The sequence below is a fragment of the Gemmatimonadaceae bacterium genome, assembly GCA_036496605.1.
Classification (GTDB): Bacteria; Gemmatimonadota; Gemmatimonadetes; order Gemmatimonadales; family Gemmatimonadaceae; genus AG2.
Genome location: DASXKV010000025.1, coordinates 1 through 115,343 on the forward strand (window position 1 = coordinate 1; position 115,343 = coordinate 115,343).

Genomic DNA, 115,343 nt, shown 5'->3' on the forward strand with positions numbered 1-115,343 from the left:
CCCCGATGAAGCTCATTCCAATTTTGGGATCTTCCGCGAATTTCGGGATGATCCCTTCAGGAGGGGAAAGTGGCCGCTGAAGCCGCTGACACGGCGCTGAAGCCGCTGACAATCTCCTCTGGATGGCAGCGCACACGCACCAGGTCAGATTGTTTGTCTTTGCTTAAGTGCGCCGATGAGCTCCGATCGGTCATGGAAACTTCCCAAAACATTTAGAACGCATCGACACCGGTGCGAGGACCTCGCTGCGCAGACGGAACACATCAGCGGTGTCAGCGCGTGTCAGCGGCTTCTGCGGCCCCCACCACTCTGCGCGTCGCGACTCTCCCAGAAATGCCGGAAGAACCCAATTTTGGGATCTTCCGCGAATTTGGGAACGGTTGAGGTCAGCAGGGCCGCTGAAACCGCTGACACTGCGCTGAGACCACTGACTCGCTCCTCAGCACCGACGGCTCCATATCCCCATGGAGCTGCTGATTCTTTGTTCAAAATGCCTCTGGACGCTTCCAACGACATGGGAAACCTCCGGACGCACTCACAAGTGCAAAAGATGATCAGTTGGGGCGCAAAGCTGCCCCTGCACGCGAAGGCCATCAGCGGTGCGCTAACGGGCTTCGCAGTTTCTGTCCTAGGGCAAAGCACCCTTGGCGAAACGGATCCTTCGCCCCGCGCGTCGACAATCGAGGACTAATTCACGAGAAGGAGGCGGACAATGCGCTCGCTTTTGGTCGCCGGGCTGATTCTGATCATCGCGCCGCAGGTTCGCGCGCAAGATTCACTTCCTCGGTTCGCGCTCAACGGGCATCGCGCCGGCGAGACAAGCGCTGCCGGAGAACCGTGGACTGAGTGCAGGAAACTGGACGACGTAACGCAAATGTGCGCGAGGGAAGGCGAGGCAATAGGCAGCATGAAGCTCGACGCCGGCTACCTCTACAGGAACGACCGGCTCTCCATGATTCATATCAAGGCCGATTCCGGGGCGGCATTTGATCCCCTGCTCGCGACGTTGACCAAGCGCTACGGCGCGCCGCGCGCGCTAAGACGCGGTAAGGGCTTTGACTATGCGCAGTGGCTGTTCAAAGATGGACGCCTGCACCTGACACGAACTGGCACACTCGTCATCGCGCAATTCGCGGTGGGAAGATGAGCAAGAGCGAAATGACCAAACGGCGCGAAGTCCCAAACGACGCGAAGTCCCATACTGCGCCAGTTCCCATACGGCGCTGAGTTCCATACAGCGCGAGGTCCCAAACGACGTTTAACGACGTCCGGGACTTCGCGCCGTCTGGGACTTCGCGCCGTCCGGGACTTCGCGCCGTCCGGGACTCAGCGCCGTTCGGGACCTCGCGCCGTTCGGGCTCTTCAAATTCAAAATTGACGCCGAGGGGCACTGTTAGTCGACATCGATCAGCGTACGCGCCGCCGATCGAACCTTTCGCTAGGCTGAATCGTAGGAACAGTGTCACGAGAACATCGAAATGGAGACGTCATGTTGATTGCTCGACGAAGCGCGGGTTGCGTCGCCCTCTGCTTGCTCGCCAGTGCCCGCGCGTGGTCGCAGGCGCCGGCACACCAGGAAGGCATGGCGGGAATGGATCACGCCGCGATGGGACCGGTCTCAGCGCAGGCGCAGCATCAGATCGCGGAGGTTGCCAAGGCGATGCAGGCCCTCGCCGTCCCGACGGCAGCGGCAACCGCCGGGTTCAAACCTGTGTTCGGCTGGATCCCTACGATGGGCGTGCACTGGGTCGATGAGAGCCGCATGGTGAAGGACAAGCAAAGCGATCTGGCGGCCCCGAATAACCTCATGTTCTCGAAGATCAACGGACGCGATTCGCTGGTCGGCGCGGCATACGCGTATATCACGCCCGTGGCCGACACCGTACGGCCGGCGCTCTTCGACGGCAAGCCGCCATGGCACCAGCATGAGGATCTGGCGCCGCCGGGCGAAACGCTCGTCATGCTTCATGTCTGGTTCGTGCCATCACCCGACGGCCCATTCGCGGGCACCAACCCGAACCTTCCATTTTGGGCTGCTGGTCTCGCGGCGCCCGAGGCGTCGCGGATGCACGACGCGATGTTCAACTCGCTGGTACGGCGGGCCGGGCTCGGTATCGCGGAGGTGACCGATACCCTTTCGATCTTCCCACGGATGGCGCGTCGCGCCGACATCCAGGTGGCGGTTCAGCCGTATCGCGACTCGCTTCGGGCGATCATCCCGGAGCTGCTCGCCGCGCAGCGGGCCAAAGACGTCGCGCGTTGGGACCGCGCCGCCGAGCGGGCGGCCGCGCAATGGGACTCCGTCTATCAGACGTATCTGGCGCACGCACCCACGCCGCTGGCCAGGCAGCGCATGGAGAAGCGCGTGGCAATGCTGCTCGGCGAGCACACACACTGATCGGGTGAGTCTTTTAAAGGCGCGAAATCCCGAACGGCGCGAAGTCCCGAACGGCGCGAAGTCCCGAACGGCGCGAAGTCCCGAACGGCGCGAAGTCCCAAACGGCGCGAAGTCCCGAACGGCGCGAAGTCCCGAACGGCGCGAAGTCCCGAACGGCGCGAAGTCCCAAACGACGTTAAACGTCGTTCGGAACTCAGCGCTCTTCGGAACTCAGCGCTCTTCGGAACTCAGCGCTCTTCGGAACTCAGCGCCGTTTGGGACCTTGCGCAGTATGGGACCTGGCGCCGTTCGGGACTTCGCGCCGTTACTTCGACTTCGCGGCTAGACGACGGATTTCCGACGCCATCGTCTTCACGCGCGCCGAGTCCTTGGCACCCTTCGCGTCAGCGTCCACCTGCCGCGCGAGCTTGTTGAGAGACGCGGCCCGCGCCGCGCCGCTCTGCTTCTCCGCTGCATCGAGCGAGCTGGCAATCGCCGACGTCTTGTCGCTCGTTAGGCCGTCGTTGCGCACGAGCTGGTCGAGGTACGAGCGCACTACTGGGAACGCCGCCGGCCACGCGACCTTCGGCTGACTCTGCGGGTTGTACTCCTTCAGCGTCACCAGCTTTGCGGCGGCGATCTCGTTCGCCGAGAGCTGCGCGCTTGGCGTCAGCTCATAGACGTCGAACCCTCGGTCGAGCTCCGACGAGTAGATCATCCCGTTCCAGTAGTACGCGCCCCATGAGCCGCCGATCGTGTAGCGTGAGCGCTCGCTCGCCTTCGACGTGTCGGCCGGCTCGTCGATCGGACCGCGATCGTAGTACGCGATCTCGGTCGGGTGGTCGGTGTCCGTGAAGTCCATGACGTCCACGCCACCCTGGTACCAGCCCTGCACGTAGAGGTCGCGTCCCGGCACCGGTATGATTCCCCCGTTATGCGAGACGCAGTTCTCCTGCGCGGACTGCGCGGTGGGAAGCTTGAAGTAGGAGCGCTGCGTCAACTTCTTGTTGTCTGCGCTCGCGGTGACGATCGTGTTGCCGCCCAGCTCCATTATGCTGCCGGCCTGGCACATCGGGCCCGTGCCACCGCCCCACTCGTCGGTCCAGAGGGTCTTCTTACCGTCGTTGCTGAACCCGGCGGTGTGCCGGCCCTGGAAGTTGTTGGTGTCGGTAATGGCCGACAGCCGCACCGGCTTCTCGGGGTTCGAGATATCGACCATGATGGCGTAGCTCGAGCACGCCGCGGCAAGCAGGTGCATCGCCGGGTAGGCCGTCACGTCGTGACAGTTGCGCGGGCCCGTGTGCAGCGGGTCAGGGGCGCCGTTAGGCGCGCCGGCTTGGGCTGCACCCCGCGGTCGGCGGCGGCTGTCCGGCGGAGCGCAGAAGGTGACGCAAGTTGGCGATCCCTCGAGGCCCGTGAAGATTCGCGCGCCCGGGATCACCGCGGCCCGCTCTGGGTGGTCGAGCGGCACCTTGATGATGTCGAGTTGGTAGAGCGAGTTCGTTGGGTCGGCGGGGTCCGTGCCGTTCTTGCACCCGGCTAGCTCCGAGTCCGGCCGCGCGGCCTGCTGCCCCGACACGTAGATGTAGATGATGTTGGGATCCGTCGGGCTCGGGATGACGGTGTGGGTGTGTGAGCCTTTGCAGGTCTGCACGTTCTTGATCAGCTTGGGCGCGTGCGGGTGGGAGACGTCGTAGATGCGCACGCCCGCCATGTGGTCCTTCGGGTCCTGCACGCCGCCCTTGGCGCAGTCAGTGCGATTGCCCGCGCCCTCGGCGGAGAGAAACAGCAGGTTGCCAATGATCGACGGGTCGCCTTGCGACGTGATGCACTCCACGACCGACGCGACGACCGGCTTGGCCGGATCGCTCACGTCCCACACCGTGAAACCGGCGAAGTTGCCTTGGTACACGAAGTGGCCGTCGCCGAACGCCAGGTCGGAGTTGATGAACGCCAGGCCGCGCGAGCTGTCGAACTGCGCCGGCTTCGGCGAGAACGACACGAGGCGCATGTTGCTCGCCGCGACTCCGGCGTCAAACCGGCCCGGCTTGAGATTGCTCCGCGGGTCGGCGGCGCTCGGATAGCTCTGCGCCGACACGAGCGCCGGCACGGCGAGGGTCGCGATGAGGCTTATCAGCCTGCTTGCACTGCGCATCGGGAGGGACTCCAGTGAGTGGTGATGAATGCGCCGCGCGGGGTTGGGGCCCCGCGCGCTTCCAATAAAACTGCTCTGCGCAGCAGAGCCGCGTCGGTGCTTCACTTCGCCGGGAGTTGCGTGAGCAACCTCTGCATGATGCCGATCTCTGTAGTTTGCGCCGTGACGACATCGTTCGCGAACACGTTCACGTCGACGTCCTGTCCAGCGAGTGAGACGTTGAACAGGTCATCCACCATCTTCAGCGCGCCGGCGTGATGCTGGATCATGAGGCGGAGGTACGCGCGGTCGAAGTCGACTCCCTTGGCCGCGTCGAGCTCCTTGATCTGCGCCGCCGTCAGCATGCCCGCCATCATCACGTTGTGCCACGACGACGTATCCGGTGCGAATTGTTTGTTACGCGAAAGCCAAGCCTGCATGATGTGAATCTCCGGCAGCTGCGATTGATCAATTTTGTTCGAGAGTTTCAGCACCTGCGGATTGGCGTTGTGCGACTCGGCCATTCGCGACATGACGATCGCCTGAGAGTGGTGCGCGATCATTCCCTGCATGAACTCGACGTCGGCCTTGGTGTACAGGGCGCCTTTCGGGATCGTGATCTCGTGAGCCATGTCCATGCCGCTCATGGCCGTCGTGCCGCCATTCTGGGACAGCGCGAGCGACGGGCCGCCGATCAACATGATAAAGAGCACGAGTGCACCGGCGACGCATTTGGTCGTCACGACGACCTCCTTCAGTCAGTCTGCTCGACGAGAGCGAGTGTGGATGGGCCCCAAGGAACCGGCGATACGATACGGCGTATCGAGTGAGAGGACTAGATGTGGGGCTATCCTCGCGACGGCGCTGAGTTTCAAACGGCGCGAAATCCGAAACGGCGCGAAGTCCCAAACAGCGGCGCAGCAGGCCGAAAGAACGACACCGAGATCAGCGGCAGAGAAAAGGACGCGAACCCGTGAGCAGGCGATCGCATGGAGAGTTGCCGTGGCCTAGGGAGTCCCCAAAACGGTGACCAGCCGACAGCGTGACTGCACGCATCGCGTTCATATCGCCACTTGCATTCGCGAACTGCGTGTTCGCCAACGCGGACACGGGCTGTCGCCGACCGCGTCATACATGAATGTGCCAGAGCTCTGGAATTATCTGGGGCCTGCGAATCCCCCAGTGCTGGCGCTGATCGCAAGAGTCAAAGCGCTCGACGTCAGCGTCACTCCTAACACTCCATGCGTTCGCGCAGCGGTACGGATTGGCCTATTTCGAATCCGCTCCGCGGGACTCCACGGAAGCCAAGATTCCCTGAAGAATCCAGTGCTGCCACCACCTCGCGTTTCGAGGGCCCTGACGCGGGGCGCGGTCATTCTCGGCAAACCGGCCGGAATCCCGATAGCGACATGGGCGGCGAACCGTTCGCTGGCCTAACGTGGCGTGCGCTTTCATCGCGCCAGTCCAACCATCGAGCCGCCAAGCGCGCTGAATGCCTCCGCGCGCGCTCTGTCCACTCCGGTGATCAGCGCACCGTCCTCGACTCAGGTCAAAAGTTGGTGATTCAGGGCACGTACGTGCTTGTCGCGACGCGGCGCGGATCTTTCTAGATGTTGCGGCGTCTCAGCAAGGTGAAGCCGCCGCTGGGTTGGAGCGGCCGGGTGCACAAACGCCGAGTTGGAGGAGCAAATGCGAAAGTTGATGGTTCTAGCAACAGTCGCGACGATCGCCAGTGTGGGCATGGTTGCAAACGCTGGAGCGCAGGTGTACTACCCGAACACTTCCAACACGCCGTCGCGAGTGCAGGGCCGGTCCGGCTATCCTTCGTCGTATCCGGGTTACCCGCAGCAGCAGTACCCGCAGTACCCGACCACCTCGCAACGTCATCATGCGAAGAAGCATCACGCGAAGAAGGATCGCGATGGCGACGAGGACGACAATGGTCGCTGGGGCGACAATGGCGGTCAACACGACAATGGTCGTCATAACGGCTTCGACCACAGCCGGCACTACGGGTACGGCACGAACAGGAACGGACTGCCATCTCGCGGCAACGAACATGATTCAGGCGCGCGAACGCGCGGCCGTTCGGGCCAGGATCGCGAGGACAGGCCGAATCGCGATTGGCGGAATCGGGTTGACCGGAACTGACGATCAGCACTCGAGTCAGGTGCCCGATGGTAGGAGATCGACCGATGTGGACGTAACGGGCGCCACGGGCACCTGCCGCGCACTGAAGACGAGGCTCAGGTTGTCCGCCGGACCGTAGATCGTAAGGCCATAGAACGTTGCTCGGCCGAGATCATCCGTAAGGAGACTGAGCGAACCACCGAGGATGTGAGTAAAGCTGTCGCCGATTGCCGCTACGGCCACGACCACGTTCGCTTGTGGCACATCGTTCCCGAATCGGTCGACGAGGCGGAGCACCGGTTGAGAGATGAGTGGAGTACCTGATACGGCGACTCTGTCGGGTTCTACCACTATGGAAAGCGCCGCGACGGCGTCCGGAATCGCTTTCGCGTGAACCGTCGCAACGATTGGGCTAATTGCCTCGCCTCTCGGGACGCTCACGTCGAGTGTCATCAGGTCGGCGGCCACAGGGGGCATGGTCCACGTCGTCAGAGCTACGCCGCCGTTGTCTGTCGTCGCTTGTGCGGGCTTGACGTTGCCATCACCGGCCATCGGCATAAATGTCACCGTCACTCCGGGAACAGCCCGATTACTGGCGTCGGTCACTTTCACGACGATCGGTGCGGATAACGCCGTCGCAACTGTCCCCTGCTGCGCGTCGCCGCTCACGACCACCACGTTCGCGGGAGGACCGGGGGGTTTTGGACTCTGATCGCTGCACCCGACGATGGCAGTTGAGCAAATTAGAACGCTTGTGACCGTTCGACGAAAGGACATTGCACGACTCCCAGTGTCGGAGTTGCGTCGCTCACTCGCCGCGACGGTCTCGGCGCGAAGTCGCTCAGCAGGATGATGTACGGCCTCAGAAACCAATCCACGTTGTCGTGAATTTGGTTTCCGCGATTGATGCTCTACTCATCTGCCTCCGTTTGGCGTGACGAGTGGGACTCAGCACGCCTTTCGACGGCTGCTTTCCGATGCGACAATCATGACGTGAGCGACTTGAGTGCGGCAATCGACGGGCAAAAGAAGTATTCGCCGCCCGTCGGTATCACCCAGTCGATTCCCTTTCCGGAATCATCCTTCGTGTCGAGTTGCGTGCAAATGTCTTTCCCACCCGTGTTACGCAACCGAACGAAGAACCGTCGCACGCGCTTGTCCTTGTTGGTTTGACCGATAACCGGATCGTGTCCGGTTGGAAGCTTTTTTTGTCCAGGACATGCGTGTCCTTCGGCCGCTTTCTCGCTGAAGTCCGGCTTGTTCACCCAGATCTTCACGACGAACTCGAACTGACCCACAATTGACGTTTGGTACGAGAGGAAGTGGAGACCGCGTCCACGTGCCCGCGGGTCGCGTTTCCTTGGATCGTCATCCACCGGCGTCTCCGGCGTCGAAGCAGAGACGTCTCCGAACGGAATCCCTCGTCGCAGAATTCGGTGAGTCTGCGTGTCCACTTCGCTCGCATCGGTCTGATCGGAGACCGTCAGATCGTTCCTCGGATAGGCCTTTCGAATATGCATATCGAAGGGTCCATGAATGCCAGTTGCATGCTCCGGATCAACCGTCTTGTCCGAATCGTCCGTGAACGCGTCCGGAAAGGTCTCCTCGCAGTCGAAGCGACCGCGCGCCAACGGAGTCGGGTGGTCGGGCGGCTCGTCGGGATTGAATTCAAAGTTATTGTTTGCGCAATCGTCATCGCCCATCGGCTGGTTGTCGGCCTCCGGCGTCCGAGTGACGGGCGCGCCGCTGAGCCATCTCCCGACCAGCTTCGCGCTGAGATGGTTCGGGTGAACGTGGTCAGGCGCATTGCTGAAGGGCGGAGCGCTGAGAAGCTTCGCCTTGTCCTTTAGAAACTTGTGAAAGGCGAAGACATCTTGACGAAGCCGGCGAATTACGAGAAAGGATCCATCTCTCGTGAGCTCTTCGATGTCCTTGCCTGTTCCGCCGTTGCGGACTTTGCCCTTGCTATCGTCGAGTGTTTCTGCCCCCGGATCTTGCGCCGGATAGCCGAACACGAATTCGCCAGGCCAGAGAAGGTCTTGACCGGGCTTTCCCTGCGTCCGTCGGCCCTGGCCATCAACCTTCTCCGGATTCTGTCGCGGTGTGAGCACATCGTGTGGATCGTCGGAGATTCGGCCCCGTACTCCCGGCTGTGAGACACCATCGAGCGTCTTGAACTGTTCGTGCCCTGAAAGTGGAGCCGGAAGGTTCTTGCCGAGCTCCTCGAAGACCAGAGTCGCGCCTTTGATATGTTGCTTCACGAACTCGACGCGTGCGCTCATCCTCGGCTCGTCATCGCTCGCAACAATGAAGACGAGATGTACGGGCTTTGGCTTTCCCGCTGCCTCCAGTCCGCCGATGACCCAGTTTCTCGCGTTCCCTTCGGCAGCCGCGTCGGCTGGATCGTCGAGCTCTTCCACGGCTCTCAGCGCCAGCCCCTCCTTGAACGCTTCGTCATCGAACTTCTGAACCAAGGCAGCCGGCACGAGTTTCCGCAAACCTTCAGCGGAGAGTGCGAGGTTTACCCAAGTGGCAACGAGTCCCGTCGGGTCACCGCCATTGCTGTGAAATAGCTTGAAGACGCGGTTGAAGCGAAGGACCTCGCGAGTCGTCGAGATGAAACCCCGCGCGAGTAGCGGTTGCAGTGACCGCCTGAAGGCATTGACCTCGTCGAGGTTGTAAAAGAGGAGCGTTTGAAAATCCTTATTGAAGCCAGCCAGAATGTTGCCTTGGATGTTGTCCACGTTGAGAACTTCTTCGACGTGACGAGGCTCGGGATCGTTCGCCACGTCGGGAAACGCCGGATCATCCGGGTCGGGGATATCGAAGGGCGGTACGGCGGGAGCTTCGCGTTGAGCTGGTCCGGGCATGGTTCTGTCCTCGTTAGGTGCCCGTGAGCCGAGCGGTTCGTCGTCGCCCGCTCGAGAAGTGAGTCAAGACTGCCGAGTCGTGTGACCACCGCGCTGTGTCGAATCGCACGAACGTGCGTTAGTCGGCGCAGAGCGGCCTGAGGCATCGATCCTTGGCCACGCGATCATTTGCGAGGCGCGGTCTCTAGACACGGATGAAGAATGGGAGCATTTCGTGCTCGGTACGTTCGCGCCATGGAGGGTGATCTGATAACAGCCACCTGGTGAGAAGTTATTAATGATCCGGTCAACGGGCAGCAGTCCGCCACCACCGCGGCGTCGATGCTCGAAGAACGGGTGAGCCCGCTCGCCGGCGCGGCTGCGCCCCTCGAGCTCCTCGTGAACGTGCCGCTGCTCGTGACCGCGTATTACGTCGAGGTCCCCGATCCATCGGTGGCGGGCGAGCGCGTGGCGTTCGGCACGTCGGGGCATCGCGGCTCGTCGACGGCGCGTACCTTCAACGAGCGGCACATTCTTGTCATCACGCAGGCGATCTGTTCATACCGGCGTGCACGGCACATCGACGGCCCGTTGTTCCTCGGCATCGATACGCATGCGCTCTCGGTTCCCGCGTTCACCACCGCACTGGAGGTACTCGCCGCCAATGGCGTAGATGTGATGATCGCGCCGGATGGCCAATACACGCCCACGCCAGCCGTGTCGCACGCCATTCTCACCTACAACCTCGGCCGAACGTCAGGTCTGGCCGACGGCATCGTGGTGACGCCATCGCACAACCCGCCTGACGACGGCGGCTTCAAGTACAACCCGCCGCACGGCGGACCGGCGGAGCCCGAGGTGACCGCGTGGATCGAAAAGCGCGCGAATGAATTGCTGCGCGCCAGGCGGCCCACGATCCGGCGCATGCCGTACTCGCGCGCACTCGGCGTGTCGACGACGCACCGGCACGACTACGTCGCGAGCTACGTGAATGATTTGAGCGCTGTGCTCGATCTGGACGCGATGCGAGACGCGAGAATTCACGTCGGCGTCGATCCGATGGGGGGCGCGGGCGTTCAGTTTTGGCACGCGATCGCCGATCGTTACCGGCTGAACGTCAGCGTGGTGAGCGACGTCGTCGACCCCACGTTCCGGTTCATGACGGTCGACTGGGACGGGAAGATACGCATGGATCCGTCGTCACCGTACGCAATGCGCAGGCTGCTCGCGCTCAAGGATCGTTTCGACGTAGCGTGCGCGTGCGATCCGGATCACGACCGTCACGGAATCGTGGTGCCGAGCGCGGGACTGCTGCCGCCGAATCATTATTTAGCCGCGGCAGTTGAGTATCTTTTCACTCACCGTCCGGCGTGGAAGAGCGACGTGCGCGTGGGAAAGACCGTCGTCACGAGTGCGATTCTGGATCGTGTCGCCTCGCGGCTCGGACGTCCGTTGTACGACGTGCCCGTCGGCTTCAAGTGGTTCGTAAACGGTCTGCTCGACGGCAGCGTCGGCTTTGCTGGCGAGGAGAGCGCGGGCGCCTCGTTCCTGCGACGCGATGGCACCGTGTGGACGACCGACAAGGACGGCATTGTCGCGGCGCTCCTCTCGGCGGAGATGACCGTGCGCACCGGTCGGGATCCGGGTGTGCTGTACCGCGACCTCACCGCCGAATTGGGCGATCCGGCGTACCGCCGCCTCGATATGCCGGCGACCGCCGGCGAGAAGAACCGACTGGCGCGCCTCGATCCATCGCAGCTCGGCATCACGCAGCTCGCTGGCGAACCGGTGCAGGCCATGCTCACGCGGGCCGCGGGGAACGGCGCGCCGATTGGTGGGCTCAAGGTGGTCGCGGCGCATGGCTGGTTCGCCGTTCGGCCGTCGGGCACTGAGAACATTCTAAAGATGTACGCCGAAAGCTTCCGCGGCGACGAGCACCTCGGCCAGATCATCGAAGAGGCCGAGTCAACGCTGTCCGTGGCGCTCGGGAACACAGGGTCATGAACGCATGTAGCGCTCGACAGCCCCTGCTTCCACCCGCCGCACTTGTACCTTATCCTCCCGATGATCCGGCCATTCAAGGAGGAGTGCTACATGACGGACTTCGACGAGCGCTTCCGTGCCGACCTTGCACTCGTCGGGCAAGGGCGGAGCGACGCGGACCTCGCAACCCTCCTACACACGCCGCTCTCGAAGTTGCGCCTGTTCACGGCGGATCCGCAATCTGCACCGCGGGGTTCTTCGATACGCTGGCCGAGATCTGTCTCCTTCGCCACAACGCGATCGCATTCGCGGACGGCCCGAACTCGTACCTGGCTACGAGCGAGTCGACCCATTATCTCGAATCGAGCACGTTGTACGCTGACGAAGCGGCTCGACGGATCGCCGCCGCGTGGGCAGTTATGAGAGAGTCCGTACCCAAAAGGATGCCTGAGCGAGAGCTGCGGCGGCGCATCAACGCGTGGCTCGCGGGCAATCCCTGCGAATGGAGAAACCCGGCACGAAGTCTCGAGGAACTCGCTGGTCTTTGCGGAAAGCCGGTCGATCAGGACCTCGAGGATCTCGGCTTCAGCTTCGAGCGTCGCGCGAGCTGATTTGTGTCCGCCGATGCTAGGCGATTGATGAAGGTTTGCTAACCAGTCCTCTCGTTCGACCTCGGCGCCGGCACAACCAGCGCGGCGTCGTCGAGGCCGGCCTTTTTCGGTTGAGGGATTGCAGAGATGTGGTTCCGTAAGGAGAAGAGCGTCAAAGCGCCGCCGCGTAAATGCAGTCGATGCGGTGAACGAGTCGGCGTCGTTCACTTGAGCCGGGTTGCGACAAAGGATGTGCCCGGGGACGCGCTCTCGCTTTGTGAAGAGTGCGCGCGCCTGCTTCGCAACGATCCTGAAGACTCATAAACGGACGGAGGGTTGCGACTGTTGATCTCACTCGAGCAAGAACGTTGACAGGAGCATGAAGACTCCGATGCCGTACAGACGTTATATGAGAGCTCTCCGGGTCGCGACCGCTGTCGCGGTTGGAACGTTGTCGCCTTGTCTCAGTGACGCACAGACGTTGCACGAAACGCGACCGCTAGCCGCACAAGGACTCGATAATGTCATCGCCTTCACGCGCCTAACGGGATACGTTCGCTTTTTCTATCCAGGCGACTCGGTTCTAACGACGAACTGGGACGACTTCGTCATCCGTGGGATGCGTGCGGTCGAATCCGCTCCCTCGGCGGACAGCTTGGCGGCGACGCTTCGCGTCTTGTATGGCGGTGTGGCGCACGAGCTACAGATCGTCCACGGCGCTCGTACGCCTGCAGCGAAGGCTCCGTCGTCGCCTAACGGCGATGAGATTGTCTTTTGGCGACACTGCGGCTACGGCGTACTGGGGTCAGCGCGTATGACGATTTACCGAAGCGAACGTGTGTCGTTGCGAATACGAGACGCCGTGCCAAAGAGTGTCGAGACCGCCGGGTGCGGTAGCCCACGCCCTTTCCCGATACCGGACCCCGCGACACCGTTCGTCGCGCCACTCGGGAACGATCTGACCGTGATCATGCCGCTCGCGCTCTATCGTCGTGTGGGTCTTCTGAGCTTTGGCAATCTCGACACCTACGCTCCGCAGCCACCTCAAGAGACCTTCGGCATCAGCGAGCGCGCCACGCGTCTCGCCGATGTCGCTCTCCTCTGGATGGTGCCGCAGCATTTCTACCCATATTTCGATATCGCGAAAACGGATTGGCCGGCGGCGCTCCGCGATGCCTTGCAAGAGGCAGCCGTTGCCGCCACCGATACCGCGTTCGACGCAACCCTCGAACGACTCATTGCGAAGTTGCACGACGGTCACGGAAACGTGTTCAACTCCGCGCGACCGCTCGCCGGCCCTGACGTACGCCTCGGCTGGATCGAGAATCGGGTCATCGTCACGGCGGTCGGCAACAGTGCGGCGGTGCACGGTATTCACGTTGGTGATGAGGTCACTCGCGTAGACGGCGTATCGATCACCGACGCACTGCGTGCTCGGGAGACGCGCGTGTCCGGCGCGACGCCGCAGTGGATTCGAGACGTATCGCTCCGCAGACTGCTCGCTGGCCCTCGAGGCACAACGACGAGAGTCGAGTTTCGCGATGCGTTCGCGACGACTGCCGGCAGCCGCACGGCCACTTTGCCGCGAGAGGCAGGACCGCTTCCGTCCGAACAGCGGCCTCCGAAAGTCGCCGAACTTCGGCCCGGGCTCATGTACGTCGATCTCGATCGCGTGACGGATGCGGACATCGACGCGGCGATGCCGCGGCTCGAGAAGGCCGCCGGGATCATCATCGACATGCGCGGCTACCCGCAACACGTGAACACCGCGGCGCTGTTGGCCCAGTTAGCGGATTCGACGATTAGCTCGGCCCAGTTCGAGCTGCCACTCATCGTGCGGCCGGATCATGAGCAAATGCTCTTTTCCGACGTGGGGTGGCGCCTTCGCCCGCAGTCCCCGCGGCTTCATGCCAAGATCGCCTTCCTGGCGGGACCGGGGTCGATCAGCTACGCGGAATCAACGCTGGGCGTGGTCGAAGAGAACCACCTCGGCGAGATCGTCGGCGAAACGACCGCGGGCACGAACGGCAATATCGATCCGTTCACGCTACCGGGCGGATATCGCGTCGTGTTCACCGGAATGCGCGTCGTGAAGCGTGACGGCACGCCACATCATGGGGTAGGAATCAAGCCGACCATTCCGGTGTCTCGAACGATCGCCGGCGTGCGCGCGGGCCACGACGAGGTACTGGAACGTGCCATCCAATATCTCTCCACGCCTGCGCGCATAACGCGAGGGTCATCACGTGCGACTCACTGAGCCAGCCCTCGCTGGGCTGTGACAAGGGCATACCGGTCGAAGAGCTCCGCACTGAACGGCCGGGTTATGTCGTCCAGGAGTTGGACTCTTGTGTATCGCTCCGCGATTAGAGTAGTTGGTGGTCACTCTCTCACTCTCTCTGACGTGCGACGATGATCTATCCCGGCGGTATCCGAAGCGAGGAGACCGATTGCGAACAACGTGGCTTTCCATTTGCCGAGACTGTCGCGCGAGATCTGCGAACCGCGGTGCATGGCGATTCTTACGGAGCTCCTCTCGACTCAGACGTTGCCGTGCTCGCGCGTACACACATCTTCATGAACGCGAGGGAACGATCGAAGCTCGCGGTGTCGGCCGGCTGACGCACGCTCGTCGCCGGCTCCGGCCGCGTCTCCCACGCCTGATCAATGAGATCGTGCCAACTCGCGTCGAACGTCGCCTTGGCCCATTCGGCTCCGCCGCGCTTCGAGCCTGGGCGGCCCGCGGTCAGATCATGCAGCATGCGCGCGTAGCTCAGCACGATGTAGCCCTGGTAGAAGCGGTTGCGGTACGGTCCTGGCTCGTTCAGGATTTCCCGCGCCCACTCATCCATGGTGCGGGCAATTTCCTCTCGTAGCGCGGGGATCGAGATCGGATCGACGAGCTCCGATGCGGGCGGCCCATCGAGTGTGATGCCTCGCTCGCGCAGCACAGAGCGGACGACGAGCGTGTTGCAGTGGCTCGACCTAACGAGGATGCTGCTGCCGTGGTCGAGGTACCACAGCGGCGCACCGGATCGCTCGCCACGGCGTAGGATCTCCAGCGGGAAGTACGATCCTTCGAGATGCTTCGCCCATCCGGCCGGCAAGTCGTAGATGTCGCGGTGCACCTTACCGAGCCTCGCGATCTGTTCGGTCGACAGCTCCTCGAGCACCGCGACGACGAAGTCCGCGTCACTGTGCTGGTCGAAATCACCGACGGCAAACGAGCCTTGCAGGTACGCGCCGATGAACGAGTCTCTCAGCGCGCGGCGGATGCCGTCGACGAGTTGCTCGAGAACGCCGTTGAGCTCGGGGTAAGGGGTTGGTGACACCGCCACGTCGCAATCACTCGCGCGTTACTCGTAATGCAACGCTTGCACCGGATCGACGCGCGCCGCGCGCAGGGCCGGCAGGCATCCTGCCGCGAGCGCGACGAGCGCAATGAGCACCGCCGATCCGGTCATAACCAGCGGATCGCTGCCCTTCATTTCGAAGAGGAGCGACGCCGCACCGCGCCCGATACCGTAGGCCGCCGCGGCGCCGATCACAGCACCAATGAGCGTCATCATCGCCACTTGCCGGAGCACCATGCGGAGGATCGCGCTCGCATCCGCGCCGAGCGCCATACGCACGCCAATCTCCTTGGTGCGCTGCACGACCGAATAGGCGAGCACGCCGTAGAGGCCAATCGCGGCGAGCAGCGTCGCAAGGGCGGCGAATGCCGCGGACAACGTGCTGATCATGCGGTCGAGGTAGACGTTGTCCTTCACCTGCTGCGGCAACGTCTTGAACTCTTCGATCGGCAGGTTCTGGTCGAGCTTCGCGATGACACCCCGGATCTCTGGCATGAGCGTCGACGGCGGAAGCGCGCTGCGGACGTAGAAGCTCAGCGACCCGAGGGTGCTGTCCTGTTTGTACGGAAAGTAGAACAGCGGCGGGATTTGGTCTTTCACACTGTTGTACTTCGCGTCCTTCACCAGCCCAACGATCTGGACGTTGAGGCTGTCCCCCTGGCCCATCAGCTTGCCCACCGCGTCGCGACCGAGGCCAAACTTCTTCGCAAACGCCTCGTTCACGATCGCCACTTTCGGCGTACCAATGCCGTCGCTGGGCGTGAACTCGCGGCCGGAGAGAAGTGGAATGCCGAGCAGCGAGAAGTAGCTCGGGCCGATGGCATTGAAGCGTGCGTTCGCGTCGGTATCCGGTGTCTTGTCGAATCCCTGGACCCTGACATCACTTCCCCAGCTGTCGCCGGACAGAATGGGCACGAGTGAACCGACGATGCCGCGCACGCCGGCGAGCGCGCCGATCTGGTCCTCGATGTTCGTGAACAGCTGCGCGTACTGCGCGGGCTTGTAGCCGTTGAGGTCCGGCGACACGCGAAGGGTGATCACGTTCTCGGTGTCGATGCCCAGATCCACGCGACTCACGTTGGCGAGGCTCTTGATGAACAGCCCCGCAGACACGAGCAACGCCATCGAGAGCGCGATCTGCGTCGTGACGAGCGACGTGCGGAAGCGTGTGGCACCGCGCGTGCTCGACGCCTTGCCCGAGTTGTCGCGCAGCGCCGTCACGAGGTCGGGGCGCGTGCTGTGCAGGGCGGGGAAGAGACCAAAGAGCACGCCCGTAATCATCGACAACAGTCCGGCAAAGATGACGGCGCGGCCGCTGAGCGAGAACACCATCGTCGTCGCGACGTCACCCGGGAGCAGGGCCACGATCCCCTTGAGCGTTGCGTAAGCGATGCCGAGGCCCGCGATGCCGCCGAGCAGGGCGAGGAGCACGGACTCGGTGAGCAGTTGCGCGAGCAACTGCGTGCGCGTGCCGCCGAGGGAGAGGCGTACGGCCATCTCGAGCGTGCGGCTCGCCGCGCGCGCGAGGAGCAGATTCGCAATGTTGGCGCAGGCGATGGCGAGCACGACGAGCGTGATACCCAAAAGAAGGATCAGCGGCGTCTTGGTTTCCTTATGCAGGCCGCTCTGGCCGCGGCGCCCATCGGTGAGCGTGAGGGACTTGGCCTTGAAGCGCGCCAGCGAGTGCTCGCTGAGGCCCTTTTGTAGAGCGGCTTCAACGTTGTTTATGATGCTATGATACAGGACGTTCTCCTGCGCCTGCGCCTGTTGCATCGAGACGCCCGGCCCGAGCCGAGCGAACAGATACAGCCAATAGCGCCGGCGATTCTCGAATTGCGCGGAGCCTTTATTCATTGCGTCGGCCATGGTGACCGGCACGTAGACGTCGGGCCTGTTGCCTAACGTGGTGCCGTCGAAGCCGTCCGGACCGACGCCGATGATGGTGAGCGTCTGGCCGTTGACGATGATCGGTTTGCCGATCACCGACGGGTCAGCGCCGAGATGCGTCAGCCAGAATCCGTGGCTGAGCACCGCGATGGTGTTGCCGCCGATGATCCGGTCGTCCGTGGCGTTGAAGAGACGGCCGAGCGACGGCTTGACGCCGAGCACCGGGAAGTACGACCCGGACACCGCCAGGCCGTTACCGCTGAGCGTCTGCCCCTGAAAGGCGACGTTCGCGCCGAAGTGCACGTGCGCGGCGACGCCGCTGAACGGGCCGGGCTGGGCCTCGAGGTCACGGAACATCTTGTAGCTGAAGACCTCATCGCAACCACCGGCCAGGCCGCACGACTGCGAGCCCGGATTCATCGAGTTGCCACCGAAGTCGACCAGGCGCTCAGGGTGTGAGACCGGGAGCGGCGCGAGCAGCATCTGGTTGAACAGCGAGAAGATCGCCGCGTTCGCGCCGATCCCCAGAGCCAGCGAGAGAATGGCGACCACCGTGACGAACGGCGTCTTGAAGAGCGTCCGGAAGGCCAGTTTGATGTTTCGCATGATCTCTTGGACGGCCCGGATGGCGATTTGGTTGATTAACGGCTCTCGACGACGCGACTCCCTTCGATCTGCTCCGCCCGCACGTCGTCTTCCTCCTCGTACATCTGCCGGATCTCGATCTCGCCTTCCCACTTTGGCCAGTGAACGCGGTGCAGCTCCGTGAATTTGCGAGCTTCCTCGAGCGCTTCTGTTTTGGACGCGAGGTTGAAGATCGAGAACCCGCCGATCACTTCCTTCGACTCGGTAAACGGGCCGTCGGTCGTGATGATCTTCCCGTTCGTGATCCGCAGGCGCGCGCCCAACGACGTGGGTTTGAGACCGCCGAACGAAACCATCGTGCCGTTCTTGGCCGCTTCCTGGGCCAGCTTGTCGACGGCTTCGAACAGCGCGGCTGGCGGCGGTCCGGACGCGGCGAGGTTCTCGGAGCCTTTCACGATGAACATGTAGCGCATTGGCGGTTCTCTCCCAGACGGTTGAACGTGGTGAAGGTCGACGGTTTCGTGTCGCCTCCTTACCCTTACGTCGAACGAAGGTGGCTGCAATCGACAAGTTCAACTCGCCGGAATCGAATTACTGGTCCGGCTGCTTGTTGCGATCGATGTGGCAGGCCGAACGGTAGCGAGGACGTGGATGAAGCGCGCGCACTTTAGATTTGGCAAAGGCTTTGGCTTTTCGATCAGCAACAAGCGCGGTCAAGCCGCCGAACCTCCGGCCGCGACAACGCGTTGAGTCCATGAGCGACAACGTCAGGAATGAAAAGCCCGCGAGCTCGGGTCGGCCGCCGAATCAATCGACGAACCCCTTCGCCGGCGGCGCGGGTAAGCCGAAGAAACAAGCGCCAGTTCCTCCGCGGCGCACATGGCTGACCTTCTTCCTGCTGCTGCTCGCCAATTTTCTCCTCGTCCGGCTCTTCTCGCCTGGCGCAGCAACGCCAACGAGAATCCCCTACACGCTCTTCAAGCAGGAAGTCCTCAAGGGGAACGTTCGCGCGATCGATAGCCGAGGAGAAAACATCACTGGACAGTTCATCAGTCCAATAACCTATCCGCCGCCGGGCGACACATCGTCGCACACCAAGCCCGCGCGCCTAACGACCTTCGCGACGACACTCCCACCGTTTGTGGATCCGGGCCTCGAAGCGCTGTTGATCGCCCACGGTGTACGGATCGACGCCGAGCCAGCAGAGAGCGGCGGGAATTCCCTAACGACATTACTCTTTGGCTTTGGGCCGGCCCTGCTGCTCATCGGATTCTATGTGTGGCTCTTTCGACGCGCCGCGAAGGCGGGTGGCGGGATGGGTGGGGCACTGCTTGGCGGTCTCGGGAAGAGCGGGGCGAAGCGCTTCGATCAGCAGCAAGAGGGCCGAGTCACCTTCGAGGATGTCGCCGGAATCGACGAAGCAGAAAATGAGCTCGTCGAAATCGTCGACTTCTTGCGCGATCCGCAGAAGTACACGCGACTCGGCGGCACCGCGCCCAAAGGCGTCCTTCTGATCGGTGCACCTGGCACCGGCAAGACACTGCTCGCGCGAGCAGTCGCCGGCGAGGCGAACGTGCCGTTCTTCTCGATGAGCGGCTCCGAGTTCGTCGAAATGATCGTCGGCGTAGGCGCGGCGCGCGTGCGCGATCTCTTCAAGCAAGCTCGCGAGAACGCTCCCGCAATTGTGTTCATCGACGAGCTCGATTCGATTGGGCGTGCGCGTGGGCGAGCCGTACTCGGTGGATCGAGCGAGCAGGAGCAAACACTCAATCAGATCCTGACCGAGATGGACGGCTTCTCGAGTCGTGAAGGCATCATCGTGATCGCGGCGACCAATCAGCCTGACATTCTCGACAAGGCGCTACTCAGGCCCGGCCGCTTCGACCGGCGCGTCGTCGTGAACCTTCCGGACAAGAGAGGTCGCGCGGCGATTCTCGCGGTGCACACTCGTCGCGTGCCGCTCGCTGCCGATACGAGCCTGGACGGAATCGCCGCCGCGACGCCGGGACTCTCCGGCGCGGACTTGAGAAATCTCGTAAACGAGGCGGCTTTGCTCGCGGCTCGGCGCGAGCAAAATGAAGTGCATGAGAAGGATTTCATGGACGCTCTCGAGAAGATCGTTCTCGGGCCTGAGCGTCCCCTCCTGATGAGTCGGCAGGATCGCGAGCGGATCGCGTACCACGAGGGTGGTCACGCCATTCTCGGGCTTGTCATTCCCGGAGCGGACCCCGTGCACCGCGTCACGATCGTCCCGCGCGGTGAAGCGCTCGGCGTCACATACCAGCGACCCGACACGGATCGGTACAACTATCCCGAGTCCTATCTTCGCGGGCGCATCGTCGGGATGCTCGGTGGACGTGCAGCGGAAGAGATCGTGTACAATACGAAGACGACCGGCGCGCAGAACGACATCGATCAAGCAACGACGATCGCGCGGAACATGGTCACTCGATGGGGAATGAGCGACCGGTTGGGTCTCGTGCGCCTCGTCGGCCGCGAAAACCCGTACCTGGCCGGCCTGGATGGCGATGCAGCCGGACGCGGTCCGATCAGCGAGGATACGGCGCGCACGATCGATGCTGAGGTGCTGCGCATCATCGCCGAGAGCCACGATGAAGCAAAGCGCTTGCTGACGAAGCACCGCCGCGAGCTCGACGCGCTCGCCGACGCGCTTCTGCAACGGGAGACGCTCGACGAACGGGAGATTCTCGAGGTGACTGGGCTGCCGCCAGCGCCGGTGCTCGAGAGCTTGCCGACGGAACAGTGACCTAGAAGTGCCACCGGGCCGTAAAAGGTGAAGCTTATCGCTGCGGCTTCGGTTTCAAGAGCTCGGCCACCTGTGACTCGAGCTTGGCGAGTCGCGCGGCCACTTCCTCGCGCGGGAGCGCGCCGGTCGCGTATTCGACGATATGCACGCCCTGCCCACTCCCGGTTTGATGCTGTCAGTATTGAGCTCCATTCCAGTGCTCAGGTTTCTCTCGCCCTGCTGAACGATTCGGCCATCACGAATCGCCGACACCATTGCCGGGCGGCCGGACAGTGAGAGTTGGCTCACCGAGAGAAAAACGTTAATGGAGCAGTGCTGCTGCGGCGGCTGTCCGATGCTAGCGCTGATCGGCAGGAGAAGGATCGTGGCGCCGATCGTAATGCTCGACCGGCTGCTGAGGCGAGAACGCATGGTCACCTCCATCGAGTGAGCGAAGTGAGACTGATGCTACGCGAGAACACCGTGTTTCCAGAGTTGCCACCACATCCACGTACGTACTTGCTCCATTCCCCGCTTCTCCTGCTCGACAGTGACATCCGTGAATCCGTCGATGAACCCTTCGTCGATGCGCGCGCGCGGACGCATGAAGCTGCGCTGATGGGAGAGAATGGTGACCGGATCGCTGGGAGCCGTTAGGCGGCCATCGGGTAGCCTTATGCTCGGTGCTGGCTCGCAGGAAATGAATCCGACCTGCTGGCGAACCTGCGCCTCGATACCGGCATCGCCCCAGGGAACGCCGCCCATGCCGCCATGCGTCGTGTAGAATTCCTGCTTCATGAGCTCGCCCAAGCCATTGATCTTCAGGCCGCAGTTACCGAAAGTCTCACGACTCGACGTGGACTTCATCCGGACGGCGTGGTAGGCGTAGCGCACGTTGTCGGGAATGGTCCCTCCCCGCAGATCGACGCTCCGATCGACGGCATCGAAGAGAAACATCGCGTCGACCCTTATGTCCGTGCGGGCCAGGAGCATGGCGGCGTCGATGGCGATCGCGCCGCCTCGGCTGTAGCCGGCGAGGAAGACCGTCTTGTCGCCACGCTCGCGTGCATAGCAGACGTCCTGCACGACGGTTTCGGGCCGGATCAAATTCCCGACGGTATCCGTGCCGGACCAGTCGGGCCCGCGGTAATACATGGCGTTGATGGCGCCCGGTGCCCGGCGGACGATCTGGTGAAGGAAGCTGTGTTGCATCTTGGCCTGGTAGACGTCGTCCCAGACAGGTCCGGTACCGTCGATCGCTGCAAGCATGGCGTGGTCTCCCGTCGCGCTACTCGTTAGGGTGATGTCGGCCCACAGCAACTACTCGATGGCGGTGATGCTCCAGCGCACATGCGCGGTGCCGAGCTTCCCGTCGGCGGTGACTCCGGTTCCCACCATCGCCGCTGCGATTGGACTGTAGAGGTGATACCAGCCGGGGAGCGGCTTCGGCACACTATCGGGCGCGACTTCCTCGATTGCCCACGCTCCGAACTGGCCGTCTCCGGCAACCGTCAATGGCGTGCTCAGGAGCGCGGTGTCGGGAAGGGCGACGGGCAACAGGTCGATCCCTGCCGGAGGGACATAGGCGTTCGTGACGATCTGTCCGCTGCCGATACTCGCGAAAACCGTCGGCGACACCGTGAACTGCAGAGTGCACACGTGGAGGTCATTGTCGGTTGCCAGTGTCACCCAACCGATTGGGAACTGCGGGTCCTTCACGGCATCGCCATCTCCCTCGATGGCCAGGACATCGTTCTGCGTGATATTGATCCACTTCTCGAGCATCGAGATGTGTCCCTTGATCGCATCGGATGCCTGGGATTCGTTCCAGTTGGTGAAGCTGGCGAAGCTCGAATCACCCATGTACTGGTCGAACCGCATTGTCGCCGACCCTTGGTGCTCGAGCGAGTAGCCGACCTGGTCGCCGGTCGACGTATCCGCTCCCGAGACGCTATAGCTGTAGGAGAAGTCGACGCTGACGATCCATCCATGCACACGCGGTTTGAGCGCCGCGCAGCTCGTGAGGCCGCTGTCCGGTAAGGTCGAAACCGGAGAGGCGATCACGACGAGCGTCGCCGAATCGCTTCGCACGCCTTGCGCGGTCGCGACGATCTTGGTCGTGCCAACCGAATCGCCGTAGCGCGCGTCGAGTCATCCGGACTCGTTGGGTCGACCGGGGCGACGCGCGGCTGCGACGATGTCCAAACGAAGCGGACATTCGGCACCGGCCGCCCCGACGCATCCAGCGCAACAGCGTGAAACTCGAGCTGTTGGCCCACGACGATCGTGTCGTTCGCCGGCTGGACGATCACTCGCGCGACGGTTTGGTGCGGATCGCTGACGCCACTGCACGCGGCGGCGAAAGCGACCAAGCTTAGTGTGAGCGTTTCGCGAACAGATGGGATGCGCATTGCTTGCGGGCCTGGCTTGCGGCACGCTACAATAGCCTCCGCAGATCAGCGGCTGCTCCGCGTATCATCAGGCGACGGTCAATCGGACTATGTACCGGTTCAGAACCCTTGGCGGCGCGTTGCTCGAGGGCGAAAACGGACCGGTCTCCGGTCGATCGAGCCTCCGGCTGCGCCTCGCGCTTCTGGCACTCCTCGCGGCGTCCCGCGATCGGGGTGTGGCGCGCGATAAGCTCCTCGTGTACCTGTGGCCGGAGGTTAATGCCGATCGAGGGCGACACTCCCTCTCGCAACTGCTCCACGCAATTCGTCGTGAGCTGGGAGCCGATGCGATCACGCTCGGCGTCGACGATCTGCGTCTCAATCCGTCGCACGTTTGGACGGACGTCGGCGCATTCGAGCAAGCAATCGTCGAGGGCAAGCTGGAAGTCGCGATCAACCTTTATGAAGGTCCGTTCCTCGACGGCTTCTTCCTTTCGAACGCGCCGGAATTCGAGCGGTGGGTCGAACAAGAACGCGCTCGTCTGGCGGGCGCGTTCACCAGCGCACTCGAAGCCTCGGCGCATGTCGCATCGCAACGCGGGGATCATCTCGACGCGCTGAAGTTCTGGCGACGACGGCTCGCCACCGATCCCCTGAACGCGGGCGCGACGCTCGGCGTGATGCGTGCCCTCGCTGCCACCGGCGATCGAGCAGGCGCGATTCAGCAAGCTCGAATCCACACGTCGGTTCTCGAGCGAGAAATGGGGCTGCCCCCCGATGCGACCGTCACCGGATTCGCTCAGCGGCTCCGCACGGAGAAAAGCCACCGCAGGGCCTCCGGTGAATCAAAGCCTCCTCATTCCGACAATTCACTGCCTTCGGAGAGCCCACGAGAGCATGTCGCCAACAGTCCGGCCGTGACGCCGGTCCATGTGCCGACGCTGGGACACGGTCGCCGTATTGCCGCGGCCCTCGCCATCGCGGTCCTCGTGGTCGCAGGTATTTCGCAAACACTCAATGGCGCCTGGAGGTCCACTCGCCGAGCTCCGAGGACGGTGGTAATCGGCGCAGTCAGCGGAACCGATGGTACGCTGACACTCGCGGTCGGCGAGGCGCTTCGCGCGGAGCTCGAAGCGGCACCGGGTCTTCACGTGGTCGCCGAAGCGCGAGCCCGCGAAGCACTGGCCTTGATGCGGCGGGCGCCGGAGACGCCAATCGCCGACTCACTTGCTTCACAGGTGGCGGCGCGTCTCGGTGCCCCGTTCGCCGTCACGGCGACCGCGGAGCCGCTCGGGCCAGGTGCCGAAATCGTCGTGCGCCTCATGGATTCTCGAGACGGAACGACGATCAGCACACTCTCCGCACATCCCGGCACCGCCGACGAAATCGTTGCGGCGGTCACGCGATTATCGGAGGAATTGCGTGAGCGCGCGCTCGACATTCAAGTGCCGGAGTCGGTCCCGGCGTTGCCTGCCGTGACGACGGCTTCCATTGCGGGGCTGCGCGACTACGCGCTCGCGCGGCAATCGATTGCTCATGGAGACAATGAACGCGCGCTGTCGTACGCTGAAGCAGCAGTCATTGAAGACAGCACGTTCGCGCTCGCGCACTATCTTCTTGGCGATCTCCTCTGGTATGGCGATCGCCAACACCACAGCGACGAACATCTCGAGCGGGCCTTCGCCTTGAGCAGTCGACTTCGGCCGCGAGAGCGTCTCATCGTGCGCGCCCGGTACGAGCAGCTCGTCCGCGACCGGCCCGATAGCGCGTTACAATATTGGCAACTCTTGCGCTCGGCATATCCCGACGAGCCGCGTGCCTACGAAGGGATGGCGTGGGCGTATACCGCATTGGGGCAACCACGCCGTGCCGATGCCGCGGCAGATACCGCCTTTCATCTCGATTCGACGGTTGGCCCACGCGGCGTACGCGGACACATTGGTGGCTTGATCGCCAGGGGAGACACCGCGGCGGCGATCGCATACGCGCGCGCCAGCGGAGTGGGGATGTTGTTCGGCGTTCTATATGGAGTCGCCTTCGCGCACCGCGATTGGAATCGGATCTTGCGACTCTTGGACAGCGCACAAACGTACGGGCTGAGCTCCGGACACGCCGGCGCCTTGCGGCAGGTCGCGTTCCTGGCTCTCGGGGATCTGGCGAATGGTGAGAAGGCACTAAACGACGTCCGTGCCGATCCACACGTGCAGTATTTGCCACGCGCGTTGTTGCTGCAGGCGCGGGCGGAGGCGACGCAAGGCTCAAAGGAACGCGCGGCGGCATTGTCGAGGGAAGCGCTCGTGTGGCTGCAGCAAGCGGACCTCTCACCACCTGCGTACGCCCGCCTTGCCGAACGCCTCGCGGATGCCGCGGCGCGTGCGGAGGACCCAGCGACTATCGCCGCGGTGCGCCGTCTCATTGTCGCGAAAGACGCGGGGCTCGGGCTGCGGAGCTACACACTGGCGATTCCAACGATCGACGCGTGCGCGGCATTCGCGCGAGGTGACATGCGGACAGCGTTGTCACAGCTCGACCGCACACGTGGATCGATGTTCTACGGGCGCGCAGTATCGATCATGATGCAGCTAGAGGCGGATGCGCTCGCGGCTTCAGGAGAGCGACAACGCGCCGACTCCATCTACCGGGTGCTGGCGGATCCGCCGCCGCTGATGGTCGACGGGGACATCGAGACCCTCGAGATAGTTCGCTACGCCGCTTCGCAAATTCTCGCGGCGGAGCGAACGGGCCGTTTCTCCTCCCCCATTGCCCGGCGCTAGAAGCGCCTTCGATAATTGGCGGACGATCGCGAGATGGTCGCGATGAGCCGATGCCCGACTTGCCTAACGGGATCAATTGCTTGGCCGATTTCAGGGCGCGGACGCCCTCGCTATACTAGGGACATGACGATCAAGAGATTGGACCACGTCAGCGTCGTCGTCGACGACCTTGGAGCCGCCATCGCTTTTTTCACCGCGCTCGGCATGACGGTCGAAGGCAAGGCGCCAGTCGAGGGCTCGTCGGTGGACCGCCTCAACGGGCTCGAAGATGTCCGCGTCGACATCGTCATGATGCGGACCCCAGATGGGCACGGCCGGCTCGAGCTGACGAAGTTTCGCAATCCAAAACTGGTCGAGATCGAACCGGCGATCGCACCGCCGAACGCGCTAGGCCTCCGGAGTGTCATGTTTACAGTCGAAAGCGTCGACGACACTGTCGCTCGTCTCCGCGCCAACGGTGCTGAGCTCGTCGGCGAGGTTGTCCAGTACGAGGACATGTATAGACTCTGCTACATGCGAGGCCCTGCGGGCATCATCGTCTCGCTGGCCGAGGAGCTCTCCGCTGAAGCGTTGACCGCTTCGGAGCAACCGGTGGCGCCCTAGTCGCTCCTTCGACTCGATCCGCCGCGGGTTCAAATCCCGTCGGCGCGGCGAGGCTCCTGCGGCGGTGTGTTCGAGAACTTCTCATCTCGGGTGCGCGTGTGATCGGAAGCTGTAATGGTGTCTGTGCTCCGGCGGCACGGAAGCGAGAATGCGAACAGCGACCCGCCGCCAGCGACAGGCTCCGCCCAAGCTCGGCCACCGAGCATGTCAACCGTTTCGCGGACGATGCTCAACCCGAGCCCAGTCCCCTCGACCTCGATCGCCGCGTCTCCACTCAGCGCGCGAAAGAATCGATCGAACAACTTGCTGCGGGCTTCGCTCGGTACGCCTATCCCATTGTCCAAGACTTCGACCACGAGCTCAGCGCTGGCTCCGCCGTCGCGCGGCTCGTTTAGTCGCGCGCTGATTTCGACCAGTCGCTGCGCCTTTTCTGGATCCGAATACTTGATTGCGTTGGATATGTAGTTCGTCAAGCAGAGCTCCACGGCGGCGGCGTTGACTTCCACCGCCGGCAAGTTCGGCGATAGCTGAACCGTCACGTCCTTCGAGCGCGCGAGCTGGCGCAGTTGTCGGACGGCCTCCGCCGCTGCCGCCGGCAGCAGCACGTTCTTCTGTTGTCGCGCGTTTCCATCGAGGCGGGAAAGAGAGATCAGATCTTCGAGCACCAAATGCATCTTCTCGGCGTTCTCACCGATCATCTCCAGGAACCGATTACGCTGCTCTTCGCTGACCCATGACTCGCGTAGCAGACTGTATGCTCCCTGAATTGCTCCAACGCGATTCTTCAGCTCGTGAGAGACAGTGCGGTTGAAGCCTCGAAGCTGCTGCTCTCGCGCGCGCACCTGCACCGTCGTCTTCCGCAGGAAATGCGTGGTCGTGGCCTGCTGGATGATCGCAACCGCGTGAAATACGCGATGGGCGCACTGCAGCAGTTCGGATCGCCGGCACGGCTGATCGATTTCATCCACGGCCCTCGCAAGGAAGGCGAAGAGTACGCCGCCGAGCAGCTCGTACTCCTTGAACAATTGATACGCGTCGAAGCCCTGGACGTACCGCAGTTCGCCGAGCTCCATCGCCTTTGCAACCACCGGCGCGTCGGCAGCCACTTCCTCCGCCGGATCCTGAACGTAGTCGGCGATTCCATCGATCAAGATGGGAATGTGGTCGAGCAGCTCTTCACCGGGAAAGACGCGATCGCGCTCGATCGCGACGCGCGCGGCGATGCGTTCGAGCCATCGCGAGGTAAGCTCGGCGCGCGCGGATCGAAGTCGACTCGCCAGAGCGGCAGCGAGTGGACAATCAGCGGTGACTCCCCTGCTTTCCTGCGGTTGCACGTTCTCCACCTGATCGAGACCTTGAAGATTCGGGCAGGAACTGGGCCGCTAGGACGGGCATTTCGTGTCATTTCGTTACTCGATGAGGCCGTCGAGGCGAAGCCTTCATCAGCCGACGTCGGGACCGGAAGTCTGACCGCAGCCACCTTTACTAGCCACTCGGATTTCCCGCCTTCTCGCTAAGCGGAATGATGAAGCACGTCGCGTCACCATACGAGTCCGTGAACACGGGATACTTCCCCGTGGGGAAGAGGTTGATCCCCGCCTTGGCGTACCGGCGCAGATCGCCGAGCCGCTGACCTGTGAGATAGAAGTCGCGCGCGCGCTGTGCGCGCAGTTCCGCCATCAGCGGATCACCGCTCAGCGACACCGACGCCTCGCCGCCCACGGCGCGCCGCTCGTTCACGAAATCCAACGTCGTCTGCACCGGACCGTCCAACTCGGCGATCACGTACCGCGCCTCGAGGCCCGTCGCCATCCGGACGTCGCTCTCGACGCTGATGCGCGGCGCGCTGCCTGACGACACCCACTCGCTGTACATGTACGGTGTGAGCGGCGTGTAGATCGAGCCGCCGGTGAGCCCGAGCTGCGTGGACGCCGGCTGCGGCACGCGGGGATCGTTGAGTCCGAGAAACGGCGGCGCCATCGCGAGCGACGCGCCGGACGCGTGCGTCAGACCATTCAGCGCGTTGTTTTCGCGCACCGTGTTGCTCGAGTAGTACGCGAGCTTCTCGTAGCTCGCCGGCACCTGCGACGCGTAGTTGCGCGCCTTCGCAGCGTCGCCGAGCTTGAGCGCGGCACGCGCGCCGCCGACCTGCGACATGTGAATGATGTCCTGGGCGGCCGCGACGTTGCTGCCCGTGGACGCGGCCGTTGCCACGGTGATCGCCTCGTCGAAACGGGACAGCGCGATCTGAAGCAGCTCGTCGGTCGTTTTGGGAGCGCTCAAGTTGACCGGTGCTTCGCAGAAGCCTTCGGCGAGCAGGGTGTACGCGTACCCACCGTACGCGAGGACGCGGGCAACGTCGAGGCTCGACGACGCTCCGCTCCCGAGCATCGCCTTCAGGCGATCGGCGGCGTCGTCGGCCGATTGGCGCGCCCGCTGGAGGTACTCGTACACACCCGAGTTGATGGTGTTGAGATCGGTGAAGTCGTGCAGCGAGAACTGACGCACGTCCACGTTCGTGTGATCGGTGAACGCCTCGTCGGAGAGCACGGCGGACCACTGCGCGTACTGCCCGTACGCGTACTGGAACTCTCCGATGGCGCCGTTGGCGATGAGCTGCTGGAGCGCCGGGTCGGCGAGCTGTCCTTCCTGAATGGCCCCAGGGTTCTGAACGTCGAGGATGCCATTGCATGCAGCCGCTCCGCCGACGAGCAGCGCGGCGACGACGCTCGTCAGGCAGCGGCGTGCACGCAGGAGCGCCGCGGTCGCGTGGGACATATTTGTGTTAGTTGTCATCAGAAGCCCACCGAGAGCGAGAGGGAATAGCGCCGCGTCATCGGCACGGTCCAACTGTCGTTGCGATTGAAGGTCGAGCTGCCGCCGTTGAAGTTGATCTCGGGGTCGGCGCCGCCGTACTTCGTCCAGATCTTCAGGTTGTGGGCGGCGAGCATCAGCGTCGCGCGATCGGCGACGCGGCCGATGAAGCGCCGCGGCAGATCGTAACTGAGCGACAGATCGCGAAACTTGATGAAGTCCGCCGGCTGCACGAAGAAGTAATTCTCCGAGGCGAACATGCGCGCGAGCACTTCGTCCGGGTTGGCGTTGGGGTTGACCGTCTCCCACGACACGCCGGCGCGGTCGCGCCGCCAGTCCTTGACGTTGAACTGATAGTTGCCGCCCTTGTAGTCGAAGAGGCTGTGCACGCGGAAGTTGCCGAGCACGATGAAGTCGTTCGAGAAGCCCATCTCGCGCGTGGGCACGGATGGTCCGCGATACACGCTCACCGGGTCGAGGATCGGCTGCCCGCTGGCGTTCTTGACGAGATTGCCGTTCGCGTCGTACTGGACGCGCTGCGCCCAGAACCCGGCGAGCGGAAAGCCCTCTTGGTAGCGCTGCACCGGAGCGTAATCACCAAAGATGATCGGGTCGCGCTTGTCACCGAACGAGACGAGGCGATTGTGGTTGGTCGCCAGCGTGAGCGAGCTCTCAATCGTTAGGGACTGACCTCGGAGCGGCGTCGCTCCCAAGACGATCTCGAGTCCCTTGTTGGAAATGGTGCCAAGGTTTTGCAGTTGCGTTCCGGCGAATCCGGTGGACGGGGGGACGTCGACCGGAAGCAGCGCGTCATGCGTCGTCTTGTTGTAGTATGTCGCATCGAGCGTCAGCCGCCTATCGAGCAATGCGCTCTCCAATCCGAGCTCGATCTCCGTGCCGCGCTCCGGCTTGAGATCCGGGTTGCCGACGGAGCCGTAGCGCAGCGCTGATAACGTGCCCGTGGACGTGGTGACGACCGATGTGGTGTACGATCGAATCGCGTCGAACGGTCCGGGCGCGTTACCGGCCTGCCCCCACGCGAAACGCAATCGCAGCTCGTTCACTGACGGCACGTGGAAGAAGGGCTCCTCGGAGACGACGTAGGACACCGATGCCTTCGGGTAGAAGACGCGGTGCAGGTCGGAGCCGAACGCGGAGTTGTTGTCGACGCGCAGCGCGCCGGTGACGAAGAGGCGATCGCGCCACGCCGCCTGCTCCTGCACGTAGAAGCCGATCGACTTCTGCGTCGTATCCTGCTCGCGGCCGGTAGTCACGGCGGCCGAAGAGACCGACCGGATGCCCGTCGAGCCGAGGTCCTGGCCGAACGCATCGGTTCGGTGAAATGCGTCCGCGAGGTACTGCACGCCGAACGACGAGTTCGAGACGAAGGTCGCCGAGAACGCGTGCGTGACTGTCCCATCGTAGTTCAGCGTGAGGTTCTGGTTGAGTGGTCGTCCCTGGGCGATGAATCCCTTGGTGTTCACGAGGTCGAAGCTCGCGCGAGCGCTGAATGGATCGAGACCTGCTGGCTGCGGCGGGAAGTACAGCTCCGCCTGTCCGATGTTCATGTCGAGGCCGACGCGCACTTTGTTCGTGAGCCAGGAGAACGGCCTATAGTCGCCTGACGACCCGAGAATGAATCGATCGGATTGCGTCTGATTGTCGTACGTGTTGGCGACTTCGGGGAGGATCGTGAAGTAGTTGAGCCCCGCCGGATAGGGATACTTGCGCCCGGGGATCGCCAGATAGGAGCTGATGATGAGCCCGAAGGCGATGTTGTCGTTGAGCGGCAGCCGCACGTGGTTGCGGCTGTAGCCGATATTGGTGTTGAAGCTCAGCTTGTTCGACGGCGCGAAGGAGAAGTTGCCGCGCAGCGAGCCGAGGTTGGCGTAGTTGTTGAGGTTCACGCCTTCTTCCTTGTTCTGTTCGCCCGATAGGAAGAAGGTGAAGCGATCGCCGCCTCCGCTCGCCGATACGCTCATCTTCGACAGGTCTCCGTTGCGAAGGGCGTTAGGCTCCGACATCACGCGATGGGAGATGATATCACCCACCGCACGACCCGCGAAGCCGGGGTAGTTCGCGGTGTCGGCGATGCGCGCGGCCGTGGCGACCGCGTAGTTCACCGGCCGCATCGAGGCCTGCCACTCCGAGTAGCCCGACTCGAGATGGGCGTTCCACTGCGTCCGTCCCGCGCGCCCGCGCTTCGTGATGATCTGAATGACGCCGGACGCCGCTTCGGCGCCATAGAGCGTCGACGCCGCCGGACCCTTGATGACCTCGATCGACTCGATGTCGTTCGGGTTGATCGCGTCGAGCGACGAGGTAGTCTGCCCGAAGACCGTATAATTACCCTGATCGCGAGTGGTGACGCGCACGCCGTCCACGTAGATCGTCGGCGTATTGCCGGCGTACAGCGAGCCAGCGCCGCGCAATCGAAAGTTCGCCGACGTGCCGGCCGAGCCCGAACCGGGAACGAGCGTCAAACCGGGCACCTTCGACTGCAGCACCTCGGTGACGTTGCTGACGGTGGATTTGTCCACGACGTCGCTGACGTCCACCGTCGACACGGCATTCCCGATGGCGCGTCGCCGCGTATCGCCCGCCGTTCCGGTGACGACGACGGCGTCGAGGGCGGTGGCTGCAGGCTCGAGGGCCACCGTAACGTCCGCCGTTCCGCCGGCGGTCACGGTAACATTCACGCTGCCCGGTGCGTAGCCGAGACTGCGCGCGCGAATCTCGTGCGTGCCCGCGGGGACACTCGTCAGGCGGAAGCGCCCATCCGTTTCGACGCTCATGCCAAGTGTGCTGCCGGTGACGGTGATCTGCGCCGTCGCGACGGGCGTACCGGTGTGCGCGTCGGTCACTCGCCCGGTGACGGTCCCGGTCTGCGCGCCCGTGACGTGGGCAGGCGCCCCCAGTGCCACGGCGAATACGAACGCGGCCAGGGCGCGTCGGTGAGATGTGTCGATGATCACGTCATTCTCCTCGTGAAAGGGAGGAAGGAGATGTGAAGACAGCGAGTCAGTGAGCGCTCGATCAGTTGCGGCCGAACGACAGATCCACGACAACCGGGCGGTGATCGGAAGCGGCGGGGACGACTGGAACGAATGCCGTGTCGACCTTGCCGTTAGGCGACACGAGAACGTAGTCGATGCGTTCCGTGGGCGTGTCTGCTGGATAGGTGAACCCCGGCCCGGCTGTCGTCAACCAGCTATCGTGGAATCGGCCGAAGAGTGGTTGGAGCTCCTCCGCATCGGGCGATGCGTTCATGTCCCCGAGCAGTAGCGTCGGCGAGTCGACCGCACCGATGCGCGCGAGCATCTCCGCAACCTGCGTTCGTCGCACCGATGGATCCTTGCGGTAGTCGAGGTGGGTCACGAACACGCGGACACGCGTACCATGCACATCGATCGTCGCCCCGAGAAGGCCCGGCATGCGCGTGGGCACGGGGTCCTCCGTCTGCGTCGAGAGCCTCGTGAGCGTATCGTTTTCCCACGTCACGATCGGGTACCGGCTGAGCAACGCGACGCCGAATTCGCGCTTCGGTGCATCGGCGCTCGCGCCGGGAAGCTCGTAGATGGGCCCGAAGCGCACTGGCATGCCCAGCGACTGGCCGAGCCGACTTGCCTGATCGACGAAGCCGCTGCGCTCTGCCCAGTGCACGTCCACTTCCTCGAGGCCGACGATGTCCGGCGAGAAGGCGCGAATTGTCGCCGCGGTTCGGTCGATGTCACCGTGACCGGCGTGGATGTTGTACGTCATCACGCGGAGCGTCGTGCTCGGGACGCTGCGCGCCGTGGATGACGGGATCGCGCGCGGTGCACTCGCGCAGGCGACGAGCGCGATGCATGCGACGAGGAAGCGAAATTGCGTGATCAATGTCGATATAGGGCAGTGAGGGAACTCGACGCCTCGATCGGCTCTGATCCGTGCAGTGTACTCTCTGGTTCGGCACGCCGTGAAGGTCTTCGTGTCCAGGCGTCGAAGCGTGCGAGGACGCGGCTAGCATAACGCTGGACTGCGCCCGGCGCCACCGCCCGGCGCCACGGCCGAAGGACATCCGGCACGCGCCAATGACGCGGGCCTTCAAGCGACTGAAGAGTGTTTTGAACAGCAGACGCTGAGTATCCTACCGTGAATCTCGATGAAGGGGATCGACAGCTCGCGCTGGACATTCTTGGCACTGATGACTTGGCTCTCATCGAGCAAGCAATCAGCGCGTTCTGCCGCGAGCATATCGGCCAGGGCGTTGCGCGCGATCCTGAGGACGGGCAGCGCGCGCGAGCGGCATTGCGCGCACCGGTCGCCGACAGCCGCGCATTCGTTAGGCGCACGGTATGATCAGCATGAGGGCGCAACACGCGATGACGAAGCGTCTGATAGGCGCACTCGAGATTCTGACTACGTTCGCGGGGCTTGGCGCCTGCGCGCGCGCGCCCGACGCTCGATTGCCCAGTATTCCGACCGCGCTGACTAGCCGCATGATACCGATCGGCCCAGGGGTGGCGCTCGAGGTCCTCGACTGGGGCGGTCGCGGTGCCTCGCTAGTCTTCCTTGCCGGCCTCGGAAATACCGCGCACGTCTTCGACACGTTCGCACCGCAGTTCACGGACCACTTTCATGTCGTCGGCATCACGCGGCGGGGGTTTGGCCGCTCGGCTGGCGCGCCGCCGCCCAACAATCTCGACACGCTCGTCGCCGACGTCGTGGCGGCGCTCGATTCGCTCGGACTCGAGAAGGTCGTGATCGTCGGGCACTCGATCGCCGGCGAAGAAATGACGCGATTCGCCGAGGAATACGGCGCGCGCTGCGCGGGGCTCGTCTACCTCGATGCGGCGTACGACCGCTCCGGGATCGACACACTTGCTTCAAAGCAGCCATCCGCATCCGATCCACGGATAAGCGCCGCGGACACGGCCACGTTCGCAAGTATTCGCGCCCTCTACGCGCGCGTGATGGGCGTCGAGGAACCCGAATCCGACATCAGAGCAACCGAGAGATTCGACGCGGCGGACCGCTACCAGGGCTCCGTGACTCCGAACACCCTCAAGGCACGCGTCGCAAGCGGGAAGCAGGTGGCCCGCTATGACCGGATCCACTGTCGCGCTCTGGCAATCTACGCCGTGCCCGACTCGGTGGCCGACGTGGTTCCGTATTACAAGGAGCTCGACGCCGCCGGGCGCGCTCAGGCCGACTCGCTGCTCGAGTTCGTGCAAGTCGTAGTCGCCGATTCGCGGGCCCGAATCGGGCGGTTGCCGCAGTTTCAGCTCGTCGACGTACATGGCAGCAATCACTACGTTTTCTTGCAACATCCGCGTGAGGTCGCTGGAGCGATACGGACGTTTCTCGCGACAGAGTTTGCGTCGCCACGGCCTAACGAGCGCTGAAGCTACGGCCGATTGAGATACTTCTCCGGGATCGGCGCTCCTGGCCGTTCGCCCGCCCAGTACACCGTCACCACCAGACTGCCCTTTGCTGTCGCCACGTAATCCTATGGCGTCTCTGTTGCCACCGGCGATGACCAGGTTCATGGTGGGCGAAACGTCGCCCTCCTCACGACCGAAGTACATTCGTCCCGCTTAGCGACCACTTCCAGCTCCGCGACCGGTGCCTTCGACCTTCGCTGCCGACGTCCGCTTCGCCCTGCGTACGCTCCGTCACAGTCCGCTCTTCGCCGTCGTCGCTGTCCTCTGCATCTCGCTCGGCGCCGGCGCCGTCACCACGATCTTCAGCGTCATGAATGCGCTGGTGCTCCAGCCCCTCTCCGGCGCCGTCGACGCGCGGCAGTTGGTGCGCATCGCGAGCTCTCGGCGCTCGGTGCGTCGTTCACGCAGGAAGGCCGAGAGCCGGCGTGGTTGAACAAGTACACCGACATGCGCCTGTCGCCTTTGATCGGTTTGCCGCCAGACGCGAGCGGACCGCTTCAGGCATTCCTGAGCGTCTTGCTCGGCGCGGCGTCGCTCGTGCTCATCATCGCCAGCGTCAACGTCGCTGCGATGCTCTCGTCGAAGGCCCTCGCCAGGCGACGCGAGATGGCGGTGCGCGCCGCGCTCGGTGCAACGCGCCTGCGACTCGTCAGGCAGCTGCTGACGGAAATTCTGATTCTCTTCGCGCTCGGCGCTGCGGGTGGCCTTGCGCTGGCCTACCTGGGGACGAGCGCGCTCGAGCGGATGCCGATTCCGGCCGAGATCACCTTCGCGCCGCACCTTTCCCCTGACGCGCGGGTGTTCGCGTTCGCGCTCGCGATCTCGCTGCTGACGGGCCTGATCGTCGGACTCGTGCCGGCGCGCCGAGCGACACACACGGACGTCGCCACACAACTCCGCGATGGGGCAGCTGCGGCGAGCGCGCGACGCACTTGGCTCGGCAATGCACTCGTGGTTAGCCAGCTCTCGGCGTCGCGTGTTGCTCGTCGGCGTGGGACTCTTTCTGCGCGCGCTGCAGCACGCGAGCCGAATGAACCCGGGGTTCGACGCGGCGGGTGTAGCAACAGCGCAGTTCGACGCTGGATCGTGGGGCTACGACGAGGCGAAGGGTCGGGTGTTCTTCCGCGCGCTGCGCGACCGCGTCGAAGCTCTTCCTGGCGTCACGGCAGTGTCGTACGCGGCGCTTCTTCCACTCACGCTCCGCAGCAACGTTGACGAGATGGAAGTCGAGGGCGACACGAAGGTTCCGATACACTTTCTGCAGGTGGACGACCAATACATGGCGGTGCTGCGAATCGCTGTCGTCGCCGGGCGGAATCTTGCTCGCACGGATGACGAGCGCGCGCCGAAAGCGGCCATCGTGAACGAATCGTTCGCGCGCCGCTTTGCCGCGGGGCGCAGTGTCCTCGGACGGACGTTCCGTTATCGTGATAAGCTGGTGACGATCGTCGGCGTCACTCGCGACGCGAAGCTGGAGTCAATTGCCGAAATCATACCACCGCGCGTCTACTTCCCGCTGGCGCAGCAATGGGAGAATCACCGATCGCTCATGGTGCGCACGAGCGGTGATCCGCGCGCGCTCGCATCGGCGATCCAGGCGGCGGTCCACGAGCTCGACCCGACCGCGCCTCGTCCGGCCGTGGTTCCGCTGACGCGATCGATGAGCATCGGTCTCATGCCGCAGCGCATCGCCGCGACGGTGACGGGTGTGCTCGGTGGCGTCGGTCTGATTCTGGCAACCATCGGACTCTACGGCATTATCGCATACTCGACGAGCCGGCGCGCGCGCGAAATCGGGATTCGTCTCGCGCTCGGCGCGCGCCGTGCCGACATCCTCACGATGGTCTTGCGCGACGGCGTACAACTCGTCGCGTTAGGCGTCGGGCTCGGGTTGCTGATCGCGGCGGGCGCGTCGCGCGTTCTCACGAACCTTCTCTTCGGCGTCAGTCCATTCGACGTGGCCGCGTTCGCGGGCATGTCGGCACTGTTCGTGGCGGTCGCGCTCGTGGCAAGCTGGCTGCCCGCGCGACGAGCCGCGAATTCGAGTCCGATGGTGGTGATGCGCGCGGAATAGGGAGCAGCGCAGCGCCGATGAAAGAACATCAGCGCGCACCGACCGTGGCGGCTGTCACGGGTGCGGCTTTCCGGAATTCGTCGACGTCCGGCGATCGGAGTGCCGCCGGCGTGAGCGACTCGTACAATCGCAGCGATCGCACCGTACCGACCGGATCGACGACGAACTGCACCAGTCCCGCGCCTTCACGCTTCTCGCGCCACACCACCTTGTACGCGTCGCGCGACCACGGCTCGAGATCGCCGATCCGCGACGGTCCGTACTGCAGCACGATCTTGTCGGCCGCGACATCGACGTTCACGTCGCCGTACATCTCGTTCGAGTAGCGACCTGCATAACGATCGATCGGCACCGAAGGCGTTGCGTCTTTGGGGCGTGAAGCCTCCAGCCGCTGCATCGCCTGCGCCTGCGCAGCTTCCTGCTTGCGTGTCTCGGCTAACATAAGTGCACTCCAATCGCGCGGCGGAGCGCCGAGATACATATCTAGAATACGGTGGCCGATCGCGGCGAACACAGTGTTGTGACCCTCCGTGTTCGTGAGGATCACGAACCCCAGCCGCCGCTCGGGCACCCAGGTCACCTGCGAGAGCATGCCGTCGATGCCGCCAGTGTGCGACAAGACTTTCACACCGAGCAGATCATACATGCCGACGCCGAGTCCGTAGGCGTGGAAGTGCGTCGATGGCGAGAGCGTGTCGTCGGGACTGGGGATGATCGTTTGTGGTGATGAGATTTCTCGTAACGTCGCCGGAGCGATGAGCTGCCGGTTGCCAACAGCGCCGCCGTCGAGCAGGAAGCGCAGCCATTTCGCCATGTCTTCCACGTTGGAGTTGATCGCGCCCGCCGGACCGATGTTGTCGATGTTGCGCCAGGGAATGGACGTGAGTACTCCCTTATCCAACAGATGTGGTGTTGCGACGTCAGTTTTGCCAGCGAGCTCGCGCACGCTCGTGTTGCTCGCACTCATTCCGAGCGGTTGAAAGATCCTTTCCTTGACCAGCTCGTCCCAGCTCCGACCTGCCGCGGCAGCGGTGGCCTCGCCGGCCGCGAGCACCATGATGTTCTGGTACCCGTACTGCGACCGGAAGCTGCTGTTCGGCTTCAGATAGCGAATGCGTCGCAACACTTCGGCGCGATCGAAGGGCGAGCCATACCAGAGCATGTCGCCGCGTCGTCCGAGGCCGCTTCGGTGTGAGAGCAGATCGCGGAGCGTAATCTCCCGCGTCACCCAAGGATCGTAAAGTTGAAAGGAGGGCAGGTACGTCGTCGCGGGGGCGTCCCAGCTCATTTTCTTCGCGTCGACCATCATGCCGGCGAGCGTGGCGGTGAACAACTTCGAGTTCGAGCCGATCGCGAACAGCGTCCGCGCATCGACGCGCTCTGGCTTGCCCGTCTCGCGCACGCCGAAGCCGCGCTCGTAGACGACGGAATCGTCGTGCACGATCGCAATGGCCAGTCCGGCGATTCCCCAATCGGCGACGGTGTGCTGGATGTACGCGTCGAGCGCAGTGAGGGATGCCGCGGACGGTGCGCTTGGCGTGGTGACGCGCTGAGCGTACAGCGGCACCGGCGACACGCCGGCACATAGCGAAAATGAAAGAACGAACGTTCGAAGGCAACTGCGTGCCACTCTGTGCATGGGCTTCCTTGAAGCAGGGTGTGGACTGGGCTGCACGATTCTCGCGACGGTGCAGGCGAGGAGCAAGAGGCCCGAGACGTCTCAAAGGGCGCGAAGTTCCAAACGGCGCGAAGTTCCAAACGACGCTGAGTCCCGAACGGCGCTGAGTCCCAAACGGCGCTGACTTCCATACAGCGCGAGGTCCCAAACGACGTTTAACGACGTCCGGGACTTCGCGCCGTCCGGGACTTCGCGCCGTCCGGGACTTCGCGCCCTCTGGGACTTCGCGCCGTCCGGGACTTCGCGCAGTTCGGGTCCTCCTTCCCCCACCCCTGCCCACCCATCATCATTGGCGTCGACGACTGTGGACGCTGACTCAAATTCCTACCCGGACGGACAATTACGTGAGTGCATCTCGATGGTTGACGGCAGCGCTGCTCGTCGCGGCGCAGGCGCCGTTAGGCGCGCAGGCCAGGCCCGACTGGGCCGCATTCGACAAGTACGTCGCAAAGGCCGCCGCCGAGTGGCGCATCCCGGCGCTCGCGATCGCGGTCGTCAAAGACGATTCGGTCGTCTTCGCCAAGGGCTACGGCGTGTTGCAGAAGGGAACTTCGCAGCCCGCCAACGAGCACACGCGCTTTGCGATCGGATCGACGACCAAGGCGATGACGGCCGCGTCGCTCGCCATGCTCGTCGACGAGGGCAAGCTCAAGTTCGACGACCCCGTCACCAAGTACATCCCCGAGCTCCAGCTGTACGATCCATGGGTCACGCGCGAGCTCAGGATCCGCGACCTCCTCACACATCGCAGCGGTCTGCCAGGCACCGACTTGTTCTGGGCGACGAGCTGGAAGTACAGCCAGGCGGATATCATCCGGCGGCTTCGCTACATCCAACCCACGGCCTCGTTCCGCTCGGAGTGGCAGTATCACAACGTCATGTACGCCCTCGACGGCCTGATCATCGAGCGCGTCTCGGGCATGCCTTGGGAGCAGTTCGTCAAAACGCGGCTCTTCGCGCCCCTCGGCATGAACGAGACCGAACCGCTGGTCTCGCTGATCATGGGCAAGCCTAACGTCGCCGTTCCGCACGCGCTCATCAATGATTCCGTGACGGTGGTACCGGTACGGTCCACCGACGGCGTGGCGTCGGCGGGAAGTGTCTGGTCGAGCGTGTCGGATATGGCCAAGTGGATGCGGTTCGTGATCGACAGCGGCCGCGTCGGCGACAAGCGCTTGATTCAGCAGCGTACTTTCGCCGAGTTGATCACGCCGCAGATTCAGGCACCGATGGAAGAGTACCCGGCGCTGCAGCTCGCGAAGCCCGACTTCTTCAGCTATGGGTTTGGATGGTTCATCCAGGACTATCGCGGCCAGCAGGTCTGGATGCACACAGGCAGCATCAACGGTCTGTGCGCGATCATCGGCATCGAGCCGAACAAACGGCTCGGCGTCTACGTGCTAGAGAACCTCGACCACGCGGAGCTCCGCCACGGTTTGATGTACACCGTGTTCGACCTCTTCGAGAATGGTCCGCGCCGCGACTGGAGCGTCGACCTAAAGCCGATCTTCGCGCGCCCGCCGGCGAGGGTGGCGCAGACCGGGCATGCGACATCGCCTCCGTCGCTCCCGCTCGAGCGCTACGCCGGGACGTACGTCGACTCGGCCTATGGCGACATACACGTCGCCTTCCAGAACGGCGCGCTAGAGGCCGCGGTCGTCACCGATCCCGCCGCGCCGCTGGAGGCGGTGAGCTTCGACGCGTTCCGCACGAAGCCGAGCGGCAGCGCTCGCCCGACGGTGTTGACGTTCGTTCCCGACGGAAACGGCGGCGTGAGTGGGGTGCGCGTGTTCAACATCCTGTTCGCTCGCGAGCGCGCACAACGATGACGGCGTTCTGAGGACGCGCGTCTCCTCCCACTCATAAGTTGTAGCTCACCCGGGGGCTTGCGGCAAGCCGCGGGTCGTGTTGTAAAGTCGCTCCCTTCTAGAATCTTCAGCGGCGGGGGGGAGCGACATGCGGATGGGCGGCTACGTGTTGGATTTCCGGGACATCGACCAGACGCAGGTCGCACTCGTTGGCGGCAAGGGTGCGCACCTGGGGGAGCTGTCGCACATCGAAGGCGTCTGCGTGCCGGCTGGCTTTTGCGTGACGACGAACGCCTTCCAGCGCATCATGGCCGAAGCGCCGTCGGTCGCGCATCGCCTCGACGAGCTCTCGCGCCTGGAGCCGGACGACCGCGACGCCATTCGCGCGCTCAGCCTGGAAGTTCGCGAGATCGTCGAAGGAGTCGCCGTGCCTAACGATCTGGCGGCGGCGATCACACAGGCGCTCGTTCGACTCGGCGAGCGAGAAGCCTCCGCCGTCCGATCCAGCGCGACGGCGGAGGATCTACCGACGGCCTCGTTCGCGGGCCAGCAGGACACGTATCTGAACGTCATCGGCGCCGCGGCGATCCTTCGGCACGTCAGCCGGTGCTGGGCCTCGCTCTTCACCGAGCGCGCCGTGACGTATCGTCTGCGAAACGGCTTCGACCATCGCCAGGTCAGCATGGCCGTGGTCGTGCAGCGGATGGTTTTCCCGCATGCAGCCGGCATCCTCTTCACCGCCGATCCCGTCACATCGAACCGAAAGGTCGCCTCCGTGGAGGCCAGCTTCGGACTCGGCGAGGCTCTGGTCTCGGGCCTGGTGAACGCAGACGTCTACAAGGTGCGGGACGGCGAGATCGTCGCCAGGACGGTCGCCACGAAGCAGCTTGCGATCAACGCATTGCCTAACGGCGGCACGCAGCAGCAGACAATCGAGCCGGAGCGGCAGCAGCAGCCTGCGCTGACTGACGCGCAGGTCGTGCGGCTCGCGCAGTTGGGCCGGCGGATCGAAGCGCACTTCGGCCGTCCTCAGGACATCGAATGGTGTCTCGTCGATGAGGATTTTCACATCGTTCAGAGCCGGCCGATCACGACGCTGTTCCCGATCCCCGCAGCGGGCGACCAAGAGAATCACGTCTACGTCTCCGTCGGTCATCAGCAGATGATGACCGACCCGATGAAACCACTCGGCCTCTCCTTCTGGCAGATGACGACGCCCAAGCCGATGGCCGAAGCCGGCGGGCGGCTGTTCGTCGACGTCACTCAGCTTCTGGCTTCGCCGGCAAGCCGCGCAAGTCTGCTGGCGGCCCTGGGGAAATCCGATCCGCTGATCGGTGACGCGTTGCAGAGCGTCATCGACCGCGGCGACTTCATTCGGTCGCGGCCTAACGAGGACGCCCCGTGGGCGCTGCCGGGCGCCGCCGGAGCCAGTTCCGTCGCGACCGATCCCGCCATCGTCACCGAACTGATCGAAGAGAGCCAGGCGTCGATCGCCGCCATGGAACGTGACATCCGAACGAAGGCCGGAGCCGCGCTGCTCGACTTCATCCTTGCGGACATTCAGGAGATGAAACGGGTCCAGTTCAATCCGCGGAGCATGCCGGTGATCATGGCGGGGATGGAGGCCACGTGGTGGTTGAACGACAAGATGCAGACGTGGCTGGGCGAGAAGAACGCCGCCGACACGCTCACGCAATCCGTCCCGCACAACGTCACGTCGGAGATGGGGCTCGCGCTCCTCGACGTTGCCGACGTGATCCGCCCGCACCCGGACGTGGTGGCCTTTCTCCGTCACGTCGACGATGACAAGTTTCTCAACGAGCTGCCCAGGCTCGCGAGCGGTCGCGAAGCGCGAGACGCCATCCAGGCATGGCTCGACAAGTACGGCATGCGCGGCGTCGGCGAAATTGATATAACGAGGCCGCGTTGGAGCGAGCGTCCCACCACGCTCCTGCCATTGATCCTCGGCAACATCACCCAGTTCGAGCCGGGCGCCGCCAAGCGGCGCTTCGAGCAGGGGCTACAGGAGGCGTCGAGAAAGAAACACGACCTGCTCGAACGCCTGCGCGCGTTGCCTAACGGCGACGAGAAGTCCGCAGAAGCCGAGCGGATGATCGACCGAGTCCGGACCTTCAGCGGCTATCGCGAATATCCGAAATACGGCATGGTCAGCCGCTACTTCGTTTACAAGCAGGCCTTGTTGAAGGAAGCCGAGCGTCTCGTGCAGGCCGGCGTGCTGGCTGAGAAGGAGGACCTGTTCTATCTCAGGTTCCAGGAGCTCCAGGACGTCGTGCGCACGAAGCAGGTTGATCATCGGCTCATTCACCAGCGCAAAGACGAGTTCAAGACTTACAAAACACTCACGCCACCCCGTGTGCTGACGTCGGATGGCGAGGCCGTCGCCGGGTCGTACCGACGCGAGGACATGCCGGCCGGCGCGTTGGTCGGCCTGCCGGTTTCCGCCGGAACCATCGAGGGTCGGGCTCGCGTCATCCTCGACATGGCGGAGGCCAGTCTCGAAGCGGGTGACATCCTCGTCACCGCGTACACGGACCCGAGCTGGACGCCTCTGTTCGTCGCGATCGAGGGCCTCGTGACGGAGGTCGGCGGCTTGATGACGCATGGCGCGGTGATCGCACGGGAGTACGGCTTGCCCGCCGTCGTCGGGGTGGAGCATGCCACTCGGCTGATCCGGGATGGCCAGCGTATCCGCGTGCATGGAACGGACGGATACGTCGAGATCCTGACCTAGCGGGCCAGCCTTGCAATGTGCCTGACGAGTCCTGCGTTGCGCGCGCCTAACGCCGCTGTAACGAAGAGGTTGGTCCGCGCTCACTAGCGATCACGCGTCGTCGATGCTATCGTGGTGCTCTCTCCAGCTGTCGTGCTAGTACACCAACACTGAGGCGAGCGACACTGACCCCGTCGGAGAGGGCGGGGTCGCAGCTCCCGCCCGGGGAGGCAGCGATGTCCGAATACTCGACGTACCGTCTGGATTGTGGGCATGTTCACGTCGTATGCGTTCAATCCAAAACCGACGAGTGCGGGGAGGCATGTGCAGGAATGGTGATCGCCATGTCGAAGGCGCGCTTCGTGGATCTCGCGACTCTGCGAGCGACGTCGCAGGCCGTTGGCGGAGCAGAGTACCGCCCCAGTCCGAAGGATGCCGGCGCAAAGGTCACCGATCGGCGACAAGCCGGTCTCGCGGCCGTGCTGATGGCTGGAAAAGGGTCCGAAGCCGGCACCGGCGCGGCGAATCTCGTGAACATCCTCAAGAATTTCGGGGTCGCGTCGACGCTCCATCGATCCGGGGCGGCGGTAAAGATCAAGGACGCGGCGGCGTCGGGGAAGCCGGTGATTGCCGGCGTTTCGTGGCCCCAAGGCGGCGGCCACTTCATCGTCGTTCATGGTACCAGCAACAAGAAGTATTGCATTCTCGACCCCGGCCACGAAGGGGTGGTCAACACGACGCCAGTGGGCAGCATCTCGTACATCACCCCGTACGGCCTGACGGGCGAGTTCGACGAGGCCATCGTTCTAACCTAGGACGGGTGGCATAACGAGCTGAATGCTGGGTGTCCGGGCACGGTCAACGGCAAAGTCCGTCTTGACAGGAACAGCGATGCAAGACATAGATAGTCTATGTCCTCGAGCAAACGCGACCTGCTGCCCGGCACCCTGGACCTGCTGATCCTCAAGACCATCAGCGCGTCTCCGATGCACGGGTACGGCATCGCACAGCACATCAAGCGCCTCTCGCGCGATGTGCTCCAGGTGGACGAAGGCTCACTCTATCCGGCCCTCCAGCGCCTGCGCCAGCGCAGATGGCTCAATGCCGAATGGGGGCAAACGCCTAACAACCAGCGGGCGCGCTACTACACCATTACCGCAAAAGGCCGCGAGCAGATCGGCGAGCAAGAGGCGGGCTTCGACGAAATCGTCGTGGCCATCCGGCGCGTATTGCGAGGCGCCACGTGAATCTGACCGAAGCATGGAACCGCCTCCGCGACCGTCTGCGTCGCGAGCGGCTCACGTCGGAGCTCGATGAGGAGCTGCGCTTTCACCAGGCCATGCTGGAGCGCGACCAGCCCCCAGGGCTGGCGAGGCTGGCGTTAGGCAACGCCACGTCTCACAAGGAGCGCGCCCGCGACCTGTGGAGCCTGGGCTGGGTCGACGACGTGCTACAGGATCTTCGCTACGCGGCGCGCGGTCTGCGTGCCAGGCCCGGCTTCACCCTCGCGGTCGTGCTCACGCTGGCTCTCGGCATCGGCGCGAACGCCGCGATCTTCTCGATCGTCGACCGGCTGCTCTTCCGGCCGCCGCCGATGCTCGCTCATCCGGCGCTGACCAATCGCATCTATGTCGCGCAAAGCGATCGCGGGCGGGAAGGCGTATGGCCGGGAATGGCGTACGCGCGCTATCTGGATTTCACGCGTTCGACAACGTCCTTCGTGCGAACGGCGGCGTTCACCACGCAGACGCTCGCCGTCGGTGTGGGTGACGAGGCGCGCGAGATGCCGGTGGCAGCCGTGAGCGCGAGCTTCTTTGGTTTCTTCGACGCCGCACCTGCACTCGGCCGCTATTTCACCGCGCGCGAGGATGCAGCACCGACTGGAACGCCCGTCGTCGTTCTCAGCCACGTGCTCTGGGAGGTTCGCTTCGGCGGACGGTCGGACGCACTCGGCGCGTCGTTCCAGATCGGTCCGACTATCTATACCGTAATCGGCGTCGCCCCGGCAGGATTCGCGGGTCTCTCGCCGACGCAGCCGGCAGCGGCATACATCCCCATCAGCACGTACGCCGCGAGCTCGGGATTCCAGGGCAGCCCGGGCGACGAGTGGTGGCAGACGTACCACTGGAACTTCGCGCAGATGATCGCCGAGCGGAAACCGGGGGTGGCCGTCGCCGAGGCAAACGCTGATCTGAACAACGCGTACCGGCGCAGCTACGCGGTGCAGCGAGACATCAGCCCGGACATTCCGCCCATCAAGCTTGCGCGCCCGCGCACGATCGTCGCGTCGGTTCTCGCCGAGCGTGGGCCTAACGAGAGCAAGGTCGGGAAGGTTGCGGCTCTGGTCGCCGCGATGGCGGTCGTCGTCCTGCTGATCGCCTGCGCGAACGTCGCCAACCTGCTGCTCGCGGGCGCGCTGCGCCGGCGCCGCGAGATCGCGGTTCGTCTTGCGCTCGGCGTGAGCCGCGCCCGTCTGATCGCGCAGCTACTCACCGAGAGTCTGTTGCTGGGATTGCTCGGCGGCGCGGCGGGGCTGGTCGTGGCGCAATGGGGCGGTGCGTTGCTCCGCTCGTCCTTCCTGCCTAACGACTCGTCGACGACCGTGATCGGGGATCCGCGTACGCTCATCGTCGCGGGAGCCGCGGCACTGATCGCGGGCCTGCTCACCGGGCTCGCGCCGGTGTGGCAGAGCCGTCGCGCGGATCTCGCGCACGACCTCAAGGCGGGCGCGCGGGAAGGAACGGGCACGCATCATGGCTCGCGCACGCGTGCCGTGCTGCTCGTCGTGCAGGGCGCGCTCTCCGTGGTGCTGCTCGTCGGCGCCGGCCTCTTCGTGCGCAGTCTGTGGCACGCGCGCGACCTGCGCCTCGGCTACGACGTGGATCCCGTGCTCGCCCTAGAGCTCAACATGCGCGGTGTGAAGCTCGACAGCGCGCATGCGGTCGTGCTGCGCCAGCAAGTCCTCGACCGGGCGCAGTCTCTGCCCGGCGTCGAGCACGCGGCGCTCCACATCAGCATCCCGTTCTGGAGGACGTTGGACGGACGCAACGGCATCGGCGTGAACCTGCGCGTCGCCGGGATCGACTCCGTGGACCGCCTCGGTGAGTTCTACCTCGATGCCGTGACCCCCGATTACTTCGCGACGATGGGCACACGCATCCTTCGCGGCCGCGGCATCGGCAAGCAGGACGTGGCGAATGCACCCGGCGCGATGGTCGTGAGCGAGGCGATGGCGAAGGTGCTCTGGCCAGGCGCGGATCCAATCGGGCAGTGCGTGCGCATCATAACTTACTCAACAACGGGTAAGGAGGCGCTCTGCACGTACGTCGTGGGCGTTGCCGAGGACATCAAGAACGAGAGTCTGAGCGACGACAAGGGCTATTACTATTATCTCGCCTTGGCGCAGTTCCTCCCGCAGCAGGCTGGCGTGTTCGTGCGACTGCACGGCGACGCGGCGGCGCAGGCGGAAGCAATCCGGCGCAGCCTGCAACCGCTGATGCCCGGCGCCTCGTATGTCACCGTCACTCCGTTGGCTGACGTGATCGGCAGCCAGATGCGCTCGTGGAAGCTCGGCGCCACGATGTTCGTCGCATTCGGCGCGCTTGCGCTCCTGCTGGCGGCTGTGGGGCTATACAGTGTGATCGCGTACAACGTGGTGCAGCGGACGCACGAGTTGGGGGTCCGGATCGCGTTAGGCGGGCAGGTGGGTGACGTGGTCGCACTCGTGGTCGGCCAGGGGCTGCGGCTCGGCGTCGCCGGAATCGTGATCGGCGGGATGATCGCATTCTCGGGCGCGCGCTGGCTGAAGCCGCTCCTGTTCCAGGAGTCGGCGCGCGACCCCGCGGTGTATGCGTTCGTTGGCGCCGTGTTGGTCGCGGTAGCGGTCATGGCGAGCTATGTCCCCGCGCGTCGCGCGGCGAGGGTCGATCCCAATATTGCACTCCGTGCCGAGTGAGAAGAGCCAGACTCCGCGCCGTCTCAGGTCATATCCACGTTGATGCGATAGTCCTGGCCTTCCCATCGCTGCTCCTCGGGATAGTACAGCGTGAAGTCCACTGCAGCGCCCGACGAGAGCTCGCTCGTGTCGAGATCTGCTATCCATACGCCGAGTGTACCGGCGGCGCGGGCAGTCGTGTCGTGCCAAGTGCTCCACCCGTCACGCGACCAATGCACCATCGCGGCACGGGTTGTCTGCACGCGCAGCGTGCGGCCTGCGCGCATGACGCGTGTCTTGTTGGCCGCGGACCAGATGGCATGGCGCGCTGTAATTTTCTGCCGGACGTATCGCTCGTAGGGCTGGTCCGGCATGTCGAAGACCACGCCGTCGCGAAGCGAACGCACCAGTTTCACGTATTCAGCGTGCGCCCAGACGAGTGGCATCGCGCTGCCGCTCGGACGGCCATTGAGAAGCTCCCGCTCCGGCAAGTCGTCGCCGTCCCAGACCTGTTCCGGGAGCATCCCGCCGTCGCTCGTCTGCGCGCGCATGACGCCGAGCAGATGAACAGCCGCCTCCGGGCGACCACGTGCCAGCTCATAGTGCGCGCGCTCGCCGGCAAGCAGCGGCCAGCCGCGGCCAACCCCCACGCCGTCGAAGGGTGAACCGTCTTCGTGCTCGCCATAGCCGTCGTTGTTGTAACGGTACCATGTCGGCCCGGTCTTCGTGCGGCGGCACAGCAATGCGTCGATGACGCGCACCGTGTTGAGTATCCTTGGATCGTTCGCATCGCGAAGGCCGAAACGCACGAGCGCGAGCGCGTCGGGGCTGATCAGATTCTCGTATCGGATCTGGTCCGAGAGCGCGGTGACATGCTCTAGCCGCGGGCTCGGCCGCGATTGTTCGCTGACGGTCGGACGTTGATCATCGAGTCGGACAACGTTATCCCGGCGCGTGCGGAGGAGGTCCGGGAGGAGCAGTGTGACAGTTCCAGTTCCGTCATTTTGAGATGCTAAACCCGGAATATCGAGTGTTAAGGCGTCGATTGTGACCGTTGTGTCACCCCGAGTGTTGTCGGGATGTGACTCATCGCAAGCCACCCGGCGAGGCTAAATTGAACGTCCTCGAAACTATTGCAGATACACGAAGCTCCGCCACGCAGACGCTGCTGGCGACCCTGCGCAGGAAAGGACCCACATCAGGAACATGACTGAGCCAAGTCGCAATGGGCGCCTAGAGCGAAAGTCTACGCGTCTTTCACTAATTCGCTAGCAGCGATGAACGCTTCTAACTGCGCGCGTAGCGGGCAGCTGTCGCGAAGGCGAGGAAGTATCTCCGCAGACCGCGCGCTGAGTCAGGCGGAACTTTCTCATCGAAGAAGAGCCGGCAGAACTCTTCGCGTCCGCGGAGAATCTCGCGCCGTCGTGGACCGCGCCACCGGTCATCCGTCGCGGTGAGGTCGAACAACTCGAGCGCGCGCGCCAAGGCGCCGTCGAAGCGTGCGCGATTGTTCGAGTCGTGCGCGCGAATCGCGCGCTCGACTTCACTGCCTACGTTCGCCAGCTGTTCCATCAGCGTGAGCGTATGCCAACGTTGCGCCGTTGCGGCGTGAATGGGCGTCGTCTCACTCATTGCACTGACACCAGTGTCTCGACGACGCGACGAATGCCCGCACGCGTGGCCTCGTGTTCGACATCTCGGCTGCGATTGTTCTGTGACGGCCGGACGTTGATCATCGAGTCGAATTCGATCCAGTCTGGGCCGGACTCGCTCGGGTACAAGTTGATGCCCCAGAGGTCCGCTTGTCGCGAGCCATCCTCGAGCAGCAGCGCCTCTTCATCCGCATGCAGCTCGCCGCCCACTGCCATTACACCACGGGAGATGTCGACCACGGCCTTGACCATGTCGCCAAAACGTGCTTGCGCCATCGTAACGAGTTCAGTGCGCGTGAGGCGCTCGCGGATGATGCGCATTTCAGATGGACTCATGCCCGCATAAACTATCTCCGCGGGAGTGCCGCCGCGCGTGCGACTTCGAAAAAGCCGGATCTCGCTACTCACGTCTCGCTTCTGGATCTCGCCTTCGACGGCCTTGGGAGCTTTCCGTCGCCTAACGCCGCATCCGATGCGACGCAGTGTCGATTCTGGAAGTCCTCGTTCGTCGTGTCGATGTGATCCCCTGAACGCAGTCTCCACCCCTCGAAAGGAACATCGCAATGTCGAAGGTTGTCGCACTCATGTCCATGTCGCTCGACGGCTACGTCGCCGACCGCAACGATGGCGTGGCCGAAGTGTTCGACTGGTACTTCAGCTCGGGGGACGTCGAATTCAACACCGGAGGGTCGGACCCCATGACGTTCAAGGTGTCCGCGCCGAGCGCCGAGCATCTTCGCGGTCTCTGGTCCGAACTTGGGGCCGTGCTCACCGGTCGACGCACGTTCGAGGTCGCCGACGGCTGGAACGGAAGTCACGCTTGGGGACCGGCATTCGTACTTACTCACCACATACCCGCCGGATGGCCGCGACCCAACTCGACTGTGCACTTCGTGACCGACGGCATCGAAAGCGCCGTGAAGCAAGCCAAAGCCGCTGCCGCCGGGAAGTCCGTTGGAGTCCATGGCGCCGACACCATCCAGCAGTTGCTGAATGCTGGTCTACTCGATGAACTCTCCATCGACATCGCGGCGGTTCTTCTTGGCTCCGGAGTTCGACTCTTTGAGCACCTCGCCGGCACGCCAGGCGTCCTTGGCAACCCGACGGTGATCGCGGGCGTCGGCGTTACACACCTGCGCTACCCAGTACGCAAGGCGTAGTAGTCGTACGGCGCGACGGCTTCCCGAATGGACGCGCAATCCGCGCGGGCAGCAACCCCGTCGACCTCAATTCCGTCTCGGCGGTGCGCCTAACGACGGCAGAGGGGATTTCGAGATCAGTGCTCAGTCGTCACGATGACGCGGTGTGTGCTCACGAACTCCAACAACTTGGGAACGACTCAGCGTACATAGTACTGATAACAGTCGCTCGTCAGCACAGCCACTCCAGCCGTCGTCACGACGCGGAAGTGGATATCGAACGATGTGCCGACCGGATTCGTCACCACGCGAAAGAGGTCCTGCTTCGCTGTGCCGCGGTCGTCCGTGACAATGTCCTGTGGGGCGTTGCCCTCTCCGAGGGTGAGCCAGCCACTACTGGTACAGTTGCCGTCCACCACGCCGTCCACCGCGCGCTGTAGCTGGTAGTGCGCGTTCGGCGCGAGGTCGCGCACCCAAACGCCGAGGTCTATACGGGTCGCATCGTCGTTGGCTTGTCGGAACTTCACATGGCCAAATCCGTCGGCGCCTTCAGCTGGCCGGAGGATAGCCTCGAGATTGAAATTGGGGTTCACGCCATCGAGCTCTGCTGCCGTCGACGTCGCCCGCTCTACCATTGGAGGTCGTGGCGAGACCACGTCGTTCGAACGCGCACATGCGGCGAAGAAGAGCCATCCAGCGAGTTGACAAACCATATGCCGCTTCATCAATGCCTCGCTCGGTAAGAGAGGATGGTAGGGTCGGACCGGTGCGACACGAAGCGCCGAATCACCCCGGCGCCGCACGATGGGATAGCGGTTCCGCCTCAGTCGCCCGTGGCGCGACCAAGCGTCCCTGCGTCAGCAGTATCGTCGCTTCCCCCGTGGTCATCACATCATGCCGTCGCTGCTCGGTACCGGCATACGGCGACGCGTCTTCCGGTCGCTGCAGCTTGGGCTCCGGCGGCCAGGTGGCGATTCGGGTGAGCCAGGTCGCCAGAAACGCAGTGGCTACGCCGGTCAGAAGCGTCAGCAGCGGCGCCCGAAAGCTGAGTGGACCAATCGATCGCAGCAGCACACCGCCGGTGAGCGCACCGAGGCCGCCGGCGAGAAGATCGTAGACGGCGGGACCGCGGGTGAACGCCGTCAGCACACCAACGATCTTACCCGTCACGAGCCCCAGCAGGAGCAACATCACGAGCCACACGAGCATGTTCATCTCGATTCCTCGTTAGGTTTTATAGTGCGACCGCTCAGAGGCGCCGGACGTTCACGGTGAGGGGCCCACCGAGCCCTTCGAGCACCTCGAACGCAAGGCGAGTCCCTTCTTCGATCAGCCGCAGATCCTCGGCGCAGATGCTGGACTCGTCGAGCAAGCAATCCGGACCGCCGCCATCGCACGTGACGAAGCCATGACCCTTGGCCAAATCGAACCAGCGAACGGTGCCCGTTGCGTGCGGCAGTACGGCCGCATTGCTCGGCATGCTACTCCTCGAGTGAGACGCGAGAAAAGAAAAGCCCGACACGCGAGGTGGCAGGCCCATTCGTATCTCGGCCGCGCGACGAGCGCGCGTATGTCGCATTGAAGTGTAGTGCACTACACGATAATCCGCAATGATGGGTTTAGCATATTATGAATCCGGACATGCGCCATGTGAGCGTCACGCGCCGTTCCGTTATTCCAGTCCGTTCGCGAGCCCGGACGCGGCCTCGACGTGCCGCCGAATGCTGAAGTTCCTTGGGTCGATCACCGCCTGCAGCGCGCACCCGTGGACCAGGCTCACCGCGACGGCGGCGAGTCCATCCGCGCGAGTTCCTGGCCCAAGCGTCTCGCTGACGACGCGAAACGCACGTCGATAGCCATCGAGACCGCCGACGACTCTCCTCCGGATCATCGCATCGCGGACTCCGAGCGCCCAGTATTCGAGAAAGAGCCGAAAGTGACGCGGATCACGCGACAGACGCTTCATCTCCGCACCCAGGAGCGCGCGCATTCGCTCCGCCGGCGACGTTAGGCGTGCGACCCCGGCAGAGATCCGGAGCACCGTGGTCGCCTCGAGTACTCGGTCGAGCAACGCCTCGACCAGCGCATCGCGACGGCTGAAGTGGAAGAGGACCGTTCCGTGGCTCACGTCAGCGCGCGCGGCGACCCCGCGCACCGTCAGCGCTTCGATGCCCTGTCGCACCGCAACTTCATACGCGGCGCGCAGGATATCCTTCCGACGGTGCTCTTCTGGCGCCTTCTGACCCGGCATGAGACTTCTCGTAACTACGTCGCTATGTGTTGCCGCCGCGTCAGTACATGCCCTCCATGCCGCCACCGCCGGCGGCTCTTTTCTCCTCCGTGTGCTCGACGACCGTGCATTCGGTCGTCAACAGCAGCGCGGCAATCGACGCCGCATTCTGGAGCGCCATGCGCGTCACTTTCGTTGGATCGATAACGCCCGCCTGAATGAGATTCTCGAAGGTGTCCGTCAGCGCGTTGTACCCGAACGCATCGTCCTTCGACGTGCGCACGCGCTCGACGACGATCGAGGCCTCGCCGCCCGCATTCTGCACGATCATGCGAATCGGTTCCTCGATCGCACGGCGCACGATCTCGACACCGATCTGCTCTTCCGGATCCTGAAACTTCAGATGCTTCAGTACCCGCTGCGCCCGAATAAACGCGACGCCGCCGCCCGCGACGATTCCTTCCTCGACCGCGGCACGCGTGGCGTGGAGTGCATCCTCGACGCGCGCCTTCTTCTCCTTCATCTCACTCTCGGTCGCAGCACCGACGTCGATGACGGCAACGCCGCCAGCGAGTTTGGCGAGACGCTCCTGCAACTTCTCCTTGTCGTAATCCGACGTCGACTTCTCGATCTCGGCCTTGAGCTCCTTGATGCGCCCTTTGATCTGCTCTTCCGTGCCGACACCGTCGATGAGCGTGGTGTTGTCCTTGTCGACGACGATGCGTTTGAACTGACCCAGATCCGCAACGGTGGTGCTCTCGAGTTTGAATCCTGTTTCCTCGGTGACGACCTTCGCTCCGCTGAGGATCGCGATGTCCTGGAGCATCGCCTTACGGCGATCGCCGAAGCCCGGCGCCTTCACTGCGCAGACGCGGAGCGTGCCACGGAGCTTGTTGACGACGAGCGTCGCGAGCGCTTCGCCCTCGATGTCCTCGGCGATGATGAGCAACGGACGCCCCTGCTGCGCGACCTTCTCGAGCACGGGGAGGAGATCCTTCATCGACGAAATTTTCTTATCGTGGATGAGAATGAAGGCGTCCTCGAGGACCGCTTCCATCTTCGCCGGATCGGTGACGAAGTATGGAGAGACGTAGCCGCGGTCGAACTGCATGCCGTCGACCGTCTTGAGCGTCGTGTCCAGACCCTTCGCTTCCTCGACCGTGATGACGCCGTCCTTGCCGACTTTCTCCATCGCTTCCGCGATCAGATTTCCAATTTCCGCATCATTGTTCGCGGAGATGGTGCCGACTTGCGCGATCTCCTTCTTCCCACCCGTGGGGACGCTGATCTTCTTCAGCTCCTCGACGACCGTGGCGACCGCGCGCTCGATGCCGCGCTTGAGGGCCATCGGGTTCGCGCCGGCGGTGACGTTCTTGAGGCCTTCGCGAAAGATCGCCTGGGCGAGAACGGTCGCAGTGGTGGTGCCGTCGCCGGCGTTGTCGCTCGTCTTGGTCGCGACTTCCTTCACCATCTGCGCGCCCATGTTCTCGAGCGGGTCTGACAATTCGATCTCTTTCGCGACAGTCACTCCGTCCTTGGTGACGGTCGGGGCACCGAACTTCTTATCGATGACGACGTTCCGACCTTTGGGGCCGAGGGTCACCTTCACGGTGTCGGCTAGTTTATCGACGCCGCGCTTGAGCGCACTGCGCGCGTCCGTATTGAATTGCAGGTCTTTCGCGGGCATGACGAGTCCTGGTCTGGAGAAACGTTCGAGGTCAGTTGAGTACGGCGAGCACGTCCGACTCGCGGAGGATGAGCAGTTGCTCACCATCGAGCGTGACCTCGGTACCGCTGTACTTGCCGTAGAGGACCTTGTCGCCGACCTTGACGTCCATCGGCACGCGCTTGTCCTTCTCGAAGCGTCCGGGCCCGACGGCGATGATCTTGCCTTGCTGCGGCTTTTCCTTCGCGGTATCAGGGATGTACAGCCCGCCGCGCATCTGCTCCGCGTCTTCCAGCGCTTTGATGACAACGCGGTCTGCTAGGGGAGCGACTTTCACGGACGTCGATTGCTTGGTGGCCATGCGCGTGCCTCGCGGAGGGAGAAGACGGCGGCAGCGTCACGCCATGTATTGACCAGTTGGTCAAGACCTAAGGATACCACATATTGACCACATGGTCAACAAGGCGTATGAATCGCGGTCGCGACGCGTATCGGCGAGAGTGTGCATTGGGCCGCCGGTACTTGTCCCGCCGTGAGCGCACTGACGCACCGGGCACGTCATCGCGTGTCCGGCGCTGTTCCGTTGTTCACGACGTATTCACTTTGGACGAGCCCGCTAGCGCAGTGACGCGTGGCAACATGTCTAAGCAGGACATCACGTGATACTTCGCCAAACAACGGGATTCCCGAGCCGATCAAGACCGGCACCCGAGTGACGATTAATCGCTGGATGAGACCCACCTCGAGAAATCGCTGAATAGTGATTCCACCGTCAACGTAGATGTGCTGTATCCCCCGCGCGCCAAGCGTGGCAACCACCTGCGCTGGGTGGCCCGTTAGGCGTTCGACCACGGCCCCGCGTGGCGGAGGCGGAAGCTCGCGCGTCCTGAGCACGAAGACAGGCTTGTCGTACGGCCACTGCGGAAATGCGGCGATCGCGTCGAAGGTATTCCATGACCACGGCATCGACGCTGGCCATGAACTCGGTGTACCCGTGCGGCTCTCCGCCGCCCGGCGGAAGAAAATCGAACTCTCCGTTCGACCGCGCGATGAATCCGTCGAGGCTCGTGCCAACGAACACCGATGCTTTCACTGTCACACGCGCTCGTCGAGCAGGGTGACCGCCGGGTCGGGCGCAACCGCTGGTGTGGATCGTTCTGGTATAGCTATGCCGTCATCGTCGACACGGTTGCCGGCATTCTCGTCGGCGCCGATGGCGTCGAGGCGCCGTGTCGTTATGCGCCAATCGACGACAAGGGGACCAACACGGAGAATCGGCGCTCGGGATCGCATGACCGAACCCTCCGGTCTATTCGTTGCGCAGCGATTTGAGCGCGGCGAGGTTCTTCCGACGGAGCTCCCAGGACTCGCGTTGATCGAGCGACAACGCGCGTCGTGCCACGAGCTCCCGATAGTAGGAGAGCACCCGAGAGCGCACGCTCTCGAGCGTGTCGCCGCCTAGCGGTTGAAAAGGCGCGAAGCGGTGCGATTCGCCGGATACGGTGAACCACCACCACGCCTGCGCCAGACGCGATCGTCCTTGCTCGATCTGGCACGCGAAGATGCGGTCGTCGGCTTCGAATGTGAAGGGTTGGAGGACGGGCTGGCGTTCTGGTGTCTCGCGCATGTTATGACACTCGGCGCGGTCGACCTGCTGCGCGACGCGGAGTCGGCGGCGCTTCCATGAGATGATCGACGACAGAGAGAAAGCGGTCTTCGCCTGAACGGGTGATCACGTAACCGTCAGCGCCAATGCGTCGTGCCCAGTCGCGGTCTTGCTTCTTTCCGTGCGCGGTGTATGCGAGGAGCTTGGTGCGTCGGAGCGCCGGAGACGTGGCAATGACCCGCGCCAGACAGCGAGACGTACCAATAGGCACGTACAGCTCCGTCACGACGAGACCGATCTCGGAGCCGTTGACGATGTCCATTGCCGCGGTGGGGTCAGGGGCTTCGACGACGGTGTATCCTTTGTCCTCGAGTCGTGTGCGGAGATGCGAGGTCGAATCAGTTTGTGACTGAACGAGCAGAATCGAATTCGAATACATGACTACCTCGGTTTTGAGAGTTCTCACGTCACGCGAGCAGGCTGCACCCGCGGCCGTCCGGGAAGGAAACAAAAAAGGGCCTGCATTGGCAGGCCCCAGAGTTGACGGACTTGTCCGCGCGACCAGCGCGTATCGCTTCGGGGAATATAGCATGCGCACGCGCACAATAGCAACGCCTCCGCTCACAAGTCAGCCTCCGTGCACAGAAATCCGTCGCCTTTTGGCGAGTCGCAGTTAAAGAAATGCTAAACGAGCGGCGCCGACGAACATGGGTTATGTTCAATAACAGCTGGTGAGCGGCTCGCGCTGCTCCCTTTGGTCTCCACGCGCGCTTTCGTCGCGTCGGATCCCCGAGCCCTTCCGGTCAGCCCGCTCGTGGATTGCAGGCACAAGAGGCTTTCATGAAATCCCCCAGCGGCGTCGCGCTGCGTAGCGTCGAGGATCTTGCCGACGCGAAACAACTGCGCTCAGTCATCTCGACCATCCTGACGAGCGCACCGATCAACGAACACGCCTTGCGCTGCGCCGTCTGGAGTTTCGTCGGCGTCGAGCGGCGCGCCGACACTCCGCCGGCGCTCGTCATCGCGCGACTGACCGCCCTCATCGACGACGCCCGCGTCCTCCCGCTCTCAGCACGCGCTTCGTTGACTCGGCGGATGATTCTTTGGTGCGTCGAGGAGTACTTCGGCCATTTGGGCGGTGACGCTCTCGCGATGGATGCATCGCGCGGCGAAGCGCGTTCGCCGGCGAGAACCTGACCGACTCACTCGATCGCGAGAGCACCGATGACGACCCGTCCATTCGATGAGTATCGTGACACGCCGCTGTGGGCCGCCGTCGAGACTACGCTCAATGAGCTCGTGGCTTCGAGCGAAATCGCAGTGAATACCGCGCCGGAGTACGTCATCGGATACCTCTGTCGCCAACTCCAGGCGAAAAAGCTGGTCATCGCCTCTAGCGTACAGCGATAATTCCAGGCCGCGCAGGCTTGGAGAGCTGTCGGGTCGCGAATCGCGCGAATGCGGGCTTCGCGCAATTCGCGTCCCAAAATTCTCGGTTCTTCAGGAGGCGACGAATCCGACACGTGCCCTGAAATCCTTTTGTGCCCCGCCGCCTAACGGATAGCGAGCGCGCACTCTTTGCAAACGGGCCGAGGTGAGCCGCACAACGATTTCATTTGCGTTCAACGAGACGACGTTGTTCGCCCGTCAGCATGCCCATAATTTCGCGCGCCGCCCGATCATCGAGCTGTGAGCGCTCAGCGTCTGTCGGAGCGCGATGCGCACCCTGTAGCATCGTGTAGAGCGACTGCTGGTACTGATGGTCGATCGCGCGCAGCTGCGCCGTCTGCCCCGGCGTCAAGGCCAGTGACCCGAGCAGCCGCGCTGCCACGCTGAAAGCGCCCGCGGGGGGCCGCGAGCCTGTGGCTTCCTGGTCAGCTGTCACAGCGTTGGTCCTCAAAGCCTGGTCGCTGCGTGAATAGTACGCGGGCGCATGTCGCGGCGCCCTCGGGGACGCTTCGCTAGGTTGCGCACAATGGCCACCATCGCGTCCCGACCATTCGCACGACTGCGCTCCCGCTGGTTGCAACAGACGACCGATCCGGCGGCCGCGCTGCTCCCTGGGCCGATTCGCGGCGAGCTCTTGGGCGCCGAGCAGCTGGCCGAGCGTGTCATTGCCGTCGCGCGCGAGCAGCGCGCTGCCTCAGTGCAGCGCCGGCGAGCGCTTCTGCTCGCGCGGCTCAACGAGAGTTGGCGCGTTTTGCAAGAGGTGCACGCGCGACTTCTCACCGCCGCTGCCAGGGAAGTCGAAGTCGGACCGGCCGGTGATTGGCTGCTCGACAACTTCCACGTCGTGCGGGAGCACATCGTGGAAGTCCGCGCGAGTCTTCCGCGTGGCTTCTACCGCGAGCTTCCGGAATTGGAGAATGGACCGCTCGCGGGCTACCCGCGCGTCTACGAGCTGGCCATCACTCTCATCTCACACACCGAAGCACGCGTCGATGAGGAAAATGTCAATCTCGTTTTGACCTCATTTCAGCGCGTGAGTCCGCTGTCGATTGGCGAGCTCTGGGCGATGCCGGCGATGCTGCGGCTCGGGCTCATCGAGAGTGTGCGCCGCATGTCGCTGCGCACCGTGCAGCGACTGGCGGAGATCGAGGAGGCGGATCAGTGGGCTGCTCGTCTCCAGACGGCCAACGACAATGGTAAGCGTGCCCTCGGCGCCGCGCTGAACGCATTCGTCATCTCGCCGCCGACGCTGACGCCGTACTTCGTGTCTCGTCTTCTCCAACGACTTCGCCAGTCGCGCGGCGATTTCCCGCCTTTGCTCTGGCTCGAGGAGTGGATCGGGGAGGATGGGCCGAGTGCCGAAGAGTCCGACGCCTGGTCGGCACACCGGCAGTCGATGACGCAGATTGCGATGGCGAACAGCATAACGAGTCTGCGCACCATCGCGCGTGTCGACTGGCGCTCGATCGTCGAGCAACAAAGCGAAATGGAAGCCGCGCTTCGTCAGGACCCGTCGGGCTTCTACGGCCGGACGACCTTCGCGACACGAGATCGCTATCGACACGTCGTCGAGCGTATCGCCAAGCGAACGAATCGCGATGAGGCCTCCGTCGCCGGCCTGGCGATCGAGCGCTCGCGTCGAGCCGAAACGTCGTCCGATGTTCGCGAAGCGCATGTCGGATACTTCCTGGTCGACGATGGCGTGGCCGAGCTCGAGCGAGCCGTCGGTTATCGACCGACGCCTGGCGAGCGCGCGCAGCGATGGGTCGTGCGACATCCGAGCGCGGTCTTCGCGGGTGGAATCGTCCTCGCGACCGTCGCTTTGCTCTCGATCGTCTGGCGACTCGCGGCGCCGGCGGCGTTCTCGGCGACCATCGTCGCGCTCGTTGTCGCGCTCATTCCGGCAACCGACGTCGCGATCAACCTCGTCAATCAGCTCATCACTGCGCTCCTGCCACCACGCGTATTGCCCAAGCTCGCCTTTAGCGAACAAGAAACTGCCGGTGCTGGCATTCCTCCGGAGTGTCGTACCGCGGTGGTGATCCCAACGTTGTTCGCGAGCGTCGAGATGGTCGAGGAAGCACTGGCCACGCTCGAGGCACACTTTCTTGCCAACCGTCAAGCCAATCTGCACTTCGCGTTGTTGAGCGACTTCCCCGACTCGCCGACGGAGACACGCACCGACGATAGCGCGATTGTCGAAGCTGCCGTCGCCGGTGTGCGGGATCTCAATACTCGTTATGCGGCGAGCGCCGGTGCAGAGGATCGCTTCTATCTCTTCCATCGACCACGGCGTTGGAATGCCCGTGAAGGCGTCTGGATGGGATGGGAGCGCAAACGCGGCAAGCTGGCGGAGTTCAATCAATTCGTGCGGGCCGGGCGCGCCGACGCATTTTCGCTCATCGTTGGGGACGTCGACGCGATTCGACAGGTTCGTTATGCAATCACGCTCGATTCGGATACGGTACTTCCACCGGGAACCGCGGCCCTGCTCGTCGGCACCCTGTCGCATCCGCTCAATCGCGCAAAGTACGATGCGGCGCATGGCCGCGTGGTCAATGGATACGGTATCGTGCAACCCCGGGTGGGGATTTCACTGCCGAGCGCGCACCGCTCGCGCTTCGCGGCCATCTTCTCGGGTCATCCGGGCGTCGATCCCTATACGACGGCTGTCTCGGACGTGTATCAGGATCTCTTCGGTGAAGGAAGCTTCACGGGGAAGGGGATCTACGAGATCGCCACCTTCGAGACCGCGACGCATGGCCGGTTTCCGGAGAACGCGCTGCTCTCCCACGATCTCATCGAAGGCAATTATACGCGCGCGGCGCTCGCCACCGACATCAACGTCTACGATGATTATCCGACCAGCTATCTCACGTTCACGCGTCGCAAGCACCGCTGGATTCGTGGCGACTGGCAGCTGCTGCGATGGCTGACACGAACAGTGCCTGGTCCCGACGGACCGGAGCGCAACCGACTCTCGTTCCTCTCGCGCTGGAAGATTCTCGACAATCTCCGTCGCAGCGTCGTCGAGATCGCGCAGCTCGTGTTCCTCGTCGCCGGATGGACGGTGCTCGCGGGCTCTCCGTTTCGCTGGACGTTACTCGTGCTCGGCGCCGTCGCCGCGCCGTGGGTCGTCTCGCTGTGCCTCGCGGTGCTGCAGCCGCCGTTCGATAAATCATGGCGCGCGTATTACCGCACCGTAGGGCTCGACGCGTTGACGAGCGCCCAGCAATACGCCCTGGCGCTCGTCTTTCTCCCGCATCAAGCGTTCGTGTCGGCGGACGCGATCGCGCGGACGCTCTGGCGGCTGACCGTGAGCAAACGACACCTGCTCGAGTGGCGGAGCTCCTCGGAGACCGAGCGTGAAGCCAGCGGCAGCACCGGCGCAACGTGGCGCACGATGTGGCCGGCAGTCGCCTTTGTCGTCGTCATCCTGCTGGTCACGTTAGGCACGCCGTCGCTCGGCGGAATGACTTTGCCCTTCGTGGTGCTCTGGGCAGTGGCGCCGGCGATCGCGGTCATACTCAGCAAGCCAGCGGTACCGCGCGTGCCACGGCTCTCGCCTGACGAGCGCGCTCTGGCGATGCGCTACGCGCGCCTTCACTGGGAGTATTTCGACACGTTCGTTACCGCCGAGACCAACTGGTTGGCGCCGGACAATTTCCAGGAGGATCCGATCCCCGAAACGGCGATGCGGGTCTCACCGACCAACATCGGCTTGCAGTTTCTCTCGACGATCAGCGCGTGCGACCTCGGTCTCATCACCGTGGAGGACATGGCCGCGCGCCTGGAACGGGGCTTCCGCACGCTCGAGCGGATGCGCCGATTTCGTGGCCACTTCTATAACTGGTACGATCTCCGCGACCTGCACGTCCTCGAACCGGCGTACGTGTCCACGGTCGACAGCGGCAATCTCTGTGGCCACCTGATTGCCGTTAGGCAGGCGTGCATGGAAAAGGCCAACGGTGGTGAGCTGGGCGCGCGGCTCGACGCGCTCGCCGAATCGGCGTATCGCTTGGCGATGGAGATGGACTTCCGGTTTCTGTTCGACCGTCGTCGCAAACTCTTCGCGATTGGCTACCAGCAGAGCACACACACGCTCGACCCGTCCTACTTCGACCTTCTGGCATCGGAGGCGCGCCTCGCGAGCTTCGTGGCGATCGCGAAGGACGACGTTCCGGTCGAGCACTGGTTCCATCTCGGCCGCACGCTGACGCGGGCGGCCGGGGAGATCGCGCTCGTGTCGTGGAGCGGCAGCATGTTCGAGTACCTGATGCCGGCACTCGTTATGCGCTCGCTTCCGTACACCGTGTTGGGCGAGACGTGCGACAGCGCGGTCAGGCGTCAGATTGCGTATGGGGTGGAACGGGGCGTCCCGTGGGGCGTGAGTGAGAGTGCGTACAACCTCCGCGATCGGCACCTCATCTATCAATACCACGCGTTCGGCGTGCCCGATCTCGCGCTCAAGCGGGGCTTGGGCCGCGATCTCGTCGTCGCGCCGTACGCCTCGGCCCTCGCACTGCTCGTCGAGCCGGCGCGGGCGATCTCCAACCTGGTCGTGGAAGAAGATCTCGGTGCGCTCGGCCAGTACGGGTTCTACGACGCGATCGACTACACGCGGCCGAACCCCGGTGAACGATTCGCCCTCGTCAGGAATTTCATGGCGCATCACGTCGGCATGTCGCTGGTCGCGCTCACGAATGTGCTTGACGACGACGTGTGGCAGAAGCGCTTCCATCGGGATCCGCTGGTTCGGGCCGTGGAGCTGTTGCTCTTCGAGCGCGTGCCGAGGAGAGTCGTTCTCCAGGCGCCGCAGCAGACACGCGTCGACGAGGCGCTCCCGGATCCGGACCTCGAGCGCCCGATCGTGCGCGAGGTCGACGAACTGGACTCGCCACAGCCGCACGTCGCGCTGCTTGGCCGTTTGCCGTACACGATCATGGTGAGCCATTGCGGCGGCGGTTACAGCCGGTATGAGGACCTCGCCATCACGCGCTGGCGAGCCGATGGCACGCGCGACAACACGGGCCAGTTCTGCTACGTGAAAGACGTTAGGCGCCAGCGCACGTGGTCGGCGGCGCACCAGCCCGTGTGCGCGCCGGCGGAATTCTACCAGGCGCTCCTCGCCACGGATCGCGTCACCTTCACGCGTCGTGACGACGGCATCGAGACGCGGACCGAGATCGCGATCGTGCCGCAGGACTCGGCGGAAGTGCGGCGCGTGACCCTGACGAACGTGGGGACCGAGACGCGCGAGATCGAGCTGACGAGCTATAGCGAGGTCGTGCTCGCGCCGCCCAACGCCGATCGCGCCCATCCGGCATTCTCGAATCTGTTCGTCGAAACGGAGTGGCACGAGTGGTGTTCGGCCATCACCGCCACGCGACGACCACGCTCGGCGCAAGAGCGGCGATTGTGGTGCGCGCACGTCGTGGCGACGGACTCGCCGGCGAACGTACCGGTGACGTGTGAGACGGACCGCGCCCGCTTTGTTGGGCGTGGACGAACGACCCGCGATCCCTGTGCGCTCGACCGAGATGGGCCACTCTCGGGCACAACCGGCCCCGTCCTCGATCCCGTCTTCGCGCTGCGAACGAGAGTGGTCATCGAGCCTGGGGAATCGACGTCGGTCTCCTTCACGACGCTGGTCGCGACGACACGTGAGCAAGTATTCACACTCGCGGACCGCTACCACCATCCCCACGCGGCACAGCGTGCGCTCGACCTCGCGTGGACGGCGACGCAAGTCGAGCTTCGAGAGCTCAACATCACACCGACCGATGCCGCCGTGTTCCAGGATCTCGCGGGCGCGTTGTTCTACGCGAATCCGGCGGTGCGCGCGTCCAAGGAAGAGCTGCGCGCGAACCACGGCTCGCAGCCTTTGCTCTGGGCACAGGGCGTGTCGGGCGACTGGCCGATCCTTCTCGCCGCCATCGATTCGAAAGACGGGCTGCCCACTTTGCGCGAGCTCTTCGCCGCGCACCGCTTCTGGCGCCGCCGCGGGATGACGGTGGACCTTGTCGTGCTGAACGAGCACGGCCAGGGCTATGCACAAGAGCTGAACGACTCGATTACCGCGGCAATGTTCACTGCCACGGAATCGGCGCTCGTCGATCGGCCGGGCGGTGTGTTCGTCCGGCGGAGGGACACCATGAGTGGTGCCGACTTTCAGATGCTGCGCACCACGGCGCGCATCTGTATCCAGTGTGACGGTCGTTCCATCTCGCGAATTCTCGACGCGGCACATGGCAAAGAGGAGGAGGAGGAGTCCCAGCTGCTCGAGCCCGCCGAGAGTCTGCCTCGACCATCGGGCCGACATACGCCGGCGGCACTGAGCCGCGTGCGGCCGCGAAGCCCTGGCCTTGGCGTGCTACGCATCGAACCCTCGGGCGAGTCGTTAGGCGATCTGGGGGTGGACTCGCGCGAACGCTCGTTGGGCATTGGAGCCGCGGACCGCAACGGTGCGGTCGGCACACGCGCTCGGGTCAATCGACACGTCGATCGCGTGGCAGCATCCATGTACGAGAACGCCGCGCTTCGCTTCGACAACGGCCTCGGCGCCGTTACGCCAGAAGGCGACTATCTCGTTCGTGTGCAGGGGGACGCGCTACCGCCCGCGCCGTGGGTGAACTGCATCGCGAACGCGCACGGCGGTTTCCTCGTGAGCGAGCGTGGCGCGAGCTGCACGTGGGCAGAGAACAGCCAGTTCTATCGCCTAACGCCGTGGCACAACGATCCGGTGAGCGATCCAGCGAGTGATGTCATCTATCTCTACGATCAGGACACCGACGACAGCTGGAGCGCGACGCCGGCACCGGTGCGCCGAGACGCGCCGTACGAGGTGCGGCACGGCGTAGGCAAAACGTCATTTGTCCACGACGCCTTCGGTATTGCCACTCATCTCACGCTGGGCATCGCCGAGGACGCGGCAATCAAGCTGTCGCTGCTCCGCGTCACGAACCGAAGTGCGAATACCCGCCATATTGCCGTGACCGCGTTCGTGGAGTGGGTGGCCGGTACTCTTCGTGAACACACACAACATCAGGTTCAGACCTCGTTCCGACCCGACACGGGCGCGATCTACGCGCGGAACTTCTTCGATCCACAATTTGCCTCGCGCGTCGGGTTCTGCGCGATCAGCGAACCGGTCGCGAGCTATACCGCCGACCGCCGCGAATTCATCGGACGCAATGGAACGGCGGCCGCTCCGTCGGGTCTTGCGCGACGACTCAGCGGAACGACAGGAGCCGGCATCGATCCATGCGCTGCGTTGCGGTGCGTGCTCACGCTGCGGCCCGGCGACACGCGTGAGCTGGTGGTAGTGTTGGGGGCTGCCGAAGGCGAAGAGGGCGCCGACCGCGCCGTCGCCGAATACCGCGACGTACGTTGCGCCCAAGCCGCACTCCAGCGCAACGTCGAGCGCTGGGAGAACCGGCTGTCGGTCGTCAGCGTACAAACGCCAGAGCCCACTTTCGATGTGATGCTCAATCGATGGTGTCTGTATCAGGCGCTCGGCTGTCGGATGTGGGGGCGCACGGCGCTCTATCAGAGTAGCGGCGCGTTCGGCTTCCGCGACCAGCTCCAAGACTCGATGGCGTTTCTCTACGCGGAGCCGCAGGTTGCTCGCGAGCACATTCTGCGTGCGGCGTCGCGCCAGTTCGTCGAGGGAGACGTGCAGCACTGGTGGCATCCCGAGAGCGGACGCGGCGTGCGCACCCGTTTCTCCGACGATCTGGCCTGGCTGCCTTACGTCGCGGATCATTACGTGCGCCTAACGGGCGACGCCGCGATTCTCGATGAGCGCGTGCCGTTTCTCACGATGCGTGCGCTCGATCCGCACGAGCACGAGGCGTATGACCTGCCGCGCGTGAGCGATGAGCACGCGACCGTGTATGAGCACTGCGTGCGCGCGCTCCGGAAGGCGTGTACGACGGGAGTCCATGGACTGCCGCTCATGGGAATCGGCGACTGGAACGATGGGATGAATCGGGTCGGTGTCGAGGGTCGCGGGGAGAGTGTCTGGCTTGCGTGGTTCCTCATCACGACGCTGCGCGCGTTTGCCGAGCAGGCCGAGGTGCGGAGCGATCACGAGACGGCGACCCAGCTCCGCGCGCGCGCTGATGGCTACGCAGCACAGGTCGAGGCGCACGGTTGGGATGGCGCCTGGTACCGTCGAGCCTATTTCGACGACGGGTCGCCGTTAGGCTCGGCGTCGAGCGAGGAGTGCCGCATCGACGCCATCGCGCAGAGTTGGAGCGTCATCTCGAACGCGGGCTCTCCGGAACGCCAGGCACAGGCGATGGACTCCTTCGAGAAGTACCTGGTGCGCGAGGACGCGCGGCTCCTGATGCTCCTCACGCCGCCGTTCGACAGGACGCCGCGCGATCCTGGCTATATCAAGGGGTACGTTCCCGGCGTTCGCGAGAACGGCGCGCAATACACGCACGCCGCGCTCTGGTCCGTGTTGGCCACGGCGCTTCGCGGCGACGGCGACCGCGCCTTCGAGCTGTTTCAGATGCTCAACCCCCTCACGCACGCGCTCACGGCGGAGGATGTTGCCACGTACAAGGTCGAGCCGTACGTGGTCGCCGCTGACGTCTACACGGCCGCCAGTCAGCTCGGTCGCGGGGGGTGGACGTGGTACACGGGATCGGCAAGCTGGATGTATCGCGTTGGACTGGAAGCCATCGTAGGCTTGCACAAGCGCGGTGATAGGCTCGAGATTCGGCCCTGTGTTCCCGTGGCGTGGCCGAGTTTAACGATTACTTATCGCTATGGCGAGAGCACGTACGAGCTGTACGTGGAGCGGCCGGGCGCGATTCGGAACGATACGCCCGATGTCGAGATCGATGGCCGGCGAGCGGAGGACGGTCAGATCACGCTGATCGACGATGGAAAGGCGCACCGCATCCGAATGCGTCCGCGCGAGGGAGCGGCGAAGGACTCGCTCGCGCGCTCCTCGGGCTGAGCCATGTCGTCACGATCCGCTGCTGTCCCCACAGAATTCCTTGTACCACCCGGCAGAGTTCGGCTGCGCGGATCTGGCGCATCGGCAGTCGCGGTTTGTCCGTTACGGTCGCGGCAATGATGGCTGTTGCCGGTCGCCCGTCGAAATCCACGTCGTTCCGAACCGTCGCCACTACACTGTTTGTCGTCGATGCCAACGCGACGGACCCGACGCTCGCTGTTACTCGATTTTCATCCGACGGTCGACGCGTGGACCTTGACGTCCGGCGTCGCCAGGGCCGTACGGAATCCCCACGTGGCGAGAGCAGCGGTTATGACCAAGGCGATCGCCGAAGCCCAGAGGGGGACACTGACGGAGGCCACCTGCACGGGCCATCCCAACACGAGTCGCGTGAGCTGAATGATCGCGAGTAGACAGAAGAACGCTCCCGAGACTTTTTCGTAGCGGCGCATCATGTCCTCCTTAGGAATCGACAATGAAACCTGCCGTCCGTCGAACGCCCAAGCTCAGCTGGGCGATCGGCTCAATGTGCGAAAGGAATTGAGAATCCGCTAACTTCCTAAAAGGCACGCAATCGTTTCGGGCGAAGAGTTGGTCCTCCGCCAGCCCCTGGTCGAACTTTGCCGGAAGTTCCACGAAGAATCGAGCGACTTCCAGGGCAGCCTCCCCCGCCTAAGCGCAATGGACCGGGTCGGCAAGCAATCCAGATCAACCGTGGTCAGATCCATCGACGGCGCTTCAGAACGCGATGTGTGTTGCCCTTTAACGCCTAGCGTCAGCTGCAAGCAACGTTAAACGGCAGGTGATGGCAACAGTTCGTCGTCGGGCTGCGGCGTAGCCTCTGTCCAGCGGACTTCCCAGTTCGGCACGATGAAGCCTGGCTCGCGTGGAGCGCCGAGTGAGTGGAACTCCGCACGGACAACGATACAGAGAGAGCGATCGAGTGTTAGGATGGGAATCAGGAGACGCTGCAGCTCGCGGCGGCGAGGACGATCCTCTGGTAGCACACGCACTCGAACTTATCAGCCATGCCTGTTCAAGAGTGTGTCGCGATCTAGCGCCGCAGCTAAGTCGCAAACCGATCACAATTCAATAGCCTCGTCAGCTTACGAGTCGTTAGGCTGCCGGTAGAGCGGCAGGACAGGTCACTCCAGGTGTCGCCAGCAGGGTGCGCCGACTGAAGAACGCGCCCGCCGCGGCCACGAGAAGTAACGCCGTAACGACCAAGCGAACAGCCTGTACTGAGTAGGTTCTCCCGTAGTCCCGGCGCCGCGACAGCGCGGACCGACGACTGCGAGAAGATCGGCGCCTTTACCGAGCCATATCCAAAAGAGAAGCGCCAGCGATTCAGCGACAATCACGCCAGAAGTGAGTGCGCGTGGAAGCGTATCGAACTCGAGCACACCTGCACAACAGGGTGAGGACCATCCGGCGGCCAGCGCGATAAGTCCAAGCAAGATCGGGCCGCCAATGAGCGATGCGGCGGCTCCCCGCAGAAACCGATCCACGTCATCCTGCTTCGCGCTTCCGCGACTCACTACGGTGCGAAGTCTTCGCCGCCAAATCACGATGTTCACCGACATGACGGCGGCGCAGAAGAACCAGAAGTATCGGAGTACGAGAAGCATGCGGGGTGATTGAGGTCGCTGGCTGGCGAACGATAGTTAGTTAGTTAGAAAACAGCGATAGCCAAGTACGACGCGACAGGCTCGGGCCACATTAGAGCGTGCTAACATTCCCAGCCCGGACACGCTTGCGCGCGCTGGCTGACTACTCCGCTAGTTGCACAAAGAGCGTGCCTGGGACCAAAGCTCCGTTGCCAAGCCGGTCGATTCGCCCGGCGCGGCGAAATAAGTAATGAGAGTTCTTTAATCCAGGACTCCAGCGGGCTCTTGCGTGATGTCCGCGGAAATCGTAGCCTTGACCTCCCTCTCAGTCCCGACCTGGCTCGCCGCCTTATGGCACATGCATCGGGCGGCAGACACTTTACCGCCCGATGCACCGCGCCGAAACCAAGATGATTATCGCGATTGCATTGCTCGCTCTTGCAGCGTCGATGTGCGAGGCGCAAGCGCCATCTTCCGGAACAACGAGCTTCGTTCTCGAGGGCAATCGGGTTTACGCGCTGCTCAACTTTCTCGCGGCCGACGGTACTGCGCATCCCGCCTACGCCTATGTCGACATGGGCGCGTCCGACATGGCGCTCGCGGGCGACTTTTACGACTCACTCGGGGTGAACACCGGCGCGCCCGCTCGATTCAAGGTCGGAGACTATACTGTCGAAGTGCCCTCATCGAATATTCGGCGCGGTGGACGGACTCTGGTGCGCGGCTCCCGCCCGCAACTCGTGGGTTCGCTGCCGGCGTCGGTGCTCCAGCGCCACACGCTCATCCTCGACTACGCGCGCAAGACCCTGACGCTCGCCGGTCCCGGAGTCGTTGCGCCGAGCGGGACGCCAGTGCTGTTCCGGCTCGACACAGCGACGGGTCTCATTGTCGTCGACGTCGCGATCGACGGCGAGACCTATCCCGTAACGATAGACAATGGCTCCGCCTACACCTGGTTTCGACAGGAGGCCGTCAAGCAGTGGCTGCGCCGTCATCCCGATTGGAAACGCGGTGTCGGCGCGGTCGGTACCGCGAACATGATGCTCCGAGGCGAGGAGCCCGAACGTGAGGGAATTCTCATTCGGATACCGGAGCTCTCGATTGGCTCGGTTCGGCTGACAGGAGTGGGCGTGGTCGGCGTCGCAGGCGCACGGGGCGCCGACACGACTCTTACGCTGATGGATTGGTACTCGAAGAAGAACGTCGTCCCCGTGCTGGGATGGCTCGGCGGCAACGTTCTCAAAGAATTCCAGATCACGGTCGACTACCAGCGGCGCGTGATGTATTGGCTGCGCGAGTCGGCCGCCGACACGACGGACCTGCATCAGATCGGGTTGACGCTCCGCACAGCGAGCGGCGCCGTGTACGTCGCTGGGGTTGCGACGAAGAACGGAAGGCCGACGGTCGACGGCGTATTGGCAGGCGACAAGTTGATCAGCGTCGGCGGCCACGAGCTCGTGGCGGGCACGATCGGTCAGATCTTTGAATCAATGCACGGTGTACCGGGCGAGACCCGCGAGCTGGTGCTCGAGCGCAATGGCGCGCGCTTCACAGTGAGAGCGACCATCACGGCGTTCTGAATGACAAGTGCCGCGTTAGGCGCATCTTGGATTCACCCGCCGTGTCACTGCCGTCTTTGGCAGTATGCCTAACACGCTTCAAGAGTTTGTCCACTCGTTGGGCGCCGCGGCAGAACGAATCCGATATAGTGCGGGACTTCGATTTCCCTCTCTAACGTGGCGCAGCAGCGAGGTTATAATGACTGTCAGACGAGTTCAAGCCCTACTCTGTGCTCTGCTGTTCGTGCCATTCACGCAGAGGCTGTTGGCACAGACGAACCACACGGATAGCACAGCTGCCGCCAAGCGGTTCGCGCAGAGCTTCTACGACTGGTACACTCACTTTCTCTTGCCGATTTGTGAACTTTCACTATCCACGGAGTCACGCTGATCTAATCGGCACACTCAAGGGTCTGAGGGAAGGAGCGCCGGCGAGTATCGTGTACGAGATCCATCGCCCAACCCGGGTGCTCGGCGAAGCTGCCAGTCGGCGAAGCGAAGCGGTTGACCAAGGTTGAGTGAATGCTGAACATCGCCGAGAGGGTACCTGGATGCGGTGCTTCTGCCGTTGCGACTGGTACTAGCTGCGCAGCTTCAGTCTCTCCGCAATGCGATCTGCCGCTTCGTCGAGCGCATCGAAAAACTCAGTGGCAAGACGTGCGACGCGGCTCTTGCCTTGCCATCCCGGCTGACGCCAGGCATCCCTGAAGCGCCTCGGGTTGAACGGGAATGACGAGTCGGCGTCCGCACTCACAGCCGTGGGCGGCTTTCGTGGAGGCGGCACCAAGGCGCCCTGAGACTGCGTCGGCGGCGTGTCGTCTGCAGAGAATGCGTCTGGCCCTTCTGGACGTTTGCGGTCGGCGTGCTCGTTAGGTATCGACACGTATCTCGCCTCCAGTTAGCAAAATCAGCGATCGAGCGCGCGGAGCGCTTCTCACGAATACTAGAAAATTCTGATCGTCTGATAGCGAAGGCCGCGACACGCTATCGACAGTGAGTCTTGCCGCCTCGCCGTCGAAGAGTCAGCGCCAGCAGGTGCAGGAGGCGGGCACTGGCGCGTCACCGATGTATTCGCTGACGACGGGGCGACCTGCACAGGCTTGTGAGTGCATCCGGACGCGATAGCCAGGACCACGGAGACGAGCGCTCGACGCGACATAACCTACCGCCTCGCAGATTCGATAAAAGCAATGTATCGCAAGTGGTCATCACGAGCACGCGTGATTCATACCGCTCGAACGTGTAGCCGCGCCACTTGTTATTGAAAGGTCTTCGACGAGCTGCCGTATGAGATTCTCACTGCGTTGCATCGCTCTCATATCCGCCGCCGCTTAAGTGCTCACCTTTGCCTCCAGCAGAACGGCAGCCCTCTCGACCTAACGATTCCCGTCGGCCTCGCCTTCGGCCATCCGAATTCGTACTCCCTCGCGGTGTATGCCGCCGTATGCCAGCTTGGTGTCGGCCGCGAACGGTACACCACGACGATAGCAAAAACGTCGATGATCACGTTAGGCATTCTACTCGACGACCGATTGCTCCGGCGGCGAGGGATTGGCCATCGCACACCAGGCTCGGAGTTGATCCGGCCTCGCCTCGGCCCAGCCGCCCGGCAGCTCGGGCATTGGCACGAGGCGGCGGCGTTCGCCATCTGCCGCCTCGAACGCCAGCCAACCCTTCCTCACCATCGGCCGGAGCTGCGCTCGACGATCTCGGAACCGTCGTCGGTCGCGCCTCCCTGAGGGGGGGCCCGCGTTCTTTTGGCGACGCTCGGCGAGCGTGGGGTAGACGTCCCAGACTACCCAGTAACGTCCGGCATCGTCGGTGAAATCGCGGCAAGCCATCGTCGGCTATTCGGCGTGGGAGAATAGTCGACTATATAACGCTCCGAGTGTCAGTAAGGCCAGCTATTATTACCCGCCGAACGTTGCCCGAGTCCGAACATTCACGGCCGGCCTTCGAGTGGACGCTCCGTCTCGGCGTTGTATCGGCCGATAGTGTCGTCCAATGACTGGAGCAAGAAGGCGAGTTCGAAGATTGCCATTACGGCGTGATCGGCAGCGCGACGAGCATTTTGGACGGCGACCTGTGCCGCCGTTGCCAGCGGGCCATTTACCATCTTCTCAACCTCGACACGGCTGACCGGCTCGGGGTCGCGGTGCTCTATCGACATGTTTGATCCAGGAGCAGGCTCGGGAAAGGCGCGCAAGGTCGGTCACCGCTAGCGCCACCTGTCGTTCCTGTCGGTCACGACGATTGTATATGCGCGCAGCAACCTTCTGCTTGCGCACGGCAGGTGGCATGCCGCCGCGCGGCGCGTGGCCAGAGTGCCGCACCCGAGCTCGGTAGGTCTCGGATGAGGGGCGACTCCCGACGCCTTACCCATTCATCGAGGCCATTGCTGAACGCATCCGCGCCGTCATTTCGCGGCAGCGCAGCCGTGCTGTCGAAGCAGAAGCCATCACCCTCGGCCTCGACCCGGCTGATTTCCGAGCACTCGCCGAGGGCCGACGTGGCATTGATGCGGCGTTCGTGGTTGACGCTGTTGCAGCGCTTGTTCGCGAGCACGCGATCGACCCGCACTGGCTGTTGACGGGTCGGTACGACGGCGCCATGCATCGGAGAGCGTTAGAGTTGGCTGAAGATGGAGGACAGCCCGACGTTCGCGGGTTGAAAAAGTTCATATCGGGGCACTATCGCCAGCTGCGTGCGGACTGGGTTTTGCTACGCTTCCTGCCCTTCCGACCATCGAGCGACTGACTACTGCTCGAACCAGATGACGGCCGTGCGGGTTTGTTGTTCACGAGCGCCAATGGCGAGATGAAGTTCCTGGTTGGATGGTCATCCCCGCTCAATCGTTAGGCACCTATGGCTTCCCGCGTGTTCACGGACGAAGGCGGACGACGGTGGACGGTCTGGGAGGTCCATCCGACGCTCGCCGAGCGTCGCGAGCGGAATACGGGTCCGCAGATAGGAACACGGGAGCGGCGGCGCGTGACCGGGCCGCGCGTATACGTCCCCTCGAAGATGGCGGACGGCTGGCTGGCCTTTGAGTCGAGTGACGGCGAGCGCCGTCGCCTTGCGCCCATTCCTGAGATCCCCAGTGGCTGGGACGCGGCGTCGGTTGACGAATTGTCTGCGTGGTGCGCGATAGCTAACCCGGCACCATCGCCTCGAAGACTCCTCGAGTAAACGACTGTTCGCTTGTCCACGCTGGGCGCTCCAGCGAGGTTTTGGATCGATGACCGAGCCATCGAAGCCTGCCGCCGAGTTACTCCGCGCAGCCCAACGAACCGCGCGACGGCTCATTGTCGACGGCGTCCCGTGGCTCGTGTATGAACTGCCGCCTCTGACGCTCGACCGCCGCAACACGCCGTCGCTCGTGTTCGAATCCGACACCTCGATCCGACGGGTTCGCGATTTTCCGCCCGATTGGCGGACGCTGAACGATGAGGATTTGTCGGCGTTGAGCTGGACAACCTGAGCTTGCCGATCGGAAGATCAGGAGTCACAGCCTGCACGTTTTCTGGACTGCGCCAATCAGGAGGATGGCCCTGTTGGGCAGTCTGCGGCGCCGCTCAGCGTGACCGCCTCAATTCGTGAAGCTCCTCGCCGGCGCCTAACGCGTCACTCGCGGGCAGCCGAGAGTGCAGAGGCTACGACCCGAAATCCGTTCGGTTGCAGCGGCTCGGAAATGGGCCTTTCTGTGATCCGCGTCACACAGAGGTGCCCGGTCGTGTGCATCGATCTTGCACCATTGTGCGTGTCGGCCCACCAGTTGCCTGAGGCCTCGCAGTGCTGTTCCCCTTCCTGAACGACCCCTACGCCGAAGCCATCGCGAAGCGCTGCCGCAGCGTAGTAGCACGCCAGCCAGGGAGTTGTCTCGACGCGGTCGCCGCCTCACTGAGCGTGCCGCGTGAGGCGCTCGGACAATTCATGAACGCGGAAGCGCGACGTATCGATACCGTCTTTCTCATCGATCTCATGGCGGCATTCGTCTACGAGTGCGGCATCGATCCCACGTGGCTCCTCACGGGCGACTACGACGGCGAGATGCACCGAAAGGCTCTCCTGCTCGGCGAAGACCGCGGCGCCCTCGGCGCGCGGGCCGTTCGCGATCTCGTCCAGCACGAATATCGAGAGTTACGTCCGGCGAAGCACTTCTTCTCACTCCCTGATCTGTGGGAGACTTCCCTCGGTAAGTAAGCAATGAGCGTTGTCAATATCTCCGCGAACGGCGCGCGCTGGCGTGCACTGGCCATTACGCGGGAAGACCTGCTGGTCGCTCGTTAGGCCATGGCGTCGCGTGAGTTCGTTGACGGACGTGGACGGTCCTGGATTGTGTGGGATGTCCATCCGACGTTTGCAGAACGCCGTTATCGCCAGGAGGGACCGCCAGCGGGCGTCCGCGAGCGGCGACGCGTTGTCGACACGCGTCCGAAGCTCGCATCGAGCCTCAAGCAAGGTTGGCTCGCATTCGAAGCGAGCGATGGGGAGCGACGGCGACTCGCGCCGATCCCCGAGACGCCGCGAGGCTGGGCGGCCGCAACCGATGATCAACTGCGCACCTGGTGTGCACTGGCCAGTCCGGCGCCACCAGCTCGGCGACTCATCGAATAAGTGGATGGCGAAACCATCCCTCACGCTCCTGCAGCGCACCGTGATCCAGCGGCTACACGAGGCTGGCTTGGATGGCATCGCGGAATTCGCGAAGGACAACTGGTCCTTAGGCCAGCGGATTCCCGGTCACAGTAGACCTGAGTCGATGGATCCTCGAAACACGCAGTATCACGTACTCCTCGATGATTTCGAGCGCGCGAACGAGCAGGCCGACTCTACGGCCGTGGAAGATTAGAGCGCTCTCATTCCTGGTGCCGGCTCTCGCCGTGCCAAGCATGACGTGTTCAGCGCCCCAGCCCACCGCGTATAAGTCGCGGTCGGAAGCGGTCACCGTCCCCAACTGAGCTCATACAGCGCGGCGCTTGATAATTCGCGCCAATGTGGCGGATAGTCGCGCACGCGGCGTGCAACGCTCTCGGTCTCGAAGACGAGGGACTGACCGCACGGCCATGGTCCCGCGTGCTCGTACACACACCACGCCACTTTGTCGACGACAAAGCGGCGCTCGTCCATGTGCGGTGTGATTCCCATGTTACCGCTCGTCAATCAAATGGAAGAGGCGGCGCTCCCATTCGGTGAGCGCGGCGCGGCGCTCTCGCAGCGAGAGTGCCTGCATTTCGCGAAAGGTTTGCATCTGAGCGTGGGCCAACTCACAGAGCGAGCGAGCGCGTGTGATCGCCGCTCTGGAGTCCGCAACAATGTCTGCGCGTTGCTCTGCGCGGTCGCGGGCAACTGTTTGCTCAGCGTCGTCCAGAATACTCCACGTTTCCAATCTTTGAAACATCGCTGCTTGCGCAGCGAACGGATAGCCTCACGTGAAGAAAGCCTGTAAGCCGTTATGTGTGAGTGCCCTGACTATGAGCGCCGAGAAACCGAAGCCGTCCGTAGCCGTCCCTCCCTGTGTTGCTAGTCAATTCCTCGCGGCGTGAAATTGAACGCCATCTCGGCCTGTTGCTCATCGAGCTTCTGCCGAAGCTCGACTTGGTGCTTGACGGCCACGCGATGAGCGTGCATCTGAAACAGGCTGGAGAAAACGAGTGAGCCGAGAATGATGAGGACTGTCGCAATCCAGAGTGTGAGGGCCACTGTCATGGCTGGCGTCTCCCGGGAGGCGAGTCGGTGCGAACTCGAAGGTAGTATCGAGAGACGAAGAGCTGGACGCGCAATTCAATAGCCACCTTTGTCGGGCTGGTATCAGTTTCCCTTGTGCGACGGGAGAATGCCTTGAGACGATCCACTGCACGCAGCGGAGCAAGAATAGCGGCTCTCGGTGCCTACGTCCCAGAGCGTATCGTGACAAATCACGATCTCGAGCAAGTCTTCGATACCAGCGATGAGTGGATCGTCACTCGATCGGGCATACGCGAGCGACGCGTATCAGCCGACGACGAATTTACCAGCGACCTCTGTGTTCGCGCTGTACGTGATCTGCATTCGCGATCTCCCGACGGCCTAACGGGCGTTGAATTGATTATTGCCTGTACAACCACACCCGATTACGCCTTTCCCAGCGTTGCCTGCTTGGTCCAGGCTGAGCTGGGCCTTCGTAACACCGGAGCGATTGACCTCAATGCCACGTGTGCCGGCTTCGCCTACGGATTGCATATCGCCAACGGGCTGGTGACAGCGGGCATTCACAAGAGAGTCCTCATTGTCGCTGGAGAAACACTCAGTAAGGTCGTCGACAATACGGATCGCGCGACTGCCATTCTCTTCGGTGACGGCGCCGGCGCGGCCCTCGTCGAATCGGATAAGCAAGGGCGCTTCCTCGCTAGCCACCTCGGCGCGGATGGAGAAGGCGCCGCGCATCTGTACCGCACAGGCCTTTCCTCTCGCCTGGCTCCCGTGGACAACACGGGATTGATCCGCCAAAACGGACGACAGGTGTACCGGTGGGCCGTGGAAACCGTTGCCGCCGGCGCGATGTGCCTGGTGAAGAAAGCGGGACTGAGAATAGACGAGATAGATTGGTTCGTTCCGCACAGCGCGAATCTGCGAATCACAGAGGCCGTGTGCGAACGAATTGGATTTCCGATCGAGCGAACCTTGAGCAGCCTCACCTACTATGGCAACACATCGTCAGCGACGATTCCACTCGCTCTCGTTGAGGGAGCTCGCGAAAGCACGATCAAGAACGGTGATCGCGTCCTCCTCTATGGTTTTGGCGGCGGCCTGGTCCACGCCGGCGTACTTGTGGAGTGGGCTCTTCATGAGTGACGGAGTCGTTGCACCGATCGCGTAACGGGATCTCCTTGCGACCGGTCGCTTGACGATTTAAATCCGCGGTCCTATCCTTCCACTCACCTGATGACTGGAAGCGCGATGAATCGCACGCCACCTGAAATGCTGCAGGGAACAGTCGACATTCTCGTCCTTCGAGCGCTCGCCTGGCAAGCGATGCACGGCTACGCCATCTCACGGTGGCTCGACGGCCGCAGCGACGGCGTGCTCTCGGTCGAAGGCGCTGCGCTCTACCAGGCGCTGCATCGCCTCGAGCGACGGAAATGGATCATCTCCGAATGGGGACTCTCCGAGAACAACCGGAAAGCGAAGTACTACTCGCTCACGACCGCCGGACGTAAGCAGCTTCGCACCGAGACGTCGACATGGATGGCGTACGCCGACGCCGTCCACAAAGTCCTCAGTCCAGCGTAGCGGAGAACACCCATGAGCATCGGTCGTCGCTTCTTCAAGCTGCCGTGGCGCTCGCGCACGACGATCGCTCGCGACGTCGACACCGAGCTGTCGTTCCATCTCGACATGCGGATTGCCGAGCTACGCGCTCGTGGTCTGAGCGAAGACGCCGCACGCCAGCAGGCGATGGCTGAATTTGGAGATCTCGACTTCACGCGCGTGTACTGCCGGCGACAGGACGAGCGCACCGAGCGCGACGATCGACACGCGGACCGACTCGCGGAGTGGCGGCAAGACTTGGCCTACGCAGTGCGAACGCTCCGGCGAAGCCCGGCCTTTGCCATCGTGTCGCTTCTGACGCTTGCGATCGCGATCGGCGCGAACACCGCTGTGTTCACCGTGTCGCGGGCGGTGCTGCTGCAACCGCTTCCGTACGCCGACGCAGATCGCGTCTATCGGGTCTCCTCGAGCTGGCCGGGGCATCCAACGGATGTCGTCCCCCTATCGCCGGCCGATTTCGCCGACTTTCAGCAGACTCAAACGAGCTTCAGCGGTCTGGGAGCCATCGTGCCGAGTCAATCGGTGATCTGGCGACCGAAGTCCGGCGATCCCAAATCACTCGACGCGCTCCTCGTCGGCTCGAATCTCTTCAGCGTCCTCGGCACGCCAGCACTGCTCGGCCGCGCGATCATCGCCGGTGATGAAATCCCTGGCAACGATCATAACGTCGTGCTGTCGTTCGACTGTTGGCAGCGGGACTTCGGTGGCGACGCGGGCATTGTCGGACAGTCGATCGAGCTCAGTGGTGCAACGTATCGAGTGATTGGCGTAATGCCGTACGGCTTCTTGATCGGACAACACGAGGACCTGTGGCTTCCGTACGATCAAGCCGGTACGCTCAAGGACGTCGTTCGCGCGCGCAAACAACATTACGTCCACGCCATCGGCCGACTGAAGGCCGGAGTTACGCCGGCCCGCGCGCTCGCCGACCTCCGCACGGTTGCCGCTCGGCTCGCGCAGCAGTATCCCGAGGCGGACAGCGCACGGAGCGCGAGCATGCGCCCGGTGCGCGACATCATCAGCGGCGATCTCCGTCCCGCGCTCCTGCTGTTGCAAGGTGCCGTCGCTCTCGTGCTGCTCATCGCCTGCGCGAATCTTGCGAATCTGGCACTCTCCCGCACGATGGGCCGACGTCGCGAGCTCGCGACGCGCGCCGCACTCGGCGCCGGCCGAGCGCGACTCGTGCGACAGCTCGTCACGGAATCCCTCTTGTTGTCCATCATCGGCGGCGCGATGGGCGTCGGCCTGGCGATGGCGGCAACACGATTATTGTTGTCGGTCAATCCGACGACGCTGCCGCCGATGTTCGATGCGCGCGTCGACGCTGGCGTGCTCGCGTTCAGCCTCGCCGTCTCCCTCGTCACCGGTGTGCTGTTTGGCTTGCTGCCGGCGCTCGACGGCTCGAGCGCAAATCTTTATGAGTCTCTAAAGGACAGCGGCCGCGGAAATAGCGGCGGCCGAGCGAGCGGGCGCGTGCGGAAAACCCTGGTCGTCGCACAGGTGGCGCTCGCTCTCATTCTGCTGACTGGCGCCGGACTCCTCATTCGGAGTTTCGGTGAGCTCACGCGCGTCACACTGGGCTTCGATCCACAGGGAGTCGTGACTGCAGGTCTTCGTGCGGCCGGCGATCAATACGAAGATCCTGTACGGGTCAATGCGTTCTACGATGGCGTCATCGACGATCTGTCGCACGCGCCAGGGGTGACGGCCGTCGGTGCGGTGAGTGACTTGCCGACTCGCGGCGGAAGCGGAACTGCGCTTCGCATCGAGGGCGAGCAGAATGACGAGGCGCGGTTGCCTGAGCTCACGTATCTCAGCGTCCGCGGTGATTTCTTCAAGGCGTTGCGCATTCCGATCATTGCCGGTCGCGGGTACGACGCGCGCGATCGTCCCGATATACCGGAAACGACGATCATCAACGAGACAACGGCCAAGCGCTTTTTCCCGAAGGGTGATGCCGTGGGTCGTCGGATCAGGATCGGGCCGGACCCGAACGGCACCTGGATGACCATCATCGGCGTGGCAGGCGACTTCCATTCCGAGGGACTCGATACTCCCGTCAAGCCGACGCTCTATGCGAACCATCGCCACGAAGCGTGGATGCGGTCGATGTCGCTCGTGATGCGCACGTCACGCACCGCCGCCGATGCCGGTGCATTGATCCGCCGAGCGATTCGCGCGCGCGATCCATCGCTTGCCGTCCGCGATGTGGAAACACTCAACGGCGTCGTCGGTGGCAGCCTCGCGTCGCGCCGATTCGCGCTCGGCTTGGCGACGTGCTTTGCGCTCATCGCGCTGACGCTCGCGGCCGTTGGCATCTACGGCGTTCTCGCCTACAACGTCGCCAATCGCACTCGCGAGTTCGGCGTCCGTATCGCACTCGGCGCCTCGTCGTCCCGCGTGGTCTCGCTGGTTGTGCGCCAGGGTGTGGTGGCGTCACTCGTGGGGATCGTTGCGGGTCTTGTTGGCGCACTACTCGGCGCGCGGCTCTTGAGTGGAATGTTGTTCGGCGTCACGACACTCGATGTGCGCACGTATGGGTCGGTCGTGCTGCTGGTGTTCATCGTTGCCATGATCGCGTGCATCGTGCCGGCGCTTCGCGCGACGCGCGTCGACCCGCTGACGAGTATGCGGGCGGACTGAATTCGTAGAGTCGACTGCTGTTAGCCGCTCGCGATTTCGCGGGTTGAACGAAAACCTGACGGCTCGCCGCTGGATGGCACGATGCTAGCATACTCGCATCGTGTCAATCGATTAGCATCCGACGCGGGCGGACTTCATGGTCAAGTCACTCTCCGAGCTCGGCAGACGCGAACGTCAGATCATGGACATTGTCGTCCGTCGAGGGCGCGCGACCGCTGCCGACGTGTTGGCCGACCTTCCCGATCCCCCGAGCTACTCCTCGGTCCGCGGGATGCTTCGACTGCTCGAGGAGAAAGGATACGTCAGCCACCAGTGGGACGGGCCGCGATACGTATATCTGCCTGGCGATCCGGCTCGCCTTCGTCGCGACGCCATTCGGCACTTCGTGAAGACGTTCTTCAACGACTCCACAGAAGACGCGGTCGTCGCGCTGCTCGGACCGAACGGCAAATCGATGACACGCGAGGAGCTCGCTCGCCTCGGCGCGATCATCGAGCAGGCGAAGAAGGGCGGCCGCACATGACCGCTCGTCGCGCTGTCGTCGTGCGTCTTACTCGCTCTGTCGTCGCTGGTCGTGCCGGCGATCCTGATTCACGCGCCGCTCTTCGCACAAAGCGGAGGTCCGGCCATATCACGCGCGACTGTCGCGCACCTGCACGCTCCGTCGCGGCGACGATCGCCGGCGCACCTCGCATGCAACGTCCGTTACCAAGTTCTCAATCCGCCTGGCGTTGGCCTGTCGGATCGATGCCGGCGCCCGCTCACCCGCTGCTCGCGATCTGGATCATCGGATGCGTTGTGTTGCTCGCTCGCGACGGCATCGGCTGGATCCGCGCGATGCAGCTCGCGCGGCGCGCCGTCGTCGCAAATGATCGCGATATGACGCGAGGGCTCGCCGAAGCTGCGAGGACTGTCGGATCGAGGCGCCAGATCGTATTGGCATACAGCGTCGACGTGGAATCGCCGATCGCATTCGGCATCGTGAAGCCCGTCGTGCTACTGCCGACCGAGGCGAGGTCGTGGTCGGCCGCACGTCTTGGAGCAGTGCTCGTTCACGAAGCCGCGCACGTGTCACGCCACGATTGTGTCTCGCAGGCCATCGGCCGACTGGCGTGTGCAATGTTCTGGTTTCATCCGCTCGCCTGGCGCGCGTTTGCTCACCTCTGCAGCGAGGCCGAGCGAGCCGCTGATGACTGTGTTCTCAACTCGGGAATTCCGGCGCTCGAATACGCGTCGCACTTGCTCGATCTCGCGCGCCGCGCGACCGACGCGAGACTCGACCTCGTCGCCGTCGGAATGATCACGCAGACTGATCTCGAACGGAGGTTCATGAGTATGCTCGACGGTACGCGTTCTCGCGCCACGGTCACGGCCCGCGCTCAAGCCGCCACGATGGCCTTCGCGCTCATGATGATTGGTCCGTTGGCGTCGTTCCGCGTCACCGCGCCTGGCCTGCAGTCTCGCGCCTCGCTTCGGCAAGTGTTACCACCGCGTGCAGCGGCTGCGACGCGGCCGGCAATCGCCGAGCGGCGTGCTTCGCAGATTACAACCGTTGCGACGTTGCCCGCGATGAACGTGCGAGCGGCTGCGGTCGAGTCGCCAATCCCACCCGTCGCGGTCATTGCCAGCGTGACGCCGAACGCGGTCAGTCGCCCCAATTTCTCGGGCAAATGGACATCCGATACCACCCAGATTCACACCTTGGAATTTGACTGGGTCGTGGCGGATTCGACGATCCTCAGGCAGACGGACGACGCGATCTCGATAGAAGGCCGCGGTCACATCATGACTTCGCTGACTCGCCGTCTCTTGCAGACGCAGAATTCCTTTTCGAACATTACCTTCGATGGCGCACCGAGCACCGGTTACACCGTCAGGGGGAACGCGGAAGCGAATGTCACTGTCGGGGCAGTCTGGATGGGGGACACGCTGATGCTCACGAGCCACTCCCGAGGCGGCCACGAATTTTATACGATCGAACGGATGTGGCTGAGCGCTGATGGGCAGACGTTGTTCGAGACGAACCGGAGCTTCGTCGATGGCAAGGATCGCTGGGGCGGCCTGACATTCATTTGGCACCGCATGGCGCCGTCACCTAACGCACGTTGAGACTGGTTGAGCTGTGCCCGAACAGGTCCACTCTATAGTGCTCATACTTGTGGCACTCATTTGCGGGTGTGGTCGCGTCTCGTCGGATCAAGGCGAGCCGGATCAACATGTGATCGCATTCGATTCGACGTCGATGCGCCTCGTTTCCGGGCCTGATACCGTGCGATTGTCGGTCGAGCTGGCTGCGAGCCCTGCGCAAAGAACCATGGGTTTGATGGAAAGGCATCACTTGGCGGAAAACGCAGGAATGCTCTTTCTGTACGACTCGACCCAACCGCCCAACGCTGGCTACTGGATGTTCAGAACGCGAATTCCCCTCGACATTGCGTACTTCGATGCAGCGGGAGTGGTGCGCGCCATACGCGCGATGCAGCCTTGCGAGTCCATTCTGGCACAGGGCTGCCCATCGTATCCGCCCGACGTGCCGCATCGCTACGCGCTCGAAGTAAATAGCGGCTTCTTTCAGCGGCACCGGATCGCTCTCGGTAGCATTGCGCTGTTGTCCGACTTGCCTTCGAGGTACTCAGCGTCCGAACATCGTGCAACGTCATCAAAGTGATGACCGCGATGACACACCGGTCCCTCTCGGAGGACCTCATGGCTCTGGTTTCGACGCTCGGCCGGTCGGTATGCCTAACGACCAGCGTGCCGGGAGCGCGACGCCGACCATCGTGGTTTTCGCCGGGCCGGAGGACCTGGTCCTGCTGGGCGCGATCGGGCTCGAGGCGCTGAATCTGCGCGTGGACCTCGGGTGCAAGGAGCTGGTGCCTGGGGGCCCTGCCCGCGGCAGCCATGCTCTCGCCTATCGATTACGGCATCGGACGATGCTCCCTCAGATTCCAGAGCAGCTTCGAGCCGTTGCCGCGGCGCAGCGCGGCCACATCGGTGCGATAGCCGAAGCCGGCGAAGCCGCCGAGCTCCCCGCGCGTCAGCGCGCGCGTGGCCGCGCTGTCGAGCCGCGGAACGTCCTCGAGTCTATAGACGATCACCGGCGCATAGGTCACGGCCGAGGCGTACTCGCCGGATGGCGGAGTGACTCCTTCGCTCAACTTCCGGCCCGCGAGCACGGCGACCTTGTTCGGCTGCGGGACCGGCGTCCGGTCGATGAACAGCTCGGGGTCGTAGAAATACTTCTGTAGCCCGTTCGCGCTGACGCGGTAGATCGTTAGGCTCTGCTGGCAGCATCCGGTCTTGGCGCCGAACAGAAAGACGAGCCGCCCGGCGCGATAGAAATCCGCCGCGTACACGAGATGTGACGTAAGGAGGTTGCCGAGTCCGTTGAACTCCTCCGGCGCCGGATCGTAGCGACTCGAGTCCTGAAGCACTCGCGTGCCGGCCCTCGACAGGTGCAACTCGATCTTGCTCGCCGCGCCTGGAGCGGAGCTGTCGCCGCGGAATACGAGGATGGAGTCGGGCACCGAATCGCCGTCGAGATCGAGCGCGTGGCGCTCGAGGACGGATGAGGCGCCGGCGCTGTCCTTCGCGGCTGGCTTGGCGGAGGAGCAGGCGGCCAATGTCATCCCCAAGAGCAGAGCGATGGAAGAAATGCTTCTGTGGTCGGCTACAGCACTCAACTTTGTGCTCCTCCAAGATGCCATGCAACCTTTGGCGCGCAGGCCGCGCCGAGGGCAAGCACTCGCGCACCGCATCCCACGTTGTCGTGACGAAACAGACTCTCTGGTGCCAATCGTAACGACTGAATCGTTCTTTCAGCTCGATTGCTTCGCACGGATAACCTCGGCGCCACCGAGCTCCGCCGCGAATTGGTGGACCATGTCGCCATTGGCATCGTCAGCGCAGAACTCTACGAATTCGTCGTGTGAAACGAATGCTCGGTTGTACCCGACCAACGGGATCAAGTGTATGTCCCACCCGCAGAGAATGCCGACCTGGACGAAAGTCACGAGATCGGCGCCTTCGTAATCACGAAAGAGATGCGCTGGCGCATCTTCCAGCGGTCGTAGCTCTCCGTATGACTGCCGCAGTCGATAATAGAGCTGCCAATTCTGCGAACTCCAAATGTCCCATGCCGTGACCCACAGCAAACAGGCTTCTCTCGGCCGAAGCGATCGCTCGAGATATTGGCAATAACTGGTGAGCCCGACGAGCGATGGAAACGGTGCCCGAGCGTACAGCGGTTCCGAGCTCGGATGAGTCGGCCAGCCATGCTGGTCTAGCCTAAGGACACCGTCGCATCGTACGCGCGCTTCTTCAACGGTCAGGTAGTGCATCGTCGGAACGTTATTCTGGGGCTTAGTGGCATGGGGCAGCGCAAGGAGTGGATGATTGTCTGCTAACGATGCTGCTGGCAACTGCGTAACGAACCATCCGACTGCTTCATGAACTCGGCCGCGAGCAGAAGAGAAGGGGACTATAGCGCGGATGCGCGACGAGCCGCTCGACGCGGGCGATGTCGATGCCTGGATTTGTGCGATTGGTCGGATGCTCGATGACGCTACCCCATTCCTGGAACCCCTGCTCGCCGGCACGAAGGCGGCCCGGCACAACCTCTATGGTTTCTACGAGTGGAATCGTCGCGGAATCGAAAAGCGTTAGGCATGCCATTATTCCAGCAGTTCCGCCCTGCTCCCGAGCGCCGAGCGAGTGAGCTGGCGCACCTGTGCCGCCTCGGCATCACTCAAAAGCCGCTTCGGGATATACACCGGCTGAAGTTTGGATAAGAAAAAGAGGAAGAACTCTGGCGTCTCGATCGCCTTCATGACCGAGCTCCATCGCAATGTGCCGCTGGACATCGGTCCTCTGACCTCGAGCCCCCAATCGGCCACGCCGACGTGCTGGGTGCCCTGGGAGCTCGAGCCGGTCCGGACCTGTCGCTTCGCGGCCCACCGCGCGGCCAACGGCGGGCCGACGATGATGATCAGCATCGGACTCAGTCCCAGGAGCAGGAGGGGAATGCTGATTGCGCCAAATCCGCCATGTCGCCATTGCCGGTATGTCACCGGCACGGTGTTGAACGAGACAATGACGAGCATGAGAAGATACCAAACCCACATCGAGCCCGTCTTGTGCGCCGCGACCATCGCAACGCGCGTGACCTCGGTCGGATCCAGCGTGAATCTCGTCTGCACGAGCGGTGGAGACATCGACGCTGCCGGTGCCGGCGTCGTGGAAGCACCCGTCGTCCCCGGATACTCGCGGAAGAATCTGCGAAGCTGCTCCATCTCACTCGCTAGCAGGACACGCTTCGGAATGAATTGTCCTGCCTGAGCGGACGTGAAATACAGAAAGAACGCTCCTGTCTCTGTGGTGCGGACGACCGCTCGCCACTCCGTGAAGCCATCCGCGCCGACTGAGCCCGAGCGGATGCCCACGGGTGAGAACTCGGCGTGTAGATCCTGCGTCCAGTAGGCACTGTTCCGCCTCAACATCCAAGCCAGATAGAACGGCAGGCTCCAGAAGAGCAACACGACAAGACCGGGAACAAATAGCAGCGCGATCGCGAGAGGCGTCGCAACGACACCAGCGACGATCAAAACCGCGACGACAGCAATCATCGTCCAGGCCAGCCGTCGCACGGTTCGCACGATCGGAGTAGCGTAGTTGATCGCTCTCAGCGCGCGTGCCATCTCGGCGAGCGAGGTGGAAAAGAGAACCGATACTTTATCCATTGGGTGCTGAGGAACCAGGAAAACTCATCAAAGAAACTCACACCGATGCCTACGATCCGATGGCGCGGGAGAGAACAAGCCAAAGAAGCGACGCGGCGCCGGATAAGAGGAGCAGCGGTGTGGCGCCATACTTTCAGCGACCGGGTGCTACCGTCGCTACTTGTGAATCGTTAGGCGCAACGAACATGGCGATCTCTTCACGCTCGTTCAAGCTGTCGGCTCGGGACGTAGGCGCACTAATGCGCCAGGGAACGGCACCGCCTGAATAGGCGCAGGAGTTGCAAGCCGTCCAGTCCCTTTGATGCGAGGCGGCACGTTGCCGCGGCGGCGATACGGTGATGACGGACGGCCACGAAGGCATCAGGCTGAGGTCCGCTTTGAAGTTGGCGGCGAAGCATGGGCCGTCTGGGAAGACCTTCGCAATCCGGCCTGCCCGTCGTTGGTGTTCGAAAATACGAAGAGCGCCCGCCGCGTATCCGAGTATCCTCCGCATTGGCGCCAGCTCCCGGCCGAGGAGCTCCATGCGCTCAGCTGGTCGCGCTAATCACCGGTGCCGGCCTATGAAATCGAAGCTGATTCACAAGAACGGTGAAAGAACCTTCGCGCTCGTGTTCGATACCGGAGACGAGCCAATGACGTCGCTCTCGATCTTCGCCAATCAGCTAGGTCTCGCTGCTAGCCACTTTACGGGCATCGGCGCGTTCAGCGGGGTCGTGCTCGGCTATTTCGACTGGAAGCGAAAAGAATACGACCGAATCCCAATAGATGAGCAAGTCGAAGTGCTTTCGCTAGTCGGCGACATCTCCCTTGCTGAAGGTAAGCCGACAGTGCACGCGCACGTTGTCGTCGGTAAGGCCGACGGCACCGCGCACGGTGGACATCTCCTCGAGGCACATGTGCGACCGACGCTCGAGATCGTGCTCGTGGAATCGCCGGTCCATCTTCGGCGTGCGTACGACAGCGAGAGTGGTATTCCACTCATCGACCTCGACGCGTAACGGTCCGACCCCTTCGAACGAATGAGGCTCAATGCATTCACGTTCGTTGCCATCGCCTCCGCCGTCCAAGCGTTAGCCTGCGACCGCTCGGATGCGACGACGAGCCGGGCGCAGAAGGCCCACCTCCATCCGGCATACAGTCGCGCTGTCGCCGCGATCGCCCGGCGGCAAGCAGTTGACGACAGCGTCGCGGTTCCCGGAGCGCGAAGTATTCTGTTGACGGAAGGCACCAAGGCGCCGCGCGTGATCGTGCTTCTGCACGGCCTCACCGACTCGCCGCGGCAGTTCGAGGCGCTCGCATACCTGTTGCGCGCCGATGGGAACAACGTATACGTGCCGCGGCTCCCGCGGCACGCGCTCCGCGGCGGCAGCGTGAGCGCCCTCTCCGGCCTTACCGAGATGGAGTTGCGCGCAGCCGCGGACTCCGCGGTCGACGAGGCGCGCGGCCTCGGCGATTCGCTCGTAATCGTCGGCCTGAGTATGGGCGCGACAATGGGCGCGTGGATCGCACAGGAGCGGCAAGTAACGCGGGTGGTCCTGATCGCGCCGGCGATCGAGCCGGGAGTAATCCCGTCGCTGCTCGACCGGCCGCTCGTGGGTCTCGCCGACCATCTGCCGAGCATCACGCGTCCGTGGCCGACCGACACGACCCGTCCAGACCGCGAACCGGGATTCAATTCACGCGCGGCGGCGGCGATCTTCGAGCTTGGACGCTTCGTCCTGAGCGAAGCCACCAGCAGCGCTCCGCGCACGCGGGATATCGTCGTACTGGTGAACGCCAGCGATCGCACTGTGAAGGAGTCCGCGACGGAAGCGCTCGCGCGGGAGTGGTCGAAGCGCGGCGGACGGGTCTCGATCTTCGAGCTTCCGGACTCGCTGCGTCTTCAGCACAACATCTTCGATCCGATCCGCGGTCGCACCGGCGGCGGTGCCGTGCTCGCGCTGCTTCGCGAGCTCGCGTACGGCCGGCCGCCAACGGCACTGGTCGGGCGAATGACGGTCTCTCAGGCTCGCAAGCGCTCCGTCCTACTGGCCGTCGTTTCGTATGTGCTAAACGGGCGGGCTCTCGCTGGCGGCGTCAATGGCCGCGGTGGGAGGCGGTTATTCCGAGAGCGGTGATTCGGCGTAGTAATACTCGATGCAGAGCTTGATGGTATCAGCCCAGACAGCCTCCCGTCGATCAAACGGCGCCCGTCAGTATTCTGCGCTGCGACGTGACAGCACACGATGGTCTCCTCTATCATCCCGCCTACATGACCTCGCCGTTCTCCCGCGTATGCTCCTCCAAGCGGTCGAGTAATTCGTAGCTGTGCTCCAAGCGGGCCAAGCGGTTGACTGCCCCGTCGAATTCCTCTCGAGGCACGTTCGGGCAAACCGTTTTGAGACGTTTGGCGATTTCTTTCCGCAGTATGTCGACCGCGACCGCTTCCCCATTCATTGGCCGTCCCGGCTTTCGCGCGAAGTGTTGTTCTGAGCGCGTCGAGTATGAGTTGGATCACCAGAATTTGGTTCGCTAGTCATTCATGGCCCTCGGTCCCGCTTTCAGAACTTGTCGTCGCGTGTTCGATCGCCTGATGCCACCGCTGCGAACGAGCGAGCTGGTCGACCAACTCTTCGAACTCTGCTCGTGGAATCCTGGAGCAAATCGAGGCGACAGAACTCCTGATGGCCACACGAAGGGATCCGAGTGACTCTTCGTCTGCGTGCTCTTCAGCGCCCACATTGCCCTCAGCGACAGGTCGCGCTTCGGTACGGCACAGAACGGACCGCGCCACAAACGATTCGTGGCCTTTCTCCACATTGCTGCGTGGGGAACCACGTTTGTGACGGTGACATGACGACCTTCGCGCAGTATTTTCGCGGTATGCCGATGGAGATTGCCCTCGCTTCTCCTGGGCTGTGTACGATCGAACCCTCACCGTGCGCGACGGAGCGACCATGGATGCCCGAACGCGAGTGTTTCCCTTCGACGGCGAGATCTGGACGGTTCGCGAGCAGCTGGCGCCACCGGACTGGGTGCCGACCCTGATGTTCAGCACGGATCTTCGGGCCCGGCGCGTCCGCAGATACCCTGACGCGTGGTACGAGCTCACGGAGCGAGAGCTGAACGTCCTCGCGTGGGGCCGTTAGGCAAGGAGAGCCAGCGCTGGCGTGACCGACGCAAAGCGCGGAGCTCCTGGTGCAACATCGTTCGTTAGGCAGCCCACCATCGACGCGTAGTTACGGCTACGGCGCGAGATCCGGATTGCCAGGCAGCGAGTTCCGTCGTGTCTCGGCTGCCATGGGCCGAGAATCGGCGTAATACTCGGCGATGCAGCGCGACACGAGGCGCGCCACGAAGTCATCGCGGTCCGGTCCGCGCGCCAGGCGTTGCACGGCGGGGACCGTCTCCAGCGCCTTTTTGAATGCGATGAGGAGCAATTCGGGAGGCCAATTCTTCAGCTCCGCTTCGCGGCAGAGGTACCGCAGCGCGTCCCTGACTCGCGACGATGACTTCGGATCGCGGTCGGCGATCCTGTCGCCTAACGCCGCGTGCAGCGCCGCCACCCCTTCAATGCTGAACATGGGTTTCGGGTGCGCCGTGCCCGCGACCACGTTCCCGGATCGAACCGATTCCATCATAACGACTCCAGGTCGATTCAAATTGTACGGGATAACGACCTACGGTACGCTTTTCCCGTGACCGACGCAACTACATATCTACCATTCGCTTAGGGGCGTGGTTTGGTGCGATTTCGTACAAAATTGTGTCTTGTACGAGGTCGCACAAATCGAAATCTCCTGTTACGGCGAGCGTAAACGTTTAGTTTATGTAAGCGCGCCGACGTCCGCCGCCGGCGCGCTCATCAGCCTTCGACATCAGGCTCGGGTTGTCGTGAGTCCCTCCTCCTGCCGTCCGACTGGATTTTCCAGTTCTCGCCTGGCGGACGAGGAGACTTACAATGCAATCCCGATTGTCCGCCTCGGCGGAGCCAGCACGCAATGCGCTGCTGACTGCGCTAGAAGCTGCGGAGTATTCGCAGCTTCTCGAATACTCTGAAAGCGTCGAGCTGAAGCTTCGGGAAGTCCTGTACGAAGCCAATGGTCCGATCACGCACGTGTACTTTCTCGCTCGCGGTGTCGCCTCGATTATTGCGCCCGTCGGCGACAACACGAGCGTGGAAGTGGGTACGGTGGGAAACGAAGGGCTCGTCGGACTTCCGTTGCTCTTCGGCGTCGATCGCGAGCCCGCCAAGGCGTTCATTCAAGTGGCGGACGGCGGGATACGCGTGACTGCCGCGGCATTTCAGAAGGCGGTCGCCGAGAGCGTTCCGCTGCGCGCGCTCTTCCTTCGATATGCGCAAAGCTACATGAGCCAGGTAAGCCAGTCGTCGGCGTGCAACCGGGCACACTCCATCGAAGAGCGTTGCGCGCGGTGGCTCCTGATGACCCACGACCGCGTGGCCGCCGATGAGTTTCCGCTAACGCACGAATTCCTTTCGCTCATGCTCGGAGTTCGTCGCGCGGGCGTGACGGTTGCAGCCGGTGTGTTGCAAAAGGCCGGTTTCATCGAGTACACGCACGGCCACATCAAGATTGTCGATCGGAAAGGGCTCGAAGGTGCGGCTTGCGCGTGCTACCGAATCATTCGCGACAGTTACGACGGCTTATCTCGGCCCCTCAGTTCCTGATCGGGCGCAGCGTTCGTTCACTCATTGCCCAAGATCGCGCGACCTTCTTTGCGAAAGGTCGCTTACTTGAACCGCTCGACCGGGGCTTGCAAGTGAGTGCGAGTCTGATCCGACTCGTACAGCATTGCCGCGCCAACCAGGCCTCGCAGCCGGTGCCCCATTCGAGCAAGCGGTGGCACTTTCTCTATCAAGAACGCGGCGAGGCGTAATTGCCCGTCAGCCGACATCGGTAACTGGCTCGCCACGTACGCCTCGAGCGTCGGTACCGTCACCCCAAGCTCGACCGCCAACTCTTCCTTCTCGAACCAACCCGCTTCTACAACTTTCGTTAGCAAGCGGCTCGCATACGTCGACCCAGATTTGTACGTCATAACGAGTTTTCAATGGTGGAAATGGCGTATACAAGAACGGTGCCGAGAGGCTCGAAGGAGCTCACACACATGAAGCATTAACTGATCAAGCTCGAAAGGCTTTACGAGAAATGTTGTGGCATAATCGCAATGCCGTCGGCGTAAGTCGCGAGCTCGCGTAGGAACTTCCCATCGAACTGGCGCGACCTTCGTGACACGGTGCTCTTCGAGGTACGCTTCTCACGCGAGAGCGCGAGCCGGATGACAACGCATCCAATCCGATGTGGCGCCTGACTTGCAAACAAAACGGGGCTTCGCCAGTGCGGTGGCGAGACTGCTGCGCGCAAAACAGTTCTTTGGTGTCGGCGAGGAGTTCCTGACCATCCAGCAACTAAGACTTCACCGTCGCGAGCAGCACTCGCAGACGTCACCTGCTGCGCCGCAAATCCAGTCGCAAAACGACGAAAACGGCGAAGTGTTCTGAGCGCTACACGTGTTATCCCTAGCGCGACTGCTGTCGGAGGCGGGAACCGCATATAAAGCGGAACCGCGTATAAAGCGGAACCGTGTATGAAGCGGAACGAATTCGGACTGTCGGCGCGGGAAGCGCGCCTTCCTTGTTCGCGCCGCTGTTCAAGCGGCTCCGCAATTCACGCGGTTTCCGCCCCACACGTGGTTTCCGCCGTTCACCCGGTTTCCGCCATTCACTCGGTTTCCGTCGTTTAAGCAGAAAAAGTCAAACCGTCGAAGTTGAGCGAGACTAGGCGCGAGGAGATGGACACCCAGCGGCTCAGTCGCGAGCCATAGCACTCGAGCGAGGTGAGGAGCACGCGTGCGCGTCGGGGCGCACGGGCGAAATGAGGCGACATCGCGATGCGAAACTGGGGAACGACAAGAGATCGACGTGCGGGACCATCGCGACTGTCGACGTGGAGCGCGAGACGGATCGCCGTGTTCTGGATCGTTTGGCCAGTCGCCATTCTGGCGATTGTCGCCCTGGCAGCTCTCGTGAGCCGGCACATCTACGGCGATTTCGTGGAAGTACGAATGGATCTTAGACGAGGGAATCTGATCGGACTTAGTGGCGCGGCGATCCTTCCTCCGATGGCTCTCACGATCCTCTGGAGGCAGATGCGAGGGCGTCGCCGCTCACGATCGAAAGCACGTCGACGATGAGCGGCGCCCTGCGAAGGCGAGAGCCGCTCTCTTGACCTTATACCATGGTACAAGGCGCATGCTCCTATCGGCAGCAGGATTCGAACTATGCGCATCGGTGAACTCACTCATCGCAAGCGCGATTCGAGCGCAGAGCGTCCGATGAGCCAGACGATGGCCGAAAAGGATACGGAATCGGTGGATCTGGTCGTCATCGGCACGGGAGCAGCGGGAACCGCTGCGGCAACGCGCTGCCGAAAAGAGGGTTGGCGCGTTGCCATCGTCGATGACGAGCCCTTTGGCGGAACATGTGCCTTACGAGGCTGCGATCCGAAGAAGGTGCTGGTGGGGGAGGCCGACATTCTCGATGCATATCGTCGCATGCGTGGATTCGGTCTCCATGGTGACGACGCGCGGATCGATTGGCCTGCGCTCATGCGGTTCAAGCGAACCTTTACCGAGCCGGTTCCAGAAAAGCGCGCGGCGGCATTCCGCGAGGCGGGCATCAACGCCTATCACGGACCGGCGCGCTTCGCAGATGAAAATACGCTGCTCGTCGGCACGGAGCGGATAGACGCGCGTCACTTCCTCGTCGCAAGCGGCGCCGAACCGCGACCGCTCGGAATTCCCGGTGAGGAGCATGTCAAGACGAGCACCGACTTTCTCGAGCTCGATGTTCTGCCGAAGCGACTCGTGTTGATCGGGGCAGGCTACATCGCATTCGAGTTTGCTCACATCGCTCGACGCGCTGGTGTCGATGTCGTGATGTTCGGACGGGGCAGGGCACTGACGCAGTTTGACGAGGACCTCGTTGACCGACTGGTCGATCACACGACCGCGATTGGTGTCGACGTCCGCCTCAACGCGCCAGTCACATCAGTTGTCCCGAAAGGCGGAGAGCTCCGAGTACACTTCCAGCGTGGAATTGGACATGATGATTCCGTGAGCGCGAACCTGGTCATCCACGCCGCGGGCCGAGTGCCGAAGACACGGCACCTCGCCCTCGACCGAGCAAGCGTGAAGACCGACAATCGCGGAGCCGTCGACGTGAACGAGTACCTGCAGAGTGTATCGAACCCTCGGGTATACGCGGCGGGTGACGCGGCCCTGCCTAACGGGTCGGTGCCGCTCACGCCGGTGGCAGCGCACGAAGGACTGATCGTCGCGTCGAACCTCCTCCACGGCAACACGAACAAGTCAAACTATCGGGGCGTGCCGAGCGTCGTGTTCACGGTGCCGCCGCTGGCGCGCGTCGGGATGAGCGAGAGTGACGCGAGAGCCCAGGGCCTGGCCGTTCGCGTCAAGTCGGACAACACCGGTGAATGGTTATCGAACCGCCGGACTCGCCAAACCGCCGCCATGTTCAAGACGATTGTCGAAGAGGATACCGATCGAGTCTTGGGCGCACATCTCCTGGGACCGGGGGCCGAAGAGGTCATCAATCTCTTCGCGCTAGCCATTCGCCACGAGATCAAAGCGCGGGATCTTGCCCACATGCTCTACGCGTATCCGACGAGCACTTCCGATATCGCATATATGTTGTGAGCGCAAAGGAGAGGTCGACATCCCGGCTCTGGCCGGTTCTACTTAAGCTCTGCGTATGGGCAGGTGTGGGGCATCGTGGAACTCCTCTATCCTGAGCTGCACTAGATCTAACGACTCTCAACATACCGTACGCGAGCTCGATCATGCTGCGTTCAATCGTTAGGCTCGTGAGTGCGATGGGCTACTGGGGCATCGGGCTGCTCATGGCCGTCGAGAACGTCGTGTTGCCCCTTCCGTCGGAGCTCATCATGCCCTTGGGCGGCTTTCAATGCGCGCGAGGCCGTCTGAACCTGCTCGAGACAATTCTCGCCGGCACGATCGGCTCTGTCGTCGGCGCCTTACCACTCTACGGCGTGGGCCGCGCGCTGGGCCAGGAGCGCGTCACGCGCTGGGTGGGCAGACATGGCAAATGGATCCTTCTCCGCGGGCGGGATCTCGAGCGTGCCGGCGAGCGCTTCGAACGACACGGCGGCTGGGCTGTCTTCTTCAGTCAGTTATTACCCGGACTCCGCGGGCTCATCTCGCTGCCAGCCGGCTTTGCCGGAATGAACATCGCACTCTTCATTGCGAGCAATTTCGCGGGAACGCTCGTCTGGTGCGGCGTGCTTGCTTACCTGGGCTTCTTGCTTGGCGTCAACTATCAGCGGGTCCACACGTACATAGGTCCAGTCGTGTGGATTGCTCTCGGTGGGCTGATCGGTTGGGCGATGCTATGGCTGGTGAGTCGCCGGCTGGCGGCAAAGAAGCGAAAGAGATCGAGCGGGTGAAGGCAGGGCGCTTTCACGGATTTCCTGGAATGACCACGGTGCGCCTCGCCTTGACAAAGCCGCAGTTGCTTTGGCCCGACGTGGCGTAGGGCATGAGCAGTGCAGACCATTCGACTATGACCGCCGCGTCGCCGAGGCGTGGGTCCAACAGAGCATCGGCGATGCGGCCGCAGAAAGCGGCTTTCAGTTCGCGATTCTTGACGCGGCGGACGCGCTCGTCGGTGTCGTTTGGGCACGACGGCGACCTGCGCTCCGGACGATTTTGGCGGTTGTGGCGGAGCCGAATCGAGCAAGTCGCCGCGTGCTCGAGGTGAATGGCTTTCGGCTCGTCGGAACGCGCGGCGTGGACGAACGGGGGGATGCCGCATTGATTTATGAGCTCGAGCTCTCTAACCAGCTGCCTAACGAACTCTGAAACCTGTTCCCGCACAGCTGTTGCCCAACGATCTACAACGTCGAGAGCGCCCGATGCGCCTGCAATCCATTCCGTCGGCATTGATCGCAGGACTCCCGCAGGATTTCCGCCTCGCCACGAGGCGAATTCTGCGAGCCCCCACCCTCGCGACCGGCATTGTTCTGACCATCGGCCTCGGCCTGGGATCTGCGGCTGCAATTTTCGCGACCTCGGAGGCTGCACTGCTGGATGCCGTTCCGTTCCCGCGGCCAGATCGGCTCGTGCACCTCTGGGAGCTTCGCGCGCACTCGGACGAGGGGAGCCCGACTTCGTACCCGACGCTGCTCGCGTGGCGGGCGCGCGCGAAGAGCTTCAGCGCGCTCGAGGGCTACGATCCTTCCAACTTCATCGTGGGCCTTGGCGACGCTGCGAACATGGTGCGTGGCGCGGAAGTCACCACCGGGCTCTTCAGGCTCCTAGATGTGCCGATGGCTCGCGGTCGCGACTTTGTCGCCGAGGATGCGACACAGGGCACCGATGTCGCCATCGTCAGCGAGCGCTTCGTCCGCTCCGCAAACGGCCGGAACCCGCTCGGCATGACGGTGAGGGTCAACGGCGCCCCGCACGTCGTCATCGGCATCCTGCCGAGCACCTTCAGCTTCGCACTCCTCCAGGATGCCGACATCTTCGTGCCGCTCGCGGCGGATGCGCAGCGACGTGCGGACTGGACGAATCGCTCGATCCGCGTCATCGGACGGCTGCGCGATGGCGTCTCGCTCGCGCGAGCGCAGGCAGATCTCGGGTCGGTGATGGCGGCGCTGGCGCGCGAGCAGCCCGCGGCGCTGTCGGGTCGAGGTGTCATGGCTCTGACGCTGCGCGAGGCGTTCCTCGGCAACCTAACGACGATCATGGCGACGCTCCTCGGCGCGGTGATGCTCCTGCTCGTCGTCATGGGAACCAACCTCGCGTTGCTCATGCTCACGCAGTACGTGTCGCGGCGGCCGGAGCTCAGCATGCGATCCGCGTTAGGCGCGACGCGCGCTCGCATCCTCCGTCAGTTGCTCGTCGAGAGCCTGCCGCCCAGCCTCCTCGGCGCCGCGCTCGCGATGGTGATCGGGCAGATGATCGCAGGGGAGCTGGTGTCGACGATTCCGGACGGGGTCAGGATCGGCATGCCGTACCTCGCGCACGCCGGCCTCGATGCGAGGGTGATCGCCGTCATGCTCGGCATTGCTATCGTGCTGCCGGTCGGATTCGGCCTTTGCCCGGCGCTACTCACGACGAAGCGGCAGATCCACGTCCTCGGCGCGCGCATCACGAGCTCGCGCGGCGATCGGCGGCTCCGGCAGGGACTCGTGGCCGCACAACTTGCGCTCACGGTCGTGCTGCTCGTCGCTTCGGGCCTGCTCATCGTGAGCTTCCGCAATCTGGTGGGACGCGACGTGGGCTTTCGAAATCCAGAACAGATCGTAACCGCTCGCGCGCCTCTCGCCGGACCGCGCTACGCGGCGCCTGTCGCGCAGCAGCAGTTCTACGAGGAGGTGATTGCTCGCGCTGCGTCGCTGCCAGGCGTGCACAACGCCGGCATGATCGACGAAGTGCCAGGCGGTGGTCGCGGGTTCACCACGTTCGAGCCGTCGGATCGACCGACACCGAGGTCGGAGCAGCCGCGCGCAATGATGCGAATCGTCGGCGGTCGGTACTTCGCGACGATGGACATCCAGATTGTCGCGGGGCGCGTTTTCGACTCGGGGGATCGCGCCGATACGCGGCGCGTCGCGGTGGTGAGCGCGGCATTCGCGAAGCTGCTCGCGACGGATGGCGCGACGCTGGGGCGCATGGTGCGATTGGCTGGCGCGGGCGACAGTACGTGGGAGGTGGTCGGCATTGTCGGCGACGTGCAGGTCACGGCGCTCGACATCGATGCGCCGCCCACCGTCTACCTGACCCACCTGCAGTGGCCGGAGAACCGCATGACGCTCGTGCTGCGCACGAGCGTTGGAGCGGCATCAATCGGCACGCAGTTGCGGGCGATCGTGAAGAACATCGATTCGGACGTCCCAGTGTATGCGGTGACGACGATCGCCGAACAGCTCAGCCAGTCCCGGGCGGTGTTCAGCCGAAAGTTTCCGATGATCTTGTGCGTCCTATTTGGTGCGGCCGCGCTCGCGCTCTCGCTCGTCGCCTTGTACGCGATCTGTCTCCACGACGTCCTCGCGAGGCGCCGCGAATTCGGCATCCGCATCGCGCTGGGTGGTGCACCCAGCTCGATCCGACGATTGATCCTCAAGGACGCGCTCATCGTTAGCGGAATCGGTAGCGTCGCCGGCGTGCTCGTGGCTATGATGGCCACGCGATCGATGCAGGCCGTGCTGTTCGGCATCGCCGCGTTCGACTGGCGCGTGTACGGTCTCGTCGTGACGAGCGTTCTCACGGCAGCGGTGGTGGCGACGATCGCGCCGGTAGTGCGCGGCGGCTCGGTCAATCCTATCGCCGCGCTGCGCGCCGATTAGCCGCGTCGATGGTGCGGCGAAGGTCGCCACATCCAGTGTCAACACGCCGAAAAGCAGGGTCCGCAGTGTCCGTGTTACCCCCGAACGCGCCGTCCAGACCGATCACGAAGGGCGGTCCATGAAGAGCGCGTGATAGATGAGGTGCACGCTAGCCGCGACGGCACGTTGGAGATTTCTGTCGCGACGCCGCGATGCTTGCGCCAGAAGATCCCAGAACGTCGAATCCAGTACACGCGCCAACGCATCGACGTCGACGTCCTCGCGCGCGCCCGGAAGCTGCTGCAGCCGGCGGAAGACCGCGGCGACGCGCGCACTCGTCCACGCGTGAATCCGTGCCTGCTTCGCGGCCAAGTCTTCGTCGGTCAACACGGCTTCGCGCCAGGCGCGGTACGCGCCCAGGTAGTGAAGATCGCGCTCGAAGGCGCGCTGCAGGAGCTGGTGCAGAAGCCCACGAGCGTCCTGTCCGGGCTCCGGCTCGAGACGCAGGGTGCTCAGGCCGGTTAATAAGTCACTCATCAATGACAAGAGCAGTTGACGCTTCGACCGATAGTGCTGATACACGGCGCCGACCGGCATGTCCGCTTCTTGTGCAATGGCTTCCATCGAAGCCGCCGTGTAGCCGACTTTGCCGAAGAGGCGCAGTGCTGCCGCCTCGAGACGTTGGCGGCGTTTCATGCTCCTCGCCTGCTTCGGTGGCCCTGGCAGGTCCTCCGACGCGAGCAGCTCCGGCTGCTCAGGGATCGCTGCCGAGCGTTTCACTCAGCGGTTGAACACCCACGCGCTCACGACCGCGCCGGCAGCGGAGATGAGCATGAGCCCACCGAATGTCGGCGCCGCGGCTGGCGCGAGATTCGGGAAGACTGCAGGAAAGAATGCAGTAGCGAACGCGTCGAGCACCAGCGTCGGCAGGATAAAGAGCGTTACGGCGCTCGGCCAGCTCTCGCGTGGCACGCGGAGCAATGGAAAGGCGAGACGGACGACGAGTCCCGCCAACAGAAAATTCAGCGCGTAAGCAGGGATGGTCCGGCCGACCGACGGCGGGTGAATCGTGGCTGGCCCGGCGAACCGGAACACGATGGTTCCGAGCACCCAGAGGGCAACACCGGCCAGTAGCGCTCTGCTGAACATGCCGAGAATATGAATAAAGATTCATGTTTCGACAAGAGACGCGCGCGAGCCCCTTGCAGTGACGGGTCGTGCCTACTCCGCGCGCAACGCAATCACCGGATCGACGCGTGCCGCTCGTCGCCCGGGAATCCAGCTTGCCAACACGGCTGTTATGACGAGCACGATCACGATTCCGACATACGTTATCGGGTCGCTCGGCGTGAGATCGAACAGGAACGTCCGCAACACTCGAGTCGCGGCGAACGCACCGGCCAGGCCGAGCGCGATTCCGACGCCGACTAGCGCAACCCCCTCGCCGATCACGAGGCGCTGGACTTTCGCGCGCTCGGCGCCGAGCGCGATGCGAATGCCCATCTCGCGAGTGCGCGCAGTCACCACGAACGAGAGCACGCCGTAGATCCCGATGGCGGCGAGCGAGAGCGCCGCGATTGCGAACGCCGTGAGCAACGCGGCCCGGAAGCGCTCCTCGGCGGTCGCCGCGGCAGCGCGCTGCGTCATCGTCTGCATGTCGTACAGGGGAAGTTGTGGCGCTACGTCGTGGACGGCACGGCGAACTTCGTTACCGATCGATGCGGCGTCTCGCGACGTTCGGACGAAGACGATCACGCGGGGCTGCGGCGACTGCGACTCGAGCACGTAGGTGGTAGGGCCCGGCGTCGAGTCGGGCAACTGCCGCACGCGGGCGACGATGCCGATCACCTCGGCATCTCTCACGCCACCCATGCCGACCGAAACGCGCTTGCCGATCGGGTCCTGGGTGCCGAAGAACATCTTTGCCGCGCTCTCGTTGAGCAAAACGACCTTCGGAGTGCTGGCGCGATCCTCGGCGGTGAACGGCCGCCCACGCAGCAGGCGAACACGCATCAGCGAGAACCAATTCGGCGTGACCCAGTCGACGCCGGTCAGCTGCGCGTAAACGTTGCCTAACTGCGGAACGTCGGGCCGAAGCAGTGTTGTCATTACGCATACTCTAGTCATCGGCGCGCAACTGTCGAGCGCGGCGTCGGTGACCCCGGGAACGGCGCGGACGCGATCCAGGATCTGCGAGTAAAAACCCGGCATGGATTCGAGAGCGACCGAGCCGGGTGGCAACGTGACGCGGAACGTGAGCACGTTCCTCGCGTCAAAGCCAAGACTCACGGACAGAAGGTTCGCCAAGCTGCGAACCATGAGCCCCGATCCCGCGAGGAGCACGAGCGTCAACGCGACCTCGGCGACGACGAGTGTGCGTCGGCCGATGCCTGCACCCGCCGAGCTTCGAACATTCTTGAGGTCGTCCGTGAGCGACGCGCGCACGGCTCCGAGCGCCGGGGCCAGGCCGAAGAGAACGCCCACCACGAGCGACGTGGCCAGAGTGAAGGCGAGCGCGCGCCCGTCGAGTGCGATCGACGAAAATGCAATCGCGCCGATCGTCTCCGTCAGGCGGCTCGAACCGCGGAGGACAGCGGATGGGTCGATCGTGCCGAGTGCGTGCACCCCGACCCACGCGACGGCGATGCTCGCGAGCGCACCAAGCAACGCGAGCAGCAAACTCTCAACGAGGAACAGTCGAACGAGCCGGCCGCGGCCGGCGCCGATCGCCATTCGCACGGCAATCTCGCGTCGCCGGGCACTCGCGCGTCCGAGCAGAAGATTCGCGACGTTGACGCAGGCGATGCCGAGTACGAGCCAGGCCGCACCGAAGAGGATGAGCAGCGATCGCTTGACCGAGGGGTCTAGTCGTGCGTTGTCGAGCGAAGACGCGGCGACCTGCCACGCGAGCTTGCCCATCGGGTTCGGGAATGCGTTCGCGGCGCGAGCGCCGAGCGTGGCCATTTCATCAGTTGCCTGCGACTCGGAGACGCCGGGCGCGCGGCGAGCGACGAGGGAGAAGGGGTACCACTGCGGTCCAAGAGTCGCGGTTGGCTCGGCCATCACCGGAAGAAAGACGTCCGCCTGACCGGTCAGTCCGCGAAAATCGTGCGGCCCGACGGCGATGATCGTCCACGGCTCGCGATCGATGTCGATGGTGCGGCCCACGATCGACGGATCGGCGTTGTATCGACTCTGCCAGAGCGCATACGAAACGATCGCCTCGTGCGGCGCGCCGACGTGGGCGTCGATTCGCCGGTCGAAGTCGCGTCCGCGGTTAGGCGAGAGCCCCAGCGTGCGCAGATAAGTGGCGCCGACGTATTCGCCGTTGATGCGCTCGACGTCGCCGCTGGTGAGCGTGAGCTGTGAGCTGGTATAGACGGCGAGCTCGCTGAAGCTCCGCTGGGCCTCGCGGAGCGTCGTGAACATCGGGTACGCGAAGCCGATGGTCTGGCTCGGCCGACCGTCTTCCGCGGGAAGTATCAATGAGACTTTCATCAACTCGTTTGGCCGCGCGTACGGGAGAGGGCGGAGCAGCAGCACGTTCACAGCGCTGAAGATCGCCGTCGTCGCGCCGACGCCGATGGCGAGCGTGAGGATAGAGACGGCCGTGAACGCCGGACGCCGCGCGAGTCCGCGGGCCGCGTAGCGAATGTCCTGCATCACGCTCTCGATGAATTCGTTGAGTCGCATGCGGCGCTCCCGTCGATTGGCGGTCGTATGGAGTTGAAGATAGACCTGGTCGAGCGTTTACAAAACGAGCACGCGAACTGGCGCCTTGTCGAACTGTGAGCTCGGTGAGGCTTGACATAACAACAAACGTTGATATAATGGATCATGGGCATCAACAGCATTGCCGACGTCTCCCGCTCGGCGCAGCTGTTTCACGCGCTGTCCGATGAGACTCGGCTCGGTATACTCGAGAAGCTGCGGAACGGTGAACACTGCGTTTGCGACTTGCAGGATGATCTGGACGCAGCGCAGTCGCGCCTCTCGTTCCACCTTCGCGTGCTGAAGGAAGCGGGTCTCGTGGCCGATCGAAAGGAAGGTCGCTGGTCATACTACAGCATCTTGCCCGAAGCCCTCACCGAAGTGCACGACCTCGCCGTCGCCATGCAGCCGTCGAAGTTGAGAGTGCTCGCGCGCGCAAACGGGCGCTGCTGCGGCTGAGTCCCCATCGTCTAACGAATCCAGCTTGTACTCCACAGATCAACGTTTCTTGATTATCGAGGATGAGCCCATGACACCACTGTCAACGCAGCAAAGCGACGACCTGACGGCCGCGGTGAAGGAGAAATACGGCGCCGCGGCACGACGCGTCCTCTCGGGCGAAGGAGTTCCTGCCGAGTGCTGCGGCTCGAGCGGGTGTTGTGGCGGCGCCGCCACCGCATCCTGCGATCCGATCTCATCGAACCTCTATGTCTCTGGCGAGACCGACGCCCTGCCCGAGGCGGCGGTCCTTGCCTCGTTAGGCTGCGGGAACCCGACGGCACTCGCGGAGCTTCGCGAGGGCGAGGTTGCGCTCGATCTGGGCTCGGGCGGCGGGATCGACGTGCTCCTCTCGGCACGGCGTGTGGGTCCGACCGGAAAGGCGTACGGTCTGGACATGACCGATGACATGCTCGCGCTCGCACGGAAGAACGCCGCTGATGCGGGCGTGACGAATGTCGAGTTCCTTCGCGGCCGAATCGAAGAGATTCCGTTACCCTCGAACTCCGTCGACGTGATCATCTCGAATTGCGTCGTGAACCTTTCCGGCGACAAGCAGCGGGTCATCGCGGAAGCCTTCCGCGTGCTCAAGCCGGGCGGCCGATTCGCCGTCTCTGACGTGGTCGTTCAAGGCGAGCTGCCGCCGGATGTGAAGCGCAGCATGGAGCTCTGGGTCGGCTGCGTTGCTGGTGCGCTCTCCGATGCGGAATTTGTGAAGCTCCTGAGCGATGCCGGATTCGAGAACGCGAGCGTCGAGGTCACGCGGACATATGAGGTCGAGGACGCAAGAGCCTTCCTCGTGAACACCGGCGTCGACGCCGATCGCATTGCGCGTGACGTCGCCGGTCGCATTGGGGCGGCCTTCATCCGTGCAACGAAATCTGCGGTCGCACCAGTGAAGCCGAAGTCGAGTCGTACCTGCGGCTGCGCCGATGACTGTTGCACCTAACGGCGATACACTCCTTATCGCGGAGGAACTCCGCTGTGATCATGACTGATACTCTCACCGCCGGGGCGAAGCTGCGCTCCGCGCAGCCCAGCGATCTCCCGGGAATTGAGCAACTGCTCACGGCATCACATCTTCCGCTTGCGGGCGTGGCCGAAACGCTTCCCGGGTTTGTCGTCGCCGAGTTCCACGGCGCGATCGTGGGCACCGCCGCCCTCGACGTGTGCTCCGACGATGCGCTCCTCCGCTCAGTCGCTGTCGCGCCCGAGTGGCGCTCTCGCGGTCTTGGCCGCGCCCTCGTCACTCGCGTGATCGCCGATGCCGAAGCGCGTGGGCTTCGTGCACTCTATCTCCTCACGACGACCGCCGAGCACTACTTCCCGAGCTTTGGATTCCGGCAAATCAGGCGGGATGAGGTGCCGGCTGATATCCAGGCCACCGAAGAATTCCACGGTGCCTGTCCTGCTTCGGCCGTCGCGATGTGTCGCGACTGCGCTGCGAGGTCCTGACTTCAGCACTGAGTACCACTCACTGTTCGCGCCCCGCGATCGGGAGCTGCATCGATGCGATACGCGCTGATCTCCGACATTCACGCCAACCTGCCGGCGCTCGAGGCGGTGCTGGCGGACATCGACGCACGATCCGATATCGCAGCGACGTATCACCTCGGTGACCTCGTCGGATACGCGCCGTGGCCTAACGAGACAGTGGAGCTGCTACGCGAGAGAAAGATCCCGGGTGTGGCGGGGAACTACGATTCTACCGTTGCCACGGACTACAAGCACTGCGGTTGCAGGTACGAGGATGCACGGCAAGAGGAGCTGTCGCACCTCTCCTACGAATGGACTCGCAAGCACGTCTCGGCCGAGACGAAGGAATTCCTTGGTGGGCTCCCCTTTCGCATCGACCTCCGGCCGCTTGGTGGACATATCGCTGGGCCAACGGTGACGCTGCTGCACGGCAATTCGGTGCTCAACACGGTGTATGTCTACGAAGAGCGGCCGGACTCCTTTCTCGAGAAGATATGCGGCGCGGTTGGCGCGCGGGCAGGGGACATCATCTGCTTCGGGCACACGCACAAGCCGTGGCGACGCGTCGTGAGCGGCGTCCGCTTCGTGAATACCGGGAGCGTCGGCCGGCCGAAGGACGCCGACTGGCGAGCCGGGTATGTGTTGTTCGACGTTGGGATTGGTGAGCCGCGCGCGGAGTTCGTGCGTGTCGTGTACGATGTCGAGCGAGCGGCGCGAGCGATCCTCGAGAGCGACCTCCCTAACGACTTCGCCGACTATCTCCGAACGGGCGGGAAGATCACGGCAGCTGTGAATGGCTGATCGCGCGCGGTACGACTGGCGCCGATACGCCGCCGAGGCGCTGGGAACGTTCGCGCTCGTTGCGGTTGGACCAGGTGCGGTTATGGTCGCCGCGAAAACCGGCGCGTTCGGAGTTGAAGGCGTCGCGCTCGCGTTCGGGCTGGTGATCACCGTCGCGGTTGCTGCGACGGGGCACCTCGGCGGAGCACACATCAACCCGGCAGTCACGATCGGATTCTGGTCAGTGCGGCGGTTTCCTGGACACGACGTCGTGCCCTATGTCGTAGCGCAGTGCGCCGGCGCAATCGCCGCGTCGGCCGTCCTGTCATGGATCCTCGGTCCGGTTGGAAATCTCGGCGCAACGATTCCGGCGCTAACACTCGGCCGCTCCTTCGCGGTGGAGGCAGGGTATTCCGCCTTGCTTGGATTCGTCATCATGGGCGTGGCGACGGATGCGCGCACGCCGGCCTCCGTTGCGCCCTTTGCAATCGGTGCCACGGTCTTCGCTGGTGCGCTGGTGACCGGGCCACTCACTGGGGGGAGCTTCAATCCAGCGCGCTCGCTGGGACCGGCCATTGTCGGTGGGATTTGGACCGCCCATTGGCTCTACTGGGCGGCGCCGATTCTCGGGATGATCCTCGCAATGCGGTGTTATGAAGTGCTCCGCGGCGCGAGTGTGCCGTTAGGGTCGTCTGAATCCCCGTTGGGCGTTGAAGGGCCGCTAGACGCTGTTCCCGCGAGTCAACGCGCTGCCGCCGACCAGCTATGACAAAAAAATCTCAGTTGGCGCAAGGGCGTCCTCACACGCCGCTCCGTAGTGTCCGTCTCGCTCCGCGATTAGCGATCGAAGATCAACCGCGACTTCGTTCGCAGCAGACGATAGTCGGAGGGCTCGAGATGTCGCGCGGTAACGGAGAGTGGGTCGCCCGCGAATGTACCCTCCAGCTGCACCACGTTGCCGGTGCGCGTCCAACGGAGTGTACCCTTCCGGTCGGCGCCGCAGTCGAGAGAAATCGTACTCGACCCGGCCGACGCTGCTCGCTGACAGTAGATGAGCGAATCGCTCTCCAAGCGAATGCTGATGCCGAAGGGCTCCATGAAGATGCGGCGCCATCGCGGTGCGCTCGCGGAGTTGGATGTCGCGTTCGCGCCTTGCCGCGTGACGACCCAGCCTCCGTCGAGCGCCGTCGATGGGAGCGAGTATCCAGACGCGAACTTGCGCGCCACGACGATCGACGAAAGCATCACGCTGCCGACGACCAGGAATTTCACCGTCCAGCGAACCGGCGTGGCGATCCGCTCGTGCAGCGGCGACGGCAGCGCGGGCACCGCGACACGGTTAAGGATGAAGACCGCATACAGCCGCGGAAGCTCATAGACTACGAGCACCGCGGCGGAGAGCACGATCATCGTCGCGTACAGCTTGACCTGGACGCCATATGCGATGTTGAGCATCGCCACGTTGCCCATCACCGCGAGACAGAGCAAGGCGCCGAGCGTCGCGGTGCGGCGGAAGCAGAGGAGGAGCACAACCGCCAGCTCCATCACTCCAGCGAAGAAGCTGTAGGGATAGGAGTACTGCATGAAGCTCCACAACAAGCTCATTGGCGTCAGGTCGCCGACGCGCTGGTCGAGCGTAGTCGGGAAGAGCGGTGGAAATTGCTCTCGCCAGAGCTTGGAGACGGCGTAGCTCGCTATGCCGAGCGCGATCGAATACCGAAGCAGCACTTTCAGCGCCTCGCCGAGCCACCTCCCGCGCGCGCGCCGGCGATCGGCGAAGGTCCACGCCGCAGCGCCTAACGCGGCGATCAGGATGGAGAGCAGGAGCCGGCCGAACTCCTCGCCGACGTCGCCGTTGTCGCCTTGATAGGCGTACGGCATCGGCCCCGTCATGTGGAAGAGATGCCGCGCCACCCAGACGCCCGGCGGCGTGAAGACGTGGCCCCATGAGATCGCGAGCCCTTTCTCACTCGAGCCGCCGCCGCCTAGCGAGGGATAGTTGTTGAGGAGGAGCGGCAGGTGGTAGAGGGCGAATGCGATGAACGCGAAGCGCTCGACCAGCCGACGCAGAATGCCGTCGCTGTTCGCTGGTGCGACGGGGTCACCACTCGGCCGGGAATCACCAGTGGGTGTCTTCAGCTCCGTTAGCGTCGCGGCTTGACGCGTATCGATCGTTACGGACATGGATGCAGATGCAGTGGCTGCGCGAGACTTCGACGACTGCCGACGACGAGCCGAGTGCGCTATTCGCCGGCATCTCGGCTCGATTATGCACCACCGCGTCGGTGGCCGGGTAGAGGGTCGCGACCCCTACCCTCCGCCCTCTACCCCTCCACAGATTCCCTCAGCCTCGCCGCCGTGTGCGAGTCTCCCCAAGCCCGGCCCGACCCTAACCACTTCTCTCATGTCTACCGCGACATTGCCTCGAAGCTCCCGAACGAACCTGTGGCTCTGGATCGCCCAGGGAGTGCTCGCTCTGGTGTTTCTCTTCACCGGCGGATCGAAGATGGCGATGCCCGCCGACGTCCTCGCCGCGCAATCACATCTGCCCGGGATGTTCATGAAGTTCATCGGCGTGTGCGAGATTCTTGGCGCCTTCGGTCTTATTCTCCCGGGACTGCTCCACGTGCGGCCCGGATTGACGCCCCTCGCTGCCGCATGCTTACTAATCATCATGATCGGTGCAACGGTGAGCACGGCGATCCTACTGCCGGTAGCGCTGCCGATGCCAATCGTTGTTGGGCTGCTCACGGCATACGTCGCCTATGGGCGCTGGCGGCTCGCGCCTCTCGACGGCGCCGCGCGGCCGAGCGAGGTCGGGGCGGCGCGCTAGGCGTCGATTCTATTCCGACCGCAGCGCGATCGAGGGATCCACGCGCGTCGCGGAGACTGGCGTCACGGTGCTTCGCGCCGCCTGAAGCCGCGGTCGTGCCCGACGTCCCGTGTGCTCCGCTGATACTGCCATGACGCGAGCGCAATGGCCGTCGCGACAATGGGTTCCGGCTTGAGGGGCAGCATGCGGTGCGACCTCCAGGCAAGAGGTGAGCGTTCTATATATAGTCGGATCAAAAGATTTCTTTGGTCGGCGTTAGGGTGTCCCAAAAATTGACTCTTGCGCGGAGGGGTCGATTTTTGCTCTAGGAGAGTAGGGGTTCGATGTGAAAGTCGAACACCGAGCCGTTCGCGAACGGCAGTGCTCAGCGACTCGAGGGCTCCTGAGTGCGATGCGAGTCAGCTCACTCGATAACGTGGTCAGCTGACTCGATAAACGTGGTCAGTGACTCGATAACGTGGTCAGCTGACTGAGCGCGGTGGTCAGCACACATCACGACTCGGCCACCTGACTGATTCAGTCGGCCACTTGACCGAGTCGGTTGGACAGGCGATGTGACGCATCGGCCACCTTGCCGAGCGGCGCGTGCAGCTGACCGTGCGCCTCGGCCACCTCACGAGTCGGTCTCGCCACCTCGCTGATCCGCGCGGCCAGGCGAGCGAGAGACGTGGTCAGCGCATCGGGCAGCTCGGCCACTTCATCGGGCAACTCGGCCACTTCATCGTGCCGCGCCGCCACTCGACCAGACGTGACGGCCAGCTCACCGAACGGAGTGGTCAGCTCACCTGGCGGCGCGGTTAGGCGACCGAGCGAGTCGGCCACCTGATCGTACCGGCACGCCAGCTGACGAGGCGCCGTGGTCAGGCGACGCGGCGACGCCGCCACTCGAGTGAACCAGCTCGCCACTTGACGAAGCGCCTCGGCCATCTGAGCGATCCGGCCGGCCACTTCATTGTACCGAAAAGATACCGGAAGATGCCTCACGATTCGCCGCCGCGATGGACGCACGCGGCCGCGCGGTTCTCCTCGTTGCGTCCACTACCATATAGACAGGAGACGTGTTATGAAAAACCGGGAAGAAGCCGTCCTCGAGACGCTGCGCGGGGCGGATCGTGGTCCGAGTCATCGTCAGGCGAGTCGGTAGAGCCCGAGAGTTCGCGTGTGACTAAGACTCGGCAGCAGGAGTGAGCTTTAACCGCTGCGTCCCTTGTTCCTACGCGCGCGTGTTTCGGTGATGGGACGCCGAGTCCCAGAGCTGAACACTCGTGTCGCGTTCCGGCGAGATCGCGAGCTCGGTAACGCTCGTTGAGACAACAGCTTGAGGCCGGGGCGCCGTTGGCATACGGGCTGCTCTCCGTCGGGTCGTTCTCAGTCCGAACCCCCCAGCCTCTCTCGCCGTGGATTCTCTCCTCAACGACGTCCGGTTCGCGTTCCGTACGCTGCTCAAGCAGCCTGCCTTTACCGCCGCCGTCGTCGCGACGCTCGCGCTCGCGATCGGCGCGAGTACGGCAATCTTCAGCGTTGTCGAAGCCACGCTGCTCCGCTCGCTGCCGTTCCGGACACCTGAGCGACTCGCCTTTCTCTGGGGCGTGGCCGGGCCGGGGCGCGCCGTGCGCGGGGCTTCCGTGATCGAGGTGCAGGATTGGGCGCGGCGCACCCATACCCTCCAGAACATCGCGATCTACGATGAGACGTCGCTCAACCTGCGCACGACCGAAGGCGCGGATCGCGTCCAGGCGGAAATGGTTTCGGCGTCCTTCTTCCCGATGCTCGGAGCGAGCGCGCAGCGCGGTCGCGTCTTCACGCCGGACCAGGATCGCGTTCCAGACGCCCATGCCGTCGCGGTCATCAGCGATGCGATGTGGACGACGCGCTTCGCCCGCGACCCGCAGATCGTCGGCCGTAATGTGGTTCTGAACGAGACGCCGTTCACCATCATCGGCGTGATGCAGCCGTGGTTTAGAGGTCTCTCATTCGATACCGACGTCTGGTTCCCGGCGATGATGGCCCACGTCGCCGGGGCACCGACCGATCTGACCGACCGTGGTACGCGGTGGTTGGGCGCGGTCGGGCGGCTCGAGGACGGCGTGTCGATGACGACGGCGCAGGCGGACATGGACCGGGTCGCAGGCGAGCTGGCGGCAGAATTCCCGCGCAGCAACCATGATCGGGGCGTGCAGCTCTCGTCCCTCCGCACGTCGTATCTGGGCTCGACCGAGACGGTGTTCCTCGCTGTCTTCGCCGCTGTTTCACTGCTCCTTCTCATTGCCTGTGCAAACGTCGTTGGACTTCAGCTCGTCCGCGCCTCCGGTCGCCGCCGCGAATTCGCGCTGCGCATTGCCATTGGCGCCGACCGCGGCCGACTCATTCAGCAGCTGACGGTGGAAGGCCTGGTCATCGCGCTTGCGTCGGCGATCGTCGGATTGATCGTCGCGCAGTACGCGCTGCAGGCACTCATTGCCCTCTCGCCGCCGGGGCTGCTGCCTAACTATGCGACGCCGACGATCGACGTCGTCGCGTTCGCCTTCGCGTTCGTGGTCGCGGTTGGATGTGGTGTGGTCTTCGGTTTGGTCCCAGCCATTCGGAGCGCGCGGGTGAGTCTTACCGAGTCCCTCAAAGAAGGGGCCCGTGGCTCGGCGACGAGCACGGGAGGCGGCCGTCGTCTCGGTGCGCAACAGTTCCTCGTCGTCGGCGAGACGGCGATTTCTTTGTTACTCCTCGTTGGAGCAGGATTGTACGTTCGGAGTCTAGCGAATCAGTTAGCGGTGTCGCCGGGCTTCGACCCGCAGAACGTTCTTCGCGCCCGCTTTTCCTTTCCGAGCAGCTATTCGTCCGAAGCGCGGCTGCAGTTCCTCGATCGCCTGCAGGCGCGTCTCACAGCGCTGCCCTCCGTGCGTGCTGTTGCATTCGCGTCCGACATGCCGCTCGCCGGATCGACGGATGCGTCATTCATCTACATCATCGACGCCAATCAGTCGGTTCGGTACTATCGCCATGCGGTGACGCCCGACTACTTCTCGACGCTTCACGTGCGACTGGTCGCCGGACGAACGTTCACGCCTAACGATCGTGCGGGGATGCCGCTCGTTGTCGTGATCAACGAAGCGACGGCGCGCCGTTTCTGGCCTGGCCAGCAGCCGGTCGGCAAGACCATTCGTCTTGGCAGCGATTCCGCGCCACCGGCCACGATCGTCGGCGTGGTCGGCGATGTGCGGCAGCGCGACCTCACGACCGCGCTCACGACGAGCGAGCCCGACGTCTATCTGCCGCTCGCTCAGCGTGCGTCGTCCAGCATCCATGTCGCCATTCGTGCCGATCGCGCTCCCGAAGCGCTCGTTGCGCCCGTCAGGCACGAACTGGCGAGGCTCGATCCAACGATCTCGCTCTTCGGCATTCAGACGCTCGAGTCGCTGCTCACTCGTCAGACGGCATCGGGTCGCTTCGCGTCCACGGTGCTCGGCGTCTTCGGCATCGCGGCGCTGCTCCTCACGGGGATCGGTCTGTATGGGGTTCTCGCCTTCACCGTCGCGCTTCGTCGGCGTGAGATCGGCATTCGGATGGCGCTAGGCGCGACGAACCAACGGGTCTCGCGTGTCATCGTGAGCCAGGGATTGCGACTTGTCCTCATCGGCGTCATGGCCGGCGTAGTCGCGTCGTTGCTTCTCACCCGCTGGATCGCGAGCCAGCTGTACGGTATCACCGCGCATGACCCGGCCGTGTTTGCTGCCGTTCCGTTGACGATGCTGGGCGTCGCCGCGCTCGCGAGCTGGTTGCCCGCACGACGCGCCGCACAGGTCGACCCGCAGATTGCGCTCCGCTCCGAGTAGGTTTGCCCAGTCGTTAGTAGACGCTCATCCGGCACCCAGGGGCAGCGGAATTTGTCCCAGCCGCCCCGATTCTGAAACTTCCTGCTTTGCGGAATCGATCTACCCTGGTGACGCCCTCGGCCCAACCCCGAGCGCGGGCCGAGTGTCCAACGACCAATCGTTGGACGACACCAGACGTTGAGATAATCGATGCGGAACGTGAAGCTGGCGCTGCGGACCCTGTTCCGAGCCCCGTTCGTCACCATTGTCGCGATCCTGTCACTCGCCCTGGGCATCGGGGCGAACGCGGCCATCTACTCCCTCTTCGACCAAATCCTGCTCCAGCCGCTTCCCGTAGCGCAGCCCGATCGACTCGTCAATTTCGTCGGCCCCGGTCCCCAGTATGGCTCGAACTCCTGCAATTCGGCCGGCGACTGCGACGAAGTGTTCTCGTATCCGATGTTCCGCGATCTCGAGCGAGCGAAGACCGCCTTCAGCGGCATCGCGGGACACTTCCTGTTCGGCGCCAACGTCGCGATGGCGGGGAAGACGGCGATCAACGGGCGTGGCGTGTTCGTCTCCGGATCGTATTTCCCGTTGCTCGGCATCCGCCCCGCGGTCGGCCGGCTGCTGACGCCTAACGACGACCAGACTGTCGGGGCCCACTATGTCGTCGTGCTGAGCTACGACTACTGGGCGAACCAGCTCGGCGCCGACCCCAGCGTCGCTGGGCGGCAGCTCCAGGTGAACGGCCACCCGATGACGATTCTCGGCGTGGCGCCCGAAGGGTTCTTCGGTACGACGAAAGGCGAGCGGCCGTACGTCTTCGTGCCGATCACGATGCGGGCGGTGATGAACACCGGCTTCACCGGCTTCGAGGATCGGACAAGCTATTGGATCTATCTCTTCGGGCGGCTCAAGCCCGGTGCCACCATCGCGCAGGGCTCGGCGTCGATCAACACCGTCTACTCGCACCTCATCAACGATATCGAGGTGCCGTTGCAGAAAGGGATGAGCGCGAAGACGCTCGCACAGTTCAAGGCGAAGAAGCTCGTTCTCAACGATGGCCGGAAGGGGCAGAGCTCGATGATACGGACGTCGCGGACGCCGCTCACACTCCTCTTCTCGATCACCGCGATCGTCCTGTTGATCGCGTGCGCGAACATCGCGAACCTGTTGTTGGCGCGCGCGGCGAACCGCACGATGGAGATGGCGGTGCGGCTCTCGTTAGGTGCGACGCGCCGGCAGCTCATCGTGCAGGTGCTCACCGAGTCCGTGCTGCTAGCGATCCTCGGCGGCCTGGCGAGCGTGCTCGTGGCGCACTGGACGCTCGTGGGGATTACGGCGATGCTGCCACCGCAGGAAGGCGTCAACATGCAGCTTCAGTTGAGCGTGCCCGTGCTGGTCTTCACGGCGTTGGTGTCGCTCGCAACGGGACTCGCCTTCGGCATCGTACCGGCGCTGCAAAGCACGCGTCCCGACCTTGTGACGGAGCTGCGCAACAATTCCGGGAAGCTCACCGGAGGTCGCGGCGCCGCGCGATTCCGCAGCAGCCTCGTGACCGCGCAGATCGCGCTCTCGATGGCGCTCCTCATCGCGGCGGGGCTGTTCATCGAGAGTCTGCGCAACATCAGCCGCGTGGACCTCGGGATCAGGATCGACAACGTGGTGTCGTTCGCGATCTCGCCCGGCAAGAATGCGTACGACTCGGTGCGTACCGCCACACTGTACGCGCGTGTTGGGGAGGAGCTGGCAGCACTGCCCGGCGTCTCTGGGGTCACGTCCGCAACCGTGCCGTTGCTCGCCGGCAGCAATTGGGGAACGAGCGTGTCGGTCGAAGGCTTTCACAAGGATCTCGACACCGATGCCGGGTCGCGCTTCAACGTCGTCGGCCCCGACTACTTTCACGTCATCGGCGTGCCGCTCGTCGCCGGCCGTGATTTCACCGCTGCTGACAACGCGAACGGCCTTCGCGTGGCGATCGTGAACGAGGCATTCGCCAAGAAATTCAATCTAGGCGTAAACGCCGTCGGCAAACGTCTCTCCGTTGGTAATGATTCGCTCAACGTAACAATTGTCGGCCTGGCGAAGGACGCCAAGTACTCGCAGGTGAAGGACAAGATCCCTCCGGTGTTTGTGCAGCCTTACCGTCAGATGGGAAGCATGGGCCAGATGTATTTCTATGTCCGGAGTACGCTGCCAACCGAGCAGCTTCTTCAGGCGATTCCGAGAGTCATCAAGAAGCTCGATGCGAATCTCCCGGTCGAGTCGTTGACGACCCTACCGCAGCAGGTGCGGAACAACGTGTTCCTGGATCGGATGATCAGCACCCTCTCCGCAGCGTTCGCGGTGCTGGCAACGCTCCTCGCCGCGGTCGGACTCTACGGCGTGCTCGCCTATTCCGTCGCGCAGCGTACGCGCGAGATCGGGGTGCGGATGGCGTTAGGCGCGACCGCGGGTGCCGTCAGCCGCATGGTGCTGCGGCAGGTGGGAATCATGACGCTGATCGGCGGCGTGGTCGGCATCGCGGGCGCGATCGTGTTGGGCAGAGGGGCGCAGTCGCTGCTCTATGAGCTCAAGGGCTGGGATCCGATGGTGATCGCGCTCTCCGCTATCCTGCTGACGCTGGTCGCCCTCGGCGCGGCGCTGGTCCCTGCGCTTCGCGCCTCGCATGTCGATCCGATGCAAGCGTTGCGATACGAGTAACGAATCAATGCGGCTCCCTAGCCGCGCAGCGCTATTGTGGGATCCACACGCGCCGCGCGCCAGGATGGAATCAGCGCCGCCGTCAACGCGATGGCAAGCAATGCGAGTGATACACCGACGAACGTCGCCGGATCGCCCGCGGTCACGCGATACAGCATCGCCGTCAGCAATCGTGCGAACAGCGATCCGCCCACCACCCCGAACACGATGCCCACCATCGTCAGCTTCACGGCGCCGGCGGCGATCTGCATGAGGATGTCGGCCCGACGAGCGCCCAGTGCGATGCGCACGCCGATCTCCCGCCTCCGCTGCGCCACGCCGTAGGCGATCAGGCCGTACAAACCGACCGCCGCGATCGTCATCGTCACGATCGCCAGGACGGCGAGCACGCCCGCCATCATCGTGAACGCCGAGACGTGTCGCGCCTGCATCTCGATCATCGTCATCATGTCACCGACGGCGACGCTCGGTTCGGTGCGCGCGACGACGCTCCGAACCGCGTCGCGCATCGCTGCCGGGTCGCCATCCGTCCACACCGCGACCGACGCGTATGAGCTCGGCGACTGATAGATCGACCGGTACACGGTATTTCGCAGTGGCTCGTCGAGCCCACCGTGATACACGTTCGACGCGACGCCCACGACCGTCCACTGTGCGTCGCCGATCACCACCACTCGGCCGATGGCGCTCTCGTGCGGCCATATCGCGTTCGCCATGTAGCGGTTGACGACGATCGCGCGCTGCGCCGTCGGCGACGCTTCGTCCTGCGCGCCGATCATTCGCCCTTCCTCGATGTGCATGCCGGCGGCTTCCGCGTAGCCAGGTGTGACATGCTGATCGTTCGCGCTCAACCCATGTCCGTTCGGTTCAGGCGGTCGGCTTGGAATCCGGAACAACACCCCCGAGTAGTTGTTGCTCAACGGCGTCGTCGACGTGACGCCCCCTGCGCGAATACCGGGCTCTCCGTGGAGATTCGCGTTGAGCCGTCGATAGAAATCGACCTGCGCCGAATCGTTCATCTGTAGCGGCAGTGTCAGGTGCATCACCAGCGCGTGGTCGAGCCGTACTCCCGCATCACCGCGAATCATGTTGCGCACACTGCGCGTGAGTAACGTTGCGCCGGTGAGCAATACGAGCGCGATGCTCACCTCGAGCACGATGAGCGTTGCTCGAACGCGCGTGCTCCGCACGCCACCCGTGCTCGCGCGTCCTCCCTCCGATAGCAAACCGGCGAGATTGACGCGTGTCGCGCGCAGTACCGGCAGTGCGGCGAACGCCATCGTCGCCAGGACCGCGGCCGCGAACGCGAACGCCAATGTGCGTCCGTCGAGTCCGAGCCGCGCCCATCCCGGGATGAACGCGGAGAAATTCGCGGGGATTGCATCGCGCATCGCGTGCACGCCCCACCATGCGAGCGCCGCGCCGGCCGCACCGGCGACGAGCGACAACAGCAGTGATTCGGCGAGCAGATGGCGCGCGAGACGCCAGCGGCGCACGCCGAGTGCGGTGCGCAGTGCCAATTCGTGGCGGCGCGCTGCGAGACGCGACAGCGCGAGGTTCGCGGCGCTCATGCAGGCCGCGAGAAACACGAGAAACGCGGCGATCGCAGAAATCTGCACGAGAATCGAGACGTCATCGGTATGATAGGCGGCGATTGGACGCGCGCGCAGCACCCAACCGCTGTCGGTCTTCGGCGATTCGCGCACCAACTGCGCGCCGATGGTGTTCACTTCGGCCGCTGCCTTGGCAAACGACGTCCCCGGCGCAATCCGCGCGAAGACGTCGTAATACCGCGACGCGTAATTCGAGGCGTCCTCGGCCCGGAGGGCATGCGGCATATATACGTCTGCTGCAGTCGGAAAGATCACGTCCTTGCCAAGTACGCCGGTCACGGTGAACGGTCGCTCGCCGAGCGTGATCGTGGAATCGACTACTCCACGGCTGCCACCGAACCGTCGCTGCCAGAGGTCATATGAGAGTATTACAAAGTCCGGCGCGCCAACGTGACCCGCCTCTCTGGGGAATCCGCGTCCCATGGCGAACGGGGCTTCGATCGTCTCGAAAGCGTTCGGGGAGACTTCGAATCCCTTGAGTGCCTCGCTTCCGTTCGACGAGCGCAGCGCAACGCTCGAATTGGACACGCCGATCGCGATGATCGACGGCGCGCGAGTCTCGAGCGCTGCGAGCGCCGCGGGCGATGTCTGCGTGCAGTCGACACCGCACGACGCGTTGGCTTGCGTGATCCAGAGCAGGCGGTCCGATGGCAGACGGGGGAACGGGTTGTGGATGGCGAGGGAGAAACTGTAGACCGCCGACGCCGCGCCGATGCCCATTGCCAGCGTGCTCACCACGGCCGCCGCGTAGAGCGGACTACGCGTAATCGCGCGCAGTCCGTGGCGGACGTCCTGCTCGAGCTGCTCGAGCCATGTCCATTGCCACACGTCGCGCACTGTCTCGCTCACGTTGGTCATGTTGCCGAATCTCCGTTTGCCGAAAACGCGTGGCGGCATGGGCGCGATAGTAGAGGCTCTACCACTGACGGTAGACGCTCTACCAACGGTCGTCCGCGGCGGCAGGTTTCAACGGTCCAACGGCCCCGTTGACATGGGCTTCACCGCCACCCGATGGGGGCGGTCAAGGGAGCGCTTCAACTTCCAATGCCCATTGACTTCCGGGACCAAGTTGTAGACACTCTACTTAACGTAATGTAGGCCGTCTACATACACGCATGCCAAGTAAAGATCCCGCGACCTCACGCCTCGAGGTGCTTCAGGGCACGCTCGACTTCATCGTGCTCCAGGCGCTGCGCTGGGGACCATGCCACGGCTACGGCCTCCTCCATCTCATTCGCTCGCAGTCGCAGAATGTGCTCCAGGTCGAGACGGGCTCCCTCTATCCCGCTCTCCAGCGCCTGATGCGTCAGGGCGCGATCACCCCTGAATGGGGTGTATCGGACAAGGATCGGCGAGTTCGCATGTACAAGCTCACGGCAAAAGGACGGAAGCGACTGGCCGCCGAGCGATCGCGGTGGGAACAACTGAGTCAGGCGATTGCGGGCATGATGCTCCCGCCGGCTAAGGAAGAACGATGAGCACTCCCCTCACGCGTCGCGATGCGATTCGCATCCTTGGTGCCGGCGCCGGCATGGCCGCGGTTGGCGCGACCTATCGTGACTTATACGCCGCGACCCAAAATCGAACAATCATCCGCACAATCCACGAAGACATCCCGCCCGATCGTCTCACCGGCATAACGCTCGTTCACGAGCACCTGTCGCTATCGAGCCGCGACGGGTCCCCGATGTTTTACGACGACGTCGGGCTGATTGCCGACGAAGTGAAGGCGTGCGCGAATGACGGGGTCAGCTGCATCGTTGACACGGGCAACGCCGACCTCGGTCGCAAGATCGATTCGCTTCGAACCATCGCGACTCGATCCGGCATGCACATCGTGGCATCGGGCGGCCGATATCGGAAAGTGCGCTATCCACCAGATGTGTTCCAGAAGACGGCCGATCAGATCGCCGACGACCTCGTCGAGCAAGCAAATTTGGAACGCTGGGGGGCGCTCGGCGAAATCGGGACGAGCGTGGATGTTCCCACGGATCCCGTCGAGCGCAAAGTGCTACAAGCCGTGGCGAAGGCGCATGCGCGGACCGGGCTGCCGATCATCACGCACGTGGATAACGGCTGCGCGCAGTGCGCGCTCGATCAGGTCGACATCT

101 protein-coding genes (1 of these 101 running past the window's edge) are annotated in these 115,343 nt (G+C 63.5%); 54 read left to right on the plus strand and 47 right to left on the minus strand.

What is annotated here, in order from left to right:
* Positions 1–712: 712 nt before the first annotated feature.
* Together VGH98_08290 and VGH98_08295 are read left to right on the plus strand one after the other, a co-directional pair.
* Positions 713–1,147: a hypothetical protein gene (locus VGH98_08290; protein ID HEY2375956.1), complete on the plus strand. Its 435-nt coding sequence runs from the start codon at positions 713–715 to the stop codon at positions 1,145–1,147.
* Positions 1,148–1,489: 342 nt separating this feature from the next.
* A complete protein-coding gene (locus VGH98_08295) occupies positions 1,490–2,398 on the plus strand; it encodes a hypothetical protein (GenBank protein HEY2375957.1) in 909 nt (302 codons plus the stop codon).
* A 304-nt stretch (positions 2,399–2,702) separates the two neighbouring features.
* Here the strand turns inward: VGH98_08295 and VGH98_08300 are convergent, their stop codons facing one another.
* Together VGH98_08300 and VGH98_08305 are read right to left on the minus strand one after the other, a co-directional pair.
* A complete protein-coding gene (locus tag VGH98_08300; GenBank protein ID HEY2375958.1) occupies positions 2,703–4,532 on the minus strand; it encodes a hypothetical protein in 1,830 nt (609 codons plus the stop codon).
* 101 nt (positions 4,533–4,633) lie between these two features.
* Complete coding sequence (locus VGH98_08305) at positions 4,634–5,254, minus strand: DUF305 domain-containing protein (protein ID HEY2375959.1); 621 nt, start codon at positions 5,252–5,254, stop codon at positions 4,634–4,636.
* A 946-nt stretch (positions 5,255–6,200) separates the two neighbouring features.
* On the opposite strand from VGH98_08305, the gene VGH98_08310 reads away from it, so the two are divergent.
* Positions 6,201–6,662, plus strand: coding sequence for a hypothetical protein (locus VGH98_08310; GenBank protein HEY2375960.1), 462 nt, complete (start codon positions 6,201–6,203; stop codon positions 6,660–6,662).
* Positions 6,663–6,677: 15 nt separating this feature from the next.
* Here the strand turns inward: VGH98_08310 and VGH98_08315 are convergent, their stop codons facing one another.
* Positions 6,678–7,310 carry a hypothetical protein gene (locus VGH98_08315; GenBank protein ID HEY2375961.1) on the minus strand — a complete coding sequence of 211 codons (633 nt, stop codon included), beginning with the start codon at positions 7,308–7,310 and terminating at the stop codon, positions 6,678–6,680.
* A gap of 317 nt (positions 7,311–7,627) precedes the next feature.
* Positions 7,628–9,511, minus strand: coding sequence for a hypothetical protein (locus VGH98_08320; GenBank protein ID HEY2375962.1), 1,884 nt, complete (start codon positions 9,509–9,511; stop codon positions 7,628–7,630).
* A gap of 321 nt (positions 9,512–9,832) precedes the next feature.
* On the opposite strand from VGH98_08320, the gene pgm reads away from it, so the two are divergent.
* The 3 genes from pgm (at position 9,833) to VGH98_08335 (ending at position 14,323) form a co-directional block, all read left to right on the plus strand.
* Positions 9,833–11,494, plus strand: coding sequence for a phosphoglucomutase (alpha-D-glucose-1,6-bisphosphate-dependent) (gene pgm, locus VGH98_08325; GenBank protein ID HEY2375963.1), 1,662 nt, complete (start codon positions 9,833–9,835; stop codon positions 11,492–11,494).
* Between the two features lie 422 nt (positions 11,495–11,916).
* Positions 11,917–12,084 (plus strand): hypothetical protein, encoded by a 168-nt coding sequence (locus tag VGH98_08330; protein ID HEY2375964.1) that lies wholly within the window; start codon positions 11,917–11,919, stop codon positions 12,082–12,084.
* Positions 12,085–12,472: 388 nt separating this feature from the next.
* Positions 12,473–14,323, plus strand: coding sequence for a S41 family peptidase (locus VGH98_08335; GenBank protein ID HEY2375965.1), 1,851 nt, complete (start codon positions 12,473–12,475; stop codon positions 14,321–14,323).
* A gap of 262 nt (positions 14,324–14,585) precedes the next feature.
* On the opposite strand, the gene VGH98_08340 is transcribed toward VGH98_08335, so the two are convergent.
* From VGH98_08340 to VGH98_08350, 3 genes are read right to left on the minus strand one after another with little or no spacing between them, the layout of a single operon-like run.
* Positions 14,586–15,401 (minus strand): aminoglycoside adenylyltransferase domain-containing protein, encoded by an 816-nt coding sequence (locus VGH98_08340; GenBank protein ID HEY2375966.1) that lies wholly within the window; start codon positions 15,399–15,401, stop codon positions 14,586–14,588.
* An 18-nt stretch (positions 15,402–15,419) separates the two neighbouring features.
* Entirely contained in the window at positions 15,420–17,909 is a 2,490-nt protein-coding gene (locus VGH98_08345) for an ABC transporter permease (protein HEY2375967.1), read from the minus strand.
* A 35-nt stretch (positions 17,910–17,944) separates the two neighbouring features.
* A complete protein-coding gene (locus tag VGH98_08350) occupies positions 17,945–18,361 on the minus strand; it encodes a YciI family protein (protein ID HEY2375968.1) in 417 nt (138 codons plus the stop codon).
* A gap of 281 nt (positions 18,362–18,642) precedes the next feature.
* On the opposite strand from VGH98_08350, the gene ftsH reads away from it, so the two are divergent.
* On the plus strand, positions 18,643–20,655 hold the full coding sequence (gene ftsH, locus VGH98_08355; protein HEY2375969.1) for an ATP-dependent zinc metalloprotease FtsH: 2,013 nt from the start codon (positions 18,643–18,645) through the stop codon (positions 20,653–20,655).
* A 447-nt stretch (positions 20,656–21,102) separates the two neighbouring features.
* On the opposite strand, the gene VGH98_08360 is transcribed toward ftsH, so the two are convergent.
* The 3 genes from VGH98_08360 to VGH98_08370 are packed head-to-tail and all read right to left on the minus strand — an operon-like array spanning position 21,103 to position 23,045.
* Positions 21,103–21,903: a hypothetical protein gene (locus VGH98_08360; GenBank protein ID HEY2375970.1), complete on the minus strand. Its 801-nt coding sequence runs from the start codon at positions 21,901–21,903 to the stop codon at positions 21,103–21,105.
* Between the two features lie 51 nt (positions 21,904–21,954).
* Positions 21,955–22,725, minus strand: a complete 771-nt coding sequence (locus tag VGH98_08365) for a hypothetical protein (protein ID HEY2375971.1) — start codon at positions 22,723–22,725, stop codon at positions 21,955–21,957.
* Positions 22,695–23,045 carry a hypothetical protein gene (locus VGH98_08370; GenBank protein HEY2375972.1) on the minus strand — a complete coding sequence of 117 codons (351 nt, stop codon included), beginning with the start codon at positions 23,043–23,045 and terminating at the stop codon, positions 22,695–22,697. The genes VGH98_08365 and VGH98_08370 overlap by 31 nt, the downstream gene beginning before the upstream one ends.
* An 89-nt stretch (positions 23,046–23,134) precedes the next feature.
* Between VGH98_08370 and VGH98_08375 the strand changes: the two genes are divergently transcribed.
* On the plus strand, positions 23,135–25,798 hold the full coding sequence (locus tag VGH98_08375) for a BTAD domain-containing putative transcriptional regulator (GenBank protein HEY2375973.1): 2,664 nt from the start codon (positions 23,135–23,137) through the stop codon (positions 25,796–25,798).
* 123 nt (positions 25,799–25,921) lie between these two features.
* Complete coding sequence (locus VGH98_08380) at positions 25,922–26,401, plus strand: VOC family protein (protein ID HEY2375974.1); 480 nt, start codon at positions 25,922–25,924, stop codon at positions 26,399–26,401.
* A gap of 29 nt (positions 26,402–26,430) precedes the next feature.
* Here the strand turns inward: VGH98_08380 and VGH98_08385 are convergent, their stop codons facing one another.
* From VGH98_08385 to VGH98_08400, 4 genes are all read right to left on the minus strand, one after another.
* Complete coding sequence (locus tag VGH98_08385) at positions 26,431–27,744, minus strand: sensor histidine kinase (protein ID HEY2375975.1); 1,314 nt, start codon at positions 27,742–27,744, stop codon at positions 26,431–26,433.
* A gap of 142 nt (positions 27,745–27,886) precedes the next feature.
* Positions 27,887–29,197, minus strand: a complete 1,311-nt coding sequence (locus tag VGH98_08390) for a hypothetical protein (protein HEY2375976.1) — start codon at positions 29,195–29,197, stop codon at positions 27,887–27,889.
* Positions 29,197–32,190, minus strand: coding sequence for a SusC/RagA family TonB-linked outer membrane protein (locus VGH98_08395; protein HEY2375977.1), 2,994 nt, complete (start codon positions 32,188–32,190; stop codon positions 29,197–29,199). Before VGH98_08395 ends, VGH98_08390 begins: the two co-directional genes overlap by 1 nt.
* A 61-nt stretch (positions 32,191–32,251) precedes the next feature.
* A complete protein-coding gene (locus VGH98_08400; GenBank protein ID HEY2375978.1) occupies positions 32,252–33,094 on the minus strand; it encodes an endonuclease/exonuclease/phosphatase family protein in 843 nt (280 codons plus the stop codon).
* Between the two features lie 255 nt (positions 33,095–33,349).
* On the opposite strand from VGH98_08400, the gene VGH98_08405 reads away from it, so the two are divergent.
* The 5 genes from VGH98_08405 to VGH98_08425 all read left to right on the plus strand — a co-directional run bounded on the left by VGH98_08405 (position 33,350) and on the right by VGH98_08425 (position 36,715).
* Positions 33,350–33,556: a hypothetical protein gene (locus VGH98_08405; GenBank protein ID HEY2375979.1), complete on the plus strand. Its 207-nt coding sequence runs from the start codon at positions 33,350–33,352 to the stop codon at positions 33,554–33,556.
* Between the two features lie 23 nt (positions 33,557–33,579).
* Entirely contained in the window at positions 33,580–34,602 is a 1,023-nt protein-coding gene (locus VGH98_08410) for an alpha/beta hydrolase (GenBank protein ID HEY2375980.1), read from the plus strand.
* Positions 34,603–34,822: 220 nt separating this feature from the next.
* Positions 34,823–35,074: a hypothetical protein gene (locus VGH98_08415; protein ID HEY2375981.1), complete on the plus strand. Its 252-nt coding sequence runs from the start codon at positions 34,823–34,825 to the stop codon at positions 35,072–35,074.
* 14 nt (positions 35,075–35,088) lie between these two features.
* Complete coding sequence (locus VGH98_08420; protein ID HEY2375982.1) at positions 35,089–35,856, plus strand: FtsX-like permease family protein; 768 nt, start codon at positions 35,089–35,091, stop codon at positions 35,854–35,856.
* The gene (locus VGH98_08425; GenBank protein HEY2375983.1) at positions 35,756–36,715 is read left to right on the plus strand and encodes an FtsX-like permease family protein; all 960 of its coding nucleotides are present in this window, start codon (positions 35,756–35,758) and stop codon (positions 36,713–36,715) included. Before VGH98_08420 ends, VGH98_08425 begins: the two co-directional genes overlap by 101 nt.
* A gap of 28 nt (positions 36,716–36,743) precedes the next feature.
* Here VGH98_08425 and VGH98_08430 read toward each other — a convergent pair whose 3' ends face one another.
* Positions 36,744–38,291, minus strand: coding sequence for a serine hydrolase (locus VGH98_08430; GenBank protein HEY2375984.1), 1,548 nt, complete (start codon positions 38,289–38,291; stop codon positions 36,744–36,746).
* A 446-nt stretch (positions 38,292–38,737) separates the two neighbouring features.
* Between VGH98_08430 and VGH98_08435 the strand changes: the two genes are divergently transcribed.
* From VGH98_08435 to VGH98_08455, 5 genes are all read left to right on the plus strand, one after another.
* Positions 38,738–40,222: a serine hydrolase gene (locus tag VGH98_08435; GenBank protein ID HEY2375985.1), complete on the plus strand. Its 1,485-nt coding sequence runs from the start codon at positions 38,738–38,740 to the stop codon at positions 40,220–40,222.
* Between the two features lie 127 nt (positions 40,223–40,349).
* A complete protein-coding gene (gene rph, locus VGH98_08440) occupies positions 40,350–42,953 on the plus strand; it encodes a rifamycin-inactivating phosphotransferase (GenBank protein HEY2375986.1) in 2,604 nt (867 codons plus the stop codon).
* 215 nt (positions 42,954–43,168) lie between these two features.
* The gene (locus VGH98_08445) at positions 43,169–43,747 is read left to right on the plus strand and encodes a cysteine peptidase family C39 domain-containing protein (protein HEY2375987.1); all 579 of its coding nucleotides are present in this window, start codon (positions 43,169–43,171) and stop codon (positions 43,745–43,747) included.
* Positions 43,748–43,843: 96 nt separating this feature from the next.
* Complete coding sequence (locus VGH98_08450; protein ID HEY2375988.1) at positions 43,844–44,179, plus strand: PadR family transcriptional regulator; 336 nt, start codon at positions 43,844–43,846, stop codon at positions 44,177–44,179.
* On the plus strand, positions 44,176–46,887 hold the full coding sequence (locus VGH98_08455; protein ID HEY2375989.1) for an ADOP family duplicated permease: 2,712 nt from the start codon (positions 44,176–44,178) through the stop codon (positions 46,885–46,887). The genes VGH98_08450 and VGH98_08455 overlap by 4 nt, the downstream gene beginning before the upstream one ends.
* A 23-nt stretch (positions 46,888–46,910) precedes the next feature.
* Here VGH98_08455 and VGH98_08460 read toward each other — a convergent pair whose 3' ends face one another.
* The 3 genes from VGH98_08460 to VGH98_08470 all read right to left on the minus strand — a co-directional run bounded on the left by VGH98_08460 (position 46,911) and on the right by VGH98_08470 (position 48,854).
* Positions 46,911–47,966 carry a hypothetical protein gene (locus tag VGH98_08460; protein ID HEY2375990.1) on the minus strand — a complete coding sequence of 352 codons (1,056 nt, stop codon included), beginning with the start codon at positions 47,964–47,966 and terminating at the stop codon, positions 46,911–46,913.
* A 187-nt stretch (positions 47,967–48,153) separates the two neighbouring features.
* The gene (locus VGH98_08465) at positions 48,154–48,498 is read right to left on the minus strand and encodes a hypothetical protein (protein ID HEY2375991.1); all 345 of its coding nucleotides are present in this window, start codon (positions 48,496–48,498) and stop codon (positions 48,154–48,156) included.
* Positions 48,495–48,854, minus strand: coding sequence for a DUF5674 family protein (locus VGH98_08470; protein ID HEY2375992.1), 360 nt, complete (start codon positions 48,852–48,854; stop codon positions 48,495–48,497). Before VGH98_08470 ends, VGH98_08465 begins: the two co-directional genes overlap by 4 nt.
* 227 nt (positions 48,855–49,081) lie before the next feature.
* Here VGH98_08470 and VGH98_08475 point away from each other — a divergent pair, with 227 nt between their 5' ends.
* Positions 49,082–49,678: a dihydrofolate reductase family protein gene (locus VGH98_08475; GenBank protein ID HEY2375993.1), complete on the plus strand. Its 597-nt coding sequence runs from the start codon at positions 49,082–49,084 to the stop codon at positions 49,676–49,678.
* 179 nt (positions 49,679–49,857) lie between these two features.
* On the opposite strand, the gene VGH98_08480 is transcribed toward VGH98_08475, so the two are convergent.
* The 10 genes from VGH98_08480 to VGH98_08525 all read right to left on the minus strand — a co-directional run bounded on the left by VGH98_08480 (position 49,858) and on the right by VGH98_08525 (position 55,598).
* Positions 49,858–50,292 (minus strand): hypothetical protein, encoded by a 435-nt coding sequence (locus VGH98_08480; protein ID HEY2375994.1) that lies wholly within the window; start codon positions 50,290–50,292, stop codon positions 49,858–49,860.
* Positions 50,293–50,443: 151 nt separating this feature from the next.
* A complete protein-coding gene (locus tag VGH98_08485) occupies positions 50,444–50,872 on the minus strand; it encodes a hypothetical protein (protein ID HEY2375995.1) in 429 nt (142 codons plus the stop codon).
* A gap of 34 nt (positions 50,873–50,906) precedes the next feature.
* Positions 50,907–51,137 carry a cold shock domain-containing protein gene (locus VGH98_08490; protein HEY2375996.1) on the minus strand — a complete coding sequence of 77 codons (231 nt, stop codon included), beginning with the start codon at positions 51,135–51,137 and terminating at the stop codon, positions 50,907–50,909.
* Positions 51,138–51,329: 192 nt separating this feature from the next.
* Positions 51,330–51,908, minus strand: coding sequence for a TetR family transcriptional regulator (locus tag VGH98_08495; GenBank protein ID HEY2375997.1), 579 nt, complete (start codon positions 51,906–51,908; stop codon positions 51,330–51,332).
* 40 nt (positions 51,909–51,948) lie between these two features.
* Positions 51,949–53,574, minus strand: coding sequence for a chaperonin GroEL (groL, locus tag VGH98_08500; GenBank protein ID HEY2375998.1), 1,626 nt, complete (start codon positions 53,572–53,574; stop codon positions 51,949–51,951).
* 31 nt (positions 53,575–53,605) lie between these two features.
* Positions 53,606–53,890 carry a co-chaperone GroES gene (locus VGH98_08505; protein ID HEY2375999.1) on the minus strand — a complete coding sequence of 95 codons (285 nt, stop codon included), beginning with the start codon at positions 53,888–53,890 and terminating at the stop codon, positions 53,606–53,608.
* Between the two features lie 221 nt (positions 53,891–54,111).
* On the minus strand, positions 54,112–54,519 hold the full coding sequence (locus VGH98_08510; GenBank protein ID HEY2376000.1) for a dihydrofolate reductase family protein: 408 nt from the start codon (positions 54,517–54,519) through the stop codon (positions 54,112–54,114).
* 129 nt (positions 54,520–54,648) lie between these two features.
* Positions 54,649–54,846 (minus strand): hypothetical protein, encoded by a 198-nt coding sequence (locus VGH98_08515; GenBank protein HEY2376001.1) that lies wholly within the window; start codon positions 54,844–54,846, stop codon positions 54,649–54,651.
* 16 nt (positions 54,847–54,862) lie between these two features.
* On the minus strand, positions 54,863–55,180 hold the full coding sequence (locus tag VGH98_08520) for a hypothetical protein (protein ID HEY2376002.1): 318 nt from the start codon (positions 55,178–55,180) through the stop codon (positions 54,863–54,865).
* A 1-nt stretch (position 55,181) separates the two neighbouring features.
* The gene (locus tag VGH98_08525) at positions 55,182–55,598 is read right to left on the minus strand and encodes a response regulator (protein HEY2376003.1); all 417 of its coding nucleotides are present in this window, start codon (positions 55,596–55,598) and stop codon (positions 55,182–55,184) included.
* Positions 55,599–55,999: 401 nt separating this feature from the next.
* Here VGH98_08525 and VGH98_08530 point away from each other — a divergent pair, with 401 nt between their 5' ends.
* Positions 56,000–56,356, plus strand: a complete 357-nt coding sequence (locus VGH98_08530; GenBank protein ID HEY2376004.1) for a hypothetical protein — start codon at positions 56,000–56,002, stop codon at positions 56,354–56,356.
* 27 nt (positions 56,357–56,383) lie between these two features.
* Positions 56,384–56,569: a hypothetical protein gene (locus VGH98_08535; protein HEY2376005.1), complete on the plus strand. Its 186-nt coding sequence runs from the start codon at positions 56,384–56,386 to the stop codon at positions 56,567–56,569.
* 202 nt (positions 56,570–56,771) lie between these two features.
* Here VGH98_08535 and VGH98_08540 read toward each other — a convergent pair whose 3' ends face one another.
* A complete protein-coding gene (locus tag VGH98_08540) occupies positions 56,772–57,044 on the minus strand; it encodes a hypothetical protein (GenBank protein ID HEY2376006.1) in 273 nt (90 codons plus the stop codon).
* Between the two features lie 90 nt (positions 57,045–57,134).
* Here VGH98_08540 and VGH98_08545 point away from each other — a divergent pair, with 90 nt between their 5' ends.
* Entirely contained in the window at positions 57,135–65,579 is an 8,445-nt protein-coding gene (locus VGH98_08545) for a glucoamylase family protein (GenBank protein ID HEY2376007.1), read from the plus strand.
* 230 nt (positions 65,580–65,809) lie between these two features.
* On the opposite strand, the gene VGH98_08550 is transcribed toward VGH98_08545, so the two are convergent.
* The gene (locus tag VGH98_08550) at positions 65,810–66,031 is read right to left on the minus strand and encodes a hypothetical protein (protein HEY2376008.1); all 222 of its coding nucleotides are present in this window, start codon (positions 66,029–66,031) and stop codon (positions 65,810–65,812) included.
* Positions 66,032–67,575: 1,544 nt separating this feature from the next.
* Between VGH98_08550 and VGH98_08555 the strand changes: the two genes are divergently transcribed.
* Complete coding sequence (locus VGH98_08555) at positions 67,576–68,766, plus strand: hypothetical protein (GenBank protein HEY2376009.1); 1,191 nt, start codon at positions 67,576–67,578, stop codon at positions 68,764–68,766.
* A gap of 559 nt (positions 68,767–69,325) precedes the next feature.
* On the opposite strand, the gene VGH98_08560 is transcribed toward VGH98_08555, so the two are convergent.
* Positions 69,326–69,628: a hypothetical protein gene (locus tag VGH98_08560; protein ID HEY2376010.1), complete on the minus strand. Its 303-nt coding sequence runs from the start codon at positions 69,626–69,628 to the stop codon at positions 69,326–69,328.
* Positions 69,629–70,049: 421 nt separating this feature from the next.
* Here VGH98_08560 and VGH98_08565 point away from each other — a divergent pair, with 421 nt between their 5' ends.
* The gene (locus tag VGH98_08565; GenBank protein HEY2376011.1) at positions 70,050–70,484 is read left to right on the plus strand and encodes a hypothetical protein; all 435 of its coding nucleotides are present in this window, start codon (positions 70,050–70,052) and stop codon (positions 70,482–70,484) included.
* Between the two features lie 203 nt (positions 70,485–70,687).
* Here the strand turns inward: VGH98_08565 and VGH98_08570 are convergent, their stop codons facing one another.
* Complete coding sequence (locus VGH98_08570) at positions 70,688–70,915, minus strand: hypothetical protein (GenBank protein HEY2376012.1); 228 nt, start codon at positions 70,913–70,915, stop codon at positions 70,688–70,690.
* A 74-nt stretch (positions 70,916–70,989) separates the two neighbouring features.
* Entirely contained in the window at positions 70,990–71,361 is a 372-nt protein-coding gene (locus tag VGH98_08575; protein ID HEY2376013.1) for a hypothetical protein, read from the minus strand.
* A gap of 622 nt (positions 71,362–71,983) precedes the next feature.
* On the opposite strand from VGH98_08575, the gene VGH98_08580 reads away from it, so the two are divergent.
* The 4 genes from VGH98_08580 to VGH98_08595 all read left to right on the plus strand — a co-directional run bounded on the left by VGH98_08580 (position 71,984) and on the right by VGH98_08595 (position 73,597).
* Positions 71,984–72,226, plus strand: coding sequence for a hypothetical protein (locus VGH98_08580; protein ID HEY2376014.1), 243 nt, complete (start codon positions 71,984–71,986; stop codon positions 72,224–72,226).
* Positions 72,227–72,537: 311 nt separating this feature from the next.
* Positions 72,538–72,948: a hypothetical protein gene (locus VGH98_08585; protein ID HEY2376015.1), complete on the plus strand. Its 411-nt coding sequence runs from the start codon at positions 72,538–72,540 to the stop codon at positions 72,946–72,948.
* Positions 72,949–73,038: 90 nt separating this feature from the next.
* Complete coding sequence (locus VGH98_08590; GenBank protein ID HEY2376016.1) at positions 73,039–73,362, plus strand: hypothetical protein; 324 nt, start codon at positions 73,039–73,041, stop codon at positions 73,360–73,362.
* A gap of 4 nt (positions 73,363–73,366) precedes the next feature.
* The gene (locus VGH98_08595) at positions 73,367–73,597 is read left to right on the plus strand and encodes a hypothetical protein (GenBank protein ID HEY2376017.1); all 231 of its coding nucleotides are present in this window, start codon (positions 73,367–73,369) and stop codon (positions 73,595–73,597) included.
* A gap of 92 nt (positions 73,598–73,689) precedes the next feature.
* Here VGH98_08595 and VGH98_08600 read toward each other — a convergent pair whose 3' ends face one another.
* Together VGH98_08600 and VGH98_08605 are read right to left on the minus strand one after the other, a co-directional pair.
* Positions 73,690–73,893 (minus strand): hypothetical protein, encoded by a 204-nt coding sequence (locus tag VGH98_08600; protein ID HEY2376018.1) that lies wholly within the window; start codon positions 73,891–73,893, stop codon positions 73,690–73,692.
* A gap of 375 nt (positions 73,894–74,268) precedes the next feature.
* Positions 74,269–74,454 carry a hypothetical protein gene (locus VGH98_08605; GenBank protein ID HEY2376019.1) on the minus strand — a complete coding sequence of 62 codons (186 nt, stop codon included), beginning with the start codon at positions 74,452–74,454 and terminating at the stop codon, positions 74,269–74,271.
* 114 nt (positions 74,455–74,568) lie between these two features.
* Here VGH98_08605 and VGH98_08610 point away from each other — a divergent pair, with 114 nt between their 5' ends.
* From VGH98_08610 to VGH98_08630, 5 genes are all read left to right on the plus strand, one after another.
* Positions 74,569–75,579 (plus strand): ketoacyl-ACP synthase III, encoded by a 1,011-nt coding sequence (locus VGH98_08610; protein ID HEY2376020.1) that lies wholly within the window; start codon positions 74,569–74,571, stop codon positions 75,577–75,579.
* Between the two features lie 90 nt (positions 75,580–75,669).
* On the plus strand, positions 75,670–76,017 hold the full coding sequence (locus VGH98_08615) for a PadR family transcriptional regulator (protein ID HEY2376021.1): 348 nt from the start codon (positions 75,670–75,672) through the stop codon (positions 76,015–76,017).
* Between the two features lie 12 nt (positions 76,018–76,029).
* Entirely contained in the window at positions 76,030–78,699 is a 2,670-nt protein-coding gene (locus tag VGH98_08620) for an ABC transporter permease (protein ID HEY2376022.1), read from the plus strand.
* A gap of 136 nt (positions 78,700–78,835) precedes the next feature.
* Positions 78,836–79,222 carry a BlaI/MecI/CopY family transcriptional regulator gene (locus VGH98_08625; GenBank protein HEY2376023.1) on the plus strand — a complete coding sequence of 129 codons (387 nt, stop codon included), beginning with the start codon at positions 78,836–78,838 and terminating at the stop codon, positions 79,220–79,222.
* Between the two features lie 170 nt (positions 79,223–79,392).
* Entirely contained in the window at positions 79,393–80,808 is a 1,416-nt protein-coding gene (locus tag VGH98_08630) for a M56 family metallopeptidase (GenBank protein HEY2376024.1), read from the plus strand.
* An 809-nt stretch (positions 80,809–81,617) separates the two neighbouring features.
* On the opposite strand, the gene VGH98_08635 is transcribed toward VGH98_08630, so the two are convergent.
* Positions 81,618–82,328: a hypothetical protein gene (locus tag VGH98_08635; protein ID HEY2376025.1), complete on the minus strand. Its 711-nt coding sequence runs from the start codon at positions 82,326–82,328 to the stop codon at positions 81,618–81,620.
* A 189-nt stretch (positions 82,329–82,517) separates the two neighbouring features.
* The gene (locus tag VGH98_08640; GenBank protein HEY2376026.1) at positions 82,518–82,712 is read right to left on the minus strand and encodes a hypothetical protein; all 195 of its coding nucleotides are present in this window, start codon (positions 82,710–82,712) and stop codon (positions 82,518–82,520) included.
* A 478-nt stretch (positions 82,713–83,190) separates the two neighbouring features.
* Here VGH98_08640 and VGH98_08645 point away from each other — a divergent pair, with 478 nt between their 5' ends.
* Positions 83,191–83,364: a hypothetical protein gene (locus VGH98_08645; protein ID HEY2376027.1), complete on the plus strand. Its 174-nt coding sequence runs from the start codon at positions 83,191–83,193 to the stop codon at positions 83,362–83,364.
* 8 nt (positions 83,365–83,372) lie between these two features.
* On the opposite strand, the gene VGH98_08650 is transcribed toward VGH98_08645, so the two are convergent.
* Positions 83,373–84,437, minus strand: coding sequence for a YcxB family protein (locus VGH98_08650; GenBank protein HEY2376028.1), 1,065 nt, complete (start codon positions 84,435–84,437; stop codon positions 83,373–83,375).
* 560 nt (positions 84,438–84,997) lie between these two features.
* Between VGH98_08650 and VGH98_08655 the strand changes: the two genes are divergently transcribed.
* The 3 genes from VGH98_08655 (at position 84,998) to VGH98_08665 (ending at position 87,565) form a co-directional block, all read left to right on the plus strand.
* Positions 84,998–85,435: a PPC domain-containing DNA-binding protein gene (locus tag VGH98_08655; GenBank protein HEY2376029.1), complete on the plus strand. Its 438-nt coding sequence runs from the start codon at positions 84,998–85,000 to the stop codon at positions 85,433–85,435.
* Between the two features lie 21 nt (positions 85,436–85,456).
* Positions 85,457–86,554 (plus strand): alpha/beta fold hydrolase, encoded by a 1,098-nt coding sequence (locus tag VGH98_08660; protein HEY2376030.1) that lies wholly within the window; start codon positions 85,457–85,459, stop codon positions 86,552–86,554.
* Positions 86,555–87,334: 780 nt separating this feature from the next.
* Positions 87,335–87,565 carry a hypothetical protein gene (locus VGH98_08665; GenBank protein ID HEY2376031.1) on the plus strand — a complete coding sequence of 77 codons (231 nt, stop codon included), beginning with the start codon at positions 87,335–87,337 and terminating at the stop codon, positions 87,563–87,565.
* 96 nt (positions 87,566–87,661) lie between these two features.
* On the opposite strand, the gene VGH98_08670 is transcribed toward VGH98_08665, so the two are convergent.
* Entirely contained in the window at positions 87,662–88,057 is a 396-nt protein-coding gene (locus VGH98_08670; GenBank protein HEY2376032.1) for a hypothetical protein, read from the minus strand.
* Between the two features lie 320 nt (positions 88,058–88,377).
* Here VGH98_08670 and VGH98_08675 point away from each other — a divergent pair, with 320 nt between their 5' ends.
* On the plus strand, positions 88,378–89,106 hold the full coding sequence (locus VGH98_08675) for a Crp/Fnr family transcriptional regulator (GenBank protein HEY2376033.1): 729 nt from the start codon (positions 88,378–88,380) through the stop codon (positions 89,104–89,106).
* A 62-nt stretch (positions 89,107–89,168) separates the two neighbouring features.
* Here VGH98_08675 and VGH98_08680 read toward each other — a convergent pair whose 3' ends face one another.
* Positions 89,169–89,477: a hypothetical protein gene (locus VGH98_08680; protein ID HEY2376034.1), complete on the minus strand. Its 309-nt coding sequence runs from the start codon at positions 89,475–89,477 to the stop codon at positions 89,169–89,171.
* 262 nt (positions 89,478–89,739) lie between these two features.
* Between VGH98_08680 and VGH98_08685 the strand changes: the two genes are divergently transcribed.
* From VGH98_08685 to VGH98_08705, 5 genes are all read left to right on the plus strand, one after another.
* Positions 89,740–89,940, plus strand: coding sequence for a hypothetical protein (locus tag VGH98_08685; protein ID HEY2376035.1), 201 nt, complete (start codon positions 89,740–89,742; stop codon positions 89,938–89,940).
* Positions 89,941–90,719: 779 nt separating this feature from the next.
* Positions 90,720–92,156 carry an NAD(P)/FAD-dependent oxidoreductase gene (locus tag VGH98_08690; protein HEY2376036.1) on the plus strand — a complete coding sequence of 479 codons (1,437 nt, stop codon included), beginning with the start codon at positions 90,720–90,722 and terminating at the stop codon, positions 92,154–92,156.
* A gap of 143 nt (positions 92,157–92,299) precedes the next feature.
* Complete coding sequence (locus tag VGH98_08695) at positions 92,300–92,923, plus strand: DedA family protein (GenBank protein ID HEY2376037.1); 624 nt, start codon at positions 92,300–92,302, stop codon at positions 92,921–92,923.
* A gap of 70 nt (positions 92,924–92,993) precedes the next feature.
* Complete coding sequence (locus VGH98_08700) at positions 92,994–93,338, plus strand: GNAT family N-acetyltransferase (protein ID HEY2376038.1); 345 nt, start codon at positions 92,994–92,996, stop codon at positions 93,336–93,338.
* A 53-nt stretch (positions 93,339–93,391) separates the two neighbouring features.
* Positions 93,392–95,830 carry an ADOP family duplicated permease gene (locus tag VGH98_08705; GenBank protein HEY2376039.1) on the plus strand — a complete coding sequence of 813 codons (2,439 nt, stop codon included), beginning with the start codon at positions 93,392–93,394 and terminating at the stop codon, positions 95,828–95,830.
* 102 nt (positions 95,831–95,932) lie between these two features.
* Here VGH98_08705 and VGH98_08710 read toward each other — a convergent pair whose 3' ends face one another.
* The 3 genes from VGH98_08710 to VGH98_08720 all read right to left on the minus strand — a co-directional run bounded on the left by VGH98_08710 (position 95,933) and on the right by VGH98_08720 (position 99,502).
* Positions 95,933–96,505, minus strand: a complete 573-nt coding sequence (locus VGH98_08710) for a helix-turn-helix domain-containing protein (protein HEY2376040.1) — start codon at positions 96,503–96,505, stop codon at positions 95,933–95,935.
* Between the two features lie 84 nt (positions 96,506–96,589).
* The gene (locus tag VGH98_08715) at positions 96,590–96,958 is read right to left on the minus strand and encodes a DUF5367 family protein (GenBank protein ID HEY2376041.1); all 369 of its coding nucleotides are present in this window, start codon (positions 96,956–96,958) and stop codon (positions 96,590–96,592) included.
* Between the two features lie 72 nt (positions 96,959–97,030).
* Entirely contained in the window at positions 97,031–99,502 is a 2,472-nt protein-coding gene (locus tag VGH98_08720) for an ABC transporter permease (GenBank protein ID HEY2376042.1), read from the minus strand.
* 144 nt (positions 99,503–99,646) lie between these two features.
* Between VGH98_08720 and VGH98_08725 the strand changes: the two genes are divergently transcribed.
* The 5 genes from VGH98_08725 (at position 99,647) to VGH98_08745 (ending at position 103,043) form a co-directional block, all read left to right on the plus strand.
* A complete protein-coding gene (locus tag VGH98_08725; protein ID HEY2376043.1) occupies positions 99,647–99,979 on the plus strand; it encodes a metalloregulator ArsR/SmtB family transcription factor in 333 nt (110 codons plus the stop codon).
* Between the two features lie 70 nt (positions 99,980–100,049).
* Positions 100,050–100,967 (plus strand): arsenite methyltransferase, encoded by a 918-nt coding sequence (locus VGH98_08730; GenBank protein ID HEY2376044.1) that lies wholly within the window; start codon positions 100,050–100,052, stop codon positions 100,965–100,967.
* Between the two features lie 41 nt (positions 100,968–101,008).
* Positions 101,009–101,473 carry an arsenic resistance N-acetyltransferase ArsN2 gene (arsN2, locus tag VGH98_08735; protein HEY2376045.1) on the plus strand — a complete coding sequence of 155 codons (465 nt, stop codon included), beginning with the start codon at positions 101,009–101,011 and terminating at the stop codon, positions 101,471–101,473.
* A gap of 54 nt (positions 101,474–101,527) precedes the next feature.
* Entirely contained in the window at positions 101,528–102,295 is a 768-nt protein-coding gene (locus VGH98_08740; GenBank protein ID HEY2376046.1) for a metallophosphoesterase family protein, read from the plus strand.
* The gene (locus tag VGH98_08745) at positions 102,288–103,043 is read left to right on the plus strand and encodes an aquaporin (GenBank protein HEY2376047.1); all 756 of its coding nucleotides are present in this window, start codon (positions 102,288–102,290) and stop codon (positions 103,041–103,043) included. The genes VGH98_08740 and VGH98_08745 overlap by 8 nt, the downstream gene beginning before the upstream one ends.
* A gap of 68 nt (positions 103,044–103,111) precedes the next feature.
* Here VGH98_08745 and VGH98_08750 read toward each other — a convergent pair whose 3' ends face one another.
* Complete coding sequence (locus VGH98_08750) at positions 103,112–104,458, minus strand: hypothetical protein (protein ID HEY2376048.1); 1,347 nt, start codon at positions 104,456–104,458, stop codon at positions 103,112–103,114.
* A 220-nt stretch (positions 104,459–104,678) separates the two neighbouring features.
* On the opposite strand from VGH98_08750, the gene VGH98_08755 reads away from it, so the two are divergent.
* A complete protein-coding gene (locus VGH98_08755; GenBank protein ID HEY2376049.1) occupies positions 104,679–105,107 on the plus strand; it encodes a DoxX family protein in 429 nt (142 codons plus the stop codon).
* A 62-nt stretch (positions 105,108–105,169) separates the two neighbouring features.
* Here the strand turns inward: VGH98_08755 and VGH98_08760 are convergent, their stop codons facing one another.
* Positions 105,170–105,292: a hypothetical protein gene (locus tag VGH98_08760; GenBank protein ID HEY2376050.1), complete on the minus strand. Its 123-nt coding sequence runs from the start codon at positions 105,290–105,292 to the stop codon at positions 105,170–105,172.
* A 331-nt stretch (positions 105,293–105,623) separates the two neighbouring features.
* Entirely contained in the window at positions 105,624–106,091 is a 468-nt protein-coding gene (locus tag VGH98_08765) for a hypothetical protein (GenBank protein ID HEY2376051.1), read from the minus strand.
* 413 nt (positions 106,092–106,504) lie between these two features.
* Here VGH98_08765 and VGH98_08770 point away from each other — a divergent pair, with 413 nt between their 5' ends.
* Entirely contained in the window at positions 106,505–108,934 is a 2,430-nt protein-coding gene (locus tag VGH98_08770; protein ID HEY2376052.1) for an ABC transporter permease, read from the plus strand.
* 189 nt (positions 108,935–109,123) lie between these two features.
* Complete coding sequence (locus tag VGH98_08775; GenBank protein ID HEY2376053.1) at positions 109,124–111,619, plus strand: ABC transporter permease; 2,496 nt, start codon at positions 109,124–109,126, stop codon at positions 111,617–111,619.
* Between the two features lie 17 nt (positions 111,620–111,636).
* Here the strand turns inward: VGH98_08775 and VGH98_08780 are convergent, their stop codons facing one another.
* Positions 111,637–114,129, minus strand: a complete 2,493-nt coding sequence (locus tag VGH98_08780; GenBank protein HEY2376054.1) for an ADOP family duplicated permease — start codon at positions 114,127–114,129, stop codon at positions 111,637–111,639.
* Between the two features lie 218 nt (positions 114,130–114,347).
* Between VGH98_08780 and VGH98_08785 the strand changes: the two genes are divergently transcribed.
* Together VGH98_08785 and VGH98_08790 are read left to right on the plus strand one after the other, a co-directional pair.
* Positions 114,348–114,710: a PadR family transcriptional regulator gene (locus VGH98_08785; GenBank protein HEY2376055.1), complete on the plus strand. Its 363-nt coding sequence runs from the start codon at positions 114,348–114,350 to the stop codon at positions 114,708–114,710.
* Positions 114,707–115,343: the 5' portion of a hypothetical protein gene (locus tag VGH98_08790; GenBank protein HEY2376056.1), read on the plus strand. Its footprint extends 389 nt past the window's final position; only the first 637 of its 1,026 coding nucleotides appear in the window; it begins with the start codon at positions 114,707–114,709; its stop codon lies beyond the right edge, outside the window. The genes VGH98_08785 and VGH98_08790 overlap by 4 nt, the downstream gene beginning before the upstream one ends.

Coding starts and splice junctions, on each gene's coding strand:
- VGH98_08715 (HEY2376041.1), bottom strand. CDS start 96,958: ATGTTCAGCAGAGCGCTACTGGCCGGTGTTGCCCTCTGGGTGCTCGGA.
- VGH98_08480 (HEY2375994.1), bottom strand. CDS start 50,292: ATGGTAGAGCGGGCGACGTCGACGGCAGCAGAGCTCGATGGCGTGAAC.
- VGH98_08520 (HEY2376002.1), bottom strand. CDS start 55,180: ATGCGCGAGACACCAGAACGCCAGCCCGTCCTCCAACCCTTCACATTC.
- VGH98_08515 (HEY2376001.1), bottom strand. CDS start 54,846: ATGCGATCCCGAGCGCCGATTCTCCGTGTTGGTCCCCTTGTCGTCGAT.
- VGH98_08680 (HEY2376034.1), bottom strand. CDS start 89,477: ATGACGTACAAATCTGGGTCGACGTATGCGAGCCGCTTGCTAACGAAA.
- rph (HEY2375986.1), top strand. CDS start 40,350: ATGCGGATGGGCGGCTACGTGTTGGATTTCCGGGACATCGACCAGACG.
- VGH98_08470 (HEY2375992.1), bottom strand. CDS start 48,854: ATGAGTCCATCTGAAATGCGCATCATCCGCGAGCGCCTCACGCGCACT.
- VGH98_08310 (HEY2375960.1), top strand. CDS start 6,201: ATGCGAAAGTTGATGGTTCTAGCAACAGTCGCGACGATCGCCAGTGTG.
- VGH98_08725 (HEY2376043.1), top strand. CDS start 99,647: ATGGGCATCAACAGCATTGCCGACGTCTCCCGCTCGGCGCAGCTGTTT.
- VGH98_08490 (HEY2375996.1), bottom strand. CDS start 51,137: ATGCCGAGCAATGCGGCCGTACTGCCGCACGCAACGGGCACCGTTCGC.
- arsN2 (HEY2376045.1), top strand. CDS start 101,009: ATGACTGATACTCTCACCGCCGGGGCGAAGCTGCGCTCCGCGCAGCCC.
- VGH98_08670 (HEY2376032.1), bottom strand. CDS start 88,057: ATGATGGAATCGGTTCGATCCGGGAACGTGGTCGCGGGCACGGCGCAC.
- VGH98_08420 (HEY2375982.1), top strand. CDS start 35,089: ATGCGCCTGTCGCCTTTGATCGGTTTGCCGCCAGACGCGAGCGGACCG.
- VGH98_08290 (HEY2375956.1), top strand. CDS start 713: ATGCGCTCGCTTTTGGTCGCCGGGCTGATTCTGATCATCGCGCCGCAG.
- VGH98_08625 (HEY2376023.1), top strand. CDS start 78,836: ATGGTCAAGTCACTCTCCGAGCTCGGCAGACGCGAACGTCAGATCATG.
- VGH98_08530 (HEY2376004.1), top strand. CDS start 56,000: ATGAAATCCCCCAGCGGCGTCGCGCTGCGTAGCGTCGAGGATCTTGCC.
- VGH98_08550 (HEY2376008.1), bottom strand. CDS start 66,031: ATGCGCCGCTACGAAAAAGTCTCGGGAGCGTTCTTCTGTCTACTCGCG.
- VGH98_08510 (HEY2376000.1), bottom strand. CDS start 54,519: ATGCCGTGGTCATGGAATACCTTCGACGCGATCGCCGCATTTCCGCAG.
- VGH98_08360 (HEY2375970.1), bottom strand. CDS start 21,903: ATGCTTGCAGCGATCGACGGTACCGGACCTGTCTGGGACGACGTCTAC.
- VGH98_08690 (HEY2376036.1), top strand. CDS start 90,720: ATGCGCATCGGTGAACTCACTCATCGCAAGCGCGATTCGAGCGCAGAG.
- VGH98_08590 (HEY2376016.1), top strand. CDS start 73,039: ATGGCGTCGCGTGAGTTCGTTGACGGACGTGGACGGTCCTGGATTGTG.
- VGH98_08600 (HEY2376018.1), bottom strand. CDS start 73,893: ATGGGAATCACACCGCACATGGACGAGCGCCGCTTTGTCGTCGACAAA.
- VGH98_08575 (HEY2376013.1), bottom strand. CDS start 71,361: ATGCATGGCGCCGTCGTACCGACCCGTCAACAGCCAGTGCGGGTCGAT.
- VGH98_08445 (HEY2375987.1), top strand. CDS start 43,169: ATGTCCGAATACTCGACGTACCGTCTGGATTGTGGGCATGTTCACGTC.
- VGH98_08390 (HEY2375976.1), bottom strand. CDS start 29,197: ATGACAACTAACACAAATATGTCCCACGCGACCGCGGCGCTCCTGCGT.
- VGH98_08645 (HEY2376027.1), top strand. CDS start 83,191: ATGCGCGACGAGCCGCTCGACGCGGGCGATGTCGATGCCTGGATTTGT.
- VGH98_08330 (HEY2375964.1), top strand. CDS start 11,917: ATGCCTGAGCGAGAGCTGCGGCGGCGCATCAACGCGTGGCTCGCGGGC.
- VGH98_08730 (HEY2376044.1), top strand. CDS start 100,050: ATGACACCACTGTCAACGCAGCAAAGCGACGACCTGACGGCCGCGGTG.
- VGH98_08320 (HEY2375962.1), bottom strand. CDS start 9,511: ATGCCCGGACCAGCTCAACGCGAAGCTCCCGCCGTACCGCCCTTCGAT.
- VGH98_08650 (HEY2376028.1), bottom strand. CDS start 84,437: ATGGATAAAGTATCGGTTCTCTTTTCCACCTCGCTCGCCGAGATGGCA.
- pgm (HEY2375963.1), top strand. CDS start 9,833: ATGCTCGAAGAACGGGTGAGCCCGCTCGCCGGCGCGGCTGCGCCCCTC.
- VGH98_08375 (HEY2375973.1), top strand. CDS start 23,135: ATGTACCGGTTCAGAACCCTTGGCGGCGCGTTGCTCGAGGGCGAAAAC.
- VGH98_08475 (HEY2375993.1), top strand. CDS start 49,082: ATGTCGAAGGTTGTCGCACTCATGTCCATGTCGCTCGACGGCTACGTC.
- VGH98_08785 (HEY2376055.1), top strand. CDS start 114,348: ATGCCAAGTAAAGATCCCGCGACCTCACGCCTCGAGGTGCTTCAGGGC.
- VGH98_08635 (HEY2376025.1), bottom strand. CDS start 82,328: ATGACATTGGCCGCCTGCTCCTCCGCCAAGCCAGCCGCGAAGGACAGC.
- VGH98_08710 (HEY2376040.1), bottom strand. CDS start 96,505: ATGAAACGCCGCCAACGTCTCGAGGCGGCAGCACTGCGCCTCTTCGGC.
- groL (HEY2375998.1), bottom strand. CDS start 53,574: ATGCCCGCGAAAGACCTGCAATTCAATACGGACGCGCGCAGTGCGCTC.
- VGH98_08345 (HEY2375967.1), bottom strand. CDS start 17,909: ATGCGAAACATCAAACTGGCCTTCCGGACGCTCTTCAAGACGCCGTTC.
- VGH98_08745 (HEY2376047.1), top strand. CDS start 102,288: ATGGCTGATCGCGCGCGGTACGACTGGCGCCGATACGCCGCCGAGGCG.
- VGH98_08615 (HEY2376021.1), top strand. CDS start 75,670: ATGACTGGAAGCGCGATGAATCGCACGCCACCTGAAATGCTGCAGGGA.
- VGH98_08335 (HEY2375965.1), top strand. CDS start 12,473: ATGAGAGCTCTCCGGGTCGCGACCGCTGTCGCGGTTGGAACGTTGTCG.
- VGH98_08580 (HEY2376014.1), top strand. CDS start 71,984: ATGACCGAGCCATCGAAGCCTGCCGCCGAGTTACTCCGCGCAGCCCAA.
- VGH98_08740 (HEY2376046.1), top strand. CDS start 101,528: ATGCGATACGCGCTGATCTCCGACATTCACGCCAACCTGCCGGCGCTC.
- VGH98_08605 (HEY2376019.1), bottom strand. CDS start 74,454: ATGACAGTGGCCCTCACACTCTGGATTGCGACAGTCCTCATCATTCTC.
- VGH98_08705 (HEY2376039.1), top strand. CDS start 93,392: ATGCGCCTGCAATCCATTCCGTCGGCATTGATCGCAGGACTCCCGCAG.
- VGH98_08775 (HEY2376053.1), top strand. CDS start 109,124: ATGCGGAACGTGAAGCTGGCGCTGCGGACCCTGTTCCGAGCCCCGTTC.
- VGH98_08630 (HEY2376024.1), top strand. CDS start 79,393: ATGCAACGTCCGTTACCAAGTTCTCAATCCGCCTGGCGTTGGCCTGTC.
- VGH98_08750 (HEY2376048.1), bottom strand. CDS start 104,458: ATGTCCGTAACGATCGATACGCGTCAAGCCGCGACGCTAACGGAGCTG.
- ftsH (HEY2375969.1), top strand. CDS start 18,643: ATGAGCGACAACGTCAGGAATGAAAAGCCCGCGAGCTCGGGTCGGCCG.
- VGH98_08760 (HEY2376050.1), bottom strand. CDS start 105,292: ATGCTGCCCCTCAAGCCGGAACCCATTGTCGCGACGGCCATTGCGCTC.
- VGH98_08655 (HEY2376029.1), top strand. CDS start 84,998: ATGAAATCGAAGCTGATTCACAAGAACGGTGAAAGAACCTTCGCGCTC.
- VGH98_08350 (HEY2375968.1), bottom strand. CDS start 18,361: ATGCGCTACATGTTCATCGTGAAAGGCTCCGAGAACCTCGCCGCGTCC.
- VGH98_08660 (HEY2376030.1), top strand. CDS start 85,457: ATGAGGCTCAATGCATTCACGTTCGTTGCCATCGCCTCCGCCGTCCAA.
- VGH98_08410 (HEY2375980.1), top strand. CDS start 33,580: ATGACGAAGCGTCTGATAGGCGCACTCGAGATTCTGACTACGTTCGCG.
- VGH98_08295 (HEY2375957.1), top strand. CDS start 1,490: ATGTTGATTGCTCGACGAAGCGCGGGTTGCGTCGCCCTCTGCTTGCTC.
- VGH98_08570 (HEY2376012.1), bottom strand. CDS start 70,915: ATGTCGATAGAGCACCGCGACCCCGAGCCGGTCAGCCGTGTCGAGGTT.
- VGH98_08595 (HEY2376017.1), top strand. CDS start 73,367: ATGGCGAAACCATCCCTCACGCTCCTGCAGCGCACCGTGATCCAGCGG.
- VGH98_08620 (HEY2376022.1), top strand. CDS start 76,030: ATGAGCATCGGTCGTCGCTTCTTCAAGCTGCCGTGGCGCTCGCGCACG.
- VGH98_08495 (HEY2375997.1), bottom strand. CDS start 51,908: ATGCCGGGTCAGAAGGCGCCAGAAGAGCACCGTCGGAAGGATATCCTG.
- VGH98_08720 (HEY2376042.1), bottom strand. CDS start 99,502: ATGCGACTCAACGAATTCATCGAGAGCGTGATGCAGGACATTCGCTAC.
- VGH98_08370 (HEY2375972.1), bottom strand. CDS start 23,045: ATGCGCATCCCATCTGTTCGCGAAACGCTCACACTAAGCTTGGTCGCT.
- VGH98_08675 (HEY2376033.1), top strand. CDS start 88,378: ATGCAATCCCGATTGTCCGCCTCGGCGGAGCCAGCACGCAATGCGCTG.
- VGH98_08525 (HEY2376003.1), bottom strand. CDS start 55,598: ATGTATTCGAATTCGATTCTGCTCGTTCAGTCACAAACTGATTCGACC.
- VGH98_08300 (HEY2375958.1), bottom strand. CDS start 4,532: ATGCGCAGTGCAAGCAGGCTGATAAGCCTCATCGCGACCCTCGCCGTG.
- VGH98_08465 (HEY2375991.1), bottom strand. CDS start 48,498: ATGAGTGAGACGACGCCCATTCACGCCGCAACGGCGCAACGTTGGCAT.
- VGH98_08755 (HEY2376049.1), top strand. CDS start 104,679: ATGTCTACCGCGACATTGCCTCGAAGCTCCCGAACGAACCTGTGGCTC.
- VGH98_08380 (HEY2375974.1), top strand. CDS start 25,922: ATGACGATCAAGAGATTGGACCACGTCAGCGTCGTCGTCGACGACCTT.
- VGH98_08485 (HEY2375995.1), bottom strand. CDS start 50,872: ATGAACATGCTCGTGTGGCTCGTGATGTTGCTCCTGCTGGGGCTCGTG.
- VGH98_08555 (HEY2376009.1), top strand. CDS start 67,576: ATGCACCGCGCCGAAACCAAGATGATTATCGCGATTGCATTGCTCGCT.
- VGH98_08450 (HEY2375988.1), top strand. CDS start 43,844: ATGTCCTCGAGCAAACGCGACCTGCTGCCCGGCACCCTGGACCTGCTG.
- VGH98_08695 (HEY2376037.1), top strand. CDS start 92,300: ATGCTGCGTTCAATCGTTAGGCTCGTGAGTGCGATGGGCTACTGGGGC.
- VGH98_08780 (HEY2376054.1), bottom strand. CDS start 114,129: ATGCCGCCACGCGTTTTCGGCAAACGGAGATTCGGCAACATGACCAAC.
- VGH98_08535 (HEY2376005.1), top strand. CDS start 56,384: ATGACGACCCGTCCATTCGATGAGTATCGTGACACGCCGCTGTGGGCC.
- VGH98_08545 (HEY2376007.1), top strand. CDS start 57,135: ATGGCCACCATCGCGTCCCGACCATTCGCACGACTGCGCTCCCGCTGG.